The organism is Marinobacter orientalis (assembly GCF_004792665.1).
Lineage (GTDB): Bacteria > Pseudomonadota > Gammaproteobacteria > Pseudomonadales > Oleiphilaceae > Marinobacter > Marinobacter orientalis.
Genome location: NZ_SRZX01000008.1, coordinates 1 through 115,343 on the forward strand (window position 1 = coordinate 1; position 115,343 = coordinate 115,343).

General features: G+C 55.9%; 99 protein-coding genes (1 of these 99 running past the window's edge). 35 read left to right on the top strand and 64 right to left on the bottom strand.

What is annotated here, in order from left to right; genetic code table 11:
- From DIT72_RS16335 to DIT72_RS16370, 9 genes are all read right to left on the bottom strand, one after another.
- Positions 1 to 304, bottom strand: a 304-nt coding sequence (locus DIT72_RS16335; protein ID WP_135956315.1) for an IS110 family transposase, incomplete at its 3' end; no start/stop codon positions are given.
- A gap of 235 nt (positions 305 to 539) precedes the next feature.
- On the bottom strand, positions 540 to 1,952 hold the full coding sequence (locus tag DIT72_RS16340) for an AmpG family muropeptide MFS transporter (RefSeq protein ID WP_407658000.1): 1,413 nt from the start codon (positions 1,950 to 1,952) through the stop codon (positions 540 to 542).
- Between the two features lie 15 nt (positions 1,953 to 1,967).
- Entirely contained in the window at positions 1,968 to 2,450 is a 483-nt protein-coding gene (locus DIT72_RS16345; protein WP_135956317.1) for a YajQ family cyclic di-GMP-binding protein, read from the bottom strand.
- 882 nt (positions 2,451 to 3,332) lie between these two features.
- Complete coding sequence (locus tag DIT72_RS16350) at positions 3,333 to 4,544, bottom strand: argininosuccinate synthase (RefSeq protein WP_135956318.1); 1,212 nt, start codon at positions 4,542 to 4,544, stop codon at positions 3,333 to 3,335.
- 105 nt (positions 4,545 to 4,649) lie between these two features.
- Positions 4,650 to 4,817, bottom strand: coding sequence for a hypothetical protein (locus DIT72_RS18305; RefSeq protein WP_168355078.1), 168 nt, complete (start codon positions 4,815 to 4,817; stop codon positions 4,650 to 4,652).
- Positions 4,818 to 4,867: 50 nt separating this feature from the next.
- Positions 4,868 to 5,269: a flagellar export chaperone FliS gene (gene fliS / locus DIT72_RS16355; protein ID WP_135956319.1), complete on the bottom strand. Its 402-nt coding sequence runs from the start codon at positions 5,267 to 5,269 to the stop codon at positions 4,868 to 4,870.
- Between the two features lie 36 nt (positions 5,270 to 5,305).
- Positions 5,306 to 7,294, bottom strand: coding sequence for a flagellar filament capping protein FliD (gene fliD, locus DIT72_RS16360; protein ID WP_135956320.1), 1,989 nt, complete (start codon positions 7,292 to 7,294; stop codon positions 5,306 to 5,308).
- Between the two features lie 206 nt (positions 7,295 to 7,500).
- Complete coding sequence (locus DIT72_RS16365) at positions 7,501 to 7,941, bottom strand: flagellar protein FlaG (RefSeq protein ID WP_135956321.1); 441 nt, start codon at positions 7,939 to 7,941, stop codon at positions 7,501 to 7,503.
- A 73-nt stretch (positions 7,942 to 8,014) separates the two neighbouring features.
- Positions 8,015 to 9,409 carry a flagellin N-terminal helical domain-containing protein gene (locus DIT72_RS16370; protein ID WP_135956322.1) on the bottom strand — a complete coding sequence of 465 codons (1,395 nt, stop codon included), beginning with the start codon at positions 9,407 to 9,409 and terminating at the stop codon, positions 8,015 to 8,017.
- 382 nt (positions 9,410 to 9,791) lie between these two features.
- On the opposite strand from DIT72_RS16370, the gene DIT72_RS16375 reads away from it, so the two are divergent.
- The 4 genes from DIT72_RS16375 to DIT72_RS16390 all read left to right on the top strand — a co-directional run bounded on the left by DIT72_RS16375 (position 9,792) and on the right by DIT72_RS16390 (position 14,690).
- Complete coding sequence (locus DIT72_RS16375) at positions 9,792 to 11,336, top strand: flagellin (RefSeq protein ID WP_135956323.1); 1,545 nt, start codon at positions 9,792 to 9,794, stop codon at positions 11,334 to 11,336.
- 341 nt (positions 11,337 to 11,677) lie between these two features.
- Entirely contained in the window at positions 11,678 to 11,917 is a 240-nt protein-coding gene (locus tag DIT72_RS16380) for a type II toxin-antitoxin system Phd/YefM family antitoxin (RefSeq protein WP_135956324.1), read from the top strand.
- 1 nt (position 11,918) lies between these two features.
- Positions 11,919 to 12,311: a type II toxin-antitoxin system VapC family toxin gene (locus DIT72_RS16385; protein WP_135956325.1), complete on the top strand. Its 393-nt coding sequence runs from the start codon at positions 11,919 to 11,921 to the stop codon at positions 12,309 to 12,311.
- 381 nt (positions 12,312 to 12,692) lie between these two features.
- A complete protein-coding gene (locus DIT72_RS16390) occupies positions 12,693 to 14,690 on the top strand; it encodes a tetratricopeptide repeat protein (RefSeq protein WP_135956326.1) in 1,998 nt (665 codons plus the stop codon).
- A 191-nt stretch (positions 14,691 to 14,881) separates the two neighbouring features.
- Here DIT72_RS16390 and sbcB read toward each other — a convergent pair whose 3' ends face one another.
- From sbcB to cysQ, 29 genes are all read right to left on the bottom strand, one after another.
- Positions 14,882 to 16,327, bottom strand: a complete 1,446-nt coding sequence (gene sbcB / locus DIT72_RS16395; RefSeq protein WP_135956327.1) for an exodeoxyribonuclease I — start codon at positions 16,325 to 16,327, stop codon at positions 14,882 to 14,884.
- Between the two features lie 238 nt (positions 16,328 to 16,565).
- Positions 16,566 to 16,934: a histone-like nucleoid-structuring protein, MvaT/MvaU family gene (locus tag DIT72_RS16400; RefSeq protein WP_135956328.1), complete on the bottom strand. Its 369-nt coding sequence runs from the start codon at positions 16,932 to 16,934 to the stop codon at positions 16,566 to 16,568.
- Positions 16,935 to 17,092: 158 nt separating this feature from the next.
- Positions 17,093 to 18,355, bottom strand: a complete 1,263-nt coding sequence (gene tviB / locus DIT72_RS16405; RefSeq protein WP_135956329.1) for a Vi polysaccharide biosynthesis UDP-N-acetylglucosamine C-6 dehydrogenase TviB — start codon at positions 18,353 to 18,355, stop codon at positions 17,093 to 17,095.
- Between the two features lie 34 nt (positions 18,356 to 18,389).
- Positions 18,390 to 19,856, bottom strand: a complete 1,467-nt coding sequence (locus tag DIT72_RS16410) for an MBL fold metallo-hydrolase RNA specificity domain-containing protein (protein WP_135956330.1) — start codon at positions 19,854 to 19,856, stop codon at positions 18,390 to 18,392.
- Positions 19,857 to 20,146: 290 nt separating this feature from the next.
- Positions 20,147 to 20,398 (bottom strand): DUF2442 domain-containing protein, encoded by a 252-nt coding sequence (locus DIT72_RS16415; RefSeq protein WP_135956331.1) that lies wholly within the window; start codon positions 20,396 to 20,398, stop codon positions 20,147 to 20,149.
- Positions 20,382 to 20,546 (bottom strand): DUF4160 domain-containing protein, encoded by a 165-nt coding sequence (locus tag DIT72_RS18580; protein WP_228260854.1) that lies wholly within the window; start codon positions 20,544 to 20,546, stop codon positions 20,382 to 20,384. Before DIT72_RS18580 ends, DIT72_RS16415 begins: the two co-directional genes overlap by 17 nt.
- 390 nt (positions 20,547 to 20,936) lie before the next feature.
- Complete coding sequence (locus tag DIT72_RS16425) at positions 20,937 to 22,706, bottom strand: SLC13 family permease (RefSeq protein ID WP_135956332.1); 1,770 nt, start codon at positions 22,704 to 22,706, stop codon at positions 20,937 to 20,939.
- A 7-nt stretch (positions 22,707 to 22,713) separates the two neighbouring features.
- Positions 22,714 to 23,334 carry an adenylyl-sulfate kinase gene (gene cysC, locus DIT72_RS16430; RefSeq protein WP_135956333.1) on the bottom strand — a complete coding sequence of 207 codons (621 nt, stop codon included), beginning with the start codon at positions 23,332 to 23,334 and terminating at the stop codon, positions 22,714 to 22,716.
- A 260-nt stretch (positions 23,335 to 23,594) separates the two neighbouring features.
- Positions 23,595 to 25,580 carry a nucleoside-diphosphate sugar epimerase/dehydratase gene (locus tag DIT72_RS16435; RefSeq protein WP_135956334.1) on the bottom strand — a complete coding sequence of 662 codons (1,986 nt, stop codon included), beginning with the start codon at positions 25,578 to 25,580 and terminating at the stop codon, positions 23,595 to 23,597.
- A gap of 272 nt (positions 25,581 to 25,852) precedes the next feature.
- Positions 25,853 to 26,410, bottom strand: coding sequence for a sugar transferase (locus DIT72_RS16440; protein ID WP_135956335.1), 558 nt, complete (start codon positions 26,408 to 26,410; stop codon positions 25,853 to 25,855).
- The gene (locus DIT72_RS16445; protein ID WP_135956336.1) at positions 26,407 to 27,372 is read right to left on the bottom strand and encodes a UDP-glucose 4-epimerase family protein; all 966 of its coding nucleotides are present in this window, start codon (positions 27,370 to 27,372) and stop codon (positions 26,407 to 26,409) included. Before DIT72_RS16445 ends, DIT72_RS16440 begins: the two co-directional genes overlap by 4 nt.
- Positions 27,369 to 28,499 carry a glycosyltransferase family 4 protein gene (locus DIT72_RS16450; protein ID WP_135956337.1) on the bottom strand — a complete coding sequence of 377 codons (1,131 nt, stop codon included), beginning with the start codon at positions 28,497 to 28,499 and terminating at the stop codon, positions 27,369 to 27,371. The genes DIT72_RS16445 and DIT72_RS16450 overlap by 4 nt, the downstream gene beginning before the upstream one ends.
- On the bottom strand, positions 28,496 to 30,427 hold the full coding sequence (gene asnB / locus DIT72_RS16455) for an asparagine synthase (glutamine-hydrolyzing) (protein ID WP_135956338.1): 1,932 nt from the start codon (positions 30,425 to 30,427) through the stop codon (positions 28,496 to 28,498). The genes DIT72_RS16450 and asnB overlap by 4 nt, the downstream gene beginning before the upstream one ends.
- Before the next feature lie 11 nt (positions 30,428 to 30,438).
- On the bottom strand, positions 30,439 to 31,593 hold the full coding sequence (locus tag DIT72_RS16460) for a glycosyltransferase (protein ID WP_206081116.1): 1,155 nt from the start codon (positions 31,591 to 31,593) through the stop codon (positions 30,439 to 30,441).
- Entirely contained in the window at positions 31,590 to 32,714 is a 1,125-nt protein-coding gene (locus tag DIT72_RS16465; protein ID WP_168355079.1) for a glycosyltransferase family 4 protein, read from the bottom strand. Before DIT72_RS16465 ends, DIT72_RS16460 begins: the two co-directional genes overlap by 4 nt.
- Positions 32,701 to 33,813, bottom strand: coding sequence for a glycosyltransferase family 4 protein (locus DIT72_RS16470; RefSeq protein ID WP_206081117.1), 1,113 nt, complete (start codon positions 33,811 to 33,813; stop codon positions 32,701 to 32,703). Before DIT72_RS16470 ends, DIT72_RS16465 begins: the two co-directional genes overlap by 14 nt.
- The gene (locus tag DIT72_RS16475; RefSeq protein WP_135956341.1) at positions 33,813 to 34,589 is read right to left on the bottom strand and encodes a class I SAM-dependent methyltransferase; all 777 of its coding nucleotides are present in this window, start codon (positions 34,587 to 34,589) and stop codon (positions 33,813 to 33,815) included. Before DIT72_RS16475 ends, DIT72_RS16470 begins: the two co-directional genes overlap by 1 nt.
- Positions 34,590 to 35,006: 417 nt before the next feature.
- Positions 35,007 to 35,855, bottom strand: coding sequence for a class I SAM-dependent methyltransferase (locus tag DIT72_RS16480; RefSeq protein ID WP_135956342.1), 849 nt, complete (start codon positions 35,853 to 35,855; stop codon positions 35,007 to 35,009).
- 485 nt (positions 35,856 to 36,340) lie between these two features.
- Positions 36,341 to 37,663 carry a murein biosynthesis integral membrane protein MurJ gene (gene murJ, locus DIT72_RS16485; protein ID WP_135956343.1) on the bottom strand — a complete coding sequence of 441 codons (1,323 nt, stop codon included), beginning with the start codon at positions 37,661 to 37,663 and terminating at the stop codon, positions 36,341 to 36,343.
- Positions 37,664 to 37,810: 147 nt separating this feature from the next.
- A complete protein-coding gene (locus DIT72_RS16490) occupies positions 37,811 to 38,902 on the bottom strand; it encodes a glycosyltransferase family 4 protein (RefSeq protein ID WP_206081118.1) in 1,092 nt (363 codons plus the stop codon).
- A 137-nt stretch (positions 38,903 to 39,039) separates the two neighbouring features.
- On the bottom strand, positions 39,040 to 40,257 hold the full coding sequence (locus DIT72_RS16495) for a glycosyltransferase family 4 protein (protein ID WP_168355080.1): 1,218 nt from the start codon (positions 40,255 to 40,257) through the stop codon (positions 39,040 to 39,042).
- Between the two features lie 3 nt (positions 40,258 to 40,260).
- A complete protein-coding gene (locus tag DIT72_RS16500) occupies positions 40,261 to 41,991 on the bottom strand; it encodes a hypothetical protein (protein WP_135956345.1) in 1,731 nt (576 codons plus the stop codon).
- Positions 41,992 to 42,438: 447 nt separating this feature from the next.
- Positions 42,439 to 44,775 (bottom strand): hypothetical protein, encoded by a 2,337-nt coding sequence (locus tag DIT72_RS16505; protein ID WP_135956346.1) that lies wholly within the window; start codon positions 44,773 to 44,775, stop codon positions 42,439 to 42,441.
- Entirely contained in the window at positions 44,772 to 45,500 is a 729-nt protein-coding gene (locus tag DIT72_RS16510; RefSeq protein WP_135956347.1) for a sulfotransferase family protein, read from the bottom strand. Before DIT72_RS16510 ends, DIT72_RS16505 begins: the two co-directional genes overlap by 4 nt.
- Positions 45,487 to 49,038, bottom strand: coding sequence for a hypothetical protein (locus tag DIT72_RS16515; protein WP_135956348.1), 3,552 nt, complete (start codon positions 49,036 to 49,038; stop codon positions 45,487 to 45,489). The genes DIT72_RS16510 and DIT72_RS16515 overlap by 14 nt, the downstream gene beginning before the upstream one ends.
- Before the next feature lie 77 nt (positions 49,039 to 49,115).
- A complete protein-coding gene (gene wecC / locus DIT72_RS16520) occupies positions 49,116 to 50,390 on the bottom strand; it encodes a UDP-N-acetyl-D-mannosamine dehydrogenase (protein WP_135956349.1) in 1,275 nt (424 codons plus the stop codon).
- 28 nt (positions 50,391 to 50,418) lie between these two features.
- Positions 50,419 to 51,546, bottom strand: coding sequence for a non-hydrolyzing UDP-N-acetylglucosamine 2-epimerase (wecB, locus tag DIT72_RS16525; protein ID WP_135956350.1), 1,128 nt, complete (start codon positions 51,544 to 51,546; stop codon positions 50,419 to 50,421).
- A gap of 386 nt (positions 51,547 to 51,932) precedes the next feature.
- Entirely contained in the window at positions 51,933 to 52,430 is a 498-nt protein-coding gene (gene rfaH, locus DIT72_RS16530; protein WP_135956351.1) for a transcription/translation regulatory transformer protein RfaH, read from the bottom strand.
- Positions 52,427 to 53,194, bottom strand: coding sequence for a 3'(2'),5'-bisphosphate nucleotidase CysQ (gene cysQ / locus DIT72_RS16535; RefSeq protein WP_135956352.1), 768 nt, complete (start codon positions 53,192 to 53,194; stop codon positions 52,427 to 52,429). The genes rfaH and cysQ overlap by 4 nt, the downstream gene beginning before the upstream one ends.
- Positions 53,195 to 53,348: 154 nt before the next feature.
- Between cysQ and DIT72_RS16540 the strand changes: the two genes are divergently transcribed.
- A complete protein-coding gene (locus DIT72_RS16540; RefSeq protein ID WP_135956353.1) occupies positions 53,349 to 54,710 on the top strand; it encodes an MBL fold metallo-hydrolase in 1,362 nt (453 codons plus the stop codon).
- 95 nt (positions 54,711 to 54,805) lie between these two features.
- Here DIT72_RS16540 and DIT72_RS16545 read toward each other — a convergent pair whose 3' ends face one another.
- Both DIT72_RS16545 and DIT72_RS16550 read right to left on the bottom strand, forming a co-directional pair.
- Positions 54,806 to 56,608 carry a PglL family O-oligosaccharyltransferase gene (locus tag DIT72_RS16545; RefSeq protein ID WP_135956354.1) on the bottom strand — a complete coding sequence of 601 codons (1,803 nt, stop codon included), beginning with the start codon at positions 56,606 to 56,608 and terminating at the stop codon, positions 54,806 to 54,808.
- Positions 56,609 to 56,695: 87 nt separating this feature from the next.
- Positions 56,696 to 57,145: a pilin gene (locus DIT72_RS16550; RefSeq protein WP_135956355.1), complete on the bottom strand. Its 450-nt coding sequence runs from the start codon at positions 57,143 to 57,145 to the stop codon at positions 56,696 to 56,698.
- A 392-nt stretch (positions 57,146 to 57,537) separates the two neighbouring features.
- Between DIT72_RS16550 and pilB the strand changes: the two genes are divergently transcribed.
- From pilB to DIT72_RS16605, 11 genes are all read left to right on the top strand, one after another.
- The gene (gene pilB, locus DIT72_RS16555; RefSeq protein ID WP_135956356.1) at positions 57,538 to 59,253 is read left to right on the top strand and encodes a type IV-A pilus assembly ATPase PilB; all 1,716 of its coding nucleotides are present in this window, start codon (positions 57,538 to 57,540) and stop codon (positions 59,251 to 59,253) included.
- Positions 59,254 to 59,255: 2 nt separating this feature from the next.
- Positions 59,256 to 60,476: a type II secretion system F family protein gene (locus tag DIT72_RS16560; RefSeq protein ID WP_135956357.1), complete on the top strand. Its 1,221-nt coding sequence runs from the start codon at positions 59,256 to 59,258 to the stop codon at positions 60,474 to 60,476.
- Between the two features lie 227 nt (positions 60,477 to 60,703).
- Positions 60,704 to 61,579, top strand: coding sequence for a prepilin peptidase (locus DIT72_RS16565; protein ID WP_135956358.1), 876 nt, complete (start codon positions 60,704 to 60,706; stop codon positions 61,577 to 61,579).
- A 195-nt stretch (positions 61,580 to 61,774) separates the two neighbouring features.
- Positions 61,775 to 62,377 carry a dephospho-CoA kinase gene (gene coaE / locus DIT72_RS16570; protein ID WP_135956359.1) on the top strand — a complete coding sequence of 201 codons (603 nt, stop codon included), beginning with the start codon at positions 61,775 to 61,777 and terminating at the stop codon, positions 62,375 to 62,377.
- Positions 62,378 to 62,444: 67 nt separating this feature from the next.
- Positions 62,445 to 63,461, top strand: coding sequence for a hypothetical protein (locus DIT72_RS16575; RefSeq protein ID WP_407658001.1), 1,017 nt, complete (start codon positions 62,445 to 62,447; stop codon positions 63,459 to 63,461).
- A gap of 195 nt (positions 63,462 to 63,656) precedes the next feature.
- Positions 63,657 to 64,403 carry a tRNA (N6-threonylcarbamoyladenosine(37)-N6)-methyltransferase TrmO gene (tsaA, locus tag DIT72_RS16580; protein WP_135956360.1) on the top strand — a complete coding sequence of 249 codons (747 nt, stop codon included), beginning with the start codon at positions 63,657 to 63,659 and terminating at the stop codon, positions 64,401 to 64,403.
- A gap of 40 nt (positions 64,404 to 64,443) precedes the next feature.
- Positions 64,444 to 66,807 carry a hybrid sensor histidine kinase/response regulator gene (locus DIT72_RS16585; RefSeq protein WP_135956361.1) on the top strand — a complete coding sequence of 788 codons (2,364 nt, stop codon included), beginning with the start codon at positions 64,444 to 64,446 and terminating at the stop codon, positions 66,805 to 66,807.
- Positions 66,808 to 66,856: 49 nt separating this feature from the next.
- Positions 66,857 to 67,024, top strand: coding sequence for a DNA gyrase inhibitor YacG (yacG, locus tag DIT72_RS16590; protein ID WP_135956362.1), 168 nt, complete (start codon positions 66,857 to 66,859; stop codon positions 67,022 to 67,024).
- A gap of 104 nt (positions 67,025 to 67,128) precedes the next feature.
- A complete protein-coding gene (locus tag DIT72_RS16595) occupies positions 67,129 to 67,683 on the top strand; it encodes a YfaZ family outer membrane protein (protein WP_135956363.1) in 555 nt (184 codons plus the stop codon).
- Positions 67,684 to 67,806: 123 nt separating this feature from the next.
- Positions 67,807 to 68,733, top strand: coding sequence for a glucosaminidase domain-containing protein (locus DIT72_RS16600; protein WP_135956364.1), 927 nt, complete (start codon positions 67,807 to 67,809; stop codon positions 68,731 to 68,733).
- A gap of 49 nt (positions 68,734 to 68,782) precedes the next feature.
- On the top strand, positions 68,783 to 69,679 hold the full coding sequence (locus tag DIT72_RS16605) for an acyltransferase (protein WP_135956365.1): 897 nt from the start codon (positions 68,783 to 68,785) through the stop codon (positions 69,677 to 69,679).
- Positions 69,680 to 69,682: 3 nt separating this feature from the next.
- On the opposite strand, the gene DIT72_RS16610 is transcribed toward DIT72_RS16605, so the two are convergent.
- The 5 genes from DIT72_RS16610 to zapE form a co-directional block, all read right to left on the bottom strand.
- Positions 69,683 to 72,379, bottom strand: a complete 2,697-nt coding sequence (locus tag DIT72_RS16610; RefSeq protein WP_169450036.1) for a LuxR C-terminal-related transcriptional regulator — start codon at positions 72,377 to 72,379, stop codon at positions 69,683 to 69,685.
- Between the two features lie 165 nt (positions 72,380 to 72,544).
- Positions 72,545 to 73,906, bottom strand: a complete 1,362-nt coding sequence (locus tag DIT72_RS16615; RefSeq protein WP_135956367.1) for a DUF1329 domain-containing protein — start codon at positions 73,904 to 73,906, stop codon at positions 72,545 to 72,547.
- A 33-nt stretch (positions 73,907 to 73,939) separates the two neighbouring features.
- Positions 73,940 to 75,841, bottom strand: a complete 1,902-nt coding sequence (locus DIT72_RS16620) for a DUF1302 domain-containing protein (protein ID WP_135956368.1) — start codon at positions 75,839 to 75,841, stop codon at positions 73,940 to 73,942.
- 390 nt (positions 75,842 to 76,231) lie between these two features.
- Entirely contained in the window at positions 76,232 to 77,416 is a 1,185-nt protein-coding gene (locus DIT72_RS16625) for an acetyl-CoA C-acyltransferase (protein ID WP_135956369.1), read from the bottom strand.
- 165 nt (positions 77,417 to 77,581) lie between these two features.
- Entirely contained in the window at positions 77,582 to 78,679 is a 1,098-nt protein-coding gene (gene zapE / locus DIT72_RS16630; protein ID WP_169450037.1) for a cell division protein ZapE, read from the bottom strand.
- Between the two features lie 322 nt (positions 78,680 to 79,001).
- Here zapE and DIT72_RS16635 point away from each other — a divergent pair, with 322 nt between their 5' ends.
- Positions 79,002 to 79,439: a YhcB family protein gene (locus DIT72_RS16635; RefSeq protein WP_135956371.1), complete on the top strand. Its 438-nt coding sequence runs from the start codon at positions 79,002 to 79,004 to the stop codon at positions 79,437 to 79,439.
- A 13-nt stretch (positions 79,440 to 79,452) separates the two neighbouring features.
- Here DIT72_RS16635 and DIT72_RS16640 read toward each other — a convergent pair whose 3' ends face one another.
- The 11 genes from DIT72_RS16640 to DIT72_RS16690 form a co-directional block, all read right to left on the bottom strand.
- On the bottom strand, positions 79,453 to 80,196 hold the full coding sequence (locus DIT72_RS16640; RefSeq protein WP_135956372.1) for a Nif3-like dinuclear metal center hexameric protein: 744 nt from the start codon (positions 80,194 to 80,196) through the stop codon (positions 79,453 to 79,455).
- Between the two features lie 35 nt (positions 80,197 to 80,231).
- Positions 80,232 to 81,287, bottom strand: coding sequence for a histidinol-phosphate transaminase (gene hisC, locus DIT72_RS16645; protein WP_135956373.1), 1,056 nt, complete (start codon positions 81,285 to 81,287; stop codon positions 80,232 to 80,234).
- A 176-nt stretch (positions 81,288 to 81,463) separates the two neighbouring features.
- Complete coding sequence (hisD, locus tag DIT72_RS16650) at positions 81,464 to 82,780, bottom strand: histidinol dehydrogenase (protein WP_135956374.1); 1,317 nt, start codon at positions 82,778 to 82,780, stop codon at positions 81,464 to 81,466.
- Between the two features lie 192 nt (positions 82,781 to 82,972).
- Positions 82,973 to 83,620, bottom strand: a complete 648-nt coding sequence (gene hisG / locus DIT72_RS16655; RefSeq protein ID WP_135956375.1) for an ATP phosphoribosyltransferase — start codon at positions 83,618 to 83,620, stop codon at positions 82,973 to 82,975.
- A gap of 22 nt (positions 83,621 to 83,642) precedes the next feature.
- Entirely contained in the window at positions 83,643 to 84,905 is a 1,263-nt protein-coding gene (gene murA, locus DIT72_RS16660; RefSeq protein WP_135956376.1) for a UDP-N-acetylglucosamine 1-carboxyvinyltransferase, read from the bottom strand.
- A gap of 26 nt (positions 84,906 to 84,931) precedes the next feature.
- Positions 84,932 to 85,174 (bottom strand): BolA family protein, encoded by a 243-nt coding sequence (locus DIT72_RS16665; RefSeq protein ID WP_114614037.1) that lies wholly within the window; start codon positions 85,172 to 85,174, stop codon positions 84,932 to 84,934.
- A gap of 60 nt (positions 85,175 to 85,234) precedes the next feature.
- The gene (locus DIT72_RS16670; protein ID WP_135956377.1) at positions 85,235 to 85,588 is read right to left on the bottom strand and encodes an STAS domain-containing protein; all 354 of its coding nucleotides are present in this window, start codon (positions 85,586 to 85,588) and stop codon (positions 85,235 to 85,237) included.
- Positions 85,585 to 86,241 (bottom strand): MlaC/ttg2D family ABC transporter substrate-binding protein, encoded by a 657-nt coding sequence (locus tag DIT72_RS16675; protein ID WP_135956378.1) that lies wholly within the window; start codon positions 86,239 to 86,241, stop codon positions 85,585 to 85,587. Before DIT72_RS16675 ends, DIT72_RS16670 begins: the two co-directional genes overlap by 4 nt.
- A gap of 31 nt (positions 86,242 to 86,272) precedes the next feature.
- Complete coding sequence (mlaD, locus tag DIT72_RS16680) at positions 86,273 to 86,722, bottom strand: outer membrane lipid asymmetry maintenance protein MlaD (RefSeq protein ID WP_135956379.1); 450 nt, start codon at positions 86,720 to 86,722, stop codon at positions 86,273 to 86,275.
- Positions 86,723 to 86,760: 38 nt separating this feature from the next.
- On the bottom strand, positions 86,761 to 87,540 hold the full coding sequence (mlaE, locus tag DIT72_RS16685; RefSeq protein ID WP_206081119.1) for a lipid asymmetry maintenance ABC transporter permease subunit MlaE: 780 nt from the start codon (positions 87,538 to 87,540) through the stop codon (positions 86,761 to 86,763).
- Positions 87,540 to 88,352, bottom strand: coding sequence for an ABC transporter ATP-binding protein (locus DIT72_RS16690; RefSeq protein ID WP_135956381.1), 813 nt, complete (start codon positions 88,350 to 88,352; stop codon positions 87,540 to 87,542). The genes mlaE and DIT72_RS16690 overlap by 1 nt, the downstream gene beginning before the upstream one ends.
- Before the next feature lie 237 nt (positions 88,353 to 88,589).
- Between DIT72_RS16690 and DIT72_RS16695 the strand changes: the two genes are divergently transcribed.
- From DIT72_RS16695 to yjgA, 12 genes are all read left to right on the top strand, one after another.
- Complete coding sequence (locus tag DIT72_RS16695) at positions 88,590 to 89,570, top strand: KpsF/GutQ family sugar-phosphate isomerase (protein WP_135956382.1); 981 nt, start codon at positions 88,590 to 88,592, stop codon at positions 89,568 to 89,570.
- Between the two features lie 11 nt (positions 89,571 to 89,581).
- Complete coding sequence (locus DIT72_RS16700; protein ID WP_135956411.1) at positions 89,582 to 90,139, top strand: KdsC family phosphatase; 558 nt, start codon at positions 89,582 to 89,584, stop codon at positions 90,137 to 90,139.
- Positions 90,139 to 90,729, top strand: a complete 591-nt coding sequence (lptC, locus tag DIT72_RS16705) for an LPS export ABC transporter periplasmic protein LptC (protein ID WP_135956383.1) — start codon at positions 90,139 to 90,141, stop codon at positions 90,727 to 90,729. The genes DIT72_RS16700 and lptC overlap by 1 nt, the downstream gene beginning before the upstream one ends.
- The gene (gene lptA, locus DIT72_RS16710; RefSeq protein WP_135956384.1) at positions 90,713 to 91,312 is read left to right on the top strand and encodes a lipopolysaccharide transport periplasmic protein LptA; all 600 of its coding nucleotides are present in this window, start codon (positions 90,713 to 90,715) and stop codon (positions 91,310 to 91,312) included. Before lptC ends, lptA begins: the two co-directional genes overlap by 17 nt.
- The gene (gene lptB / locus DIT72_RS16715; RefSeq protein WP_135956385.1) at positions 91,290 to 92,015 is read left to right on the top strand and encodes an LPS export ABC transporter ATP-binding protein; all 726 of its coding nucleotides are present in this window, start codon (positions 91,290 to 91,292) and stop codon (positions 92,013 to 92,015) included. Before lptA ends, lptB begins: the two co-directional genes overlap by 23 nt.
- Before the next feature lie 119 nt (positions 92,016 to 92,134).
- A complete protein-coding gene (locus DIT72_RS16720) occupies positions 92,135 to 93,661 on the top strand; it encodes an RNA polymerase factor sigma-54 (protein ID WP_135956412.1) in 1,527 nt (508 codons plus the stop codon).
- A 26-nt stretch (positions 93,662 to 93,687) separates the two neighbouring features.
- Positions 93,688 to 93,996: a ribosome hibernation promoting factor gene (gene hpf / locus DIT72_RS16725; protein ID WP_135956386.1), complete on the top strand. Its 309-nt coding sequence runs from the start codon at positions 93,688 to 93,690 to the stop codon at positions 93,994 to 93,996.
- Between the two features lie 97 nt (positions 93,997 to 94,093).
- Positions 94,094 to 94,564 (top strand): PTS IIA-like nitrogen regulatory protein PtsN, encoded by a 471-nt coding sequence (gene ptsN, locus DIT72_RS16730; protein ID WP_135956387.1) that lies wholly within the window; start codon positions 94,094 to 94,096, stop codon positions 94,562 to 94,564.
- Between the two features lie 28 nt (positions 94,565 to 94,592).
- The gene (gene rapZ, locus DIT72_RS16735; RefSeq protein ID WP_135956388.1) at positions 94,593 to 95,474 is read left to right on the top strand and encodes an RNase adapter RapZ; all 882 of its coding nucleotides are present in this window, start codon (positions 94,593 to 94,595) and stop codon (positions 95,472 to 95,474) included.
- Between the two features lie 7 nt (positions 95,475 to 95,481).
- A complete protein-coding gene (locus DIT72_RS16740; RefSeq protein WP_135956389.1) occupies positions 95,482 to 95,751 on the top strand; it encodes an HPr family phosphocarrier protein in 270 nt (89 codons plus the stop codon).
- A gap of 94 nt (positions 95,752 to 95,845) precedes the next feature.
- Positions 95,846 to 97,207: a magnesium transporter gene (mgtE, locus tag DIT72_RS16745; RefSeq protein WP_135956390.1), complete on the top strand. Its 1,362-nt coding sequence runs from the start codon at positions 95,846 to 95,848 to the stop codon at positions 97,205 to 97,207.
- Positions 97,208 to 97,353: 146 nt separating this feature from the next.
- Entirely contained in the window at positions 97,354 to 97,884 is a 531-nt protein-coding gene (gene yjgA, locus DIT72_RS16750) for a ribosome biogenesis factor YjgA (RefSeq protein ID WP_135956391.1), read from the top strand.
- A 12-nt stretch (positions 97,885 to 97,896) separates the two neighbouring features.
- Here the strand turns inward: yjgA and DIT72_RS16755 are convergent, their stop codons facing one another.
- From DIT72_RS16755 to DIT72_RS16785, 7 genes are all read right to left on the bottom strand, one after another.
- Positions 97,897 to 98,781, bottom strand: coding sequence for a carbon-nitrogen hydrolase family protein (locus tag DIT72_RS16755; protein ID WP_135956392.1), 885 nt, complete (start codon positions 98,779 to 98,781; stop codon positions 97,897 to 97,899).
- Positions 98,782 to 98,804: 23 nt separating this feature from the next.
- A complete protein-coding gene (locus tag DIT72_RS16760; protein ID WP_228260853.1) occupies positions 98,805 to 102,533 on the bottom strand; it encodes a YhdP family phospholipid transporter in 3,729 nt (1,242 codons plus the stop codon).
- 55 nt (positions 102,534 to 102,588) lie between these two features.
- Positions 102,589 to 104,070, bottom strand: coding sequence for a ribonuclease G (gene rng, locus DIT72_RS16765; RefSeq protein ID WP_135956394.1), 1,482 nt, complete (start codon positions 104,068 to 104,070; stop codon positions 102,589 to 102,591).
- Positions 104,063 to 104,668 (bottom strand): Maf family protein, encoded by a 606-nt coding sequence (locus DIT72_RS16770; protein ID WP_135956395.1) that lies wholly within the window; start codon positions 104,666 to 104,668, stop codon positions 104,063 to 104,065. Before DIT72_RS16770 ends, rng begins: the two co-directional genes overlap by 8 nt.
- Before the next feature lie 18 nt (positions 104,669 to 104,686).
- Complete coding sequence (gene mreD, locus DIT72_RS16775) at positions 104,687 to 105,163, bottom strand: rod shape-determining protein MreD (protein ID WP_135956396.1); 477 nt, start codon at positions 105,161 to 105,163, stop codon at positions 104,687 to 104,689.
- A complete protein-coding gene (gene mreC / locus DIT72_RS16780; RefSeq protein ID WP_211578882.1) occupies positions 105,163 to 106,017 on the bottom strand; it encodes a rod shape-determining protein MreC in 855 nt (284 codons plus the stop codon). Before mreC ends, mreD begins: the two co-directional genes overlap by 1 nt.
- 153 nt (positions 106,018 to 106,170) lie before the next feature.
- Entirely contained in the window at positions 106,171 to 107,211 is a 1,041-nt protein-coding gene (locus DIT72_RS16785; protein ID WP_114614015.1) for a rod shape-determining protein, read from the bottom strand.
- A 378-nt stretch (positions 107,212 to 107,589) separates the two neighbouring features.
- Here DIT72_RS16785 and gatC point away from each other — a divergent pair, with 378 nt between their 5' ends.
- Genes gatC through gatB form a run of 3 tightly spaced genes read left to right on the top strand, consistent with a single transcriptional unit; the run spans position 107,590 to position 110,839 of the window.
- Positions 107,590 to 107,877 (top strand): Asp-tRNA(Asn)/Glu-tRNA(Gln) amidotransferase subunit GatC, encoded by a 288-nt coding sequence (gene gatC / locus DIT72_RS16790; RefSeq protein ID WP_135956398.1) that lies wholly within the window; start codon positions 107,590 to 107,592, stop codon positions 107,875 to 107,877.
- Between the two features lie 32 nt (positions 107,878 to 107,909).
- The gene (gene gatA / locus DIT72_RS16795) at positions 107,910 to 109,367 is read left to right on the top strand and encodes an Asp-tRNA(Asn)/Glu-tRNA(Gln) amidotransferase subunit GatA (RefSeq protein WP_135956399.1); all 1,458 of its coding nucleotides are present in this window, start codon (positions 107,910 to 107,912) and stop codon (positions 109,365 to 109,367) included.
- 20 nt (positions 109,368 to 109,387) lie between these two features.
- On the top strand, positions 109,388 to 110,839 hold the full coding sequence (gene gatB / locus DIT72_RS16800) for an Asp-tRNA(Asn)/Glu-tRNA(Gln) amidotransferase subunit GatB (protein ID WP_135956400.1): 1,452 nt from the start codon (positions 109,388 to 109,390) through the stop codon (positions 110,837 to 110,839).
- Positions 110,840 to 111,059: 220 nt separating this feature from the next.
- Here gatB and rimO read toward each other — a convergent pair whose 3' ends face one another.
- Positions 111,060 to 112,400: a 30S ribosomal protein S12 methylthiotransferase RimO gene (gene rimO, locus DIT72_RS16805; RefSeq protein WP_135956401.1), complete on the bottom strand. Its 1,341-nt coding sequence runs from the start codon at positions 112,398 to 112,400 to the stop codon at positions 111,060 to 111,062.
- Between the two features lie 325 nt (positions 112,401 to 112,725).
- On the opposite strand from rimO, the gene DIT72_RS16810 reads away from it, so the two are divergent.
- The 3 genes from DIT72_RS16810 to cysN form a co-directional block, all read left to right on the top strand.
- Positions 112,726 to 113,130: a PilZ domain-containing protein gene (locus tag DIT72_RS16810; RefSeq protein WP_135956402.1), complete on the top strand. Its 405-nt coding sequence runs from the start codon at positions 112,726 to 112,728 to the stop codon at positions 113,128 to 113,130.
- A 163-nt stretch (positions 113,131 to 113,293) separates the two neighbouring features.
- Positions 113,294 to 114,202 carry a sulfate adenylyltransferase subunit CysD gene (gene cysD, locus DIT72_RS16815; RefSeq protein WP_135956403.1) on the top strand — a complete coding sequence of 303 codons (909 nt, stop codon included), beginning with the start codon at positions 113,294 to 113,296 and terminating at the stop codon, positions 114,200 to 114,202.
- 1 nt (position 114,203) lies between these two features.
- On the top strand, positions 114,204 to 115,343 hold the 5' portion of the coding sequence (gene cysN, locus DIT72_RS16820) for a sulfate adenylyltransferase subunit CysN (protein ID WP_135956404.1). It continues 519 nt past the right edge of the window; the window shows 1,140 of its 1,659 coding nt (coding positions 1-1,140); the start codon lies at positions 114,204 to 114,206; its stop codon lies off the right edge, out of view.

Consider the following 115,343-nt stretch of genomic DNA (forward strand, 5'->3'; position numbering starts at 1 on the left):
CGCAGGCCTCAGCAATGGCCTGGGCGTCGTTGTAGTCGTTCTTCTGACCCCGCAGATACCCCTTGACGTGTTGTGGCGGCAAAAGCTCAACCTCATGCCCCAATGCCTGTATCTGGCGGGCCCAGTAATGGGAACTGCCACACGCCTCCATGGCGACCGTGCAGGGCTCTAACCGCACCAGTTGCTCAAGCAATTGACTGCGGCGCACTTTGCGCTTCCAGCCGCACTGGCCTTTCGGCCCCAGCCCGTAAAGGACAAAGGTGTTCTTTGCGAGATCAATACCAATCGTTGTAAGCTTAGTCATGGTCTCCTCCCACTCATGTCTGATAGGAAATCTCCTTCCCTATCCTGGCGCATCGCGACGCCGATTAGGAGGGGAGGAGACCATCTCATCGACCTACGGAAAACCATCGGCCTCGGAAGTTGTAGGTCGGATTAGGCCCAAAAGGCCGTAATCCGACAAATACCAGAAGCGCCCGCAAAGCCGGAATCGGCCCGGCGGCGACCACCCGAACCATCAGGCTATAAAAAATGTCGGATTACGGCTTCGCCTGATCCGACCTACGGGACTCGTCCTCCGCAGCTTCGTTACGGGGCGCCAGGGCATCCAGGCGGTCGCCCTTGCGGATCATGAACCATGCTAACAGTATGGCGGGTATGCCCATCAGCCCTGCCACGAGGAAGAACTCCCCGTAACCGAAGCCGGCCACCACGATGCCGGAGAAACCGCCGATGAACTTGCCCGGCAGGGTCATCAGCGAACTGAACAGCGCATACTGGGTTGCGGTAAAGGCTGCGCTGGTCATGCTGGACAACCAGGCAATCAGTGCCACATTGGCGATGCCGCCGCTGAGGTTATCGGCGCTGACCACCAGCGCCAGGGTGGCGATGTTCGGGGGGTACTGCGCCAGAACCACGAACAGCAGATTGGTGGCCGCTGTCATGATGGCGCCGGTGAGCAGTATCTTGCGAACACCATAGCGCACCACCAGCACGCCGCCCACCAGAGAACCGGCAATGGTCATGAAGAAACCGAAGATCTTGGTGACATCCGCCACCTGGGTTTTGGAGAAACCCATAAAGTCCAGGTAAAAGGGGTTGGCCATGACGCCCATGGCGATGTCCGATATACGGTAGACCGCCACCATCACCAGGATCAGAATCGCCAGTTCCTTGTAGCGCCGGAAAAAATCCAGAAACGGCCCGGCCACCGCGGCGTAGAACCAGCCAATAAAGCGCGCCAGGCGGGGATTGAGATGGGTTCGTTTGCCGGCTTCATGCTGGATCTTTTCGGCAATGTCCTGGGCGGCGGCGAAGTGATTGACTGTCGGTTCCCGCACGATCAAAACGGTTGCCATGCCCACACCCACAAGCAGTGCCATCACTTCGTAGGACACTTGCCAGGACCAGAATTCCGCCAGATACAAAGCCCCTGCCCCGGCCACCAGCAGCGCCAGGCGGTAACCGAATATATAGGTCGCCGCCAATGCCGCCTGCAACCGCTCTTCGGCAATCTCGATGCGGTAGGCATCGATAGCCACATCCTGGGTGGCGGAAGAGAAAGCCACCAGCAGGCCGCAGATCGCCATCATCTCCGGCGCAGCGGTGGCGTCCACATGGGCCATCAGATAAAGACCGGTGGCGATGCCCGCCTGGGCCAGTAATATCCAGCTACGGCGCTTGCCAAGGAGTCGGTCGAGGATGGGCAGCTTCACCCGGTCCACCACCGGAGCCCAGAACACCTTGATCGAATAGGTAATGCCCAGCCAGCTGAAAAACCCGATGGTGGCGGTTTCCACCCCGACATCCGCCAGCCGCGCATTCAGGGTGGAGAACACCAGAAGAAACGGCAGGCCCGCCGAAAAACCCAGAAACAGAAGCGCAATAACCTGCCAGCGGGTATAGGTGTAAACGGATTCCCTGAGCAGCGCCAGGTTGGTGCCGGATAAGATGGTTCAGCCCCCGGGTCAGTCGCGGAAATTGTTGAATTGCAGCGGGACGTCCAGCTCGGCTTCTTTCAGTAGCGCGATCGCCGTTTGCAGGTCGTCACGTTTCTTCCCTTTTACCCGCACCTTGTCGCCTTCGATGCTGGTCTGGACCTTCAGCTTGCCATCCTTGATCATCTTCACGATCTTCTTCGCCATGTCGGTCTCGATACCCTGCTTAAGCTGCAGGTGCTGCTTGACCAGCTTGCCGGACTTGCTCTCGCCATTCTCAGAAAGCGCGCGGGTATCAATGTTGCGCTTGGCAAACGCCATTCGCAGCATGTCCATCAGCTGCTCCAGCTGGAACTCCTGCTCGGCACTGATGGTAATGCCCTTATCGTCCAGCTCGATGTCCGCTTCCACGTTCTTGAAGTCCCAGCGGTTGCCCAGCTCGCGTTTGGCCTGATCCACGGCATTGGTGACTTCATGCATGTCGATTTCAGAAACTATGTCAAAAGAAGGCATGGTGTGTTCTCACTTTCCATAATTGTCCACGTCGGGCCACGCACAAAACGCTACGCCAGTGCCCTTCTGGTTGCACTCTGATCTTACAGGGTGCCAAAGCATACCAAGACCGGAGCGGCACCGCATCTGACAATGGACTGGTCGATGAGTATGGGACAGGCTGGTTTACGGAGATTCCGTCTGAGATTGCGGAGAAAGGGTGAATTGGATTGTCGGATTACGCTTCGCTAATCCGACCTACGGGTGGTAAGGGGCTCGGCATGGGGTGTGATTTGTCGGATTACGGCTTCGCCTAATCCGACCTACGGGTTGGTGCGAGGCTGGGCGTAGGCGGGGGTAGGTCGGATTAGCAAAGCGTAATCCGACAACCAGTTACCGCCAAACCCACCCCCCTATGCATATACACTCCGTAACACCAAGACACACATCACAAACAGACTCCCCCACCCGAAACACCTATTCTGCAATTGTGGATTTAAGCAGTATCCCCCATGGCGGAGGAGCCGGGTTGTACCTCCGCCGCCAAATGGGGAAAAAATCCGCAGAATTAACGAATTTTTTCAGGCACTTTCGTTCTTTCCTTGTTTTCAGGCCAGCTTCTTAGCTGGCTTTTTTAATGCCTGAAATTTGACCTTTCAGCGCCCTCGCGACCCCAGGCCAGAACGAGCAAGGCCGGTGCAGGCTTTCAGAAACGTGGAGCGCCAGGGATGGCGAATCTGGTAGGCAATAGTGTTCTTCAAAGAGCCGGGCAGGCACCGCTTTTCAGGACTGTCGTTGGCCATGGATGGCCAACGTCAAGCGCACATGGATGTGCTCGTAGCGTGTCCTGAAAAGCGGTGCCTGCCTGGCGATAACTCCGAGCCCATCAGGCCCGGCAATAGATCAAAGCTTGCGACCTTTCCCGGCAGCAATCCGCAGCCGAAGAGCGTTCAGCTTGATAAAGCCTTCCGCATCCTTCTGGTCATACGCCCCCTCATCTTCCTCGAAGGTCGCAATCTTCTCATCAAACAGCGAATCGTCAGACTTCCGCCCAACCACATCCACATTGCCCTTATAGAGCTTCAGACGCACCGTTCCATTCACATAAGTCTGGGTCTGATCGATCAGCGCCTGCAGCGCCTCACGCTCCGGGGACCACCAGTAACCGTTGTAAATCACCTCCGCGTAACGCGGCATGATACTGTCCTTAAGGTGCGCCACTTCGCGGTCCAGAGTAATAGACTCGATGGCACGGTGAGCGCGCAGCATCACGGTACCGCCCGGCGTCTCGTAGCAGCCGCGGGACTTCATGCCCACGTAACGGTTCTCGACAATATCCAGGCGCCCAATACCGTTATCACCCGCCACCTTATTCAGAGTTTCCAGCACCACGTGAGGCTTCATCTCCTGGCCATCGATGGCCACAATGTCGCCCTGTTTGTACGTCAGCTCAATGTAGGTCGGTGTTTCCGGAGCGGCTTCCGGAGACACACTCCAGCGCCACATGTCTTCCTCGGCTTCCGCCCAGGGATCTTCCAGGTTCATGCCTTCATAGGAAATGTGCAGCAGGTTCGCGTCCATGGAGTAAGGCGACTTGCCCTTCTTCATCTCCACCGGAATATTGCGCTCCTCGCAGTAGGCCAGCAGCTTCTCGCGGGAATTCAGGTCCCACTCGCGCCAGGGGGCAATCACCTTCACACCGGGCTTCAGCGCGTAGGCACCCAGCTCGAAACGCACCTGGTCGTTACCCTTGCCGGTAGCACCGTGGGAAATCGCATCCGCGCCGGTTTCATTGGCAATCTCGATCAGCCGACGGGAGATCAGCGGGCGGGCGATGGAGGTACCCAGCAGGTACTCGCCTTCATAAATGGTATTGGCGCGGAACATCGGGAACACGTAATCGCGCACGAATTCCTCGCGCAGGTCCTCAATGTAGATTTCCTTGACGCCCAGCGCCTCTGCCTTGGTGCGTGCCGGCGCCACTTCCTCGCCCTGACCGATGTCGGCGGTAAAGGTTACCACCTCGCACTCATAGGTATCCTGCAACCAACGAACGATTACCGAGGTATCCAGGCCACCGGAATAGGCCAGAACCACCTTTTTAATATCAGACATGCCCTTGCTCCAGACTGAACAGAATGGATGTATCAAAAATAAGGTGCGTATTGTACGGGACAGCGGGGGGAATGGCTATTGGGCGGAAAGGAGGCTAGCCGGTTTCTATGCACTGGCAGCCTTGCCATAGAAAATCTGACGGAGTTCGCCCTCCGGCCGGCCACCATCACCGTCGTAGGCCCAGAGCCAGACATCGGGGATAGCAAACGTCATGGCCTTCTGAACATTGTGCTCGCCTGCCAGGGCAGCAGGCGCATGAAACTTTGTGAGCACTGCCAAAACCGTCCGGCAATCAATACCGGAAACCGGATAACGGGGCGCAATCACACCGCCTGCTGTTGCAGCGAAGTCGCCTCTGCGCGGATGCCGTCCCAGCCTTCCTTGATGGAACGCAGCAGGTCTGCCACTTCGTCAAGCCTGGCAACGTCGTTCTTTGCATTGGCCTCAAATAGGGTGCGTTCCATGTAGTCGTAGAGCGACTCCAGGCGCACGGCCAGCTCACCGCCTTTTTCGAAATCCAGGAAGCCGCGCAGGCCACCGATGATTTCAACTGCCTTGGAGATCAGCTTGCCCTTGCCTTCGAAGTCCTTCGCCTGCATCCGCGCCTTGGCCATGTTGATGCGCTCGAGGGCTCCGTTATAGAGCAGATGGATCAGCTTGTGGGGATCTGCATCGGTGATGCTGGTCTGGGTATTGACGCGCTGGTAAGCCTGTAAACCGTTCATATGTGACCTCGTTATTCGCTCTTCAAGCAATAATTATCAGTTATTATTGCGATTATTCTGCGGCGCCAATGCAGCAAGCTGCTGGGTGACGTAGTCCCGGGTACTGTTCAGTTGGGATATTAACGAGTCCGCAGCTGAAAACTGGCTGACCAGGCGTTCGCGATAGGACTCGATCCGCTCTTCCAGCCGGACCCGGTTTTCCTGGATCTGCTCCAGGTCCCGGTTCAGGCTCTCAGTCCTGGACTCAAGCGCTCCATCGGCGCCCACGAAACCGGACACCAGGTTAACGGTGCGCTCGGCAACACCCTCGATGAAGGTAATGGATCCCCGATTGCCTGTCGCATCCCCGAGAATCCGGGCCTGCAGCCCCGAAGCGTCGCCGTTCCCGCTGCCGAGGAACAGAACCTGCCCGTCACCTTCAGCCGTCTGGCCACCAATTGTGCCAGCAACATCAACACCTGCGGTATTGGTAACCGCGTCCAGACCAAAGGTGGCTGCATTCTCGGCAGACGTCAGAGAAACTGCGGAGTCACTCCCGTACTTTGACGAGGTGAAACTCAGATTGCCGTTCACATCAAGCTCGGCCTTGACCGATGTGCCCGCAGCACTGAGAGCATTATTGCTGTTCAGCTGGGACTGGATCTCATCCACCAGATCCTGGGCGGATGTATAGGTTTGCTGGGTCAGCTGAAGGCTTACAGAGGTCTCACCGTTAACCCGGAATGCCAGTTCGTCATTACTGCCATCAATCACGATTCCATCGGCCAGGGCGCTATTGGCAAGAAGGTTTCCCTGGGAAGCCGCCTGTGTCACGTTGATCTCATAGGTACCCGGCTGAGTCGCGGAGCTACTACGAACAAACTCTACCTGACTGTCCGTCGCACGGCCCTGCTCCGCAAACAGCGCGGTAACATCATCAGGATTACTCTTGAGCTTCTCCTCAAACGCCGCCCGGTCAAACTCCAGCCCACCGGTTTCAAAATTGGTGGTGATCCCGACATCCGCGAGGCTGCGAACACCGGAATTCTCAAGCCCGGGAACAACTCGGGTCAGTATCTGGCGCAACTGGTTCTGGATGCCACGGATCGTGCTGTCACCGGTAAGCAAACTACCCCTACCGGCTTCGGCATTAAAACCGGCGAGACTATCGATCGTTGACTGCAGAGAGTTGAACTTGTCAACAAATCCCTGAACCCGATCGGCAACAGCCCCTAAATCCTGTTCCACCTTGATGGTAGAGGTGCCGGTAGCCGTGATATCGAACGTCAGGCCATCGATGACGTTCTCAAAACTGTTGGTAGAGCGTGTTATCTCTACCCCGTTAATATTCATCACCGCGTCGGTGGCGGCAATTGTCTCCTGCAGGCCTGCACCGGCATCCATCCCGGTATTAAAGGCAAAGCGGGAGAGGCCCTGACCATCGGTATCAGTGCCACCGGTATCACCGGATACCGAAATACTGACAGCATTGGCCGTTCCCGTTTCATCAGCGGAGAGAACCAGCTGAAACCCGTTGCCGGTATCAATAACACCGGCAGAGACACCCGCATCAGAGTCATTGATGGCATTCGCCAGGCCCTGAAGGGTATCGTTGCTGCTATCGATGGTGACATTGGTTATCTTGTCCCCGACATTCAGCGTCAGAGTGCCTTGCCCCACACTGGTCGAATCACGATCGTCAAACACATCGTTGGAAGCGAGCGCCTGCGCGCTGGCCAGGCTGGTCACCTCCACACTGTAGGTACCACGGCTAGCCTTGGTGCTGTCGACGGACACGCCGATTCCCTCGTTGGACGAGGACGCAGAGAATGCCTTCAGGTTATCCGGCGAGCTGAGCTGGCGCATGGGCAGGCGCAGCTCGGTTACCGCACTTCTGAGCTTGCCATAGGCTGAGAGGAGCGCCTCTGTCCGCTCAGTCTTCTGGGTCAGGCGGTTTTCTGTTGGCTTGCGCTCGGCAGCAACCAACTGATCCACGAGATCAGAAGTAAGAACCCCGGAACCGACGCCCAATGATGAAATTGACATAACCCTGCCTCCTCAAGGGAGCGAAATTCGCTACTAACCCGTTTAACGGCAAAAGGCGGCAAAACTTTGCCTTTTCTCCCACCTTTTTTGTAACACCGGGTAACTGAAAATCTTACTTACCCAAAACGCAGAACACCGCCGGCCCCTCTCAGGTGCGGCGGTGCTGAAATCCCGTCATTCGCATCAGCTATAAAAGCGGCAAGCCTTCACACCTTGATGTTAAACAACGTCAGCGGTTCATCCTGCTGCAAGTTCTCTGCCAACCTCAATGCAACCTCATCCGGAATCTGCCGGATAACTTCCCGGGTAGACTGATCAACCACCTTCACGATCGTCTGCCCCAGATCATTATCCACTTCAAACTGCAGATCCCGCTGGACGGTCTGAACAAAATCGTTCAGTTGCGACACCGCGTCATCCAGTTGCTCCCGCTGGACTTCGTTGCGCTTCTCAAGCCGCTCGGCTTTCGAAGGCTCCTGGGCCTGGGTAGGAGACTGAACACGGTCCGCACGGCCAACTGATGACGGTGCAACCTGGGCTGAGGCATTCCTGCCCTCGGCCTGAGATGACGACATTGCCCTAACCGGAGCCTGCTCACTGGAACGAATCAGCTTCAGACCCGGGCTGTTCAGGTTAACGTCATTCATAGCTTTACCTCGCTATCCTCAAACGGCGCTAAACCGGAGCCCGAAAGCCCCGGCTTGTACCGCTATGCCCCGATTACTGCAGGAGGGACAGAACCTGCTGAGGCCGCGCGTTGGCCTGTGCCAGTACGGAGATACCGGCCTGTTGCAGTACCTGGGACTTGGCCAGGTTCGCGGTTTCTGCCGCGAAGTCTGCGTCCAGGATTCGGCTGTTGGCGGCGCTGAGGTTTTCAGTGGTGGACGCCAGGTTAGAGATAGTGGACTCGAACCGTGACTGCACCGCACCGAGTTCTGCCCGGATACCGTTGATGTCGTCCAGTGCCTTGTCGACGGTGTTGATGGCCGCCGAAGCACTTTCGCGGGTCAGAACATTAACGTCGTTCAGGACATCAGCTTCAGTGGTAAGGGTGCCGGTAGCACCAAACACGTCTGTGATTTCGCTAGCACCGTCAGTACCACCCAAGGTGATGGACCCACCCACATCAGTACTCAGATCAATACCGGCGTCGAAGGTTTCTGAACTATTGACAGCAAGGTTACCGAAAGCGGCAGAGGTGCCCGCCACTGCAGTCTCAATGCTTTCCCCGGCATCGTCTACCAGCGAGAGGTTGGTGCCATCAGAGACAGCGGTGACACCAGTCTGATCACTAACTTGGTTGAGCTTATCAGCAATCGTATCAACGGTATCTGAGGCGGCCAGAACGATTTCAGTTCCATTGACCGTCAATGTATCACCGTCTGTTGGTGCAGTTAGCGCCCCCAAGTCGGCGGTTGTTGTATCGTTAAGCGTCGCCGTAACACCGGAAGCAGAGCTGAGCTCATTGATCGCATCCGCCAGATCTGCGCTGCTGGTCACTCCGGTAAAGTCGACAGCCTGACCATTAACAGTCAGATCGTTAGCTGTGGCCAGAGTACCAATGGCACTCTGGGCAACCCCTTCCAGACCTTCAAACACTTCACTACCCAACTGGGATCCACGAGCGTCGACGCCGGCAACATTGATAGTCTGTCCGGCGTTTGCACCCACCTGGAAAACCAGCTCATCCAGCGTGCCGTCGATAACGTTCTGGCCGTTAAACTGGGTAGCCGAGCCAATCCGGTTAACTTCGTCAATCAGTGCCTGAGTTTCCTGGTTCAGGGCCTCACGGTCAGAAGCGGAGTTGGTGTCGTTGGCAGACTGAACCGCCAGGTCACGAATCCGTGACAGGGCGTTGGTGATTTCACCCAGTGCGCCCTCTGCGGTTTGCGCGAAGGAGATACCGTCGTTGGCGTTTCGCTGAGCAACGTTAGAGCCGCTGATCTGTGCGGAAAACCGAGTTGAAATCGCCAGACCGGCGGCGTCGTCTTTGGCAGAGTTGATACGCAGACCCGAAGAAAGCCGCTCCAGAGCCTGATCGTTCATACCCTGAGACTTACTCAGTTGATTCTGAGCAGCCAGTGAGGCGACGTTCGTATTGATACCAAGAGCCATAATACTTCTCCTTCGACAGATGTCGTACTTTTATGGAAAAGGTCTGGCGCCTGCTTCAGTTGGTGACGCCTCCCTGTTGCAATGCTTAACGGCGCCCGTGTCGCTTCCTTTAGAAAAAATATAGCCGGAATTTGTAAGAGAATGTAAAAGCGGCAACTGCCTTCCTTTTTTCGCTGCCAACAAACTGTCATCGAAAAGCCCCACCAGCTCGCCTCAGCCTTATTAAAACTTTTAAAAACAAATGGTTGGTTAAATATAAATAAAACTGGCACGTACTTCGCTTCGCCCTCTGCAAAACGGCAATTAAACAAACTTCGGCCGGCAAGGCGTCCTTTTTGATCGGGCACCGGGTTACCGGCATCTCTGAGCAGGGAGAAAAGATATGCCTCAGGTCATTAACACCAACATTGCGTCGCTTAACGCCCAGCGGAACTTGAATGCGTCCCAGGGAGAAGCCAATCAGGCCCTGGAACGTCTTTCTTCGGGTCTGCGGATTAACTCGGCGAAAGACGACGCCGCCGGTCTGGCTATCTCGACGCGATTCGAATCACAGATCTCCGGCCTTAACATGGCGCAGCGTAATGCCAACGATGGCATTTCACTGGCCCAGACCGCAGAAGGCGCTTTGGATGAGGTCACCTCCAACCTGCAGCGGATTCGTGAACTCTCAGTGCAGTCTGCCAACGCCACCAACAGCACTTCTGATCGCCAGGCACTGAACCAGGAGGTCCAGCAGCGGATCCAGGAAATCAATCGAATCGCAAGCCAGACCTCTTTTAACGGTCTCAAGGTACTCGACGGTACTTTCGGGGAGCAGACGTTTCAGGTGGGAGCTAACGCTGGCGAAACCATCGGGGTTAGCGGGCTGGATTCGCGGGGTAGCCAGATTGGTTCAGTGATGCGCGAAACAGACAACCTTGGTAATGCCCTGGCTGGTTATGAGCCGGTGACACAAACACTAGACCCTCTTGATGAGAGTGGCCTGTCTTATCCGTTATTTATCGACGGCACCAGCACGAATCTTGTAACGATTGACGTAGCTGGTGGTGGCGCTGTCGATGTTACTCCGGACACCGGCGTTCAATTTGACGACATTGAAGATGTTGCGGCGAACATACAAGGCAAGATCGACGCCGCAATCGAAGGCGGGGCTACACAATTACGGGGCGTTACAGTTTCAGGGGATGTGCAACGAAATGCTCTGGTTTTTTCCAACGCCAGGAATGAGCAAATCGAAGTCGACGCCGCTTTCGGCGATGGCACAAACCAATTCACCGATAATGACAACATTATACCGGCTGCCTCAGAAGAGCTTTCGCTGGTGGACTATTTCAGTGCCGGAAATACAGGCACCTTTGACATAGAGATCAACGGCGTTGATTTCACTGTTGAGGACGCAACCTCTCTGAATGATATTGTGGCACAGGTAAACGCCAGAACGGTTGAGACCGGCGTACGCGCAAATCTCAACTCCGATAATGATGAAGTTATATTTTCGGCCCAATTTGGCGAAGACTATGACATCACTATCGCCAGTACCGATATCTTTGATGAAACCAATGCCCAGAGAATTGACGTTGAATACAACGTAACGGCCGCAAACGATACTGTAGCAGTCAACAATCTGGACATCTCAACGCGCGAAGGCGCCGAAGATGCCATGGTCGCGGTTGACTACGCCTTCGACAAGATCAACGGCTTCCGCGCCGAACTCGGCGCCGTACAGAACCGCTTCGAGTCCACCATTGCAAATCTGGCAACCACCTCGGAGAACCTGTCGGCATCCAATAGCCGGATCCGCGATGCGGATTTTGCAGCGGAGACTGCTGAACTCGCCCGCACCCAGGTCCTCCAACAGGCCGGCCTCTCGGTACTGGCCCAAGCGAATGCAAGGCCGCAGCAGGTGTTGCAGTTGTTGCAGGGTTAAATATCGATCTGAAGTAAACGAACGAAACAGCCGGGCCTGGAGCCCGGCTGTTTCGTTTTGGGATTTTCTGTTGCGTTGCTTTGTCGGATTACGCCTTTGGCTAATCCGACCTACTGGCAGACCTCAGAGGTCTGATCGGTCCGGGGGTGGGGGCGCCTTTTCTGCCAGAAAAAGGTGTCTGAGCGAAGCGAGTTCTTTTTCCAAAGAAAAGGTAGCCCTGCCGCCGGGCCAGCCACCACAGTAATTGCGGTGTACCGGGATCTAACCCCAGGAACCATAGTAGCTCAACCAACTTGCCAGCTGGTAAACTAAGCTAAACAGACTAAGTTAAAGAGGCCACTATGGAATCCGTCAACATGCACGAAGCGAAAACCCGCCTATCGCAACTCGTTGCCCGGGCTGCCAGGGGCGAAGCCTTCATCATCGCCAAAGCGGGAAAGCCGGTTGCCCGGGTAACGGCTTTCGATTCTCCCGAGGAAAGCCAGCAGAAAAGGATTGGCTTCATGGCTGGGGAATTCACAGTGCCGGACGATTTCGACCGGATAGGCCAGGACGATATCGTTGAAATGTTCGGAGGCTGACATGAACCTGCTTCTGGACACTCATATTCTGCTATGTGCAGCGGCCGAGCCGGATAAGCTTCCGCTGGAGGCGGCAACCCTGATCAGCAGTGAGAATAACCGGCTTTATTTCAGCGCAGCCAGTCTCTGGGAAGTGATTATCAAGAATGGCCTGGGCCGAACCGATTTTCACGTTGATCCACATCTGCTGAGGCGCGGCCTTATGGACAACGGTTATCTGGAGTTGCCTATATCGTCGCAGCACACACTTGCCGTTAGCCACCTTCCAGATATCCATAAAGATTCCTTCGATCGCATTCTGGTCGCCCAGGCAGAGACCGAAGGCTTCTTGCTGCTTACTTCTGACGAGGTGGTCGGGCGCTATCCGGGGCCTGTTCGGCTGATTCAGGCCTGATCAATTGGGGTCTGACCCCGCTTTTATAAGAATTTTGTTGGATTACGCCTTTGGCTAATCCAACCTACGTTTCATGGCTCCAGCACCGAGAGAATACCGCTCCCGTAAGAATCGGCTCGGGGGTGGGGATACCTTTTCTGCCGGAAAAAGGTGTTTGAGCGCAGCGAGTTCTTTTTCCAAAGAAAAGGTAGCCCTGCCGCCGGGCCAGCCGCCGTATCCGTCAGGCCTGATTGTCGGATTACGGCTTTGCCTAATCCGACCTACGGGTAAGCTCGAAACTGGCATGGGTTTCGCTACATCTCTCCCAAAGCACTGCAAAACGTCAAAACAACTGCAGACCATTGCCGCCTGATTGCCGCGGCGGGTTACATGAGGTGTCCCATGCAAGCACAGCACAACATCCACGCCACAGAGGCACAAAAAGCTCATATCGCGCGGCTTCTGCTGCAGGCGAACCTGGCCTATGGTGAGTCCAACAGCCCGGTGTCGCTGGTTCAGCGCATCAAGGCGCGGCATGAATGCCGGGGTTATCTGGGCGAGATTCTGGCGCAGGAGCCGGGCAACGCAGTGGCGCTGGGCCTGCTGGGGCGTGTTGAGATGGACGATGGTGCTCTCGAAAAGGCACACACCCTGTTTACAGACAGCCTCAATCAGGATCCGGCACAACCGCAGCAGTTTACCAATCTGGGCTACTGGGCGATCAAGTCAGAGCGCCCCGCCCTGGCGGAGCAGTACTTCATCCAGGCCCTGGAGATGGACCGGCAATCCGCCGCCGCTTTCTGCGGGGTTGCCCATGCCAAACGCCTGCAGGGCCAGTTCGATGTGGCGTTCCTGCATTATCGCAAACTGCTGGAAACCGGCCTGGAGTGGCCCTCCATCTACAGCGGCATGCTGACCTGCGCCGAACACCTGGACGTGCAGAAAACAGATTCAAAACTGGCCCGGGACGCCATCCTCCTGCTTCGCCACAGCGGGCTCCCCCACCAGGAAATCGGTCGCTTTGTGGCTGCCATCATCCGCCAGCAATACGACCTGGAAAACCCGAATGCCCAGGTGGCCCTGGACGCCGCCAGCGAAGACGAGCTGCTGATCCTGGCCCTGGAAAAAACCCTGATGCCGGACCCGGCCGTGGAAGAACTGGCCACCCTGCTGCGCCGCGCCATCATCGCCGAAGTGGCACAAACCGTGGCGCTGCGGGATGAACTTCAGCCACTGGCGCTGGCGCTGGCCATATATGCAGACCGTACCGGCTACGCGTTGACCGCAGAAGACGACGAAGAACGCCTGGTCGCTGCAATCAATAACAGCATTTGTGCGCAACTGGTCATGGGCGAGGAACAGGACGGCATGATCGGCTCGCTGATCGTCAGCGCCATGTACGGTGCCATGTTCCACCAGACGTTCGCCGTGCAGCTTGGCCGCTGGAACCTGGTGGACTGGCCCGTCGCGCTGCAGCCAGTTCTGGCAGCCAGCTACTACAACCGTGCCGCCGAAGAAGCCATCAAACAGAATTTTGACGAAAAGGCGGAAGAACTGTGCCTGGAAAAAACCGACGTACCCCAGGCGTGGCCCAACTGGACAAAACTCGCCTACCGCTCCGAAACCAGCCTTAAAACCATGATGGCCACGGAACTGGGCATGAACACCGCACAACTGCCCGACACCCTGCGCATCATGGTGTGTGGCGCCCAGTCCGGCCAGCGCGCCATGGAACTGGCCCACTACCTGAAGGACGTGGAAGTCATCGCCGTGGACGAATCCCTGGCCAACATTGCCAAGGCCACGCGACTGGCCGGCGAAATGGACATCGACAACATCGTCTTCTGGCCCTGGTCCATCGCCCAGCGGTTTGTGGCCGATGATCACAAGGTTCACTGGATCGAAATCGGCCGCCTGCCCTCGGCAAAAATGACCGATGTCTCCCTGGCAGCCCTGGTCAGCTCCGCCACCGGCAACGGCGCCGTGGTCCACATGCACACCGCCGTCAACGAACAGACCGACGGCGACCAACAGATCCGTCACCTGATCGCCCAGCACAACCTCAAACCCACCCGCACCGCTCTGCGCCAGCTGCGCAAAATGGTACTGACCAACCGCCAGGACCCGATGTGGCAGTCGCTGATCGCAGAAACCGACTTCTATGGCCTGGGGGGCTGCCGGGACCGCTGGTTCAGCGAGCAGGACGCCAGCCAGTTGAAGGAGCTGATGGCGATGGTGAGTAATGAGGTGGAGTGGAAACTGGTCAAGGCGCGGGATACCGACGGCCACAGTTTAGCCACAAAGCCGGTGCAGCAACAGATTCAGGCCGAGGCGCTGGGGAGTGAGGTGCAAAGTCTGATGGGGCAAGGGTTGAGTGTCTATTTTCAGCGGCGGCGGTGATTGCCAATATGGAGCCTGGTTGTCGGATTACGCTTCGCTAATCCGACCTACGGGTTGCCAGCATGGGGTTTGGTTGTCGGGTTTGTCGGATTACGCTTCGCTAATCCGACCTACGGGGGCAAGGTTCAAAACCTGGAACCGTAGGTCGGATTAGGCCCAAAGGGCCGTAATCCGACAAGCCCAGTTCCAAGCTAAACGTAAGGAATCAAAGACTCCCCATACAAATGCAACTCCTCCAGCACATGCCGCTTCTCCGGCGTCAATTCGGGATCCGCTGCAAGCCGCTGTAATTCTGTGGCAAAAGCCTCCAGCGACCGCCAACCTTTTTTCGGGTTCATCAGGCGCTGGCTGCGGAACTCTTCCCAGCGCTCCATCTCTTCACCCATCAGCGTATCGGGGTAATTCCTCGCCCGGTACCGGAACAGCAACTCTGCCAGGCGATCATCTTCAAACTGCACATCCAGTTCGCCAAGGGTTTCCATTGGCTGCTGCAATAGCCAGTTGAGCTTTTCCCGGTCGGTTTTGCTGATAAAACCGCCAGCGTAGAGCTGTTCATCCGGGTCGGTCAGGTCGCCTTCGTGAGGCTGGTCGAAGGCCAGGGCGATTCTTGCCGCCAGGTCCGGAGCTTTGCGAAGAATGGCGAGGTGTTGCCGCAGTTTTTCGCCATCCAGTTCCAGTTCCGCCAGTCGTTCTGGTGAGAGAGATTTGAGCATGGTGGCAGGGGCCAGCACCGGGCATTTGTTCAGTTGCACGCCTTTCAGCGGAAAGCGGCTGGTGCCCTCCCCCAGATCGGCCTGGGAAGTGAACACCCGCTCACGAATCTGCTCAGGCGTGGCAAGGACCAGTTCACTGGGGTCTTCCCTCAGGTCATAGACAATCACCAGGTTCTTGTTGGTGGGGTGGTCTGCCAGTGGCGCGACCATGGCACAACAGCCCCGCGTGGCCGGGTACCTGGCGGAGATGTGGAACACCGGCTTCATACTGGGAGTGTCCAGCATGGCGCGGGCGGAGTGCTTGTCTTTGTTCTGCAGCACGAAGTCGAACAGCCTGGGCTGCTTTTCCTTGATCAGCCTGGCAACGGCGATGGTGGCTTCCACGTCCGACATGGCATCGTGCGCCGCTTCGTGGGCGATGCCGTTGGCGGCAGTAAGCTCTTCCAGCCGGAAGCTGGGGCTGCCGTCTTCTTTTTTCGGCCAGATGATGCCTTCCGGCCGCAGGGCATAGGTCAGCCGCACCATATCGATGATGTCCCAGCGGGAATTACCGTTCTGCCACTCCCGGGCATAGGGGTCGCGAAGGTTCCGGTACAGGGTATGGCGGGTGACTTCGTCGTCGAAGCGCAGGCTGTTGTAACCCACGGCGCAGGTGCCGGGCTGGCTGAAGGCCTCGTTGATCCGGGCGATGAACTCCGCCTCAGGAAACCCCATTTCCAGCGCGCTTTGCGGCGTAATGCCGGTAATCAGGCAGGCCTCCGGCGAAGGTACGTAGTCGTCCGCGGGTGCGCAGTAGAGGATCAACGGGTCTTCAATGATGTTCAGATCGGCATCGGTACGCACACCGGCAAACTGGGAGGGGCGATCGTGTATGGGGTCGACACCGAAGGTTTCGTAATCGTGCCAGTAGAAAGAGCGGATCACCGAAAGGACTCCTGCATTGCGTTAATGGGCGAATGCCGGGTAGTGTAATGTAAATGGTGGGAAAAATCGGGGCTGATGTTGGCTTGGGTGCGGGATTGGTTGGTGTCGGATTACGGCTTCGCCTAATCCGACCTACACTTATGCCCGACCTACCGTGGCCAACCTCCGTGGCCCCGTAGGTCGGATTAGCGCCGCCCCACGGCGCGTAATCCGACACCAAACCAAGACTAAAACCCAATCAATCCTGCTGCCAACTCTGCACAGTTTCCTTTCCATACTTCTTCCGCCACTCATTCAGAACCTTGTGGTTACCCCCACGGGTCTGAACCACTTCACCGGTGTGCGGGTTCTTGTAGGTCTTCATTGGGCGTTTGGGACGACTACCACTGGCGGTATCACTCTTGCCGCCAGCAACGGACGGATCAATAGCACCCAGAATCTGGAGAACGTCTTTCGGCGACTTGTCGTATTGCTTCATCAATTCGCGAACCTTGTTTTCAAACTCAAGTTCGCCCTTCAGAGCCTGGTCCTGTTCCAGTTGCGCCAGTTCTTCAGACAGCTTTTCCACAAGCTGTTTTTTCTGGTAGTAATCGTTAATCTTTGCCATGAAATAAAAACCTTATTAAGTTCACTATAATTTAAATGACCCAAGTCCAGACAAAGAATAATAGATAAACTGAAGCATGGCAAAATTATTCATTTACAAAACAGCAGGCCATAAAAAAACCAGCCCGAAGACTGGTCTTATTTTGATCAGAACAAAGGCTACAACCGCAAGTCGGCCTCACCCAAAGGCAATACACCCTTAAGATCAAACAACACGCCATTACCTTTCAGATATTCCCGCAATTCACCGGAAGAACGTTCCGCGTATTCCCGGTGGGGAACTGCCAGAAGAACCGCGTCATATTGTCCTTTCTGCGGATCCGGATGCAATGAAATCCCGTACTCATGCTCAGCTTCTTCATTGTTCGCCCAGCAATCGGTAACATCCACTTTACAACCGAATTCAGACAACTCTTTAACCACATCAATAACACGGGTATTGCGAAGATCTGGGCAATTCTCTTTAAAGGTAAAGCCCATGATCAACACACGGGCATGGGCGATGGTATGCCCAGCCTTGATCATCGCCTTTACCAGCTCAGACGCCGCATAAGGGCCCATATTGTCGTTTACACGACGGCCTGCCAGAATAATATCCGGATGATAACCAACCGCCTGGGCCTTGTGGGTGAGGTAATAAGGGTCTACGCCGATACAATGCCCGCCAACCAGGCCCGGTTTGAACGGCAGAAAGTTCCATTTGGTCGCAGCCGCAGCAATCACCTCATGGGTATCGATTTTAAGTTTCGAAAAGATCATCGATAACTCATTCATCAACGCAATATTCAAATCACGCTGGGTATTCTCAATCACTTTCGCCGCTTCGGCCACTTTAATGGAACTGGCTTTATGAGTGCCGGCGGTAATAATGCCGGCATAAAGCTCATCCACTTCAGTGGCAATTTCCGGCGTTGAGCCCGAAGTCACCTTTTTAATGGTGGTTACCCGGTGTTCTTTATCACCGGGATTAATCCGCTCCGGGCTGTAACCGGCATGGAAGTCCTGGTTGAAAACCAGGCCCGACACTTTCTCAAGGATAGGAACACATACCTCTTCGGTGGCGCCCGGATAAACCGTGGACTCATAAATAACAATATCACCACGCTTGAGCACTTTGCCCACACTCTCACTGGCTTTAACCAGCGGTGTTAAATCCGGGGTTTTGAACTCATCAATCGGCGTGGGAACCGTCACAATATAGATCTGACAATCGCGAATACCCTCCAGGGAATCGGCAAAAGACAGACTCTTTGACGCCGCCAGCTCTTCCCCGGAAACCTCACGGGTAAAATCCACACCGTCTTTTAATTCAGCGATGCGCTTTGCATTGATATCAAAGCCAACAATGTCACGCTTTTCACCGAACGCTGCGGCCAATGGCAAGCCGACGTATCCAAGGCCGACTACGGCGATTTTTTTCATAAATCCAAAAATCCTTTAATTACTGATAACGGGTTCAGGCCAGACCGGGAATCATTATCCCTTTAAGGCCCGCGGAATGAAATTGGCTTTTCAGCGATTCTTTGGCGCTCGCATCCCCATGCACAATCCGGATTTCCGATGGCCGCGGTTCAATACCGCTGACAAACCGAACCAGATCCGATTGCCCGGCATGTGCAGAATAACCACCCACCTGATGCACCCGGGCGCGAATGTCATAACGTTCGCCATCCAGCTCCACCCAGCCACCACGTGGCCCGTAGGTCAGAATATCCCGCCCCGGAGTGCCTTTGGCCTGGTAGCCCACAAACAGCACATCATTGCGCCTGTCCGCCAGCATGGCCTTGAGATAGTTCACCACCCGGCCACCAGCGCACATCCCGGAGCCGGCCAGCACCACACAGGGGCGGTGCGATTTTGCCAGGTAGTCGACCGCGTTCAGATGGTCTTCGTGGGAGTTGATGACAGTGAGCTGCTCGAAGGACAGCGGGTGTCGGCCGTGGTTGACCAATTCGGTGGCTTCGGCGTCCCAGAAGGGTTTGAGGTTACGGTAGATTCGGGTGAAGGTGGCAGCCAGCGGTGAGTCGACAACGATTTCCAGAGTGTTCCAGGTCAGCGGGGTTGTCGGATTACTGCTTTGCCTCATCCGACCTTCGTAGGTCGGATTAGCATCGCCCTGCGATGCGTAATCCGACACTGCAAAATCCCCAAACTCCGCAATCAAACTCTCAATCTCATACAACAAATCCTGCGTCCGCCCGATACTGAACGCCGGAATCAACACCGTGCCACCATCCGCAAGCGCGTGCTCCAATACCGATTTGAGCCGATACCGCCGATCCTCCCGGCTCTCATGGTCCCTGTCGCCATAGGTGCTTTCAATCACCAACCGGTCCGCCCGTTCCGGTGGCCGGGGCTCCGGCAACAATGGCGCATGGGGCGCGCCAAGATCCCCGCTGAACACAATCCGCTCAAACTCGCCATCGCTCTCGGCTTCACATTCCACATAGGCCGAACCCAGAATGTGCCCGGCCCGCTGCAACCGCACCGAAAGCGACCCGCCATCACCATCAAACACGGAATGCCACTGCCCATAAGGCACCGGCACAAGCCGGGACCGAATCAGCCCCAGCACCCGCTCAATCAAGGCCCGGTCCCGGGTGAAACCGATCTTCAGCGCATCCTCAAGAATCTCCGGCAGCATGATGGCCGAAGGCTCGGAACAGATAATCGGCCCCTCAAACCCGGCGGCAAGAAGATAGGGAATGCGTCCCACGTGGTCGATGTGGACATGGGTAACCACCAGCGCGCGGATATGGCTGATGGGAAACTCGATGGAAAGATCCGAAGCAGTGGCGCGGTTACCCTCTTCCTCGCCCTGGAAAAGACCGCAATCAACCAGAATGCCGGAATTGCCAACAACCAGCTCATGGCATGACCCGGTTACGCCCGTCACCGCTCCGTGGTGTTTAATGTCAATCATAATCCCTTACTGCTTATTGTGAATATTCGGTATCAAATTCGGGCCTACCATCCGCTATAAATCGGATGCGCATTCTCCGCATTGCGTGGTGGTAATTCTGACTTCTCGGCCAAAGCGCTCTGAATACATATACACTCTCTCCTTCCATGGATGAATGTTTGTCGGATTACGGCTTCGCCTAATCCAACCTACCACTGTTCACGGCGATAACCCGTAGGTCGGATTAGGCCCGCAGGGCCGTAATCCGACAAAACCCCAAAAGCCACCCGCCGGGCCAGCCACCGCATTTGTCAGGCTGCGTGGTCTCGCTTGGAATGTGTATGATCGCCCTGCCCTGCCAACAAGCCCCGAACGCTGATATCCTCATCGAGCGAGTCCCAGTGAATGCCATGAACGCTCAGCTCAAAGTCATCCCGGGCGTTCTTGTCAGCGTGAAGCAGACGAGGAAACCAAGCCAGCGGAGCACCTATTGTGCGACCGTCCGAAAGCATGACCCAGAGATTGTCTTCATCGAACCAGACTTTTTCAGGCGAAATAGTCATGCCAAGCATCCTCTAACAGCTTCTGATTTTGTTCCGTCACCTCCAACAATACCCGAATCGTTCGGGCATCAAAACCATCATTGCATGCCAAAGATACTGAAGGCGACAGCCAGAACTTTGCTTCTTTGCCCGCTGCTCGAACATGAATATGAGCTGGCTCTAGCGGGTTACCTTCATTCGAGTAAAAAAGAACCTGAACCCTTGATACCTGAAAATTACTGGCATGCTGTCCTCTTAAATCTGCCTAAGCGTGGCTGTCGGATTACGGCTGCGCCTAATCCGACCTACCACTCCCCACGCGGATAACCCCGTAGGTCGGATTAGGCCCGGAGGGCCGTAATCCGACAATTACCGAAATCCCCTCCAAAGCCAGAATCGGCCCGGCGGTGGGGTTACCTTTTCTGCCAGAAAAAGGTGTCTGAGCGCAGCGAGTTCTTTTTCCAAAGAAAAGGTAGCCCTGCCGCCGGGCCAGCCTCATGAACCATCGGGCAAGAAAATGTCGGATTACGGCCCTGCGGGCCTAATCCGACCTACGGGGTCAAAACGCCCAGACGAAGGGAATCAGGCCGATTGCGGTCGAGCCCACCAGCAGGCTCAGCGGGAAGCCCAGGCGTACGTAATCCATGAACTGGTAGCGGCCAGGCCCATAGACCATCAGGTTGGTCTGGTAGCCCAGTGGGGTGATGAATGAGGCCGATGCGGCGAACATCACCGCTACTGCAAAGGGCAGGAAGTTGACGCCTAACTGCTCAGACACCGCCAGCGCGATGGGAAACATCAGCACTGCCGCCGCGTTGTTGGTAATGGCCTCGGTAAAGGCTGCCGTAAGAATATAAACCAGTGCCAGCGCCAGCCAGGGCGTCAGCGGGCCGAACAGGCCCAGGAGTCCATCGGCCACCCACACTGCTCCGCCGGTTTCCGTCATGGCCGTACCAAGGGCAAAGGACGACGCAATCACCACCAGCACCGGCAAATCCACACTGCGGCGGGCGCGGCTGGCGGTGATGCAGCCGCTGACAATCATGGCGCCGGCAGCCAGAAATGCAGCTTCAATGATCTGTAAGAGGCCAGTGGCACTCACCAATACCATCAGCAACAGAATACCCAATGCCCGGGGCGCCTTGCGGAAATCCGGTGGCGTGGAATCGTTCAGCCCGCTGACCAGCAGAAAGTCCCGCCGAAAGCGGTACTGCTCCACAAACTCATGGCTGGCCTCCAGCAACAGGGTGTCCCCCATCTTGAAGGTAATATCCCCCAGCTTGCCGGGCACACGATTGCCCTCTCGGGAGACTGAAAGAATCGCGGCATTGAAGCGGGTACGGAAGCGGCTTTCCCGCACCGTCTTGCCCAGGGCCGGGAATTCCTGGCCCAGTACTACTTCCACCAGACAACGCTGATGGTTGGCCAGGTCCAGCTTCTGGATACTGGCCTGGGCGGGCTTCAGGCCCTGGATCCGGCGCAACTCACTGGCGCATTCCGGCGCCCCCACAAAATACAGCTTGTCGCCCGCCTGCAGCATCCGGTCCGGCTCCACCGCTGTGATCAGCCGGCCGCCCCGGTCGATTTCCGTCAGGTAGCCGTAATTCAGCGCCCGCAAACCGGCCTGGGCGACCGTCTTGCCTTGAATTGGCCCCGAGGCTTCCACTTCCACCTCAACCCCGTATTGCCGAACCTGCTCCAACTCCTCCTTCATGCCGCCACGGTCCGGCAGAACACGGGAAGCCACCAACACCAGATACACCCCGCCAACCAGCAACAGCGGCACCCCGACCCAGGCCAGCTCAAACAACCCCAGGTTAATCCCCAGACGCGTCTGCAGCATACCGTCCACCACCAGGTTGGTACTGGTGCCAATCAGCGTGCAGGTACCGCCCAGAATGGCGGCGTAACTAAGGGGTAACAGAAGGCGGGAGGAAGGAATGCCCAGGCGCTGGGCCCAGTCCTGAATCGCGGGAATGAACATGGCGACAACAGCGGTATTGTTCATGAAACCGCTGAGAATACCGGTGGGCGCCAGCATCCGCAGTTGCGCGCCTTTCTCGGTTTTGGGGTGGCCCAGCAATAACCGGGCAATCCACTGCACCGCCCCGGTCTCTTTCAATCCTGCAGCCACCACATAGAGCGTAGCAATGGTAATCACCCCGGGGTTACCAAACCCCGCCAGTGCTTCAACCGGCCCCAGAATGCCGGTAATCAGCAGGAATGCCAGGGCAGCCATCAGCACCAGATCGGCCGACACCCGGGTAATCACCAGCGCCGCAAGAACCGTAAACAGGGTAAGCAGGGTAACAATGGCTTCCCATTCCATAGCTACTTTATGCTCCGATGGTCTGGGGCGGGGTAAAAATCAGTTGTCGTTCAAGCAGATAGTCAATCAACCGGTTTACACACTCATCAACCGACATCTGCGACGTATCCAGGCGCACTTCCGGCCGCTCCGGCGCCTCGTAGGGGGAATCGATACCCGTAAAGTGCTTGATCGTGCCGGCCCTGGCCTTCTCATAAAGCCCCTTCGGATCCCGCTGCTCACAGGTCTCAAGCGGCGTATCCATGAACACCTCAATGTATTCACCGGCCGGAAACAGATTGCGCACCAGACGCCTGTCGCTGGTGAACGGGGAAATAAAGGCACTGAGAACAATCATACCCGCATCGGTGAACAGCTTGCTCACTTCACCAATACGTCGAATATTCTCCACCCGGCCCTCGTCGGAAAACCCGAGATCCTTGTTAAGGCCATGGCGCACATTATCGCCATCCAGCAGGAAGGTGTGATAGCCACGCTCGAACAGCGCCACATCCAGCGCATTGGCAATGGTGGACTTACCGGAGCCGCTCAGGCCGGTAAACCACAACAGGCACGGGCTCTGGTTCTTGATGGAAGCCCGGTCTGCCCGGGTGACTTTCTGGTGATGCCAGACAACGTTTTCAGACATGAAACAGCAACCTTGCTTGTGGAACTTTGTTTTTTCTATTCGGACGACAGGTGCATTCTCTCGTCCTAATGCATACTTGGCCGACGATACCCCCAATGCTCAATCGGCCCGGGGGTAGGGGTACCTTTTCTGCCAGAAAAAGGTGTCCGAGCGAAGCGAGTTCTTTTTCCAAAGAAAAGGTGCCCCTGCCGCCGGGCCAGGCTCCATGCCCATCAGGCTAGTTTCTTGTCGGATTACGGCTTCGCCTAATCCGACCTACCCTACACGGACAGGCGGTGCACCTTCTTATCGTCCTGGTGTTCGACCGTGGCAACGTTCGATTGGCCGCTGCACCAGACCAGGTCTTCCAGGTTGCCATTGGGCGCATACCCCGTTTTTGCGTTTTTCAGTACCTCAATCACCGCACCGCAATCGAACGTCTGGCTGGCGCGCTGTAGCTGGCTCAGGAACTCTTCAACCCGCTCCCAGGGCAAAGATACTTCCCGTGCCATCATGATGCGTGGGTGCGAAGTGCCCTGGGGATCGTCACCAATAAGCAGCTCTTCGTAAAGCTTCTCCCCCGGGCGCAGGCCCGTGAAGACCACTTCAATATCACCAGCGGGATCGTCTTCGGTTTTCTCTTCCAGCCCCATCAGGTGAATCATCTTCCGGGCCAGGTCCGCAATCTTCACCGGCTCGCCCATATCCAGCACAAACACCTCACCCCCCACGCCAATACTGCCGGCCTGCAGCACAAGCTGGCTGGCCTCGGGGATGGTCATGAAGTAACGGATAATATCCGGATGGGTAACGGTAACCGGGCCGCCATCGCGAATCTGGTCCCGGAACAGGGGCACCACCGAACCGGAAGAACCCAGCACGTTACCAAAGCGCACCATGGAAAAAACCGTCTTCTGCTGCCGCTGCGCCAGCGCCTGCAACACCAGCTCTGCGAGCCGTTTGCTGGCACCCATCACATTGGTCGGGCGAACCGCCTTGTCGGTGGAAACCAGCACAAACCGCTCAACACCGGCGGCAATGGCCGCCTCCGCCGTGTGCCAGGTGCCGAATACATTATTCTGCACACCTTCAATGACATTGTGCTCCACCAGCGGTACATGCTTGTAGGCGGCGGCGTGGTACACCGTCTCAACACCAAAGGCCCGCATCGCAGTCTCGCAGCGGCGACGATGGTTCACATTGCCGAGCAGCGGGTGCAACTCTACCTCCAGACCCTCGATCTGGTTAATGGAGCTCAGTTCCCGCTCAATGGCGTACAGGGAAAACTCGGACTGCTCAAACAGCACCAGCGTTCGCGGGCGGTGGCGAATGATCTGGCGACAGAGTTCAGAGCCAATCGAGCCGCCCGCGCCGGTCACCATTACAGATTTCTGGTACAGGCTTTTGGCGACAACGGCAGAATCCGGCCGCACCGGGTCCCGCCCCAGTAGGTCCTCGATTTCCAGATCCCGAATGTCGTTAATCCGCGCCTGACCGGCCACCAGCTCCGACATGGAAGGCACGGTCTGAACCGGAATCGACAATGGCTCCAGTTGTTTCAGCAGCTTCTTGCGATCAATCTGCGAGTCTTCATCCAGCGCCAGCAGGATGCGCTGGACGCGGTGTCTGGGTATGTGTTTGGCGATGTGACTGATGCTGACTACTGGCAGGCCATTGATCGTAGACTTGTGGCTGGACCGGTCAAAGGTCACGAAAACTACCGGGCGGTATTCTGTGCCCTGCTCAAGGGCCGAGGCCAGCTGCATGCCGGTTTCGCCTGCGCCAATGATAGCCACGGCCTCTTTCGCACGCTGTTTTGGGTGGTTCACGATCATCCGTACACTGAGGCGTGTGCCGCTTACAAACAGGAAGGCCAAGGCACCGTATATGATTGGAACGGAACGCGGCACAAACACCTGAAGCAGATAACCCAGCACGATTAGTGTGGTAGCGGACGCAACAACACCATAAATAATCGTCAGAAAGGCCTTGTCTCCAAGATAGCGAATCACCGCCCGATACAATCCGAGGCGGATAAATATCCCAATGGTGAACACGACCGTTATTGCCGCAACCGTCAGCTGACCTTGAGTTGGCAACCAGAGATGCTGCTCCAACCGCAACGCGAAGGCTGCCCAGATAGCAAAGAACAGGACAAAGGCATCTGAAAGTACAGAGATAATCCGCTTCTGAAACCTGGGTAGATTCAGAAAGGCCTTAACAACAAAATTTCTGCCCGCGTGTTTGTTCTGTTTATCTCTGCTCACATGATTCCTCCGCTCTCACAATCATCCCTTTTCTTTTTTACTTCGCCGAGTATAAAACTGTCCTACCAAGAACATAACATTAAACGCATGAAACCCTTCAGCCTCAGAATTGATGCAATTCGTTAATACGTCTCAAAAACTATTATCTACCCACAATTTGCCCTATGATCTCTTTGATCGCCCGGCCACTCCCATCCAGCGTCTCGGTATCCTCAAGCCAGAGTGGCCAAGGGAGAGACGAGTGCGATAGCAAGCTTGGAGACAAGAAGCATTCAGTCTTTACCGGGCACCCGGTCGCCAGCGCCCTTACCGGCCACGGTCATGAAAATGTACTTGAAGTAAGCCCCAACTGTCAGATTCTCCAGCATCTTCTGGTCCGTCTCTGCCAATAACCGGGGTGTAGACATATCAATATCATTTACCTGCGCCAGGCCAGTAATACCTGGGCGAGCTGTTAGCACACCCCGTTGCTCACGCTCTGAAATCAACTCTTCCTGGTTAAACAAACAAGGCCTTGGCCCAACCAGACTCATCTCACCTTTCAGCACATTCCACAACTGGGGTAACTCATCCAGTTTGGTCCGCCGCAGAAATCGGCCGAAAGGGGTGATGGCATCTGCGCTTGCCAGGTGGCTCGCCACAGAGGCTGTGTCTTTCTTCATGGTGCGGAATTTTACAAGTATGAACGGCTTGCTGTTACGGCCTACCCTCTTCTGACAAAAAATCGGATAGCCGGTATCAAACAGCCCAATAATCATGAGAAGCAACAATATCGGGAACCCTAAAAGCAATCCCAACAGCGAGAAGAAAAAATCAAGCAACCTAATCAAAGTCTATTCCCCGGAACGAAACAACGCCGAAGCCCTTCCCCCACCGACAAAATAGGCTCCCAACCCAACACGTTGCGCGCTTTGGAAATATCCACTTGTAAGGAACCAAGCAAACGCTGAGCAACCGCTTTTTTGCCAAGTAAACTAGCACCGAACATGAGCATTCCTGCGGGCACCGGAATCAGCCGGGCCGGTTTACCCATTGCTTCACCAACCCGGCGGAGCAATTCAGCGGTAGACAAATCCTTGCCATCACCTGCCAGAAAAGTCTGATTGGCAGCGGCGGGATGATCGATGCAAGTGATAATCAAATCGACCAGGTTATCCAGCGCAATGAGTGAGCGTTTATTATGGATAGCACCAAAAGGCAGCGGCACCCCTTTTCTCACCAACGCAACCATAGTGGCGAAATTTCCTTTTACACCCGGCCCGTATACCAGCGGTGGACGAATAATGACCATTTCAAGCCCGGTTTCAGCGGCCAGCTCATGCAAGGCCCGCTCCGCTTCCATTTTCGAAATACCGTACGGATCCTGAGGTGAAGGACTGTCGTTTGCAGTAAAGGCCCGCCCTGGCTCCGTTGACTCCCCATTTACCTTGATTGAGCTCAGGAATACAAATCGTCTGACTCCCGCCTCAGCTGCTTGTCGGGCAAGAGCCAGGGTACCCTCAACATTGACCCTGCGGAACTCGGTCAACGGATCATCAGAGCTATCATTCATCACGTGAACCCTGGCAGCAGCATGAATTACTGTATCTACCTCGGCCAATGGTAAGGGCCGTGAAAAGTCACCAGTGGAGCCAAGACAAATCTGCTCTATCGACGCAGGCAGGGTATCGCTCCTACTGCGAACCAGCGCCAGGGCCTCGCCCAGGTGCGGCTCACGAACAATTCGAGAAATCAGGGCAGAACCTACAAATCCCGTGGCACCGGAAACAACCAGCTTCTTTGCAGCTTTCACGAAGACGGCTCCAGCTTCCGATAAATGGCCAGATGCTGATCAACAATAGCTTCAATGCCAAACGCCCGCTCAGCCAGATCCCGGCCAGCACGACCCATTCGCGCCCGAAGTTCCGGGTCCATCACCAGCTTTTGAATCGCATCCGCAAGGGAAACGGCATCCCGTAACGGGACCAGAAGCCCCGAAACCCCTGGCTCAATGGCATCCCTGCAGCCCGGAACATTGGTAGTTACAACCGCCCGGCCGCAGGCAGCCGCTTCAACAAGCACTTTTGGCAATCCTTCTCGATAAGACGGCAGCACCACAACGTGTGCGTGCGAAAACAGATGCGCAATATCCCTCCTGTGCCCCAGGATCTCAATCACCCCTTCCTTTTGCCACGCCTGAACCTCATCCGGGCTCACCGTAGCCGGATTATCAGTATCTACATCACCGATCAGCTGAAAGTGGACATCTACTCCACGTGCTTTGAGTATCCGGGCCGCCTCAACAAACTCCCCCACGCCCTTATCCCATAATAGCCGGGAAGCCTGACAGACAACGGGCCCGGTCTCCGATTCCGGCTCCCGGGAATAACAGCAGAGATCAACGCCGGACCCGCGGATTATTTCCACTTTGGACGGCGCAACAGCCTTTAATCTGAGAAAAAGATCCCGGTCCGAGCGGTTCTGGAAGATCACCCGAAGGTTCTTTTTACCCAGAGCCAGGCGGTATAAAAGTCCCACCAGCTTGCGCGCAACAGATGCCGTGAACCCAGTGGAGACAAAAATGAAACCCAACCCCGATATGGCAGCCACCACCCCACCAACCGGCGCCAGACGTGCCGCTATTCCGCCATAAAGTACCGGCTTGATGGTAACCAGGTGCAGGACATCAGGTTTCAATTTCCAGAACAGCCGCCAAAGCACAAGCATCAGCCGGATTTCGGACAAAATGCCCCTGCCACTGCGGACAAGGGGAATTTCGGTATGTCTGAAACCAAGGCTACGAATGTGCTCCACACCCGGCCCCGGTTGGGTTGCTATGTGAACCTCGTAGCCTGCATCCCTGGCGCCCTCTGCGACTGCCAGCCGGTGGGAGATAAAAAAAGCCGGCTGATTTACCACAATCAGCAGTTTCTTCGTCATGCCTGCTCTCTCAGCCAAGCCTGGAACATCAATACATCCCACAGATGGTAATGCCATCGCCTTACACCGCTGATATGCTCTTGCCACATTTTGCGGATGGGTACCGGATCAAAAAAACCCTCCTCGGCAAGGCGGGATTCATTCAACAGATCCTCAGCCCATTCTCTCAGCGGGCCCCGCAGCCAGTGTTCCACAGGAACGCCAAAACCCATTTTGGGGCGCTCCATCATTTCCCGCGGCACATAGCGATACAGTACCTGTTTGAGCAACCACTTGCCCTGACCATCACGGAATTTATACTCGGTGGGCAAACGCCAGGCGAATTCCAATACCCGGTGGTCAAGCAGAGGCACCCGGGCTTCAAGGCTCACGGCCATACTTGCCCGATCCACCTTTGTAAGGATGTCACCCGGCAGGTAGGTCATCATATCCAGATACATCATCCGCTCGCGCAAGCCTGGAAGCTGCGGCAAAAGCTCGGGCTGGCTCAGCAGTGTGTCCGGCTCCTTCGCCCCCAATACAAGCTGTCCCGGATGTTTTGCGTGGGACACCAGCTCCCGGTAAAACGCCTCGCCACTGGAATGCGTAAGAAGTTCAGCCAGTTTAGGCAGCCGGTCTGCAAAACTGCTGATTCGCATTCGCTCCGGCAGCAGACTCATCATCCATTCAATAGAATGGCCTGGGGCGTGGGATGCAGCAGCACTCATCATCCGGCGCAGTGGCATTGGCACCCGGCTGAGAACACCCCAGATGCGGTCTGCCCTGAAATACCTGTCATAACCATAGAACAGCTCATCACCACCATCCCCCGACAGGCTCACAGTGACATGCTTTCGGGCAAGCTGACTGACCAGAAAGGTCGGAATCTGGGAGGAGTCCGAAAAAGGCTCATCGTACATGGAAGGCAGCCTGGGGATAACCGCCATGGCGTCTTCGGGCTTCACATACAGCTCGGCATGATCCGTTCCCAGATGATCCGCCACGGCCCGCGCATGGGTGGCTTCGTTGTAGCCCTCTTCATGGAAACCGATGGTGAAGGTTTTGACTGGCCGGCTGCTCTGGGCCTGCATCATCGCCGCGACCATCGTGGAATCATACCCGCCGGACAGAAAAGCTCCCAGAGGCACATCGGCGGCCATACGGCACCCCACAGCATCGCGCAGTAGCAGATCAAGTTCCTCTTCCAGGGCTTCAGGGCCGCCACTGGCGGAGGCTATGCCTTTCTCAGCAACTTCGGCAAGATCCCAGTAACAGCGGGGCTCCCCAATGTCACGACCCTTGCCGCGAATCACCACAAAATGCGCCGGGGGTAGCTTGGAGATACCCTGGTAGATACTCCACGGCGCTGGCACGTAGTTATGCCGCATATAGAGTGCAAGGGCATCACGGTCTATTTCGCCCTTCCACCCTGGATGCATTTTCAGTGCCTTCAGCTCCGAGCCGAACAGGAACGCCTCGCCGGAGCGACCATAGTATAGGGGCTTCTCCCCCATGCGGTCCCGAGCCAGAAACAGCTCCTGTTCGCAGCTATCCCAGAGGGCGAAGGCAAACATGCCATTCAGCTGTTTCAGCGTCTTCTCAATACCCCAGTGCCTGAGGGCAGCCAGAAGAGTCTCTGTGTCGGAGTGGCCACGCCAGTCAAACCCGCCGCCCTCGCTGTCCAGGTTCCGGCGCAGATCCTCGTGATTGTAGATCTCACCATTATAAACAAGCGCATAGCGACCGCAGGGTGAGTGCATGGGCTGGTGGCCTGCCGGAGAGAGATCCAGTATCGCCAGCCGCCGGTGAGACAGCCCCAGGCCCGCCGACTCCTCGACCCAGGCACCGGCATCATCGGGGCCACGGGACTCCATCACAGTCCCCATGCGGGTAGCAACCTCAAGACTGTGGCCCAGATGACTCTGCCAAAATCCGGCAATTCCGCACATTAAACTGGTTCCTAAGCCCCGGAAGCTGAATGAGGCTTCCGCCCCGCCAGCTCTTTATAAAGTTTGACATACCCGGCTACCACCGCCTCCCTCCCGTAACAGGCAGCCACCCTTGATCTTGCCGCTTCACCCAGCATCTGGCGCTCCAATACAGACTTTCCCAGAAGCTGCCGAAGCCCACAAAACAGGGCCTCATCGTCAGACGGAGGAACAACAACCCCGGTGTCCCCGACGACAGGGCCACTATCTCCTACATCTGTTGCCACACAGGGCACGCCTGCAGCCATGGCCTCCCCCAGAACATTGGGAAACGCCTCGGACCATGAGCTCTGGCAGAATACATTCATAGCGCACATCAGGTCCGGAACATCCCGGCGTTCGCCCAGCAGGTGAAACCTCGCGATCAATCCGGCGGGTATCGTCGACGCAAGGCTGGCGGTGTCATAACCGACGCCGAGCCCGCTCATGACAACATGAATGTCCTGTGACTCCTCCTGAATCAGCCTCACCGCCGCCCGCAGAAACCGGGGGTGATCCTTCAGCGGGTGCAAGCGTCCTACATGGCCAATAACGATTGCATCCAGGGGAATCTCCAGTTCCTTCCGAATGGCAATGCCGCGTTCTGGCGATGGTGACAGCCTGTTCAGATCAAAACCGTTGGGAATTACCAGCCCCCGCTTTGCCGAAAAGCCGAACGCTTCATGCTGCCTGCGGGACGTCTCACTGTTGTAGAGGATGACATCAGGGCGACCGGAAAGCAGGGCACCGGCCCGAATTACATAACGGGTCATGGTCTTTTCACCGTCCATGCCATAAAGACTGTGGCGAACATTCCAGGCAAGGGACGGAAAACCAGGAGCCATGAATCGGCCCAGTGAGGCAGCGAGATTACCATGATACATCCATCCCTGGAGGATATCCGGCCTCACCTCGCGAATGACCCTTCTCAGTCCGGATATCACCGCTGCGGTCGGCAGCCCCCGTTTCATATGAAGTGCATGCACTGGTACACCAAGCGCCTCAATACGGTCGCCATAGGTCCCCTTATCCGTCAGGGACAGGACATGGCAGGGTATGCTCCGGGAAAGACCCCCTTCCAGGGTCGAAAAAAGTGCCCGTTCTGCACCGCCTGTTCCCAGGCCGGTTATGACATGCAGAATGCTCATTCCACTTCCAGCCCTATTACCCCACTCCATTGCCGGGCCACCCTTTCAATCGCAAAACGTTCCCGAACATCGATGGCCTCAGTAGCCAGAGACTTCCGCAAGACCGGATCGCCCATCAGTGTTGACAGTGCTTTTTCAAGGCCGGGGGTACCAGTTTCGGGCGCCACAAGCAGGCCATCCTTTCCTGGAGTGATGATATCCACCGGCCCGGTCGCGCAATCCATGCTGACCGGGGGGACCCCATAGGCCATGGCTTCAACCAGGGTGTTGGGAAAGCCCTCAAAATGGGAACTCAGCGCATAAAGATCGGCGCGATCATACCAGTCGCCCAGATTGCCCACTCTTCCCGGCAGGTGAGCCCGGCCAGACAGCCCAAGATCGATGACCTGTTGCTCGAGGGCAGCCCGCTCAGGTCCTTCTCCGAGAATAACCAGATTCCAGCCCGGGTTTTCCGCCGCTGCCCCTTGAAACGCGTCCAGCAGACTGTCGAAACCCTTTTCGGGCCCAAGGCGACCGACAGCCAGCAGTACCGAGTGGTCACCTCCAACTGCCGTTGCCGGAGAGATGCGCGGCTCACCTGCTGGCAAGGGAAAAACCACCGGATTCGGAATCACATCGATACGGGCGCCCGGACAATTCGCCTCAACCCACTCTCGAACCAGGCTGGTCTGAACCACTACGCTCCTGGCCCGGCGATATAACAGACGCCTTCCGAGAGCCCAGAATCGGCTGAGCTGGAACAGTGCAGGGTTGGTGCGCTCGGATACCACAACCGGAAAAGGCAGACCAGTTGCAGCAATCAGGGCGGCAACGTTCACGTGGGTAAGGAAGGACACCACTGCATCGGGCCGGAACTCCTGCATTACGTGACGCAAGGCCAGAAGCCTTCGGAAGCCATTCCAGCGGGCTTTTGACGTGCTCCCCACGCGGTCCGCCAGATACTCCAGGCGCACTTTTTCATCCAGCGGATAGAGGCACTCTCCACGGCCGGAAAAAGTCGGCATAAGCACAATATCGTGGCCCGCTTCCGCCCAGTAATTGCAAAGCAGGGCCGCAACGCGCTCGGCGCCTCCGCCCTGCATGGAACTGACAAGGAAAAGGATTTTTTTACTTTGAGCCATTGGCTGCCACTTGCCTGAAAAGATTCTCCCACATGTCAGCAACCCGTTCCGGCGCAAAACGTTGGGCGGCTTCCGTTGCCCGCTGGCCATACTGTTTGCGAAGGCCTTCATCCGCCATCAGGCAAGCCAGAGCATCAACCAGTGCCCTGTGATCATCCCGGGGCACCAGAATCCCATCCACCTCGTGGCGGATGATATCCCTGGGCCCCGTATCGCAATCGACGCTCACCGCAGGGAGTCCATAGGAAAGCGCTTCTGCGAGAGTATTGGGAAAGCCTTCAAAACGGGAGGTCATCACAAAGAGGTCAGCCGACCGGTACCAGTCCGCTACATTGCCAACAGCACCAGGAAGTCTGATACGATCTGTGAGGCCAAAAGACAAAACACGCTCTTCGAGCTCATTACGGCACACGCCATCTCCCACTATGTGCAGCTGCCATTCAGGAAAGTCAGGAGCAAGTTCTGAAAAAGCGGCAAGCAGACGCTCATAACCTTTCTGGGGAGCAAGACGACCCACCGCAAGCAGGGAACGCTCTGCCCTGGGCGGGGTCACCCGAGGTTCCTGGGATTCCAGCGGGTAAATGACCGGGTTCGGAATTACCTGAACATTCCGGGCACCGGCATGGTCACGGATCCATTGGGCACTCTGCTCAGTCTGGGCAACAACCGCCTGGAGCCGGGGATAGGCAAACCTCCGCATGCGCTCCCATACTCTCCCAAGTGGCAGCGCCGGGGGGTGAACGCGCTCCGAACCTATGACCGGCACACCTGTTTTTCGGGCTGCCAGAGCAACCAGAATACTGGCCGTGCTCATCATCCCCAGAACAACATCCGGCTGCTCCCGCCTGATCAATGCCCGCAAATCCCGCACACGACGAAAATTATGGAGCAGGGCATGCCAGACGCTGGCGCTGGGATGATCAAGCCCCATAGCGACACGCTGGACACCCGCATCAAGGGAATAGAAGTCCTGCTCTTGCCCCGCAATAGTCACTATCGTTATGGACCACCCCTGTCTGGCCCAATAGTTAGCCAGGGCGGAAGTCACTCGCTCTGCACCGCCCGAGGACAGGGAGTGAACAAGAATAACGAGGCGCATCAGGGTTTCTTTGCAATAGCGTAAATATAGGGCGAAAACAACCGGGAAGTTGGTAGCCGGAAAACGCGTGACTCAAATGCCCACAGGATTTTGGAGAGCCGCGCCAGTTGCTTGTAGAACTGCCATTTTATTCCGGACTGATGTTCAAAACAGCTGGAAAGCACCCCAAAGTTGGTGGAATCCAGATAACCACATTCCAGTATTTCAAGCCCAGCGTCCTTATGACCCTTTACAAATGACTCCCGGTCATGGGGAACGTGGATCTCATAGACTGCCCGATTGAATTTTCGGGTCAGCGCGCCAAGGATTCCCGACATATTGGGTATAAACGTTACTAGGCGACCGTCATGGGCCAGAAAGTTTTTCATCGGCGCCAGAGTCGCAGCCAAGTCCGTAAAGTGCTCCACTACGCCGTGGCTATAAACCAGGTCAAATTGGCCCACGGCAGCCTCCGGATCAAACATGTCCGCACAAACGGTGTGAAGGTTCAGCAGCCCCCGCTCATTGGCATAATCCCGCACCAGGGCGCACCCCTCATCAGAATAATCGAGCGCCGTAAATTCCGAGTCCGGGTAGTGTGAAGCAAAAAAGGCGAGCCAGGCTGAGCCACCCCCTCCAACCTCAAGAACCCGTTTGTTCTCAATACCAACAGACTCCATTACCTCAAGGTTTTTTTCAGCGCTGAGATTTCTGTAGCCGGTGACCTCAATAGGCTGCAAAGACGGACGGGCCGTATAAGTTGCGTCCCAGTAGGATGTTTCGGTAAGCCTGCTCATTACCCGTATTTCTCCTTCATCCCGATGTTCAGGGGCTGATGTTCCCCGCAAGCACAATGCCTCAGTACCTGAGTACCCAGATCATCACTATGCCGGTCACAAAATACACTCCGGCCGTTGCAAGCAGCAAGCCAGCAAGGCCGAGAAGCTGCACCAGAACCGAGACAAAAGCAGGCAGGGCAATGTGTGGCTCATTAGAGATAAATGAATCAGGTGCCAACTACCTTGACAGACAACGCTGGCAGTGTCTTCCGGCTTAAAATGGTTCTGGCGGAGTGACAGACGCTTTGAATGTGCATTTACCGCAATGCTCCGGGCCGCGACTGGGATTCTCGGAACTGACGGAAAACTCTGTCAAGCACTTTTCGAGACAAAGTGAGCTGAATAGTTACCTTTAAGTTTTTCCTTGGTACGACGTTATCGAATACCGCGTTTGGAAAACACATACTCGTTGCAGCCCAAGCTCCCGGCATTTGTTTTAAGCCTTTCTAGTTCAAACCCCTTTCCATGATAAAACGAGAATATAGCCTCCGGCTTCGCCACCTCGAACGGATAGCCGCCAATCCAATCAACAAGGTCATGCCACATGCTCATGCCGCGAAAGCTCGTTTGAGAGTAATTAATAATATTATTAATATACGTATGCGGTCGCCCCTTCAACATATGTAGCATGAAAAATTTCATTTCCCTCGGTGCCATGATCAGTCCAGCGTATACAGGTTTAAATGGCCCAGGAAGTCGGTTATAAATAATTTTCAGAATCCGCCAGCGCCTGCTCCATGATCCTTGGTCATTATAAATAGCAATAAATAGTTTTCCATTAATTTTTACTAATGGCTCGATATTTTCTAAAGCCCTCCACATTGCTCCAGTATGGTGCAGAACTCCCCAGCTATAGACGACGTCAAATTCACCTAAATTTAATAAATAGTTTACATCAAGAACTGAAGCTTCTTCGATTCTCCATTTGTCGTCACCCGGAAAATATCGGCATTTCAATTCGTTTGTGCATGCGACAGAGTGGGGATCATAATCAAACGAATGTACCTTTGCGCCTAAACGGCGAGCCGCAAGGCTAAACAAACCACTTCCAGAGCCAGCATCCAAAAAGCTCTTGCCGGATAGAGTTTCCAAATTAAGCATTACCTTAAGTGACTTTTCAGCCTCACTAATATTTTTTTCATTGATTTCCTTGATAAAATTCTGCCAATTCTTTCCAAAGGAAAAGCGCTTTCCAGAATTAATTTCTTCGCTATGGCGACTCATATAGCAATTCCTTAAACAAAGTTTTGCATATTTGCTATTTAAACCGAATTTTCATCGCAATGATATTTTTACTAGCGTGCCCTTTGGTTAATTCGCTAATTTATTATCAATCTGCTCAGCTTTACTCATGCCATCGAGGTCATAATGGATTCGGCGCTTTTATGCCATCGAAATGGCTTCGCCAGTTTCTCGTTGTAAACCTTGATGTACTTTTTAATAGCAGACTTCAATTCACCAACGCTGGCGAAAATACCCGACAAAACGCTCGTCGCTCCAGCTGGCCAAACCAGCCCTTGACCCGATTCAGCCAGGACGAACTCGCGGGCGTGAAACGCTGCTTGAGCGCTTACCCTCAAGGGCCTGCGCAGCGCTGAGATTTTTGTAGCCGGTAACCTCCACCGGCCGCAATGCGGAACGGGGCAGTGTAGGTGGCGCCCCAGTAGGATGTTTCGGTAAGCCTGCTCATTACTTGTATTTTCCTTTCCTCATTGGCGCCTAAGTACCCAAACCATCAACATGCCCGAGACAAAATACACGCCCGCAGTGGCAAGCAGTAAACCTGCAAGACCCAGAAAAGGCACCAGCACCGAAGCAAGTACAAGCTTCACTACGACGCTGACGGTTGCCAGCATCATTATCTCCCTGTAGCGCTGCTGGCTTAACAACGCATAGGACAGAATGATGGACGCAAAATAGAAAGGCACCTGAAGCACAGCGTATCTGAGCAGACCCATTACCCGCTCGGTATCGTCACCGGTAAAGCGGCCACGTTCAAAAAGAAGCTCGACAATAACCGGGGAAAGCCAGAAACCGATTGTCATTATCAGGATACCGATGCCGAACAACAACCCGGCCCACTGAATAGCCGTGCGTTCAATGCCTGCACGGCCTTCAGCATGGGTACGGGAAAGAACAGGCAGAGCCGCGCGGCCAATAGCGATGGTGCCAAGGCCAAGAATCAGACTCAGCACGCGGGTAGAATAGCCAAGGGTGGAGAGCGCCCCCGTACCCAGGCGGGCCGCAAAAAACTGATCAATAATGTCCACCAGGCTCATCAGCCCCTGACCAACCAGCATCAGCCCAAAGCCCGCAAAAAACGGGCGCCAGTGGCGCGATCGAAAAACAAAGACAGGCGCCTCTGCCTCTCCCCGCAATGCCAGCGGCAGGAACAGCAGTAAAACCTGTATCGCAAAACCAGCCAGAGTGCCCCAGATCAAAGGTTCGGTGCCGCCCATCAGCAGAACAGCCACCAGAATCGCCAGCGCAGGGGCGCCCTCCAGCAAGGTATTAAGATGACGATTCGCTGCCATGGTCCAGGCCGCCAAAAGCCTTGCAATAATAGCCAACGGCAAAACCCATGCAAGCCAGGTTGCCATCTGTCCTGCCAGATCGGCCTGGCCAGGATTAAGACCCACCCAGGGCTGCTGCACTAGCCAGGGCAGGAACAACCACGCGCCAATGCCAAGACACAGGCCAACCAACAACGTACCGCCCAGTAACTCACTGCGAAAGCCTGGTGTATCCTGTGGTGCCTCCTGGCGTAAACGGGCCGCAAGGGGCACCAGCACAGCGCCGATTACCCCGGCAACAATGGCAATAGGCCACTGCACAAGATTGAACACAAAAAGGTAGGCATCGACCGTTTCGCTGACGCCATAGCGCCAGGCCACAGCCATCTCTTTCGCGGCGCCGGCAAACTTCCCGACGAGAACGAAAAATCCTACCAGCAGTAAGCCTCGGGCAAGCTGTTTGTGGTCGCTACCCAGCCGATCAAGCCGGGCTTGCAGCCATTTGGGCAGCTGGATCATAGCAGGTGGGGTTTCAGCTTTTCGTGAGCGGAGCGCTCCACACAAGTAATTTTATGATCGGGCCAGACAATGTTTTCAGCCAACGTTCTTCTTCCTTCTCTCTGAACTGCTTCGACATGGTTTGACTGCAGCTCCTCCGGCTAAATATCACCCAATTTCCAACACGTCGCGCGCCATATCATCCATAATCCGCCGGCGAGCATAACGCTCCAAAAAAACTTTGCGGGGGTAATAGACGAGTTCAAGCCGATCAAAGGCCTCAATGGCAGCAGTGACATCGCAAGGCCGGAAAATGCCAACACCCTCAACCTGCTCAGCCAGAAAACCTCTGCTATAGCCATCAACGCCCGCCAATATCGGCTTGCCTGTAGCGGCATATTCAAACAGTTTGGATGGAAGCACCTTCAGAAAGGCAGGTAAATCGTTGAGATGGAGAAAAAGCACATCAGCCTGCTTGTAGTAACCAAGCAACTGATCTCTGGGGACAGGATTGACAAAAGTTACGTCCGCCCCCACTTCGCGACACCTGTTAACCAGCACAGCCCGAGTGGCCCCATCACCGATGACAGTGAACGACGCCCGCCCTTCCAACTGAAGAGCCAGCGGCGGGAGAATATGGTCCAATCCCTGACCGTGCCCTATGTTCCCGGCATACACAATATGAACCTTACCCGTGGCAGGAGATTTGCCAACAAAGGCTTCCAATTCAAAATCTTCGTCAATGCCATTAGTGAACAGACGATAGGACTTTTTAGCATCTATCTTCTGAAAATACGGCAGAAAACCAGGCGACACCAGATTAACTCGGTTCGCACGGCGAACGGCGTAGCGCTCAATACGCGATAATAAACCTTTCAGCGGCATCACCACCGCCGGGTTAAACACATGTCTTATAGTATCGAGGAATATATCCCGTATATCCAGGTAATACACAGCGCCCTTGCGTTTGGCCAACCGGGCACCCACCGCCGCTGTCATTAGGCGGGAAGAGGTTGCGACTACAATATCGTAGTGGTCCTCGGGCGCCTGCGTGAAAGCCGCACGGGCAAACGAACCGAAGGACCGCACCTGCCCGAGAAGTCCCCAACGCTGGCGCGGAAGCCCTACGCGAACAACGCGGTAACCTATTTCCGGTTTTTCCACCGCAACCGGTTTATGGCTGCGATAGCGATTCGGTTCGGTGGTCAGGACATCCAACTGAACGTTACCACCACCTTGCCGGACCAAAGCCTCCGCCAAGGCCCGAGCCCTGAAGGCACCGGCACTGAGATCAGGTGGAAAGTAATAGCTTAGTAAGAGTATTTTCAAAGGTACCGCAAACAAAGTGAGAAAGTTTAGGGGTTAATGCGCGGTTTGGCCGGTAAACAGTCAGTTTATCAGTCAGGCGACAGGATACGCCTGTAAAGATCGACGAGGGCACTTTCCTGTGCCTCCCAGTTGAGTTTAGCAGCCGCGCGCCTGGCGCTCGCTGAATACCGGGCCCGTAGTTCCGGATCGTCAACCAGACGCTGCAGCGCCTCGGCCAGGGCTTCCACATCGCCGGCTGGTGTCAGGATTCCCAGGTCATGGCCTTTCACCACCCTGGCAATCTCCGGTAACGCCGAAGCCACTACCGGCAACCCCACCGCCACATACTCGAACAGTTTGTTGGAATCCGTCGTGAAATGATTCAGGCAGGTGTTCTCGATGGGTTGGACACCAATGTCGGCTGACGCCGTATAGTGTGGAAGCTCATCGAGCGACACCGTGGGAATAAAAAACACCCGTTGCTCCAGGCCGTATTCCCGGACCCTACCCCTGAGCTGCCCCTCGATGTTGCCACCACCGACAAATACAACATAGGCACCCCGCAAACGGGCAGCCGCCTCCACCAGCCGGTCAAGCCCCCGCCCCCGCTGCAATCCCCCCTGGTAAACCACCAACGGCCAGGGTTCCTTCAGCTGAAGGTGCTCACGTAACCGGTTACTTTCCAGCAAAGGCACCCGACGCGGTCGGTTCTGCAGCACCAGAGGGCGAGGGACATGATAGGCCCGGGCAAAGAACTTTGCCCGCAAATCCGTTGTGGTAATCGAGGCGGCAACCTTGGGCATGATCGTTTTCTCGATCCAGCCCACCCACTTGCGAAACGCCTTGTAGCCTTCACGGTCGGTACTGATCTCATGGGCGTCGTAGACCAGGGGTATACCGAGCCACTTTGATGCCAACCAGGCTGTCGGCAGAGTATTCACATCATGGGCATGAATAACACCCGCCCGGGAGCGGACCAGGCGCCACCACAATCTCAGATGGGTGATGGAACGGGTCGACAGGCGAAATAACTGGTGGCCAGTACTCGGCGGCGAAGCTACCGGCTGCGCGGGCGCCCCGGATGCACTCGCCTGTACGCCGCCCTTGCGAAAGCTCCAGAAGGGGCTACGCACCACTCTTTCAACCCGGACACCGGGTTCCAGCTCTTCAGACTCCAGCGTTTTACCAGGAGTGTGCAAGGCATGGACAACCACCTGGTGGCCCGCTTCTGCCAGGGTCTGCGCCTCTTTCAACACGCGGGCGTCGTTCACAAACTCATTCCATACCAGCATGGCTATACGTGCCAAGAGTCACTCCTCAATGGCGTTGTCCTGCAACGCGTTCAGCATGTCGAGAATTTCCGGCAGTACATCCAGCGCGTCATTAAACAGCTGCCGGTTATTGAAATCTTCCAGGCCATAAGCCAATGCAGACAACCGCACTTTGCGGGAATCTGCCGTGTTGAGACGGCGGTCTGGCTCTCCAGCTAGATGCTCAACCAGCCGTGCGAACGGCTTTCCAGGCAAGGGCCACCCTGCGCCCAGAGGGTCCAGCGACCATTTATCCCAGTTCAGTGCTAACAGGGACTGATCTGCGTCCGCCTGCCAGACGGACCTCACCATATTGGGGTTCATCAGAACCAACGGAAGAGCCTTCAGGTGTAAATGAAGTTCGGCCAGCCGATTAATCAGTTCCGCGACATGCAAGGTGTCCTGCCTGCTGGAGCAGGCGACATAGAGCCGTTCCAGCACTTCAGCAGAAAGCCGGTCGACCAGCAGCGGGCGGGATCGCAGGTAACGATTCACAAGCCGGGGGGGCAGGTGAATCGTTACAAAACGCTTCTCCAGAGCTGGGAGCTTGCGCTTTGCCTGCGGAACCTTCAGTAATTGGCCCGGTGGCAGGCGATAAACGTGGCAGGCAAACCGGTCAACTTCCGTCACCAAAATCAGCGAAGGTATGGGTACGCCTTCCAGCCCCTCTGTCGCCAGCATGGCCTCATGCTGAGCTGGCGATTTGCGATTGACGTCGAAAACTTTTATCAGCAACCGCTGGTCGGGCATGTCAGCGCCATACACCAACAAATGGGGCATGTTCGGTTTGCTGCTATCCAGCCATTGCACCTGAAGCTGCCCAGTGCCCACCGGCTGCACACCGGCTTCTTCCAACACCCGCATAAGCCAGCCTGCGCGGGTTTCCGGCTGCAGCAGCGCCCACAGATTCTTCTTTCCCGGATTCAGCTGCTGGCTCACCAGCACCTTGCCGTGGAAAAACAGCCCATCCAGTCTCGGCCGTTGCTGGGCAAGCCCATGCAGCCCTGAAACCAGGGCCGTTGCGCGGCCAAATATCTGGCGGCTCGCCAGTATCGAGATAATAGCGATGATAAAACCCGGTGGAGAAAAGAAAATAAACTCCATCACCAGGTACGCGAAAACCAAAAAGAATCCCAGTTTGGCGGCCAGCCCAAGGGCAGAAGTCAGTTTCTGATCCAGGTACTCTCTGAACCTCTCGCTGAGGCGATACGAGGCCATGAAAACCACGAAAACAAAAACCGAGTAACCGGCAATCAGCCCAGCCATGGATGGATAGAACCAACCTAACGCAAACAGCGCCAGGGGGATGAAAACACCAGCTGCCAGCGCACTGGAATAACGTTGATAGGCCTTAGCCGCCACGTCTTCCTGATTTTCAAACAACACCATCTTCTGGCTTTTGCCCAGCAACTCGCCTGCGGCCACCTCTGTGGCCTTGGCAATGAGCTTTTCCGCCAGAAGGCTCAGCAGGAAGAAACCAAAGGTGGTGCCACTCAGCCAGGCAATTAGCAGGTCGCGGTCAAGTTGCGAAAAAGCCGCCGGAAAATATCGCGGCATTCCATCTGAGCCCAGAAGAATAATGATCTTCAGGGGAAGGAAAAAGGACAGTAACGATGCAATCTGCGCAACGATCGTCAAAACAACGATGGCTGACGTCATTAAGGGGACAACACGATAGAACTTAGCGCCGAGCGACAGGTACCAGCGTAAAACGTTAAGAATATAAGCCATGAAGAAAGGTTCTATTCGAAGACAATAGTAAAAAAAATTAAATCTTGAGAATCCGTGGGGTTGACTTTTGCGAGTTAAAACATTGAGCCAGAGCATGTAAACACAAATTGTGTAACTGCCCACGACTGAGTATTTTTATTTAAAAAGATACAGTCGCGGATACACAAGTGGACCAAGAAAAAGTAGCGTTCGTTCCAGGACATAGTTGACCGATTTCACGTCACGGGAGAGGCCTGAATAAATCTGGCGAGACCTTGTATTGTTTGGTGCCTTCTTCGGCTAACACGATCACCCTCTTGAGGTTGATCTTGGTGACGATCCCCAACACGGGGGATATCTCCATGTTATAAGCAATTATCTATCGTTAAATCGCTGCATAGTTGTATGCACTCACCATTGGTTCAAAAATGGCGGCTGCACACCTAGTCTACGCTATACCTATCAGCGTCAAAACTCACCAACTATTTTACCCTCACTGCATACAACGAACAAACAGGTTTGATCAGCAAAAAAATGACTAAATTTCGAATTCTCTTTAAATCCAATCTCCTTGGAGTAAAAAAAATATTCATCATTTTTAAAAACTGAATTTTGAGCTATAGAAAACGACTTTTCGAGTCCCGGTTCGGATCTGACATCAATCTCAGTCCACCCGCCCTTTAGCACCAAAGAAACATTATTGTTTACACGAACGTGTTCATTATATTGAGGTTGATCGCTTTCGTGGACAACTTCACCAGTGGGAAAATGTAAAACTGAGAACAGCTCATCATCCTCATTTCCAAACTTAATACGATCAAAAATGAAAACCTTATCTAACTCAAATGAAGGTTTATCTACAGCAATAACAAATTTCCTCACCCCACCTGCATGCCTTAACCCGTGGCCTTCCTTGCTAGGTGGAACCAACACTGAGTAAACAAGAATCTCACTAAGGTCTCCTGATCGTACTATTTTTCCATTTACAATTCGCTTATCAGCGGGAACTCCGTTAGATTTAAATTTTTCCTGAAAGATATCATTCCTTAGATCCAAAGACGAACTCACCCATGTGTTATGGTCTATAGCGCCGCGACCGCGCCCTTCAGCAACAACGGTCTTCCCATCCTTTTCAACAAAAAAAGAACCACAATCCTGATCTTTATTATGCGTCATATGCGCCTTGGACCCCAGAATCCAGATAGAGATAGCCTGACTTTCTGACTTCAATGCCGCCATCCAAGATTTATCACAAAACATTTCTTTTAAGTTAGAGGGCTTTATTTCACCAAAAGAGTTTATCAAACCTCTGTTATCATTAAATGACAACAAACAAACAGGATAATGCTGAAAGGAAGCGAAAGACCTTCTTGTTGATGCCTCAAGTGGTAGATCTAAACAAGCAAAGCTGGAAAAAGAATTTAAAAACAACAAAATGGGTTTAAAGTAAAGGGGCTTAGAATCTCCAAACGTCGCTAAGGGCCTGCCATTTGATGCCGAAGACCAATAAATATTCTGTTTCGCAGATTCAAAAGAGGCCACCAAAACATCTGGATCTAATGAGGTTTCAAATGAATTAATCAAAAAATAAAGGGGTATTAAATTTGATACATTGAACTGTAGGTAGCTGAGGCCCTCTAAATAAACCCTACCAACCAAGGAAGTCTCTAGAATTTCAGACAAGGCAGAAAACGCAGCGGCAGACGATGCCGGCCAGTTTTGGTGCGAGTCACCTAAGACAAGCGCTCCTACTAAGTAGGAGGCATATATGGATATACCATGATTCGTAGATCTATTTAACCAGTGTTTAACCCCTGGAAAGAAGGTTGCTAAGGGCTTATCTTCTGTAGAAAAACTTTCACTTAACCACTGCCCGCCCTTTTCACTAACCATCTTTTTCTTTTCCCGATCAACAATATTTAACAAATACGAGGAAACTGCCAAGGCACCTGGCAAGTAACCATTTGACCAGTTATTTCTATCCCAATCAGAAGACCCGGGAGTCAGACCGCTCGATGGCCGCCAATAGGGCCAATTACATAAAAGCATATCAACTAAAGTGCATAATTGTTCTCCTTCTTCGCTCAAATCTTCACCGAACAAAATCTTAGAATAAAGAAGGCCAATGAGAATATCGTAGTAGAATTTTGACTGTTTTTCCCACACAAGTACCCAATGGGGGGAAGATGACTCGACTTTGCTAATTTTCCTATTGTCAGGGGACGGAGTAAATGTTCTAAGTTGAAAATCAGAATCATCAACATTTAAAGCCTGAACTTGTGCAACATGGCATATACCAGACTCGGCTCTAACAGATACACATTCAGCTTGAAGGTCTAATATTTCCCTTAACTCCATAGCAGTAGAGTCGTTCACTTTACAATAATAACTGCCACCGAATTTTCTTATGCCTAAAACCAGCCTTTCACTACTGTTTAAAGCCATCTTTTGTCCGGAACTGGAATGAAGAAACGTCCTTCCGTGCTCACTGATCAGACTTATATTAAGAGTTTCAGATAGGGATACCGTAATATGGTAATCAGCAGTCAACCCGACATAAAGACATATTAATGCGTTCTCCAGTAACGAAGGGTAAAAAAAAGGATTATATATCTCTCCATACTCCGAATTTAACTCTAAACCATAAACGTAAGGATAAGAATGGATAGGCATAAATACATAGTAGAAGGAGTTGCCATTACTTGAAAAAACCGACAAGCAACTCTCTCGGATATAGGCATCAAAACCCATTTCCGTTAGTCGACCTTTAAGCTCTTTTTTAGCATAAGAATTCAAAGGTATCATAAAACTATCTTTTCATATCCGAAATACTCAAAATCCTTTCTATAAGCATAATAAATCATATCCAAGAGTTCTTGCGTATAATACTCCTCTATTTTTTCATTGGCTGATGTTTTCTTGGGTGAAAAATTCCCGTCAAGCACCTTTTTATCGAGCATCGTGCCAAAGATCGCTGAATTGATGTGCATCAAATCTTCTGATAGATTTTCAAATTTCCCAATAAAGTCAAAATCAACCAGATCAAATAGAATATCATCAGCTTGAACTCTCCAATGGCTATTTTGTTCATTTGAACTCTGATGACAAATCACACTTACAAAATCCTTAAAATCAAAAGCATCTTTTTTCAGAGACTTTCTAAAATCTCGGGAGGGCCTACTAGTATGAGTTAAAATTCGGTCCAAATAACAAGATAAAATTCGCGAATAGGGATTTCTAACAAAGGCAAATTTGTAAAAATCACTTTCGATAAGTAGCTCGCTTGGCGTATAAGGAAGTTGATATGGAGACAAGAGAGGCGAACATCTTGGATCATACAAGCTCAGAACGGCTTTATTGACAGGCGCATATTCCTTATCAAAGAGATACTGCTTTATTGTACTATTCGCAACTTTGTCAATAGCGAAGTAAATATAGTTATTAACCAGTGAAACATTAGTATTATTTTGATAGTCACCCCACCGTTTCATCTTTTTTATGTTATTTTCACTTATGTCACTTCTCTTCATGTTTTAACCCCAGGAAATTATTATCTAGCAACCTGAATATATCATTTTCGTAAAACTTATCAGACACAAGTTTTTTTGAAGAAAGCCTAAAATCCTCAATAGCATGTTGACTGGCATTCAGGAAGAACTCAACTCTGTTTACTGCCTCTTCATTGTCCTTAACAACCCACTCACTAGTATAGGTCTCTACGGCTCCCTTCCAAGGCCACATCAACGGTATGCATCCAGCCATCGCTCCATCAGCCAAAGCATAATGGAATGATTCGTTGTCACTGGGAGATAGGATAAAGTCTACCTTTTTATACCATTGCTCCACGTCATTTCCCCAGCCATCAAAAATTACGTGACCTTTAAGGTGCGGGTTATTCGCAATTTTTTTATAAAGTTCTTCATAGTAGGTTAGCTCTTGCCGCCTACCTGGGGCCTGCATAAAGGGAAGCTCTTCAGGCCGCTGGCCTTTACAATACAATTTCGCCCCCCAGCCACGCTCATTGAGTACTTCTAAAAGGTCCAAAGCACGATCTAGGCGCTTAGTCGTTGGAACAATGCCCACAATACCAAGAAATGGTCCTATTTTACCTCCGGCTTTAAAGAAGCGGTTCTTTTTTACGCCATTAGGTATAATGATGGTTTTTGATTTAGGCCAGTCAAATAACTCAAATGCTTGCTCACGGATTAAAGACGAAACAAAAACAAAACTATCTACCTGATAAGCATCTATCGCATGCCCAAATTTTTCTGCTTTCTTTCTGACCTCCTGAGCATGAATCCTGACAAAGAGCTTCTTGCCTTCTTTTTTGTTTTTGCTATGCCAGACTGCGTTAGCCAGCCCCCACTCGCAGAAAATGTAGTCTGCCCAAGAAGCGTAATGTTGAGTAACATCCGGACTGACATTTGATCCCCAATCCCACGGATCTATTCCAACATCTGCGCCCTGTCGCCGAAGGTGTGTAATGTAAGGGTAGATGAACTTGAGATCATGGCCAGAAATCGCAATTCTCTTTCCAAAGAACACCTCACTAGTATCCTCGTCAAGCTTTTCGCTGACAGTGCTCCTTAACGCTGAGAAAGAGTAATTCTCTATCACGTAGTTTGACAAGACCTCCAACTCTTTCTTAACCGTTTCTTTTGGTTGGCGGAGGCTGGCAATAATACCGGAGACCTCACCCAAGCTTCTGATTAAGAACGGGTAATCCGGTCCCAAAAAATTCTTGTTGATTTCTGAGGCATAGGCTACACACGGTTTACCAAGTGATGCGGTTTCCACCAACTTGGTAGACAGCTCAAGAGTGGAATCCTCCAAATTCGGATCTCTATAACACCAAACCAGATCCATCTTAGACACGAGAGCTAGAGCCTCGTTCCTAGGTAGATCTTGATACAGTTGGACAAACTCTTGGTCCAAGAGTCCTTTTACTCTTTCAACAAACCCGGAGCTACCTTTCTTGCTTTCGTGGATTTTGCCAGTTGCTATATGAAGCTTAATGTCATAGCCTAAAGAAACAAGCTTGCCGACTTCATCTATGAGTTCTTCGACACCCCAGTTTGGCTGAATCTTTCCGGCATACCCGACATGGATTCTCTTGTCATCCGTAGTTGGCAGGAAATACTGTCCAATCTCGTCTGGTATCGTCGGTGGCAATTTACAACCGTCAACTTTGTATCCTACTGTTTCTTCGATTTTCCTGTGAATCTCATCAGTCTGAAACAAAATGGCCTTTGCGTTTAATGCAACCTCCTTCAGCTTCGTGACTTTCGATTCCACCAACGAAAAACCGCCTTCAGTTATCTCATAGAAATCCGTTATGTAAGGATAGAAGGCGCCTGAAAATTCTTTTCGCTTTTGGACCTCATACCCGACATCAACTCCTCTGGTGATTACTGCTGTCACCCTAGGGCAGTGTGAGTACATCAGTGACAAGGCAAGTGTTGCCTGCTCAGGCGTTAGCGGCGCGTTAAAACCTAAGTCTTTTGGCTCAACGACAATTAAATTATCATTTTCAGCTAAGTTTGACACAACTTTTTGGTTAGCTATATTATCTTTAAGAAGCAGGGTGGTCGGACGATCCGAGGAAATGATATTTGCAATAGATGTAAGCCAAATGGATGAACCATCCAAAACGTTAGGACTCACATCACCGTAAATTATCGCCCGCGATTTCAGGATTCGACTCTCTGGGTGCCTCGCTACAAAATCGAAAAATTGATCATGAATGTTGGTTGATTCCTGAGGCGTTTGAGCCGACAGCTTGGTCTTAGCTTTTTTTGTGTCTACATTTGCACCAGTTGATCTTGTTTTTCTCTCTGCCATCCTACGCTTTACAATCTTTAGCAAGGCGATAGGCAGTGCTAAAGCACCATGCCAGGATTTTCTTGCCCTGACAATATGATAGCCAACTTGGTAGCGAACAGAGTGCCGTATCTGAGTTAATTCTCTTTTAAGTGTCCGTAAGTCAGACTCGAGACTCCCGATTTTCGTTTCATGATTACGAGTGAGAGCGTGAATTTCAGAAGCATGGCTTTTGACTAAGTCTTTGATTTTCCTGTCGTGGGTACGGACAAAACTATCGATTTCTGAGGATTTTTCTTGAAGTTCTTGGTTTAATCGCTGTTTGCTTTCATGCTCTCGTTGCAGTTGATCCTCTAAAGTAAAAAAGCGTTTTAGCAGAATTTCATATTTATTGAAGCAGCTGTCGATCTGCTTTTTTTCTATTTCGTCAATCTTCGCAAAAATTTGACTTGCGCTTTTTTCGGACACCGCACGATTGTCTTTGCAAGTATCTAAAATCAGTTGGTTTTGCTCATCTGAGACGCTAGCCTTATTCAGCAACTTTTGTATCGAGACGTATAACTCATCACTTTCTTTCCAGCTAACTTGCTCCTGCTCACTCAACTCTAAAGCGTAGACATAGAAATCGGCTATTGATGTTTCTTCGCGAAGTGACGGGTTAAACGGATAAAAATTTGGCTCTACCTCAATCAGCTTCCAGTCAGGAAAAAGTTGCTCGACATCTTTATTAAAATTCCTAAAGCGAATATATTGAGCATCCTCATTTACCCCACCGCGATACAAAGATTGCGAATTACTATATACAACTACAAACCGGCTTGCGGAGTGGAAAAGATGCTTTAAGTAAGTAAAATAAATTTCATCATTAGACAAATGATAAATCACGTCTAATGAAATTGCCAATTCACGCCTGAAACAATCAACATCGTAACTTTCAGGATTGTATAAGAAAAATTCTTTAGACTTGTCTTTTTCAAATTTTTCATTACATGCATCTACGATAGTTTTACTAATATCTAGACCGACATAGCTCGGATAGTCTATTATTGATAGCTGGTTGCCGTCACCACAACCCAGCTCTACTACATTTTTTATTGAGAACCTATCAATTAGTCCATTAATGTAGTCAGCTTTGAATTTCGCCAAACGGCCATAGGAGCCCGAGCCACTATTGCGGCCAGATTTATATCGCTGTTCCCAGTAGCCAGCAACGTCAAAGCCCGACTTATCTTTATCAAGGACACCCATAATAAAGCCCATTTTATGCAATTTAACGAATTAATCTATTTAAACCAGAATATATTGTCTTAATCAGAGACAGTGAATCACCAAATGCCGCGGGTATCGACCAGCCTCTTACCTGCAGTACGACCCACAGGCATTGCCTTGAACTGTTTATGATCCACTAACATAAGCAGTACATCCGCCTGTTCAAACGCAGCAGACATGTCCAGCAAGTCGCCTTTGCCATGAAGGCTCGGTGGCAGGGTTTCAATATTGGGCTCAACGACGACCAACCGCCCGGGGTGATAACTGGCCAGTTGTTCAACGATCTTCAGCGCGGGGCTCTCCCGCAAGTCATCAATATCCGGCTTGAACGCCAGGCCGAAGCACGCAATGGTCACGTCTCTCGCAGTTTTATCCGGATTGGCGGTCAGAAACTGACCCACCGCTTGCTGAACTTTCTCCAACACCCACTCCGGCTTACCATCATTTACTTCCCGCGCGGTGCGGATCAGCCTTGCCTCGTCTGGTGTTTCGCTGACGATAAACCAGGGGTCCACAGCAATACAGTGGCCGCCGACGCCGGGGCCCGGCTGCAGGATGTTTACGCGGGGATGGCGGTTGGCAAGGCGTATCAGTTCCCACACGCTGATATCGATCTTGTCGCAGATAATGGACAGCTCATTGGCAAAGGCGATGTTTACATCGCGGAAGCTGTTTTCCGTCAGCTTGGCCATTTCGGCGGTACGGGCGGTGGTGGTGATGCATTCCCCATCCACAAAAATACGATAAAGCGATGCCGCTACCTCTGAACACCTGGGGGTCATGCCACCGATTACCCGGTCATTTTCCACCAGTTCCCGCACCACGTGCCCTGGCAACACCCGCTCCGGGCAGTGGGCGATGCGGATATCGGAGTCTTCACCGTGAGTCTGGGGGAAAGTCAGGTCCGGCCGGGCTTCGGCCAGCCATTTGGCCATCTGCTCGGTAGCGCCGACCGGCGAGGTAGACTCGAGGATCACCAGGTTGCCCTTTTCCAGCACCGGGGCGACGGCTTTGCTCGCGGATTCTATGTAGGTCAGGTCCGGTACGTGATCATTGCCATTCTCAGCCTTGAACGGCGTTGGCACGGCAATCAGGAAGGCATCCGCTGGCTCGGGAGTTGTCGTTGCCCGCAGGTACCCTTCCTTGACCGCAGAGTGCACGATGATGTCCAGCTCCGGCTCAACAATATGGATATCACCCCGGTTGATGGTGTCCACGGCGTGTTGGTTGATGTCGACACCGACGACCGTTTTGCGGCGGGAGGCGATAACGGCGGCAGTTGGCAGGCCAATGTAACCCAGGCCGATCATAGAAATGGTGTTGAATTCCATAAGGGCTTTCAGTCCAGCGATTTGTCGTTCAGTTTGTATTGAAAGTTTCCAGTGCATCGAGAATGCGGCTGCAGGCCTTGCCATCTCCGTAGGGATTGTGGGCGAAGCTCATGGTTTTGTAGGCCGCATCATCCGTCAGTAAGGTGGTGAGCTGATTAACAATGGTATCCACTTGCGTGCCCACCAGTTTTACGGTGCCTGCATCGACCGCTTCCGGGCGTTCGGTGGTTTCCCGCATGACCAGTACCGGCTTACCAAGGGATGGAGCCTCTTCCTGGATGCCGCCAGAATCGGTCAGAATCACCGAGGCGCGATTCATCAGGTAGACAAAGGGCAGATAATCCGTAGGCTCAATCAGGTGAACATTTTCAAGGTCGTCCAGCAAACGACGGACCGGCTCTTGTACATTCGGGTTGAGATGGACGGGGTAAAGCAGATCAACATCGGGATTTGCTGTGGCGACACGTGAAATGGCCTCGCAAATGCGCTCAAAACCACCACCAAAGCTCTCACGGCGGTGTCCGGTAATCAGGACCAGTTTCGCGCCTTCCCGCAGGAACGGGAAACGGGAGGCCAGGGACTCCTGAAGGCTCTGGTCGCGATCCATTTTTCCAACCACGTCCAGCAAGGCGTCTATCACCGTATTGCCCGTTACAATGATTTGGTTCCCGGCAACGTTCTCTGCCAACAGATTCGCCTTCGACGTTTCTGTTGGCGCAAAATGCATAGCGGCTAGCCCACCCGTCAGCTTACGATTGGCCTCCTCTGGCCAGGGCGAATAAAGATTACCAGTTCGCAAACCTGCCTCTACATGGCCAACCGGGATCTGCTGGTAGTAGGCAGCCAATGAGGTTGCCAGTGTTGTTGCTGTGTCGCCGTGTACAAGAATGATGTCCGGTTTTTCCTCTATAAGCACGTCACGGAGGCCCTGCAAAATACCGCAGGTTACATCGGTCAGATCCTGGCCGGGCTTCATGATGTTCAGATCATAATCGGGCGTGATTTCGAAAAGCTCAAGGACCTGATCCAGCATTTCCCGGTGCTGGCCCGTTACGCACACGCGCGACGTAAACCGCTGATCATTGCCAAGCGCTTTCACCACTGGCGCCATTTTGATGGCCTCTGGCCTGGTGCCAAAAACACAGAGTGTTTTCATTTAACCGTCCTAAGCTTGAATGTGCCTGAAAAGGCATTCAGTTCAACACGCTACCGCCCCACCGACCAGCGCCCAGTGTTTCTAAGGTCAAAGGCTTACCTGATTTTTATGGGATCAAGATTAGAACGAACACTCTGGCACTTTCGTTCACTGCATTAATCCACGTCAGACTTTGTTTGAGCGTGCGTCAGAAGGGTGACGATTCTACGGCATCCCTCAAGACACGCAAGAGAGCTGGTGACTGACATGCCGGTTTCAGGTCAATTAACGGTGTAAAAATTTGTAAACCTGTATTTTATGTATAGAGGTTGGAGCGAATCTTGGGTGCCAGCTTAAGTACTAATACTAAGTGGGTGATTTTGGTTTGTCGGATTACGGCCGGTGGCCTAATCCGACCTACGGGTGCGGGGGGCGAGAGTCGAGAGAGGGACTTTTACCGTTTGCTGTTTTTGCATGAAGCTGATGAGGACGATGGCGCGCTCTTCGCCGTCGTAGGCCTGGAAGATGGCGCTGAGGCCTTTGAAGGGGCCGTCGTCCAGCTCTACTGTCTGGCCAGGCTTGATACCGCCCTGCTCTGCGACTGTGTCCAGGCTGTCTTTGATGTGCTGGATGACATCATCTGATATGACGGCGGGCTTGTTGGCGAAGCTGACTATCCGTATTACACCCCGCGTAGACCGCAGCTTGGCCCACATGGGATCGGTTTGTTCGAGGTTGACGAACAGGTAGCCGGGAAACAGTGGTTCCAGCTTTTTGGTGCGTTTCCCAGCCCTGATTTTTTCCACCGGGATTTTCGGGTAGAAGCAGGCAATACCCTGATTTTGCAGGTGCGCCAGGGCGCGATTGCCCTGGGCGGGTTTGTGTTGGAGGGCGTACCAGGTCATTTGTACCAGTTGCCCGCTGCAACAAAATGCGGGTTCAGCACATCTTCCTTGCCATACTTGAGGGGCCCGCCATCCATGGTCTCCACCTTGCCGCCTGCGGCTGACAATACAGCATGAGCCGCGCCGGTATCCCACTCGCAGGTTGGCCCCAGCCGGGGGTAGATGTCCGCACGGCCTTCGGCGATTTTGCAGAATTTGAGGGAGCTGCCGGCCTGAACCAGCTTATGCTCACCCAGCTTGTCGATAAACGCTCTGGTTTCGTCGTTCAGGTGGTTCTTGCTGGCTACGACGCGTTTGGCTTCACCGGGAGCCGCCACACTTATGCGATGGACCCGGCCAGTGCGATCGCGCTTATAGGCGCCCTCACCTTTCAGGCCCCAGTAGGCTTCCTTGAGCGCCGGTGCAGTGACCACGCCCAGGACCGGCTCGCCGTTCTCGATCAGCGCGATGTTGACGGTAAATTCGCCGGTGCGCTGGGTGAAATCCTTGGTACCGTCAATGGGGTCAATCAGCCAGAACCGATGCCAGTGTTTGCGCTCGCTCCAGGGGATATCTGCATCCTCTTCCGACAGCACCGGAATATCATGGCTGAGGTTGCGCAGGCCTTGCACTATCACGTCATGGCTCGCGATGTCTGCTGCGGTAATGGGCGACTCATCGGCCTTGTAGTCCACCTTGAAGTCCGTCATGTAAATGCTGAGGACTTTTTCCCCGGCAGCGTCGGCAATTTTTAGAACATCCGGGAGAATTGAACTGTAGTCCATGAGGCTTGGCTTCCTGCGTCAGATCAATGAATGTATAAGATGATTCTCTCATAATTCTGGTACAGGGGTCAGACCCCAGCTCATTTTGGCGGCTGAAATGTCTTGGGGTCTGACCCCATTGCCAGCACATCAAAACTATTGCAGGGACGATTCCATGAAACTGAAATTCCTTGGTGCGGCAGGCACGGTGACCGGTTCACGCTATCTGCTGTCGGATGACAAACACCGCCTGCTGGTGGACTGCGGCATGTACCAGGGCGTGAAGAACCTACGCAAACGCAACTGGGCGCGGTTTCCGGTGGAGCCTTCGTCTATTAATGCGGTGGTTTTGACCCATGCCCATATCGACCATACCGGCTACCTGCCTGCGCTGGTGAAGAACGGCTTCAGGGGAAAGATTTACTGCACCAAAGCCACCCATGAGCTGTGCAAGGTTTTGCTGCCCGATGCCGGCTACCTGCAGGAGGAAGATGCCAAATACGCTTTCCGCAAGGGTTTTTCAAAACACGACAAGCCCGAGCCGCTGTTTACCGTCAAGGACGCACACGAAGCCCTGAAGCATTTCGAGTCCCAGCATTATCACGAGCGCTTTGAGCCGGTTAAAGGGATGGAAGTGTCCTTCACTCCAGTGGGGCATATCCTGGGATCGTCCTGTGTGCACGTGCATCACCGGGCAAGCGACCGCACTGTGGTGTTCAGCGGCGATGTGGGGCGCCAGGACGATGTGATCATGCGCGCGCCGGAGCCTATCAGTAAGGCGGATGTGCTGGTGTGCGAGTCCACCTATGGTAACCGCCTCCACCCGGAAAGCGACCCGGAATCGGAACTGGCTGACATCATCACCAGAACCGCAAAACGCGGCGGCATCGTGCTCGTTCCCTCTTTTGCGGTGGGCCGGGCGCAGATGTTGCTGTACCTGATTCACAAGGTCATGGACGAAGGCCGGATACCGAAAATGCCGGTATTCCTGAACAGCCCCATGGCGATAAGGGCGACGGAGATCTTTTCCCGGCATCACAAGGAGCACAAGCTCAGCGCTGACCAGTGCGGCATCATCGACGAGCACACCCAGTTTGTGCGCACGGTAGACGAATCCATCGAACTCAACACCGTACGCTATCCCTGCATCATCATCTCCGCCAGCGGCATGGCCAGCGGTGGGCGTGTATTACACCACCTGAAAACCTTGCTACCGAATCCGCGGAACAGCATTGTGTTTGCGGGATTCCAGGCGCCTGGTACCCGTGGGGATGCGCTGGTCAATGGCGCGCAATCGGTGAAGATACATGGCGAGCACTGGCCGGTGAAGGCCGCGGTGCATAACCTGGATTCGCTGTCGGCTCATGGGGATTATGAGGAGATTTTGCAGTGGCTTGAGGCCGGGACGTTGAAGCCGGAGAAGGTTTATATTACGCACGGTGAGATGGTGGCCAGTGATGTTATGCGCAAAAGGGTGCGGGATCGATTTGGGTGGGATGTTGAGGTGGCGGAGTTGTTTGGGGAAGTGGAGGTTTGAAAGCCACACCCATAAGACAGGACAGAAAGCTGGCCTGAATCAAACAGGCTGGCGCATTTAGTTGTTCCAGCCTGTGGATACACAAGAAGGCCCTTCTATTGCGCAGCGGCTGACTTCTCAACCCAATGTTCAACACCGTGACCAACGCATTGAAAGTACTGCGATGCATCTACGAGGCCCTTTGCATCGAGATAGGCCAGCTCTTCCTGGAGCGTGGTGACAGTATCCGGATAGAGCATGATCGTTTGTTCTATCGCTTCACAGGATTCCACGGTGCGGCCTGCAGCAGCAAGGAGGACGGCATGCCTTAACCTGTATAGGGGCTCGGGGCGCCAATTCACCATTTGTTCGATCGCCTCCAGTTCGTATTTGATGCCCGACGCAGGAGGAGAAAATCTCAGAATACGTACAGAATAGGCCCCATGCCCAACCAGAGAACTGCGGGATGCGTCGCGTAGGGCAAGTTGATCATCGAATATTGGTTGGTCCTTGTACATTACCTTTATGACTGTATATATATCTTTGCCAACATAAAAACCAAGAGGCAAAAACACAAGAATCAGAATACCGGACACAATTTTTCGACTGGAACCACTCATGGCATCGATGCCTTTACGGGCATCAAGCAAGGTTAAGGCAGCAATAAAGATCGCAAGGAAAGGCAAATACCAAAGACTGAATTCGACCAGGCTATGAAACACGAAAATCGAAATGACAGAGATGAGAAAAATATTCGGCGCTGTCTTCTCAGTCCTCAGAGCTCGAAAAGCGACGTAGCCAAAGAAGGATACGATTAAAACAAAGCCGACAACGCCCCATTCAACAAAAAAATTAATGAATATATTGTGGGAATGATTCCAGACCTTGGTATTTCCCCTCAGACTTTCCTCAACGGAAATCTGGTTGCTGAATGTGCCGTATTGTCCCGGGCCGTAGCCCACCAAAATGTTATCCATCTTGTCGAGATTGAGAACCACTTTCGACCACTCAGCAAGTCTACCAGTACTACCTGCAATCGATTTGCGCTGGTAAATTTCTTCGGCGGTCACTCGCTCCAGGAATCCAGACTCAATCATGGAACTGGCAATTACTGCATCAAGCTTTGGCGCGCCGTAGGAGACAATGAGGAAAAGCACTAAAATCGCGATTGCAGAAACTTTCCTACTATCTTCACCATAAGTCGCCGGTTTCGTCGACTTCGGAAGAAGTCCCCGGATTGTGTCCAGAATCAGTGGAACAAGAGCAATGAATGCCGCGATGTACCAGGATCTGCTCGCCGTAAGTGCCCCCACATAAAAAATCAGTACGGCACCGGCATATGCAGTTTTAACGCCGAGACGATCTGCACGAAACAGATAAACCATTGCTGACAGCGAAAGGGCGCTCAGGATTGCCATCAGATTGGGCTGCCCCATGGGCCCCATCAATCGACTTCCATCCTCGGTTATTAATGGAATAAAAGTACCGAGCACTCCATAAAACCTTAACAAACCAAAAAATGCTGACAGGAGAAAAACAGCAATCAGGAACAGCGCAAGATTATGGGCAATAAATTGTGGCCCGTAGGTGCGGGCAAGCGACGCAATGGCTATGGCGATCATTGTGCAAAACAGGAAAACCAGAGAATACCAGTTAAATGACAGGTCTACGCCTGGTGCAGAAGCCAGGTCGGTTAAAATCAAAGCGCCCGCAAAAAGGGGTAAAAAAACCAGGAAGAAGGGAAATGCCATTTTTATGCTTCTGTTGTAGAGCACAAAAAAAACCAGGGCGACGGCGGCGATGAACGCAAAAAAATCTCGAGACTCATCCTGGAAAGGATAAAGCCCCACAGGAAAGACAAAAGCCAGAACGAGAAACGACAAACACACAAATATAAACGAGGCTATCGTTCTGTTCATTATTCTGTCCTTATTTACCTTTAAAAATAAAAGAGGGGCTTGAAGCCCCTCTTTTATAACGATTACTGCTGTCAGATTATCGACTTATCACTGACAACCGGCCGGAATAAAGCCTGCATCCCAAGCCGTTGCACCATTCGCGGCTACTGTACAGGTCCATAAGCCCTCTGCATCTCGCGCGATAGTGATAGTTGCGCCAGCAATCCCGGTGGCAGCATTCTCACCCATGGTCGCGACCAGGTTACCAATGCCACCCGGGAAGTCCGCTTGATCACCAGGAGCTTCCGTTGTCAGGTTTGAGCCAGTGAAGCCGAAGTCCCCATAAGTGTTGGTAGTAACACCGCGCGACAGGCGCTCTTCAACAGCAGTCTTCAGGGCGGAAATTTCGCCGTAGGCGCGGGTAACCTGGGTGCGTGCGATGTAATCCTGGTATTGCGGAATGGCGATGGCTGCCAGAATACCGATGATCGCAACAACGATCATCAGTTCGATCAGAGTAAAACCTTTCTGGGCGTGATTGACTCGTATGCTTTTCATTTTTCGACCTCTGTGTTTGTCGTTTTTTTCACCATGGCTTCGGGACCGCTGGAGCTTTGCCCCGCAATCGGTTTGAGCCTGCACCGACGGAAGCAGACATCATGCCAACTGCTACGGGCTGTTACAAACCTGTTTTTTATCAGGGTACTGGATGCGCTGTGTGACACATGTCACAACCAATTTTTATTGCAAAACAACGTCAATTGTCGTCAGTGAGTGACACTATTGGTCACCTTTGACCCAACCAGACCGGATGCTCATCGGCTGCCCGGATTTGAGCAAGGTCAAGCTTTCCCCTGCATGACTTTCCAAACCCTCGCCATCCATCTAAACTCTGGCTGTTTCACACCTGACAAAATTTCAGCAACTTATACGGCATTCTTGAACCCTTTATGGCTACTAACAATTCCAACGTGACGCTGACGGGGCTTGCCCGGCGATTTGTGGAAGACGGTCTGCTGGACGAAGCAACGGCTAAAGACGCCTTTATTCAGGCTTCCCAGAACAAGATTCCGCTGATCACCTACCTTGTCCAGAACGACCTGGCAAACAGTGGTGGACTGGCCTTCTCCGCCGCCATGGAGTTCGGGGTGTCGGTGCTGGACCTCAGCTCTTTTCTCCCGGAAATGATGCCGGAGAAGGTGGTTGACGAGAAACTGATCCGCAAACACCACGCGCTTCCTCTCTATAAGCGGGGAAACCGGCTGTTTATTGCGGTGTCTGACCCCACCAATATCCAGGCGCTGGACGAGATCAAGTTCAATACCGGCCTGAGCACCGATGCCGTTCTGGTCGACGAGGCCAAGCTCAGCACTGCCATTGATAAATATCTTGAGTCCCAGGACAGTACCATGGGCGACCTGGATGATGCTGATCTGGAAGGTGTGGAGACAGAAGGTGGTGACCGGGACGAGGATGCAGTTGTTGCTGCCACGGATGTCGACGATGCACCAATCGTCAAATATGTAAACAAGATGCTTCTTGATGCCATCCGCGGTGGTGCTTCCGACGTTCACTTCGAGCCTTACGAAAAGACCTACCGGGTGCGTTACCGGACTGATGGCATCCTCAAGGAAATGTCCCGCCCTTCCATCAAGCTGGCACCAAAGATTTCGGCCCGTATAAAAATCATGTCGCAGTTGGACATCTCGGAACGCCGGGTGCCTCAGGATGGCCGTATCAAGATGAAGCTGTCCAAAACCAAGGCCATCGACTTCCGGGTAAACACCCTGCCCACACTCTGGGGTGAGAAGATCGTTCTGCGGATTCTGGACCCGAGCCAGGCCAAAATGGGCATTGACGCACTGGGCTACGAGGAAGAACAGAAGAAGCTGTTCATGGATGCCTTGGAGCAGCCTCAGGGAATGATTCTGGTTACCGGGCCCACGGGTTCCGGCAAAACCGTCTCGCTGTACACAGGCCTTAACATTCTGAACACACCAGAGCGCAACATTTCCACAGCGGAAGACCCGGCCGAGATCAACCTGGAGGGTGTCAATCAGGTCAACGTCAACAACCGGGTGGGCCTGGGTTTTGCAGAAGCGCTGCGAGCGTTCCTGCGGCAGGACCCGGATATAATCATGGTGGGTGAGATCCGGGATCTGGAAACCGCCAATATCGCCATCAAGGCGGCGCAAACCGGCCACATGGTGCTTTCCACCCTGCACACCAACAGTGCTGCGGAAACGCTGACCCGGATGATGAATATGGGTGTGCCGGCATTCAACATCGCTACATCCGTGAGCCTGATCATTGCCCAGCGTCTGGGCCGGCGGCTGTGCAACTCCTGTAAAAAATCAATTGATGTCCCCAAGGATGTGCTTTTAGCGGAAGGGTTCACACAGGAACAAATTGATACAGGGTTCACGTTGTACCGCCCCAAGGGCTGTGATAAATGCAATGGAGGATATAAAGGCCGCGTCGGTATTTACGAGGTGGTCAAGATTACCGAGGAGCTGGCGAGCATGATTATGGAGGAGGCCAGCTCCATCAAAATTGCAAAGCAGGCACAGGCCGAAGGCTTCCCGAATCTCCGCCAGTCTGCTCTCAAAAAGGTGATTGAGGGTGTGACCAGCCTTGAGGAAGCCAACCGCGTGACGAAGGATTAAACATGGCAGAAAATGCAGAAAAACTTCAGGCGTTCGTCTGGGAAGGTAAAGACCGCAAGGGCAACAAGTCCAAGGGCGAGCTTAACGGCACGAACCTCGCTCTGGTAAAAGCCCAGTTGCGCAAACAGGGCATCATCCCGGACAAGGTCAAGAAAAAGCCCAAGCCGTTGTTTGGTGGCAGCAAGAAAATCACGCCGTTTGAAATTGCCATGCTGACCCGCCAGCTGGCAACGATGATGAAAGCCGGCGTGCCACTTGTGCAAAGCTTTGACATTGTCGCCGATGGCCTGGAGAACAGAGGCTTACAGGAGCTTGTGGTCAATATCCGGAATGACATTTCCTCGGGTACCAGCTTCGCTGCCGCATTGCGGAAACACCCGAAGCATTTCGACGATCTTTATTGCAATCTGGTGGACTCCGGTGAAAAAGCAGGTGCACTCGAGCAGATGCTCGACCGTATCGCGCTTTACCTTGAAAAAACCGAGATTCTCAAAAAGAAAGTAAAAAAGGCAATGACGTACCCCATTGCGGTAATAATCGTTGCCATCGTCGTCACCGCTATTTTGCTGGTAAAAGTTGTTCCCCAGTTCGAAAGCCTTTTCCAGGGTTTCGGTGCCGAACTTCCTGTTTTTACTCAAATGGTTGTGAGGCTATCTGAATGGATGCAAACCTGGTGGTTTATTGTGCTTCTTGGAATCGTTGGCACGATATTTCTGTTCAAGGAAGCGGTTCGCCGGTCACAAAAGTTTTCAGACCTTGTGGATAAATGGGTGCTCAAAGTTCCAGTTGCCGGTGAAATTCTGGACAAATCTGCAGTGGCCAAATTCGGCCGGGTGCTTTCCACGACCTTCGCAGCAGGTGTGCCTCTTGTAGATGCACTCGATTCGGTTGCCGGCGCTACCGGCAATGCCGTTTACCGGGATGCGATTCTCCGAATTAAAAGCGATGTTTCAAGCGGTACGCAACTGCAGGCATCGATGCGTCAGCAGGATATCTTTCCTGTAATGGCGGTGCAGCTGACGGCTATCGGCGAGGAGTCCGGTAATCTGGATGAAATGCTGGAGAAAGTAGCCGTACATTATGAGGCAGTGGTTGATGACATGGTGGACAACCTGACCGCACTGATGGAGCCGATGATTATGGCTGTATTGGGCGTGCTTGTGGGTGGCTTGATTGTTGCAATGTACCTGCCGATATTCCAGATGGGGCAGGTTGTGGGTTGATTTTTGGTTTGGGGGTGGTTTTAGGTTGGTTGTCGGATTGTGGGGTGGTCGGATTACGGCCCTGTTGTCGGATTACGGCCCGTTGGGCCTAATCCGACCTACGATTGCGACTCCCTGGCCCGCGTAGGTTGGATTAGGCGAAGCCGTAATCCAACAACCCCACCCCACCAACAACCCAACCCAACCCGACAACAAACCCTCTAAACACTCCCCGAACCGGACAAGCAATGCCAAATCTAGCCCCACTCCTCGACACCCCCTGGCTTCTCTACACTGCGGTTACCCTCTTTTCCCTCTGCATCGGCAGCTTCCTCAATGTGGTCATCCTTCGCCTTCCGAAGATGATGCAGCAGGACTGGCGCTGCCAGTGTGAGGACTTTCTGGAGCTTCCTGAGGAGCAGCGGAAGGAGGATGAGCAGATCACGCTTTCAAAACCTGCTTCCACCTGCCCTTCCTGTGGCCACAGGATTCGTGCCTGGGAGAATATTCCGGTGGTCAGTTACCTGGTGCTTGGTGGCAAGTGTGCTTCCTGCAAGGCCCGGATTTCGCCGCGTTATCCGATTATCGAGGCGGTGACCGCGCTGTTTTCGGTGGTGACGGTTTTTGTCATGGGGCCGACGGAGGCGGCGCTGTGGGCGCTGGTGCTGGTGTGGGGGCTGATTGCGCTGACGGTGATCGATTTTGATACCCAGCTGTTGCCGGACAGCATCACCTTGCCATTGATGTGGCTGGGGCTGATTCTTAATTATTTCGGGGTGATGACGGATTTTAACAGTGCCTTCTGGGGGGCTGTTGCGGGTTATCTGTCGCTCTGGTCTGTTTACTGGTTGTTCAAACTGGTGACCGGCAAGGAAGGCATGGGGCATGGTGATTTCAAGCTGCTGGCGGCGCTTGGGGCCTGGCTGGGATGGCAGTTGTTGCCGGCGGTGATTTTGTTGTCGTCGGTGGTTGGCGCGGTTGTGGGAATCAGTCTGATGGTGTTCCGCAAGCATGGGCGTGAGGTACCGATTCCGTTTGGGCCGTATCTGGCGGCGGCGGGGTTGCTTTGTTTGTGGTTTGGGGGGGAGATTTTGGCAGTTTGGTATGGGTATTTGGGGGTTTGAGCTCTGGTTTGGTTGTCGGATTACGCTTCGCTAATCCGACCTACCGCTATGGGTCAGGTGACAACGTAGGTCGGATTAGGCCCGAAGGGCCGTAATCCGACAATCCCATTCAAATCCCGGCCCCATGCCTAACCCGTAGGTCGGATTAGGCGAAGCCGTAATCCGACAAAATATGGTTCCTTTTTGGGAGGTTGAATGGCTGTCGTTGGACTCACCGGCGGAATCGGCTCCGGCAAATCCACCGTGGCGCGGATGTTCGGCGCCCTTGGCGTACACTGGGTGGATGCCGACGACGTTGCCCGGGAGGTTGTTGAGCCTGGTACGCCGGCGCTGGAGCGGATTGCGGAGCATTTTGGGCGTGATATCCTGCTGCCGGATGGCGGGCTGGACCGGGGGGCGTTGCGCAGGGTTGTGTTTGACGCGCCGGAGGAGCGGGCGTGGCTGGAGTGGCTGTTGCATCCGGTGATTCGTGAGGAACTGGTGCGGCAGCTGCACCCGGCGGACTATGCCCTGCCCTATGTGCTGCTGGTGTCGCCGTTGTTGCTGGAGACAGACCAGCATCAGCTGGTGGATAAGGTAGTTGTGGTGGATGTACCGGAGGATGTTCAGATTGAGAGGACGATGGCCAGGGATGACAATGCGCAGGATCAGATTCAGCGGATTATTGATGCGCAGATTCCCCGGGATCAGCGGCTACAGCGGGCCGATGAGGTGGTGGACAATAACCGGCCCGTTAATGAGGTCGAGCGCCGCGTTGAGCAGCTGCACAGGCAGTTTATGGTGGCCTTTGGTCGCTAGCGTTCGCAGTTTCCGCCAGTTTTTCCGTATAGGCGCTGCCCTGCTGGCAGCGGCACCGGGCATGTCCATGGCACAGGACCGGCCGTTTACCATTGCCGACCCTGCGGCGGAGGATGTGCTGTCACCAGACAACCTGCCTGCTTCGTTTTTTACCTTTTCCCCCGACGAATTCTGGGCCGAGCCCAGGGATTCCTATTGGCTGGAGTTCAGTAACTGGGTTCTGACCCAGGAGCGGGGCCACAGCGATCGCGTTCAGGCGCTGGGTGAATGGGCCGACCGTACGCTTTCCGGCAGCAACCAGGCATTGCCGGATAACGAAAGCTATCTGCGGGTGGGATTTGCCACCGAATCGGAATACGGTGACCCGGCCCAGTTCGAGCCGGAGGCACGGTTCCGGCTGGATATTCCGACAACCGAGGAAAAACTGCGCCTGGTCATCGAGAGTGAGAGCGATGAGCTGATTCCCCTCTCGGAGCGGCGGCGAAACCGGCAGCTGACGGAGGATGAGCGCAGTGAAACCGAGGCCACGGGTGCGTTCCGTTACCTGACCATTGTCGGCGATGCGATCAATCTGAGTAATGATGTGGGTGTGCGCCTGCGGCTGCCGCCGGATGCGTTCTGGCGGGTGAAGGCGGAGAAGGAGTGGCAGCCGGGTGAGGACTGGAAGCTGGCGGTGGAGCAGCGGCTGTATTATTTCCACCAGGATGGCTGGGGTACGCGCTCGTGGTTTGGTGCGGGGCGGGATCTGGGCAATGGCTGGGATACGTTGCTGTCTTCGGAGGCCGAATGGGTTCACGATGAGCGCAAGTTTGAGCTGTCGCAGACGGCGAATTTCTACAAGCGGCTGAATAACCGGTCTACCATTAATCCGCGGGTGGGTGTTCTGGGTGAGAGTCAGCCGGGCTGGCGGACGACGTCGGTGTTTACGGATCTGACGTACCGGTATCGGTTGCACAGTGACTGGCTGTTTGCGGAGGTGATTCCGGCGCTGGAGTTTCCGCGGGATGAGAGCTTCAAGGATCGGGCTTCGCTGGTTTTGCGGATAGAGCTGTATTTTTCTGGCAGTATTGAGCGGCCCTATTAGCCGGGCTCCGAGTCTGATTCCGTTGTTTCCTGGCCGAGCTTCAGTATTTTTCTGGTCGAGCTTTGCGGGTAGGGGCTGTGCCGGGACACGCTACGAGCACATCCATGTGCGCTTGACTTCGGCCATCCATGGCCGAAGACATTCCCGACACAGCCCCTACCCGCAAAGCTCTAACTTGAGTTGTCTATTGCCTTTATGAGCCGTCATCTTTCTCGCCCTGCCGCCGAGGCATTAACGCTTACACCCATTGCCATTACCCGTTCCTGTTTCCGTGACAAGTTCGGAGTGCCCCGGCAGCCGGGGCTGACCCGGTTTGCCCATGCCGATCTGGTGATTCAGCCGCCGTTTGACCGGGAGGATGCGTTTCGGGGGCTGGAGACGGCCAGTCATTTGTGGCTGATGTTTCAGTTTCACGAGGCGGTGCGGGCGGAGTGGCGGCCGGTGGTTCGGCCTCCGCGGCTGGGGGGTAATAAAAAAATCGGGGTGTTTGCCAGCCGATCGCCGTTCCGGCCTAACAGTCTGGGGCTGTCGGTGGTGCGCAATGAGGGGCTTGGAAGGGATGATGACGGGCAGCTGGTGTTGCGGATCCGGGAGCATGATCTGATTGACGGTACGCCGATTCTGGATATCAAGCCGTATCTGCCGTTTGTGGATTCGGTGCCGGAGGCGTCTCTGGGCTGGGCGGATTCGGCGCCGACGGAGCGGTTGCCGGTGGTGTTTCTGGAGGAGGCGGAGCAGCAGCTTGCCGGGCTGCCGGCATCGCGTTATCCGGACCTGCGGGGGCTTATCGAGGATGTGGTGGCTTACGATCCGCGGCCGTCGTTTCGGCGGGGGCGGGATGAGGAGCGGATTTACGGGGCGCATCTGTACGATCTGAATGTGCGCTTTCGCTTTGTCAATGACAATTCACAGGAACGTGTCGAAGTGCTAACTGTCTGCTAAACTGCTGACCGGTTGTTTTTTCGACACAGGGATGCGTGCCTTGCCTTCCAATCGGTTATTCAGACGAATAGGTGTACGGCCTCTGGCGGCCAGGCTGCTGGTTTATGTTCTGCTGTTCAGCGTTATCCTGTCACTGGCGGCAACCGGTGTGCAGATGATTGGCGAGTTCGAGCGCCGCACGGCGGAGCTTCGTAACACCCAGCAGCGTGCTGCCGATCTGGTTTCCGGCGCCATGAGCAATAATCTCTGGCTGATGAACTACAGTGAGGTGGCCAACAGCCTCGACGATATGCGTGCCCTCCCGGAGATCCAGCACGCCCGGGTGATCACTGCCACCGGCGAGGAGTTCAATACCGGCATCTATCCGGATGACCGTGTGATCACCCAGTCCTTCCCTCTGGTTTTCGATCGCGCGTCGTTTGACAGCTCTGACGACACCCGCGAAGCCATGGGCACGCTGACGGTCACTTCGTCGGTGGAAACGGTTTATAACGAGCTGATGGACCGCGCCCTGCTGACGCTGGCGTACCAGTCAATGATTGTGATGCTGGGCACGCTGGGGCTGCTGCTTATTGTCCGCCTCACCCTGTCCCGGCATCTGGAGGCGATTTCCGATTATGCCGCCCGGCTGAATCTGGATGCGTTGATTGAGCCGCTAAGGCTTCGCCGTAAACCGCCCAGGCGCGGCGATGAGCTCAGCGAGCTGGAGCAGGCCCTGAACACCATGCGCCTGCAGTTGCTGGAAGATACCCGCTCTCTGCGCCAGACCTCGATCCAGTCCCGGGATGAGCGGGACGAAGCCGTGCGCGCCAATCACGCCAAGAGTCAGTTCCTGGCCAATGTCAGCCATGAACTGCGCATTCCTCTGCAGTCGGTTCTGGGTTACGCCAACCTGCTGACAGACACGCCCCTGGACCAGGACCAGCGGGAGTATGTTCATACACTGATGAATGCCTCCGAGAGCCTGTCGTCGATCATCAATGATCTGCTGGATATTTCCAGCATGGAAGCCGGCAAGCTGATGCTGGAGGACATTCCCTTTGACCTGAGGGAGACCCTGAACGATCTGGTGCACATGCTGGGCGCCCGCGCCCGCGAAAAGGGCCTGGCCCTGGAGCTGCGCATTGACGAAAATCTGCCCTGGGCGCTGCGGGGCGATCCGGTGCGGCTGCGGCAGATCCTGCTGAACATGACCTCCAACGCCATCAAGTTTACCGATTCCGGCCATGTGCTGATCAGTATCGAGGTCCTGGGCCGCAGGGACGACAAGGTGCGGCTGCGGATAGCGGTTGAAGATACCGGCGTCGGCATCAACCCTGAGGACATTCCGCTGGTGTATGAGCCTTACGTTCAGCTGGGCCAGCGCTTCCAGCGCCAGCTTCCGGGGGCCGGCCTGGGCCTGACCATCTGTCGCCAGCTGGTTCAGCTGATGAACGGCTCGCTGGAGCTGGAGAGCAAACCCGGGGATGGTTCCACTTTCTGGATGGAACTGACGTTGCCGGTGGCTGCCGAAAGTGCCACCCGCAGCCGGCCGGACACCAGCATGATCCGGGGTAAGCGCATTCTGGTGGTAGACTCCTATGAGCTGTCCCGCAAGATTACCCTGGAGATGCTGGCGCGACATGAGCTGGATATTGAAGCGGTAAACTCTGCCGCCGAAGCGCTGACCTCACTGCGGCTGGCCTCCGATAGCCACGAGCCCTTTAATGCGATTGTGCTGGATGGATTTGTGCCGGACATGGACAGCGATCTGCTGTGCCGCCAGATCCGCGGTAATCCGGAATGGAGCCATACCCGGCTGCTGATCCTGTCGTCCAACCCCCAGCGGGGGGATGCGGAGCATTTCCGCCAGGCCGGAGCCGATGCGTTTCTGAGCAAATCTCTGCGGGAATCCTGCCTGACACCGATTCTGCATCAGCTGTTTGCGGATGCGGCGCGGGACGAACGCCGGTTCCTGACCCGGTTTTCCCTGCAGGCGGTCAGCGATAACACGCGCCGCCGGGAACCACCCTGTAGCCGTATGAAAGTGCTGTTGGTGGAGGACAATCCGGTTAATCGCACCCTCACGCGCCGGCTGCTGGAAAAACTCGGCTGTGACGTGATGACGGCCAATGACGGCGAGGCCGCCTCGAGCCTTTGGCAGTGGCATCCGTTCGACCTTATTTTCATGGACTGCATCATGCCCCGGATGGATGGATTCGAGGCCACGCGGCGCCTGCGCCAGTGGGAGAAGGACCACAACCGCACGCCGGTCCCCGTGGTGGCTTTAACGGCCAGCGCCATGGAGAAAGACGAAGAGCAATGCCGCGAGGCCGGTATGGATTCTTTTGTTGCCAAGCCTGTCAATATTGAAATGCTACGGGCGGTTCTGGAACAATACTGCAAAGCGTCCGCATCCACCTGATTACTTTTGATACCATCAGTACAAGTCAGACCGTCAATACAAGGCCACCATGATCGTAGAATGCCCCACCTGTAAAAAAGCCGTGGAATGGAATGAGAGCAATCCTTTTCGCCCTTTCTGCTCCGAACGCTGTAAGCTGATCGACCTCGGCGCCTGGGCCAACGAAGAATACCGCGTGCCGGCAGAGAACGTGTCACCGGATGACCTCGACCAATAATCTCCCCTTACCCCGTTTTAAGTTGAGCCTGCTTTGGCTGCCCGTTACCATTCGGCCAAATAAAGCCCGATCCGATTACACCCAATCAATGAGAAGGTAGAAGAATGAAAGCGATCCGTATTCCCCTTATCGTACTGTCCCTTGCGTCAGCCCCTGTATTCGCTGCCGACGCAGATCTGAGCCTGACCAACGACTCGGTCAAGGGCCAGGTGAATTTTTTCGATACCAACTCTGAGATTCAGGTGGGTACCGGCTATACCTATCATGAAGGCAGCCGCCATATCGGCAACCTGGATTTTCACGCCCAGGGCCGTACAGCGCTTGGCAACCTACCGACCACAGCCGGCCTCGGCCTGCGTGCAATCGGGTGGGATGACGACGATGTGGACGGTGGTGCGGTGGCCCTGGGCGGGTTCGCCACGGTAAATATTCCCGACGTACCGGGCTTATCGTTCACCGGCGGGCTCCACTACGCACCCAGCATTCTGTCGTTCGGTGACTCCGACGAGATGACCAGTCTGGAACTGCGGGCCAGCTACCGGGTGATCCGGAATGCCGAGCTGTTTGCCGGTTACCGTTACCTGAATACTGATTTTGATGGCCGCGGTGATCTCAACCTGGATGAGGGTGTGATGGCCGGCATGAAGATCTTCTTCTGATCCGACCCTGAAAACCTTGCAGGTCCGGCCGGCGTGCCGGACTGACCACCACCAGACTGCCCGGGCGACGTGGCCGTATAACCTGTTATAATTGCTGCCATATCAATTGTAATGAGAGGTCTTATGTCTTCTGGTATCCGGGCGTTCTTGCTGATTTTTCCGATGGTGGTTTTCGGCTTGTGGGGAGCACTGCACACACCGGATCCCGACCTGGATCGAAACGGTCATGGCAATGGCGAGGTCGCGCTGAGCAAATTACCACCGCTGCCCCATTGGGCCACGGCCGATCTGCCGGACTTCTCCACTTATCGCGATACTACTGAGAAGAAGGCGGCGTTCTTCTCGTTTCTCTACCCGCGCATCGTACTGGCGAACTCCCGCATTCTGATCGAACGTGAGTATCTGCAAAGTCTTGCCAGCAAGGACGAGCTCAACAAGACCGAGCTGAACTGGCTGAAAAACCAGGCAGAGCGCCTGCGGGTTGATGAAGAGCCGGGCAGCGCCGACATGTTCCGGCGGCTCGAGAGCCGTCTGGATGTAATTCCTCCCTCACTTATTATGGCGCAGGCCGCCAATGAATCCGCTTGGGGCACCTCACGCTTTGCTCTGCGGGGAAACAATCTGTTTGGCCAGTGGTGTTTCTCCAAGGGCTGCGGCCTGGTACCGCAGAGCCGTGTCGAAGGTGCCAGCCATGAAGTGGCAAGCTTCGACTCCCCGTACCTCTCGGTACGCTCCTACATTCAGAACCTCAACCGTCATCCTGCCTACCAGAAACTTCGGGACGTCCGCCTCAGGGCCCGCACCAACGGCAATGACGCCAGCGGTACAAGCCTCGCTGCCGGCCTGATTGACTATTCCGAGCGCGGCGAGGAATACGTGGCTGAAATCCGCAGCATGATTCGTTACAACAATCTGGGCTACTACGACGAAAAATTTCGCAGTGTTCGGGACAGCAGCCAGCAGGCATTGCTGGAACTGGCGTCAGCCGGCAAGGCAGAAACCCTGCTGCCGGACAGTGGTGCGAACGACGCCAGCGCCGATGAAGGTTAATCCCGCCCGCCGATAACGGCCCAGATAGGTATTTCCGGAGATGCTGTCCATGCTCAGTTTCCTGCCTGCACCGCTGAAAGGCGTGCTTGCAATCCTGCTCATTGTGCTGAACACCCTGTGGCTTTTCCCGATTCTGATGGTCTTCGCCGTCATCAAACTGGTGATTCCGGCAGCCGCCGTCCGCAGGGGATGCACCATTATTCTCAACCGCATTGCCTGGCTGTGGATCGGCTTCAACAATGTACTGGCGGATGTGCTCCACGATATCGAGTGGGACGTTCGCGGCGCCGAAGGCCTGAGCCGTGATCACTGGTATTTCGTCACCTGCAACCATCAGAGCTGGACCGATATCCCGGCCATTCAGCATGCGCTGAACAGCCGTATTCCGCTGCTCAAGTTTTTCCTGAAACAGCAGCTGATCTGGGTGCCTTTTCTGGGTATTGCCTGGTGGGCCCTGGATTTTCCGTTCATGCAGCGGCACACCAAGGAACAGATCGCCCGCCGCCCGGAACTGAAAGGCCGGGATGTGGAAACCACCCGCGCCGCCTGCGAAAAGTTCCGCTATACCCCGGTGACCATCTTCAATTTCATGGAAGGCACCCGGCTGACGCCAGCAAAGCACAAGAGCCAGAACTCACCCTACAGGAACCTGCTGAAGCCCCGTGCCGGTGGCACCGCCTTTGTACTGGAGGCGATGGGCGAATCGCTGCATACCATGCTGGACGTGACGATCCTCTACCCGGAGGGCAGGTGCGGAATCTGGGACTACCTGTGCGGGCGCGTGCAGAAAATTGTCATTGATATACGAACCCGGGAAATACCGCGGCGATTCCTGGGCATGGACTACCAGAACGACCGCGAGGTCCGCGTTGATTTCCAGCGCTGGGTGAGCGAGCTGTGGGCCGAGAAGGACGCCCGCATTGAAGAACTGAAACAGACCGCCTGATCGTTACAACAGCCCCAGCTCGCGGGCGCGGACGATGGCCTGGGTACGGGACCTCACCTCGAGCTTGGCATTGATCCGGCGAGCATGGGTTTTGACGGTGTGCAGGGAAATATGCAGGCGGTCGGCAATATCCTGGTTGGAGAGCCCCTGGGCGATGAGCTCCAGCACGCCCTGCTCCCTGTCACTGATAGGCTCCGCCAGGGCCGCCTGTTCTTTCATATCGGACAGGCCGTACAGCCGTCCCACGGACTCGGTGAAAGCCGTATCCGGCAACTGCTGCCAGGTTTTTTCCAGCAACTCCTGCAACTCGCCCCTGAGCTCGGCGAACGGGCTGATGTAGTGCTCGTCTCCGGCCATACTGATCGCTGTGGCCAGAATCTTCTGTGCAGCTGCGGGGCCTTTCTGGCGCCAGCTGACAACGCTTTCCAACAATCTTGAGTGAATGTCCAGCCCGAACGGGAGTGATCCGCCGTTGTTGTTGCGGATACCCTTCACCGTTTCCGCGGCTTTGACATCGTCGCCCCGCGCCAGTTCGATCCTGGCCTGCAGGCAGGTCAGCATGCCCGGCATCATCGGAAACATTTCCGGAACACAATTCACTTCCCGCCATGGCTTCAGCCGCTCCATGGCCTGGGCCGCCGTATCCGCCTGCCCCAGCGCCAGCCAGCCACTGATTTTCAGAGCCTCCAGAACCGGGACATACACCGATTCGTCTACCTGCCAGGACTGCATGATGCGTTCGGCCCGACCAATCCAGGCGAAGGCATCGTTCATGCGGTTCTGGGTACGGCAGATCAGCACTCTCAGCGCCATGGCCAGTAACAGGCCCAGATCCCGCGTCTGCTCCCCGTGACGCATACAGGTAACCAGAAGTCGGTCTGCTTCCGCTTCCCTGCCCTGGTGCCACAGCACCATTACCAGGTTGAGCTGAAGCCGGGTTTCGCCAACCCGGGCCGGCCGGGAGGCCTCGTTCATGGCGGTGTCCAGGCCAGTCCTCAGAAGCTGCTCGGCGTGCTTCAGCGAGCCCTTGCCCAGCTCAATGCGGGCGTGGGCGTAAACCGCCAGAATTTCCGAACCTCCGTCCCCTGCTTCCCTGGCCAGTCGCGCTGCAATGCGGTTGGCTTCCCTCGCTTCGCCAAATTCACCGGCTGCGCACAGCGCGCTGGAGCGGACCAGTTGCGTAACCAGCTGACCCTGGGTGGACAGCTCCTCGGCCTGCAACGCCCTGTCCGCTACTTCCAGGGCTTCATCAACACTGCCCTCACCCCGCAGGATAAACGCTCTCAGGGCATCAATGCGGCCCTCCAGTCCGGGATGAGCTCCGTGGTCAAGATCGTGGATCAGCACCCGCGCCTGGCTGAACTGACCACCGATGGCATGGACCCACCCGTAAACGATCTTCAGCCGTGCGCTCTTTTCCAGCAGGCCCGGCGGCAGAGAACGGCGAAGCCGCAGCAGCGATGCCGTGTCCTGACCAATCAGCAACGCCTCTGAGCCTTCCGAGGCAATCTGTACCGACTCGTCCAGGTCTCCGCTCAGCAGCGCGTACCGCAATGCCTCGGGAAACTGGTTACGCTCACTGAACCAGCGGCTGGCCTTCAGCGCCCGATCCCGGGAGCCATCCAGAGCGGGGGTCTGCAGCCAGTCATGGAGCAATGGATTGAGACGGAACCAGCGCCCCCTGCCCGGCAGCGGGCGCAGAGGTATGCCGGTTTCGGCAGCCGCAGAGGGCCTGAAGGCGTGGTCGCAACCGGCATCCGCCAGAGCCAGGAAAAGCTCGTCGGAGACAATCTCCATTTCCGCCATAATGCGCAGGGAACGCTGCTGCCCCGGGGTCAGATGAATAAGCACCGCATCTCGGAGAAAGCGCTCAACGCTGAAGGTTTCCTGAATCGGCAACCGCGTCTCGGCGGAGGAATCCAGCTCTCGCTGATAAAGCGCGAGGGGGGTCACCCAGCCTTCGGTCAGTGCATAGAGATGTTCCACCGCAATGGTGGTTAGCTGGTTGCGGCTGACCGCTGTCTGGAAAAACTCGAAGGTTTCCGAGCGCGTCAGTTCCAGGGATTCGGCACCGACACGGTTCAACCGGCCTTCGAGTTCGTATGTATGGGTTTCAAACGGCAGCGGTTTTCTCGACACCAGGACCAGCGCCAGACCGTCGGGCGTATTGGCCGCGAGTTGCTGCAACAGGGCGATGGCAGCGGGATTGACGACGGTCCCAATGTTATCGATTACCAGTACGCTGTCGGCTTCCGGCTCGTTCCAGCGGGGATCCGACAACAGCAGCGCCAGTGCGTCACTGTAGCTCGAGGCTTTCTGCTGGCCGGGAGGCCGGGAAGCGCCAGCGGGTGGCGTCAGTGCAATGTCGAGAAGAGCCATCAACCGGCCGGGGTCGTTCTCCTGACCGGTCAGGCCCAGCCATCTCACGGTTTCCAGGTTCCGGCCGTTTTCACGAAAGGCAACACTCAGGGCATGTGTTTTACCATACCCTGGCGGCGCCTCAACAGACAGCACCTTACCCGGCGCGGTAGCAGATGTGAGCTTTTCAGTAAGTGCTTTTCTTCGCAGGTAATTGGGAACGGGCTCCGGCATCCGCACCCGCTGACGCAGTAAATCCCTGATCAACTCGCCACGATGTACTCCGCCCAGTGCCGACTGGAACTCATCATTGGCCGCACAGCCATCATCAAATGATTTCACTCTCTGCCCCGTTGAAAACCCGGAATTCGTGGGCACATTGGCCCATTTTCCGGCAAATGAGTAGGGAGAGATTAAACTAAAGTAGGGGTAGGCTGCAAAAACAAAAAACGGCGGGCCGCAGCCCGCCGTTTTCATAGCCCGGAATTGCTTCCGTACATCTGTGCCTTAACGTGTACCTGCCCTGCGCAAAGCAGACGGCGTATACTCGCGGGAAGAACGCTCAACACCGAAGGTATAGGGGTTGGTTTCCTCATTGGTCAGTCCCAGCACCAGATAGCGGCCGGACAGCAGATCATACAGGGTCTCGATGGCGTACCAGGGCACGTTCTGATCGTAGAACTGCATGCTGTGGGCCTCGGCTACACGCCAGAGCTCACCACGACCGTCGTAATGATCGATGACGGTCGCCTGCCAGGAATCTTCGTCGATGTACATGTCACGCTGGCCGTAGATATGACGCTCGCCATCTTTCAGGGTGGCGCGCACATGCCAGACACGGTGCAACTCGTAACGGGTCAGATCCTGGTTGATATGGCCAGCCTTGACGATTTCATCGTAGCTCAGGTCACGGTCCACCAGCTGGTAGGAATTGTACGGAATGTACATTTCCTTTTTGCCCATCAACTCCCAGTTGTAACGGTCAGGTGCACCGTTGAACATGTCGAAGTTGTCGGAGGTGCGCATGCCGTCGGCAGCAGTACCCGGTCCGTCATAGGCTACCTGCGGTGCACGACGCACGCGGCGCTGGCCGGCGTTGTATACCCAGGCACGGCGTGGCTCGGCGACCTGGTCGATGGTTTCATGAACCAACAACACGTTACCCGCCAGGCGGGCCGGCCCGGTGATGGCCTGCTTGAAGTAGAACAGCACGTTCTCGTCTTCGCCCGGCTCGTAATCGGTCAGATAGGTGCGCCAGGTCAGCTCGTCCTGAAACTTCACCACACTGAAGGCACCGCCTTCCGTGGGAGTCACCTGACCGACGTTACGCATAACGGAGCCGCCGCGGTAACGGGTGATGTGATTCCAGATAGCTTCCAGACCATTTTGCGGGATCGGGAACGGTGTTGCGGTCTGGTAGTTACCCAGGCCGTTACCATCCTTGATCAGTTCAACAGTGGTGGCGTTTTCTACGGTCTCCTCCATCACATGATCCGGATAGGCGGCCGTACGATGGGTCGGATACACCGGCATTTTATAATCGTCGTAACGTTCGATCATGGCAACCTGTCCCGGTGACAGCTTGTCGGCATATTCGTCAACGTTACTCTGATCAATGGTGAACAGAGGCTGTTCATCCGGGAACGGGTTTACGTAGATTCCATCGCCTTCGTATCCTTCCGGAGGCGTTGTCAGACCGCCGTCCCACGCCGGGATTTCTTCGCCATTACCCGCTTTTTCTGCGCCCATTGGCGTGAGGGAGTCACCCAGTTTGGCCGCTTCCTCTGCGGAAACTGCCCCAAAGGCGTTGCCCGCGAACAGCGATGCGGACAGTATGCCAGTGGCCAGTAGCTTCTTGTTCAGTTTCATTTAAATTACCTCGTTAAACGAATTCAGGCCGAATCAGAATGAGTATGAAACACTTGCACTCAGGAAGTCACGGTCAGTTAACTCGTTATACGGCTTGCCATCGAAAAAGTTTGTATAACCGATATTACCGGTTATGCGGTTCTGGTATACACCCTGAAGGGACACGCCGATAGCCTTGCTACCTTCGTTGAAGTTACCACCCGGCTGCGGCGCATAACCTTGCACATCGTGACTCCAGGCGAGCTGTGGGGACAGGTTGATGCCCGCAATGGCACTCGGATAGTTCCAAACCAGACGGGTACGGTAGCCCCAGGAGAAGTCCGTGGTAAAGCCTTCATTATTACAGTAGTTGGTGTTGATGTTGGCACCGGCAACACAGAAATCACCGGTGAAGTTCTCACCATCAACTGGAAGCGTGCCAATACCGAAGGTACCGGAACGACCATAACGGGCTTCGTCATTATCCGGCAGGTCATGCACGTAGGTGGCACCAAATTCCGCGATCAGCGACAGACGGCTTGCGCCCATGACCTGGTCGAAGAACTTGATCAGTGTGAACTGGGCCTGGGAGACATTGAAACGGTCGTAACCGTCCACCGGCTTGCCCGCCAGATTGGCACCCGGGTTTTCTTCGCGACGCTGTGCTTCCAGCTTGCTGAGTATTTCCCCGTTCGGCCCCCGCTGCTGCAGGCCACCAAAGATCAGCTCGAAAGCGTTCCACTGCAATGGCAAGTTATCCCGGAAGCTGTATTCTGCGCCCAGTGACCAACCACCGGGCGTAGTGGTATTGATGCTGATGCCGTAGAGGTTGATGTTCTCCGGATACTCGATGAAGTAGCTTGGGAACGCCGAGGATGGCTCGGAGCCGTCCCTGTCCTGGCTGGCGCTTGGCGAGGACGGGTTATTAACCAGACCACTCACATACGGCAGACGGCTGTTATACTTGATGTAGTAAAAACCGATCTCTGAATTGTTCAGTTCAGGCACAAACCAGCGCACGGCCACACCGAACTGATCCTTGGCGTCGGCCTCCTCGTCCGCCAGGCGCGGTGCCACAAAGCCCTGGGCCAGTGCCTGTGAATCCGGCAGCGTGCCTGCCAGCAAGACCGGGCCACAGCCGTCGGCTGCAAAATCGTTGGTGGAGAAGAAGGTACCGCAGTCATCCGGGCGCACCGGCTCCCAGTCTGCCTGGACAAAGGCTTCAACCGTTACGTTCTGGGTGAGGCCTACAGAGGTATAAAACATCTCAACGGGCAGCAACGCGTCTTTCAGTTCAGAGCCCGGAGCCCGGAAGGCCTGCACATCGATGGGGTTGATGGTGTTTATGCCACCCTGGATGAAGGTGCTTTCGCCCCAGCTAACAACCTGTTTGCCATACCGGAGGCTGACGGGAATCTCACCAAGCCACCAGTCAGAGAAAACGTAGGCATCAAGAATCTCGCCGCCGGATGCGCCATCTTTCGCCTGTTCGTTCAGCGAACGGCGCTGGCCCACGAAATCCACGGCGCGGCGCTCATCTTTCAGTTCGAAGTCATACCAGTAACGACCCCTGACAAAGCCACCAACGCGGTCCAGGTAATCCCCACGAACGTCGTAGTTCAGAAACAGGTCACTGTTACCCTTGACGATCTTGGAAACGGTATCGCCTTGCTCGAAATTGAGGTTACCGTTGTCGTAGTTATTGGTGGAGGCACCGATATTTTCCTTGGATCCACCCGGCGTATACTCCGGGCCGAGATTACCCTGGGCAATCAATCTTTTGTCCTGTTCCGCCGTCCGCCAGGTGGCACCAGCCGACAGCGTGGTGTCAAAAGAGGCTTCCACATCCCCCACATAAAACGAATAGGCAGCTGCCTGGCCGGACATTCCGGCGGCAACCGCGACGGCCAGCGGCAATTTGGTCCACTGCTGCCATTGATGTGTTTTTCTTGTCATTGGAAGGCTACTCCATTGTTGTTCTGAGTCGCTGCTCTGATTATTGGTATTCACGATGTTAGGAGGCTTCGTGCACAGTGCTCGTGATGTTCGCACTATAGCTAACGCCATCGGACGCTTTGATCAGTCAAAAGTATGATTTTACGATTACACCCCTCTCTGCGGCAGGCTTCCCTCGCACAGAATCACTATAGTCAACATTTCTGAATGCAACCAGTTGGCTTGGTAAGGGGTTTTTGCCTCACCAGTGCAGCCTTTTTTGTCGGATTGCGCTTCGCTTAATCCGACCTACGGATGCTCACCAGCGTAAACAGGTAGGTCGGATTAGGCGAAGCCGTAATCCGACAAAACCATCGGCGCAATCCGACCCACCGGCGTTTCAGTTAGTGATTACAGCATCTCAATGGCCATGGCCGTTGCCTCGCCACCACCGATGCACAGGGCCGCAATGCCCTTTTTCTTGCCGTAGTGCCTGAGGGAGTGCATCAGCGTGACCAGCAGGCGGGAGCCGGTGGAGCCGACGGGGTGGCCCTGGGCGCAGGCGCCGCCGTGGATGTTGACTTTTTCCGGGTCGAGGCCCAGCTCACGGATGGGCATCATCGCAACCATGGCAAAGGCTTCGTTGATCTCGAACAGGTCTACATCGTCTCTGGTCCAGCCGGTTTTTCCGAACAGGGTCTCAATGGCCCCAACTGGTGCACAGGTAAACTCCGAAGGATGCCGGGAATGGGTGCTATGGGCGACAATCCGCGCCAGTGGCCTGAGGCCGCGCTTTTCGGCTTCGGATTCCCGCATCAGCACCAGGGCCGAGGCACCGTCGGAAATGGAGGAGGCATTGGCGGCGGTGACGGTGCCATCCTTGCTGAAGGCCGGGCGCAGGGTCGGTATCTTGTCGATGTTGGCATTGAATGGCTGCTCGTCGTCCTCTACAACCGTCTCACCCTTACGGGTCTTTACGGTCACAGGAATGATTTCCTCCTTGAGCAGACCTTCGGTGATCGCTTTCTGGGCGCGCTTGAGGGAATTGATGGCGTAGGTGTCCATTTCCTCACGGGTATAGCCTTTCTGGTCGGCCATGTCCTGTGCAAAGGCACCCATCAGGCGGCCGGTTTCTGCATCTTCCAGACCGTCCAGGAACATATGGTCCTGAGCCGCGTCTCCCGGGCCCATGCGATAGCCTTTGCGGGCATTCAGCAGCAGGTATGGCGCGTTGGACATGCTTTCCATGCCACCGGCGACCATGATGTCGCTGCTGCCGGCCTTGATCACATCGTGGGCGAACATGGCCGCTTTCATGCCGGAGCCACACAGCTTGTTGATGGTGGTGGCACCGGTGTTGTCCGGCAGTCCCGCCTTGCGCATGGCCTGGCGGGCCGGGCCCTGTTTGAGGCCGGCGGGCAGTACGTTGCCCATGATGACTTCCTGCACATCTGAAGGCTGCAACCCCGCGCGGCGGACGGCTTCGGCAATGCTTATGGCGCCCAGCTGCGGCGCTGAAACAGCGGCCAGGCTGCCCTGGAAGCCGCCCATGGGGGTGCGTGCGCCGCTTACGATTACGACGTTGTCTGTGGTCATGGTTGAACCTCTTTTGCAAAATGGTTGCTTTGGTGTCGGATTACGCCTTTGGCTAATCCGACCTACAGGTTGACGGGTTTGGGTTATCAGCTGAGGTAGGTCGGATTAGCCAAAGGCGTAATCCGACAACTGCGCTTGATCCGACAAGGCCGCCAACCTCCACACTCACGCCCTGTGCGGCGCCTCCAGGTATTCCCGGGACTGCATTTCCAGTAACCGCGACTCGGTGCGTTCGAACTCGAACTGCAGCCGCCCTCCCGTGTAAAGGTCGGTGATGGCGGCCTCTGCGGAAATAATAACCTTTACGTTGCGGTCGTAAAACTCGTCGATCATATTGATAAACCGCCGCGCCTGATCTTCCCGCTCCTTGCCAAGGACCGGTACATTACTGACGATCACGGCGTGAAACTCCCGCGCCAGTTCGATGTAGTCATTCTGGCTTCTGGGCCCGTCGCACAGGGTTTTGAAGTCGAACCAGACCACGTCGTCTGCATGGTTGACAGCCTTGAGCTTGCGACCGTTGATTTCAAGTTCCAGGCTGTGGCTGCCCGCTTCAACGGCAAGGCTGTGGTAGCTTTTCTGCAGGCTCTTGTCGGCGTCCTCGTCCAGCGGATAATGGTAAAGTTCGGCCTGCTCCAGGCTTCTCAGGCGGTAGTCCACGCCACCATCCACGTTCACTACATCGGTGTGCTTCTTGACCAGCTCGATGGCGGGCAGGAAACGGGCCCGCTGCAGGCCATCCTTGTACAGGCCGTCCGGTGCAATATTGGAGGTGCAGACCAGCGTGACACCGCGGCTGAATAGCCCATCCATCAGGGTGGCCAGGATCATGGCATCGCCGATATCCGAGACAAAAAACTCGTCAAAGCAGATAACCCGGGCTTCGTCGGCAAACTGCCTGGCAACCAGTTCCAGCGGATTTTTCTTGCCCTTCTGTTTTTTCAGCTCTTTGTGAACCCGCTGCATGAAGCGGTGGAAGTGCACTCTCATCTTGCGGTCAAACGGCAGGGATTCGTAGAAGGTATCCATCAGGTAGGTCTTGCCGCGGCCGACACCGCCCCAGAAATACAGCCCCCTGACGGGATCTTCTTTGCCCTTTTTCAGTTTGAGCCGGAGCTTGACCATCGGTTTGTCACGCTCCCTTTCCGCCGCCACCAGTTTGTCGTACAGTGACTGCAAACGGCGCACCGCGTCTTCCTGGGCCGGGTCTTTTTCAAATTCCGGCCGCTCAAGGTCCTGTTGATATCGTTCCCATGGGGTCATATGGATGCGCTTTTGGGGTGTCATTAAGGCGTTTCCCGAAGTATGGTCATTCATAGGGGCCGGCTATTGTGGCCGATTCCGGCTTTTTTCGCCACGTTATGGAGGCCCCCGGACTCCGTGAACAGTGGCGGCAGGCCAGAGATACGATGCAATACGACGATTGGCGCAGGCGTCTCTCGTGTGCGCAGAGGCTTTCGGGCGTTATACTCGGGGAAGGGATTGCGACCACATTAATAACAGCCAGCGGATCTGGCGTATTCAGCACCTGCCGGGGTACCGACACAACCGGCACGGACGATTCATCAAAAGGACGACACAGCTTATGACAAACCTGATTCTGGCAGCCATCGCCGCATTGATTGTTGGCGTTGTCATCGGGGTACTGGTTGGCCGCTCCGGTCAGGGCTCCACCTTGCGACAGCGCCGGGCTGAACAGCAGATTGAAGAACTGAGAAACGAATACACCCGTTATCAGGCGCAGGTGAACGAACACTTTATGGAGTCCGCTCATCTGCTACGCCGTTTCAACGACGCCTACCGTGACGTAAACCAGCATATGGCCCGCGGTGCCAACCGGCTGTGCAACGACGAAGACTGGCTGCTTGAGCTGGAAAAGGAAAATGCCCGGGCGCGCCTGGAAGGCACCGGTGACAGGAACGATGCGGAACCGCCCCGTGATTACGCCCCCAAGAGCGACCCGAAAGAAAAAGGCACCTTGGCCGAAGACTTCGGGCTCGCCGAGAAAGAACAGAAAGCCTGACAGCTGCCGGCGATCAGACGGGGTTGTCGCAGTCGATAAACCGGTGGCTTACCCCGAACGTTTCCTCCAGGGCCCGTCCCAGGGCCTGAACACCGTAACGCTCTGTGGCGTGGTGCCCCGCCGCGTAATAATGAATGCCGCACTCCCGCGCGGTGTGGGTTGTCGGCTCTGAAATCTCACCGCTGATATAGGCATCCAGGCCCGCTTCCAGCGCCCTGTCGATGAAGCCCTGTGCTGCACCGGTGCACCAACCGACCCGTGAAATCTCGGCAGGGCCATCGCCTACCCACAACGGAGTGCGGCCCAGCCGCTTGCCAATCAGGTCCGCGAAGGCCCCCGGCGACACCGGCGTCTCCAGCTCACCCTGCCATACCAGGCCGCCCAGTGGCCGGGGGTCGCGAATGCCCAGCACGTCCGCCAGTTGGCGATTGTTACCATAATCCGGATGGTCATCCAGCGGCAGATGATAGGCCACCAGATTGATGTCGTGGCCCAGCAGGTGCTTGAGCCGTTCACGCTTCATGCCACGAATGGCCTGATCCTCGCCTTTCCAGAAGTAGCCGTGGTGCACCAGGATCATGTCGGCACCGGCATTGATCGCGGCATCAATCAGTGCCTGTGAGGCGGTTACGCCGCTGATGACGGTGTTCACCGCTTCCCTGCCCTCGACCTGCAGACCATTGGGGCAGTAGTCCTGGAAATTCTCCGGGGCAAGCCATTCGTTCAGGGTGCGGAGGATTTCGTTGCGTGATGCCATGGGTTCTCCGTGTTCAGTGGCTGACATTTATCGTATTACACCAGCACTTCGAGGCATTCGATCAACCGTCTGTTCTGGTCTGCGGTGCCGGTGGTGATACGCAGAAACCCGGAAATTCGCGGCTTGTTGAAGTGGCGCACAATCACCCCCTGCTCCCGCAATCCTTTTGCCAACGCTTCTCCGGCATGATCCGGATGGCGGGCAAAGATAAAGTTGGCTTTCGACGGCAGAACGTCAAAGCCCAGCGCTTCCAGCTTTGAGGTGACCCAGTCCCGCTCGCCAATGACGCCTTCACAGGTGGCACGGAACCAGTCCTCGTCTTCAAAAGCGGCAATGGCGCCTGCCAGGGCGAGGCGGTCCAGCGGGTAGGAGTTGAAGCTGTTCTTCACCCGGTTGAGGGCTTCAATAAGTTCGGCGCTGCCCACCGCAAAACCGACTCTCAGGCCGGCCAGGGAACGAGCCTTGGAAAGCGTCTGGCTGACCAGCAGGTTGGGATATTTACTGACCAGCCGGATGGCGCTTTCGCCGCCGAAATCCACGTAGGCTTCATCCACAACCACTACCCTATCCGGGTTGGCGGCAACAATGGCTTCGACCTTGTCCAGCGCCAGGTAACGCCCGGTGGGAGCATTTGGATTGGGGAAAATGATCCCCCCGTTCGGCTGTTTGTAGTCTTGCGGATTGATTTCGAAGCTGTCGCTCAGCGGTATGCTTTTGCTGTCGATGTTGTAGAGGCCGCAGTACACCGGATAGAAGCTGTAGGTGATGTCCGGGTAGAGAATTGGCTGGCCGTGCTGAAACAGGCCGTAGAAAATGTGAGCCAGCACTTCGTCAGAACCGTTGCCGAGAAAGACCTGTTCGCTCTGGACGCCATAGTATACGGCGATTGTCTTTTTCAGCGCGTCGCCTTCGGGGTCCGGATAGAGCCGGAGGTTGTCATTAAGCTCGGCGGTGATGGCCTCAACAACCTTTGGCGAGGGGCCAAAGGGGTTCTCGTTGGTATTCAGCTTCACCAGATTGGCCATTTTCGGCTGCTCCCCGGGTACATAGGGGGTCAGCTTCTCAACCAAGGGGCTCCAGTACTTGCTCATCTTTTCTTTGACTCCTGAGGGGATCGGGTGGTGCGCAGTCTTTGGCAGCGGCCTTCTGAAAACGTAGGTCGGATTAGGCCCAAAGGGCCGTAATCCGACAACCCGGCCAGCGTGCAAGTCACATCAAGCACGGCGCTAGCCGACAGAACCTGCCTGTCGGATTACGGCCCGCGGGCCTAATCCGACCTACCCTTGATCCTGTACTCGGCGGACCGGGCATGGGCGGTCAACCCTTCGCCCCGGGCCAGAACCGATGCCACTCGCCCCATCCGGTCTGCACCCGCAGCAGAAAAGCCGATAATGGAAGACCGCTTCTGGAAGTCATAAACCCCCAGCGGCGACGAAAACCGCGCCGTTCCGGACGTCGGCAACACGTGGTTCGGGCCGGCACAGTAGTCACCCAGCGCCTCGGCCGTATACCGGCCCATGAAAATCGCGCCGGCATGACGGATTTCCTCCACCAGGCTTTCCGGATCTTCCACGGAGAGCTCCAGGTGCTCGGGCGCAATGCGGTTGGAAACCTGCGCGGCTTCAGACAGATCCGCTACGTGGATCAATGCAGCACGGTCAGCCATGGAAGTGGCAATAATCCCGGCCCGCTCCATGGTAGGCAGCAGTTTGTTGATACTGGCCTGCACCGCGTCGAGGAACGCGGCATCCGGGCTGATCAGAATGGATTGCGCCTGCTCGTCATGCTCGGCCTGGGAGAACAGATCCATGGCAATCCAGTCCGGGTCGGTTTTGCCGTCGCAGATAACCAGAATCTCTGACGGACCGGCAATCATATCGATGCCAACAGTACCGAAAACCTCGCGCTTTGCGGTGGCAACAAAGATATTGCCCGGCCCCACGATCTTGTCCACGGCCGGAATGGTTTCCGTTCCGTAAGCCAGCGCACCCACCGCCTGGGCACCACCCACACAAAACACCCTGTCAACTCCCGCTATCGCAGCAGCGGCCAGAACCATATCGTTCACCACCCCATCCGGCGTGGGAACAACCATAATGACCTCGCCCACCCCGGCAACCTTCGCCGGTATCGCATTCATCAGCACAGAGGACGGATAGGCCGCCTTGCCTCCGGGCACATAGAGACCAGCCCGGTCCAGCGGCGTCACCTTCTGCCCCAGCACCGTTCCGTCCTCGTCTTCATACTGCCAGGACGTCTGATTCTGACGTTCGTGATAATCCCGAACCCGCTCGGCCGCCTTCTCAAGCGTTACTCGCTGATCCCGGGGGATAGTCTCCAGTGCTTTTTGCAGACGATCCTGCCCCATCTCCAGTTCGGCAACAGAGCCAACCTTCAAGCGGTCAAATTTCTCGGTAAATTCCAGAACCGCTGCGTCACCGCGGGTTTTAACCTGATGCAGGATATGACGAACCGACTCATTCACCTGATGATCAACACTGTCGTCCCACGCCAAAAGTTTTTCCAGCGCACTGTCAAAGTCACTCTGGGAGGCGTTCAACCGTTTGATGTTGATATCAGTCATTTCGTCTTTCCTTGTTTGCGGAAGCTCTCCCCCGCGGTTTGAAAAGTCTAACTGGCTCGAAGATACGGCAAAGGCCGGGGAACGGCTCAGGAAGGGTTGTCCAAAACTGTACGGAGCCATGGATGGCGGAGTCCAAGCGTCACATGGATGTGCCGAAGGAGCGTGTTTTGGACAACCCTTCCTGTGCCGTTCTTACTCCGAGGCCCGCCGCTTATCCACGGCAGCCGACATCTTCTCAATTATGGGGTTAATGCCCGCATGTTTCATCTTCATTGAGGCCCGATTGACCACAAGGCGCGAGCTTATGTTCTCGATCAGCTCCCGGGCTTCGAGACCGTTCGCTTTCAGGGTATTGCCGGTATCAACAATATCGACGATTTCATCAGCCAGACCCAGAATCGGCGCAAGCTCCATGGCGCCGTAGAGCTTGATGATATCGGCCTGTCGCCCCTGGGCGGAATAGTAACGACGCGCCAGATTAACGAACTTGGTCGCTACACGCAGACGACCTTCCGGGGCATCGGTACCTTTCTTACCCGCCGTCATCAGCCGACAGCGGGAAATATTCAGATCCAGCGGCTCATAAAGCCCCTCACCACCGTGCTCCATCAGCACATCCTTGCCGGTCACACCCAGATCGGCGCCACCATACTGAACATAGGTCGGCACATCCGTTGCCCGGAGAATCAATATGCGCACGTTCGGATCCGTGGTGGGAAACACCAGCTTGCGGGACTTTTTGACATCGTCGACCAGTTCAATGCCGGCTTCTTTCAATAGCGGCAGAGTCTCGTCGAGAATTCGTCCCTTCGACAGCGCGATGGTGATGGAGTCGGTCATGCGTCCTTCCGGTTCAATGGGTTCAGCCTGGCAGGCGGCGGATACTGGCGCCCAGCAACTGCAGTTTCTCTTCGATACACTCGTAACCGCGGTCGATGTGGTAAATGCGGTCCACGATGGTATCCCCGTCGGCCACTAATCCGGCAATAACGAGGCTGGCAGAGGCCCGCAGATCCGTTGCCATGACCGGGGCACCGGTGAGGTGATCCACGCCCTTGATGATGGCAGCATTGCCCTCCAGGGTGATGTCCGCGCCCATGCGGATCAGTTCCTGCAGGTGCATGAAGCGGTTCTCGAAGACCGTTTCCACGATGGTGCCGGTGCCTTCAGCCACTGCGTTCATGGCGGCGAACTGGGCCTGCATGTCCGTGGGAAATGCCGGATATGGCGCGGTGCGCAGATTGACGGCCCTGGGCTGATTCCCTTTCATGTCCAGGGAGATCCAGTCCTTGCCGGTGTCGACATGGGCGCCGGCTTCTTCCAGCTTCAGCAGGACCGCTTCCAGCAGGTCCTCGCGGGTATCCTTGAGCTTTACCCGGCCCCGGGATGCAGCCGCAGCAACCAGATAGGTGCCGGTTTCGACACGGTCCGGCAGGACGTCGTAATGGCACCCATGCAGCCGCTCAACGCCGTTGATTTCAATGGTCGCGGAGCCATGCCCCCTGATGTCGGCACCCATGGCGATCAGGCATTCAGCCAGGTCCACCACTTCCGGTTCCCGTGCTGCGTTTTCGAGGATGGTTTTTCCATCCGCCAGCGCTGCGGCCATCATCAGGTTCTCGGTACCGGTTACGGTCACGGTATCCAGGAAAATGTGGGCGCCTTTCAGGCGCCCATTGGTTTTTGCCTTGATATAGCCATTCTCGACCTTGATCTCGGCACCCATCATTTCCAGGCCGTGAATATGCAGGTTCACCGGACGGCTGCCGATGGCACAGCCACCGGGCAGGGATACTTCCGCCTCACCGAAGTGCGCCACCAGAGGCCCAAGCACCAGAATCGAGGCGCGCATGGTTTTTACCAGCTCGTAAGGCGCGTGAAACTGCTTGATGGTGTTGGCGTGGACTTCGACGCTCATCTTCTCGTCAATCATCAACTCCACGCCCATGCGACCGAGCAACTCGATCATGGTGGTAACGTCATTCAGGTGCGGCAGATTGCCTACGGTCACCGGTTCGTCCGCCAGCAGAGTGGCTGCCAGAATCGGCAGCGCAGCGTTCTTGGCGCCGGAAATCCGGATCTCGCCGTCCAGAGGTTTGCGACCCCTGATCAGAAGTTTATCCACAGTTATATCCTGTTGTTTTGCGGGTATCAGCCCTTGCGCGCTTCCCACTCAGCCGGGGTAAAGGCTTTCGGATGCAGGGCGTGAATGGTGCCGTCGAGAATGTGCTGGAAAAGCGCCTTGTTGATCAGCTGTTGCCGTTTAATCGTCGGCAAGCCTTCGAAAACGTCACCAACCACAACGACCATGTAATGGTTGCCGTCAACCTGCACCTGAACCTCGCAATCGGGCAGTGCCTCTTTAACCAGTTCGGCAACTTCGGTGGCTTCCATAAAAAAATCCTCGGCGTTTTTGAATCAGGGGCGGGATTGTAACCAATTATGGCGTCCGGGTCAGCTCTGGTCCCGGTTTTCACGGGGCGCCTGAGAGGGTGCCTGCGACGGGAAGCCCGGCAACTGGTCATCGAGACCGCTCAAAGCTGCGAGCGAAGCCAGCCGTTCGCCGACACCTGAAAAGTGAAGGTTCTGGCTGTGGCGGCGCGCCAGGCGCTGCCAGCAAAGCAGAAGCGAAAGCACCACGCTGTGCGCGGTACTCATTGCGGTGAGATCCACTGTCAGGTCCGTCTTGCTGCCCAGGATCAGCCGCTCGCCCTCTTTCCTGAGCGCAACCACGGTCAGCGGGTCGATACTGCCGCTGAGCGTCAGCCTGTCATCTTCCAGGGTGACCGTGGCCTGCGCTGAGGTCATGATTTGTCGACTTCATCTTCCAGATTCAGGGAATCAACGGCATCCCCCCAACCGTCGATCACGGCCTGGACTTTACCGCCATTTTTTTCCATCTCCTGGCTGAAGCGATCACGGAACGCCAGGCCGATGTTCACACCCTCAACGATGACGTTCTCCATCATCCAGCGGCCTTCGTCTGTCTTGTACATGGAATAGGCCACCGGATACCGGTTCCCCGACGCGCTGATCACTTCCATGCGTACCGACGCACGCTCGTCATTGTCCGGATTGATCACTGCGTCCTTCACCTTGATGGTGAAATCCTCGGTGCTCACCAGAGCCTGGGCGTAGCTGTCAAAGAGACTGCGCTTGAACTTTTCCACGAACTCGTCGCGCTGCTCCGGAGACGTCTGGCGCGCGTAACGCCCCATCACCCGGGCGGCAATTCTGCGAAAGTCCACGAAGCCTTCCAGCTCCTGCTCCATGCTGCGGTAAAAAGCCTGCGGATCTTTTTCATACAGCCCCTTTTCTTCATGGAGCTTGTCCACGAGTTGCTGGGTATTTTCATCCACGTACTCAACCAGGTCTTTCTCGGGGCTGGCGTGGACCGGAACCGCTACAGCGGTCATTAATAATGCAACTACTAGCAGCAGGCTGTGCCTGATCAGAACCATGGTTGTCTCCTGTAAACCACTTGCTTTCGTTTTACTGCCCGGAGGCAAAGTTGGATATCATTCGTTCAAGGTTCATGGCGGACTGCGTGGAGTAAAAAGTATCCCCGTCGTCGAGAGATTCCGTGTCGCCGCCCACTGAAATATCAATGTACTGCTCACCAAGCAGACCGGATGTACGTATTACTGCTGCGCTATCGGCGGGAATGTTGTCGACACTCCCGTTCACATCAATAACCACCCGGGCCTGGAAAGTTTCTTTATTCAGTGAAATCTCCCGGATACTGCCGACGGTCACACCGGCCATGGACACCCTGGCGCGGGGTGTCAGGCCGCCGGCGTCGTTGAAGTTGGCGTAGAGCGTGTAGGAACTCTCCGGCGCCTTGGGCGTTAGCCCGCTGACCTGCAGTGCCAGAAACATCATGGCCGCGATTCCGGCAATCATGAACAGCCCCACGATGACTTCTGTTGTTCTCTGTGCCATGACGGCCCCCTGTGTCCAGATGTTTCAGTATACCGCGATCAGAAGTCGCCAAACATGACGGCAGTGAGCACAAAATCCAGCCCCAGCACCGCCAGCGAGGAATACACCACGGTCTTGGTGGTAGCGGAGCTGATACCCTCCGAGGTGGGCACACAGTCATAGCCCTGGTAGACCGCAATCCAGCTGCAGACAAAGCCGAACACCACACTCTTGATGACGCCATTCAGCACATCAGAGGTAAAGCTCACCGAGGCCTGCATATTGCCCCAGAACGACCCCTCGAAAACGCCGAGCCATTCAACGCCCACCAGCATGCCGCCCCAGATTCCGACCACCGAAAACACCGCCGCCAGCACCGGAACCGCAATGAAGCCTGCCCAGAGCCGCGGGGCAATCACCCGGCGAAGCGGATCAACACCCATCATTTCCATGCTGGAAAGCTGTTCGGTGGTTTTCATCAGACCGATTTCCGCCGTCAGTGCCGAGCCGGCGCGACCCGCAAACAGCAGCGCCGTCACCACCGGCCCAAGCTCCCGTACCAGCGTCAGGGCGATCATCTGACCAACGGCCGCTTCCGATCCATAATCACTGAGGATGGTGTAGCCCTGGAGCCCCAGCACCATACCGATGAACAGGCCGGACACCACAATGATCGCCAGGGACAGCACGCCGATCGAATACAATTGTTTCACCAACAGCGGGAATGCCACGGAAGGTTTTGACACGCCACCCAGCACGCCGGCCAGAAAACGCCCGGAGCGGCCCAGCGAGGCTATGATCTCAAGCCCCAGCCGCCCCAATGCCGCCAGTTTTTCCATCAGCGGCTACTCCCGGTAATGCCCCAGTCCTGCCCTGCCTCGGCTGCCGGGTAATGAAATGGTACCGGACCATCCGGATGGCCGTGCAGAAACTGCTGGACCCGCTCCGACGGATGCGCCCGCAGCTCCTCGGGAGTGCCGTCGCCGATAACCTGGCCATCCGCCACAATGCAGGCGTAATGACAGATACTCAGGGATTCCTGCACATCATGGGAAACCATCACACTGGTCAGGCCCATGGAGCTGTTCAGATCCCGGATCAGCTTGATCAGTACCCCCATGGCAATGGGATCCTGACCGGTGAAAGGCTCGTCGTACATGATCAGTTCCGGATCCAGCGCGATGCTGCGGGCCAGCGCCACCCGCCGGGTCATTCCCCCGGACAGCTCCGCTGGCATCAGTTCGCGGGCGCCGCGCAGGCCAACCGCCTCCAGCTTCATCAGCACGATATCGCGGATCATGTCTTCCGGCAGAGCGGTATGAACCCGAAGGGGAAAGGCCACGTTCTCGAACACACTCAGATCCGTAAACAGGGCACCGCTCTGGAACAGCATGCCCATTTTCTCCCGCAGGCGGTACAGGGCCTTGCGCTTGAGTCGCGGAACATTTTCACCGGCGACAGTAATGGTGCCGGAATCGGGCCGCAACTGGCCGCCGATCAGTCTCAGCAGCGTGGTCTTGCCGGTGCCGCTGGGGCCCATGATGGCGGTAATCTTTCCGCGGGGGATACGCAGGCTGACACCATCGAAGATGCGACGACCACTGCGGGTGAAAACCACGTCTTCAAGCTCGATGTAGGGAGAAGTGTCCATACCTGTTTCCAGTAACCGCCCGGGTATTACAGGGCCGGCCTCAGGGGGTCGGCTGCAGCCCTCAATGTGTGCGTACATTATGCCAACCTGCCGACAACCTCAATCCATCCCTGGCAAAATGAATTGATAGCAATGATCAGATTTGCTGAACGTCCTGTCATGAAGGCAGCCAAAGCCCTTGAAGTGATATACTCTCGCCACGAAGAAAAGCATTAACATTCCGAACCCGGGTGCCAGATGAACACCGAAATCAGTCACAAGTTCAGAGAATCCGCCCTGCGGGCCATTGAGATTGAGCGCGACGCCATTCACGCGCTGACCGAAAGGATCGATGACCAGTTCGTTCGCGCCTGCGAGGTCATCATGGCCTGCAGGGGACGCGTGGTGGTGACCGGCATGGGCAAATCAGGCCACATCGGCAACAAGATTGCCGCCACGCTGGCCAGCACCGGCACACCTGCGTTCTTTGTGCACCCGGGCGAAGCCAGCCATGGCGACCTGGGGATGATTACCAGCCAGGATGTGGTGCTGGGCATCTCCAACAGTGGCAACACCAGTGAAGTGCTGACCATACTGCCGCTGATAAAACGCATGGGCGCCCCGCTGATCAGCATGACCGGCAACCATAACTCCACCCTGGCGCGGGAAGCCGTCGCCAATCTGGACGTCAGCGTCGCCCTGGAAGCCTGCCCTCTCGGCCTGGCGCCCACCTCCAGCACCACCGCCACCCTGGTGATGGGCGATGCCCTGGCAGTTGCCCTGCTTGAGGCCCGTGGCTTCAGTAGCGAAGACTTTGCACTGTCGCACCCCGGTGGCACACTGGGTCGCAGACTGCTGCTCCGGGTGTCCGAAATCATGCACACCGGTGACCGCATCCCCCGGGTAGAGGACACCACCACTCTCAGCGGTGCGCTGCTGGAGATTTCACGCAAAGGGCTGGGCATGACCACTGTTGTCAACACCGCAGGCGATCTTGTGGGGGTATTCACCGATGGTGACCTGCGCCGGACCCTGGACCGTTCCGTGGATATCCATAACACGCCCATCGCCGAAGTGATGACTCGCAACGGCCGGGTAATCCACGCCGACCAGCTGGCCGCCGAAGCCCTCAACATGATGGAAGAGCTGAAAATCAATGCCCTGCCGGTGATTGACCGCGACGGCAAGCTGACCGGCGCCATCAACATGCACGACCTGCTGCGGGCCGGGGTGATCTGATGAGCGATCTGATGACAGACCAGCAGCGCCCGCAGTGGCCGGCAGACCTGATGGAAAAAGCAGCCGCCATACGCCTGCTTGCGCTGGACGTCGATGGCGTGATGACCGATGGCAAGCTGTTTTTCAGCGCCTTCGGAGATGAACTGAAAGGCTTCAACATTCTCGACGGCCTGGGTATCAAGCAGGTGATGGCGGCGGGAATTGAAGTTGCGGTCATTACCGGTCGCCGTTCGCCCGTGACCGCAAAACGCATGAAGGATCTCGGCGTCCCTCACCTGATACAGGGTCGGGAAGACAAGAAAGCTGCTCTGGCAGAGCTGGTGGGCAAGCTTGGCATCTCCCGGCAACAGATCGCCTACATGGGCGATGACCTGCCGGACCTGCCGGCCATCCGCTATGCCGGGCTCGGAATAACAGTACCCAATGGCTACTGGTTTGTACGCCAGCATGCCGATTTCTGTACCGTCGCCCACGGCGGCAGCGGTGCGGTCAGGGAAGCCTGCGAATTGCTGCTGAGTGCCTGCGGGCAACTCGAGGCCAGCCTGCAACCCTATCTGGATCAGGACTGATGTCTGCCCGGCGCCTGTTCCACCGCCCCTGGGTACGAACCCTCAGCCTGGCCGCTACGGTAGTGGCACTGTTCTTTCTGCTCTGGCAAAGTGATGACCCGTCGGAACCAACAGAGGCTGCAGACCTGCGGGGTGAATCCGAGCCCGACGGTTTTGTGGTTAACGGCCATTTCCTGTCGTACGACGAAACGGGGCGGCTGACAACGCGGTTCCGAAGCCCGCGCATTGAGCAGTTCGAGTCCCGCAACGAAACCGTTATGGACTCCCCCCGGGCGACACTTTACGGCGAAGAAGGCGACCCGCCCTGGCAGGTTCAGGCCACCAGGGGGCGTTTTCTTGAAGCTGATGAGCTGGTTCATCTGACCGGTAATGTAAAGGTAATACGGCAGGCCGAAGGCGGCAGCCCGCTGACCCTGACCACAACGGCACTGACCATGAACAACCGGGATCGCACCGTTTACACGGATGAGCCGGTGCAATTGACAGACGCCCTCGGTCTGACCACGGCTACCGGAATGAAGGCCTGGATTGATGAGCGCATTCTTGAACTTGAATCGCAGGTGGAAGGACGTTATGAGCCCGGCAAATAAATTCTTGCAGCGCGTCAGGCCTTTTGGGCCCGCCGCGAAACCGGTGGTAGTGGCCGCCGTCTGTCTGGCGCTGTTTGCGCCGGCATCCCAGGCATTTGACCCGCAGTCGGATGCTCCCATCAGGGTCAGTGCGGACAGCGCACGGCTGGATGATGTCCGGGGCATCGCCACCTACACGGGTGCCGTGGAAATGACCCAGGGCCAGACCAGCCTGAGCGCCGACAAAGTCGTGCTGTATCGGGACGAGACCGGCATCAGCCGCATAGAGGCAAACGGCCAGCCCGCACACTACCGGCAGCCGGCCACAGAAGGTCAGGGAAAAACCGATGCCCGTGCCCTGGACATCACCTGGTCTGCCTCCGAAAACCGGGTAACCTTCGAGCGTGAGGCAGTTATCGAGCAGGATGGCAACCTGTTCCGCGGTGATATTATCCACTATGACAGCGCCGATCGCATCGTCACCGCCAAGGGCGCTGCTGACGAGGGCGAAGGCAGCGGCCGCGTCGAGATGGTGATCCAGCCACGCGGCACAACCAGCAACCCCGACAGACAGGATACCGATGGCAGTTCTCAGAGCCAGTAACCTGGCAAAAAGCTATAAGCAGAAGAAAGTCGTCATCGACGTTTCCCTGGAAATCCGCAGCGGCGAAATCGTCGGACTGTTAGGCCCCAACGGCGCTGGCAAGACCACCTGCTTCTATATGATCGTGGGGCTGGTTCCGGCCGACAACGGCCGGGTTACCATCGACAGCCAGGACATCACGCCACTGCCCATGCATGGCAGAGCACGCAAAGGTATCGGTTATTTGCCCCAGGAAGCCTCGGTATTCCGCAAACTGACGGTGCGCGACAACATCATGGCTATCCTGGAAACCCGCCGCGGGCTCAGCCGCAGTGACCGGGATGCCAAGCTCGAAGAGCTGCTCGACGAGTTTCATATCACCCATATCCGCGACAGTCAGGGCATGGCATTGTCTGGCGGTGAGCGCAGACGGGTGGAAATCGCCCGCGCCCTGGCGATGGAGCCTGCCTTCATCCTGCTGGACGAACCCTTTGCCGGCGTCGACCCGATCTCGGTGAGCGATATCAAGCATATAATCCGCCATCTGCGGGACAAGGGTATCGGTGTGCTGATCACCGACCACAATGTCAGGGAAACCCTGGACATCTGTGAAAACGCCTATATAGTCAGCGGGGGCCACATCATCGCCTCTGGCAGCTCGGACGACATCCTCGCCAACCAGCAGGTCAAGGAAGTGTATCTAGGCAATGAATTTCGCCTGTAGTACACTCGGCAAAGAACTTGCTTGGCACGGCAAGTATCGAGCATACAAAGAGTTTTTGTGCAACCCAAACTCCCTGGTGAGCCCGCGAGCGACCGAGTGACGGATCCTGAACTATGGTTATGAAAGCCTCATTACAGTTAAAGCTGGGTCAAAGCCTGACCATGACGCCCCAGCTGCAACAGGCAATCAGGCTTCTGCAGCTCTCTACCCTCGATCTCCAGCAGGAAATCCAGCAGGCGCTGGAATCCAATCCCATGCTGGAGACCTCGGAAGACGACGATAACCAGAATCCGGAACCTGCGGACAACGAAAACAGCGCAGCGGAAACATCGTCGTCGGAAGAATCAGCCACTGCCGCGGAATCGACGCCCGATTGGGATGAATCGGAAAACGGGCCTGACTGGTCGTCGGAAACCGACAGCCCTGACACCATTCCCGATGACCTCCCGGTCGACACTGCGTGGGACGACATCTACCAGTCTGCACCGGCTTCTTCCGCCCGCAATGAAGACGAAAACGACAACGACTTTGAAACCCGCAACTCGCCTACAGAAACCCTGCACGATCACCTGCAGTGGCAACTGAACCTGACGCCCCTGAGCGAAAGAGACCAGGCCATCGCCCACGCGTTGATGGATGCGGTTGATAATCACGGCTACCTGACCTCCCCGCTCGAGGAAATCCATTCAGGAATGGTCGACGAATCTGATGAGGATCCGCTGGATCTTGATGAAGTGGAAGCGGTTCTGCATCGCCTGCAGCATTTCGACCCGCCGGGGGTCTTCGCCCGGGACCTGCAGGAGTGCCTGCTGATCCAGCTTAACCAGCTGCCACCGGATACGCCCTGGCTGGCCCAGGCGCGGCTGGTGATTACCCATTATATCAATCTGCTGGGCAATCGTGATTACGCCCAGCTGCTGCGCCGCAGCCGCCTGAAAGAAGACCAGTTGCGGGATGTTCTGGCCCTCATCACCGGGTTGAACCCGCGCCCGGGCGACACTCTCGACCAGGCCGAGCCGGACTACGTGATACCGGACGTGATCGTGCGCAAGCACAACGAGCGCTGGCGGGTAGAGCTGAACCCGGAAATTGCGCCGCGCATTCGCGTCAACTCGAGCTATGCTTCACTTATAAAGCGCGCGGACAGCAGTGCCGACAACACCTATCTGCGGGATCAGCTTCAGGAAGCAAAGTGGTTTATCAAGAGCCTGCAGAGCCGTAACGAGACCCTGCTCAAAGTGGCTACGCGGATTGTCGAGCACCAGCAGGGATTCCTGGATCATGGCGAAGAACATATGAAGCCGCTGATCCTGTCGGATATTGCACAGGCGGTGGAAATGCATGAATCGACCATTTCCAGGGTGACTACCCAGAAGTACATGCACACGCCGCGGGGCATATTTGAACTCAAGTATTTTTTCTCAAGCCATGTCAGCACTGACGAGGGCGGAGAATGTTCCTCTACGGCCATTCGGGCGATGATCAAAAAGCTGATTGCAACGGAAACCCCGAAAAAGCCGTTGAGCGATAGTAAAATTGCAGCCATGCTAGGAGAACAGGGTATAAAGGTAGCGAGAAGAACCGTGGCCAAGTACCGTGAGGCAATGCACATCCCGCCGTCCAACGAGAGAAAGCGACTGGTGTAGTAAACATCCGAAAACAGGAGAAGCCAATGCAACTCAATATTTCAGGCCATCACGTAGAACTGACCCCCGCACTGAAAGATTACGTATCAGGCAAATTTGAAAAGCTTGAGCGGCACTTTGACCACATCAGCAATTGCCAGGTCACCCTGGAGGTGGAAAAAGTGCGCCAGATGGCGGAAGCTACGCTTCACGTGATCGGTGGTGAAATTCACGCAAAGGCCGAAAACACCGATATGTATGCCGCTATTGATGCACTGGTGGATAAGCTGGACAGGCAGATACTGAAGCACAAGGAAAAGAATGTTGACCGGATGCATGGAAACGGCGCCCGCTAGGGCGTCCCGCTCCCTGCATATTAGTTAATCGAGCTGTGGCGCTGGCTGATAGTTCAGCTGGTGCCGCAGCCTTTTTTTACGGAACTGCAGTCGATTCATGACCGACACATCCCTGACTATCGAGAACATTCTCGCGCCGGATCTGGCCCTTTGCAGGGTACCCGCATCCAGCAAAAAGCGGGTTATGGAAACCATTGCCGAGCAGATCCAGCAACATGATCCGTCACTCAGCGATACCGAGATCTTCAACAACCTCGTTGCCCGTGAGCGACTGGGCAGCACGGGTATTGGCCAGGGTATCGCCATTCCCCACTGCCGCCTGGAAGGGCTTGATCACGTTGTAGGCGCATTGCTGACACTGGAAGATGGTGTCGCCTTCGATGCCATCGACAACCAGCCGGTGGACCTGGTCTTTGCCCTGATTGTTCCCAAGGAAGCGACCAGCGAGCACCTTGAACTGTTGAGCCAACTGGCCGAAAAGTTCAATGAAAGGGCATTCTGCGATCAGCTCCGCCAGTGCACCGATTCCGACTCGCTCTATCGCCGGATGACGGTCGAGCGCAGCTGAACCACTCCGGATTCGAGGTGAATGGGCTATGAAACTGATCATCGTCAGTGGCCGGTCAGGCTCTGGTAAAAGTACCGCCCTGCATGTGCTGGAAGACCTGGGTTTCTATTGCATCGACAACCTGCCCATCGGGCTGCTGTTTCCCCTGACACGGGAGGCGGCGACCCAGAGTTCACCGGGCCGGCTCGGTAAAATGGCGGTGAGCATCGATGCCCGCAACCTGTCCGGCGAGCTCAGCAACTTCGAGGACATCTATCGCAGCCTGCAGGACACCGGTGTCACCATAGAGGTTATCTACCTGGACGCTGACGAACAGTCGCTGCTGCAGCGTTTCCATGCCACCCGCCGGAAACATCCCCTCAGCGACGACAAGACCTCGCTGAGAGAAGCCATCGGTAACGAAAAGAAGCTGCTGGAACCGCTGTCGAAACTGGCGGATCTTTATATCGATACCACCGGGCTGTCCATGTACGAGCTGCGGGACATGGTCAAGCAGCGGGTAGCCGGGCGGCGTCACCAGGAACTGGCGCTGCTGTTCCAGTCTTTCGGCTTCAAACACGGGGTACCGCTGGACTCGGATTATGTGTTTGATGTTCGCTGCCTGCCCAATCCCTACTGGGACACCAGCCTGCGCAAATTCGTGGGTACCGACCAGCCGGTCATCGACTTTCTGGAAAAGGAACCACTGAGCCGGAAAATGGTGGACGACCTGACCGGCTTTCTGGAAAGCTGGCTGCCCTCCTTCGCCGACAGCAACCGTAGCTATATGACCATTTCCATCGGCTGTACCGGAGGCCAGCATCGCTCGGTTTATATCTGCGAACAACTGGGCAGGCATTTTTCGGACAAGTACAGCAATGTACAGGTTCGCCACTCCGAATTACCCCATCTGCAAAGCCGGGAAAACTGAACCGTTTATGATCCGCCAACCTGTCACCATCATCAACAAACTCGGACTTCATGCCCGGGCCGCTGCCAAGCTGGTCGCCAAAGCATCCGAATTCGACAGCAGCATCCAGATCAGCCGTAACGGGCGCCAGGTGGACGCCAAGAGCATCATGCCTGTGATGATGCTGGCTGCCAGCCAGGGAACAGAGGTAGAGCTGATTGTGGACGGACCGGATGAAGCCGAGGCCGTTGATGAGCTGGTAGCGCTGATCGATGATTATTTCGGCGAAGGCGAATAGCGGCCGCTCAGGACCGGCATTTACCTGCAACTCTTTCTCACCTGTGCAACCTAACTTCGCTATAATACGGAGGTTTTCTGACTGTGGGTGATCCATGACCGATATTCTGGAGAAAAGCCAGGCTCGCCAGCGCCTTCGCTCCCTGAGCGAAGCGCTGGACAGTGGCGCCCTGAAACAGGTTGCCCGCATCCTCAATGGTGGCCTGAGCCCCAGCGATATTGCCCACCTGCTGGAATCCTCACCGCCCCGTCAGCGGGCACTGCTGTGGAACCTGGTCGACAAACAGCTGGAAGGTGAGGTTCTCCAGTACCTCAATGATGATATCCGTGGCTACTTCCTGAGCCAGTTAAACGCGCAGGAACTTGCGGACATCATCGAGGATTTCGAGTCGGACGACCTTGCCGACCTGCTGCAGCAGCTGCCGGATACGGTGATCCAGGAAGTCCTGGACACCATGGACGAACAGGATCGCCAGCGCGTAGAGGAAGTGCTCTCCTATCCGGAGGACACCGCCGGCGGCCTGATGAACACGGACACCATCACGGTGCGCCCGGACATCAGTATCGACGTGGTCTTGCGTTATCTGCGCCGTCACCGCAACCTGCCGCCGATGACCGACAGCCTGATCGTGGTCAGCCGGCGGGACGAATTCATCGGTATGCTGCCGATCACCAAAATGCTGGTTTCCAACCCGACAGCGACGGTACGGGAGGTAATGGACACGGATATCGAGCCGATACCGGTCACGCTTTCCGACACCAAGGTGGCCACGCTGTTCGAACGCTACGACCTGATTTCGGCGCCCGTGGTGAGCGAGGAAGGCAAGCTGCTGGGCCGCATCACCATCGATGACGTGGTTGACGTTATCCGGGAGGATGCCGACCACTCGCTGATGAGCATGGCCGGCCTGGATGAGGATGAAGACACCTTCGCGCCGATTTTCAAGACCACCCGACGCCGCGCTGTCTGGCTGGGCATCAACCTGCTCACGGCCTTTACCGCATCCGCCGTGATTGGCCTTTTTGAAGCCACCATCGAGAAGGTCGTGGCACTGGCCGTATTGATGCCTATCGTGGCGTCCATGGGCGGTATCGCCGGCAGCCAGACCCTGACCCTGGTGATCCGCGGCATGGCCGTGGGCCAGATCAGCGGTGCCAATGTAGGCTGGCTGCTGAACCGTGAGTTTGTCGCCGGCGTCCTGAACGGACTGCTCTGGGCCGTGGTGGTGGCCTCGGCTGCCACCCTCTGGTTCAGGGACATGATGATCGGCGCCATCATCGCCGCCGCACTGATCATCAACCTGATTGCCGCGGCGCTGGTGGGTACCGTACTGCCCCTGTTTCTCAAATCCCGCAACATTGATCCGGCGCTGGCAGGTAGCGTTATACTGACAACGGTAACCGACGTGGTCGGGTTTATGGCGTTTCTTGGCCTGGCTACGATATTTTATGGGTGAGCGGCTTGTCGGATTACAGGCCTGGTGTCGGATTACGCCTTCGGCTAATCCGACCTACAGTGATTCAGGCGACCCCGTAGGTCGGATTAGCGCAGCGTAATCCGACACCAGACAAACCCATACCAAATCAACAACACGGGCACTTCATGAACGATACCCAGGACGACCTCCCCGAATACTCCGGCCCCAGCAAATCCCAGCTCAAACGGGACATGCACCGGCTGCAGGCGCTGGGCAAGCGTATGCTGGAGCTGAGTAATGACCAGCTTGACACCCTGCCCATCAGCGGCACGCTGAGGGCGGCCATTGAGGAATCCCGCCGCATTCGCCAGAATGAGGCCCGCCGGCGCCACTTGCAGTATATTGGCAAGATCATCCGCCAGGAAGACGACCCTGAAGGTCTGACCCGCGCCATTGATGCGTTCGATTCCGGCAGTGAGGAACACACCCGCCGTCACCATCTGGCAGAGCGCTGGCGTGACCGCATGATCGAAGAGGGTGACCCGGCGGTGGGGGAATTCCTGAACTACTGCACAACCGCCGATATCCAGCACCTGCGCAACCTGGCCCGCAACGCCCGCCGGGACATGCAGCAGGAGAAAAATACCGGCCAGCCAAGAAAACTGTTCCGCTATCTGAGGGAATGCATTGACGATGTGGAGGCGGCCGGCCGCTAGTGTCCGGTCTGGCTAGAGCCTCCGGTGCTCCCAGACCGGCATCCGTGTGCGTATCTCGCGGAGCCGTTCCTGATCCAGCTCGGCAGTGACCACTCCCGGTCCTTCGCCGAGCTCCGACAGCACTCGCCCCCAGGGGTCGACGATCATGCTGTGGCCATAGGTGCGCCGGCGCTCGCTGTTCTGGCCACCCTGCCCCGGTGCCACCATCCAGACCTGGTTTTCAATGGCTCTGGCCCGCAACAAGGCATGCCAGTGGGCATCGCCGGTGTTCCAGGTAAAGGCGCTGGGCAATGACACCCACTCGGCGCCCTGCTCCCGCAATTTACGGAAAAGCTCCGGAAAACGAAGGTCGTAGCAGATAGCCAGCCCCAGCCGTCCGGCGGGGGTATCGATCACAACCACCTCTTCACCGGGCTCGAAGGTGTCGGACTCCCGATACTGGCCCTGGGCGTCCTCTACCATGGCATCAAACAGGTGGATCTTGTCGTAGCGGGCCACTTCCTCGCCCTGGCCGTTATAAACCAGGCAACAGGCCCTGACGCGATCCTTCACCGTGGAGCCGTCCGGGCGTGACGCAATCGGCAGTGAGCCGCCGACAATCCAGATCCCCAGCTCAGCGGATTGTTCTGCCAGGAAATGCCGTATCAGGTTATCCGGATCGGCCTCACGACGGCCACAACCAATCATCTGGCGGGTTGCCAGTACCGCGAAATTTTCCGGCAGCACCGCCATCCCGGCTCCGGACGCGGCCGCCTCCGCCAGCAGACGCCCTGCCTCCCTGAGATTGGCGGCGATGTCGTGGGTGCTGACCATCTGAATGGCCGCCACCCTGTTTTTCACTCTGTTTTTCGCCCCGTGATCCTGTCTGTTCACTGCCTGCTGTGCGTTCGCTGACATTTACTGTCCTCCGGGTAAAGTCATTACTGGCCGGTGTCGAATACTCGCCTGAGCCGAACATCCGGTTCGTCCCAGTTCCCTGTCACACTATAAGTTGCACTGGTGAGTTTACTCAATGGATCGCCCAGGACTTTGTCCAGCACAAACAGCGCTCCGCCGATGGGAGCTCCGGCGCCCATCAGCAGTGCAGCCAGAGGCAGGTTCTGGGTCAACGGCAGAACCACCACCATTTGCATGTCAAGGGTTTCCTCAATCATGTTGCTTGTGCCGGTGAGCTTGAAAGCGCCTGAAGGACCAACCACCTGCAATTCCGGATCCAGTGTCAGCAACCCGTTGATGATGCTTGCCTTGCCGGAAATGGCATCAAATGCCACACCGGCCTCGTACAGATCCGAGAAATCCAGCTGGAGCCGGCGCCAAAGGGTATCCGAGTTCAACAGGTTGAACACCCGGAACAGCTGCGCGGTACTGTTGCCCTCGAGAATGACGCCGTCGTCGAAACGCACTCGCACTGATCCGCTGAGCCCCGACAGATCGAAATCATTGGGCCGCCCCGGCCAGTCAATGTCCATATTGATGGCAGTACTCTCGCTGCGAAACGGAATCTGGGTACCAAACAGATTGCCCATGTCCGCCAGGGAATCGCCGGTAATGTCGCCGACGAAACGGGTGCTTTCCCGGTCCCCGGCGATGCTCCAGGTCAGTTCCCCGTCGAGCTCCAGGGATTTCAGGGTCCCGCTTATATCCTCAACCCGCAGCCTCGTCGCTTCCGGACGAAGCCACAGAGACCAGCTTCCGGCGTCGTCACCACCAAGCTGGAGACTGGCGATACGAAGGTCGACATCCGGCCAGTTTCCCATTGCCAGTTCCCGGAAAGCGCGGACTTGCTCTTCCGGTTCAGGCAGCGGCGGTATCTCGTCCTCGACTCTCCCCTCGCCCCGCGCAAGCTTCAGCCGCTCGATATCCACAACGACCGGGCTGTCATCAGCGGGCCAGTAAACAACACCGGAAAGCCACTCGGACTCGGCATCAACAGACCACTCCCCGTTCTCCTGGCGTGCTGACACCTCGATATCGGTCAGCTGCTGGTCGCCCAGAAACACCCTGTCAATATCAAGCTCCAGATTGCCGGCCTGCCACAACAACTCCAGATTCAGACGATCCGGCCAGTCAACGGACACATTCACGGCTTCACCCCGGGGGGTTATGGTGGCACTCAGGGGTGCCTTTTGCTCTGTACTTTTCGCCAGGGGCTCCGGCCAGCTGACCGCAAGCCCGGACAAATCCGAATACAGCTTCACGGCGGATGCCTCGTCCGGCGATATATTCAGGGTTGCCTGGTAGCCAAACTCGCCACTGAGCCCGAGACTGGTTCCCTCGCCCAGGGCGGTCTGTGCCAGCAGGTTACGGATATCCAGACGACCGGACTGGCGAATCGTCAGTGCGTCATCCACCCCGGATCGGCGCAAACGAACCGTCACCGGCGCACCCAGGAAACGGCCTCGAAGTGGCTCGTCGGAGAAGCCGTCCTCGGTACTGTAGGTCAGCTCCCCGTTGATCTGCGTCCACTGCAGATCCGCCGGGAGATAGGTCAGCGTACCCTCATCTGCCCGCACCGTGGCGCTGATATCCGCCAGCGAGTCCGAGCCCAGAGGCAGGCCAAGGTCCAGCTCAAGATGATAACTGCCATCCAGACGGATGCTTCGGCCAGCGACGCCGGCCATCTCACCCAGGGGGCTGTTGTCCATCCAGTAAGCCACAGCGTCACCGGGCACCGGCGCGGCCGCATCCACGTAGACACGGACGCCGTCGTCTCCAGGGTCGACGATAACCTGTCCGGGTTGAAGATCGAGCCCGCCGGTGCGGCCCGATTCCACATCAACCCGGGCGCGGCGATTGTGAACGTGAACGGTGCCGGAGACATCGGTAACCTCCGGCCAGCGTTCATCATAGCGTATCGCTGCATCCCTGAAACTGAACACCATGGAGGAAACAAAAGAACCCGGCGGAGCACCGCGGCCAATCACTCCATGGCCGTAATATTCCCCGCTGACGATATCCGCCTTGCTGATCGCGGTGTTGAGCCACTCGGAGAGGCGGGGACCAAGGGCTTTGACCGGCACGAATTCGCCAAGCATATCGGCTCTGCCGTCCTTGATACCGACCTTCAGGCCAAGATTGTTCTCGCCCTGCCTGTCCAGCCGCAGGTCGAAAGCACCGGTCACGTCTGTGCCAGCGCCGTACGTCAGGTGGATATCGTCGGAAAACACGCGGATGATATCGCCATCAAGCCGCCAGGCAACGGTCGCCCCGACATCCTGTAAATCCCAGGGTTCCGGAAACAGGTTGGGCAAGCCCAGCGTCAGTTCCTCGTTCTGCACATCGACATAGCCGCCCTCGTTGTCGACAACCAACTTGCCGTCAACGCCCGAGATCCCCGGCACGCCGCCAAACGCACGGAACTCAAGATCCTGCAACAGCGCGGTCAGCTGGAAGTCTCTGCTGCCCTCCGGCGGCAGTTTGAGCATCAGCTGGTTCAGCCTTCCGGACGGCCGGTGATTTTCCAGCGCCCTTGTGGCGCTTTCGGGAAGTACACCAACGCCGGCTACCAGTCGTCGAAGCGGCTGCAGAGGCAGCCCGTCTGCGATGATCCTGGGGCCTTTCTCATCATGCTGAAAACGAACGCTGAATGGAGGCACCGCCTCACCATTCCACTGCCACTCCAGCCCCTTGAGGTGGAATTCGCCGGCAGTGAACCAGGGCTGGTCCGCTGCTGCTGAATGCGATTCGCCTGACGCTTCCCGTCTGCGCCAGCCAAAACTTGCCCTGATGTCCTCCAGCGGCGCCAGGGATTGGCTACCAGAGCCGATTTGCAGGTAAGGCGTTGTCACGTTACCGCTGACCTGTTCCATCAGGCCGTCACGAAACGTCATCCATACCTGGCCGCCCAGGTTGAATCCTTCCACCCGGACATCCCGCCAGGCGTATTCTTCAACAAGCCCGTCGAACAGCCGTCCGGAGTTGATATCGGCGTATACCTGGCCGGTAAAATCGCCCCGGAAAAAGTGCCGGCCAACCAGTCCGAAGCTGGCCAGCTGTTCGGTGGTTCCGGGACGCATGGCACGGCCTGATGCGTGAAAAAGGCCGCGCTGATAGACCAGATCGAGCTGGGGAATCTCCACGTGCCTTACCTGGTCGTTATTGTCGCGAATCCCGAGGTCAAGGCGGGTTATTTTTACCGACGGATCCGAAAGCCAGGTCCCGGCAAGTTCAAGCCAGCGCTCAATGTCGTTAGCCACCGGCTCGGGAATATCAACCCCCTCAACCATCACTTCGCCACGCCGGGTCTGGTTTACCGTCAGTTTGAGGCCGTCTGCTTCAAAGTTGGCAAACACAATACGCAAGCGGCCCAGTGATGCCAGGAAATCGAGACCGATGCGAACGCTCTGCAGGGAGCCCGCTGCCTTCTTGCCCTCACCGTCAGACAGCACCACAATTTCGCGGGCGATAATGGTCGGGTTGAGCCAGTTCCAGCTGGACGAAAGAGCGCCAATACGGACTTCCTGGCCAAGCTCCGACGACAGCAACTGTTCGATATTGGCGCGGTAATCATTGATATTCTGGGTGAGCTGCCGCCCCAGCCCGGCATACAATGCCAGCAGAACAATAACCACAAGCAGCAGCCACCAGATCAGGCTGGCAAGGCGTGACAGTAATCGGACAACTACATGTCTGTTTTTTTGATCAGCCACACTGGAGGCCATCAGGGGTCACCGCCAAGCCTGATCAATGCCTGGTGTTCCGGCGTTAAAGCAGCACCACATCATACTGCTCCTGACTGTAGAATGGCTCAACCTGGAAGCGAATGGTTTTACTGATGAACGTCTCGAGGTCCGCAACGTTATCGGATTCCTCGTCCAGCAGGCGATCGATCACGCTCTGGGAGGCCATGACAAGATAGCTTTCTGCGTCGTAGGCACGATTTATTCGCAGGATTTCCCGAAACACCTCGTAACAGACGGTTTCACTGGTCTTCAGGAAACCACGGCCATCGCAGATCGGACAGGGTTCACAGAGTATCTGGCCAAGGCTCTCGGTGGTGCGCTTGCGGGTCATTTCCACCAGGCCCAGCTCCGACACCCCGGTTATCTTGGTTTTGGCATGATCCCGCTCCAGCATCTTCTCCAGCATACGGTGCACCTGGCGCTGATGCTCGGAATCATCCATATCAATGAAATCGATAATGATAATGCCGCCAAGGTTGCGCAGCCGGAGCTGGCGACTGATGGCCCGGGCCGCCTCGAGGTTGGTCTTGAAGATGGTTTCCTCAAGGTTACGGTGGCCTACAAAGGCGCCCGTGTTGATATCGATGGTGGTCATTGCCTCGGTCTGGTCAATGATTACATACCCGCCGGACTTCAACTGGACCTTGCGGCTGAGTGCCTTCTGGATTTCATCCTCAACAGAATACAGATCGAAAAGCGGCCGCTCACCGGGATAGTATTCCACCTTTTCAGAGAACTCGGTAACAAATTCGTTCACAAACTCCATGACCCGCTGGTGACTCTCACGGCTGTCGATCCGGACTTTTTCAGTCTGGGGCCGGATCAGATCGCGAATGGTGCGGATAAACAGCGGCAGATCCTGATAGACCACAGACGGCGCCACAGAGCGGGTAATGCGCTCTTCGATCGCCTGGTTGAGGCGATGCAGATAGGCCATGTCACCAAGGAGATCTTCTGCCGGGGCGGCCTCCGCTGCCGTGCGAATGATGTAGCCCCCACTGACGTCCGGGTCGGCTGCGGCTCCTTCCTCCACCAGTGTTTTCAGCCGCAGACGCTCATTCTCGTCCTCGATTCGCTGGGAAATACCGACATGGCTGACACCGGGCATAAACACCAGATAACGGGATGGTATGGATAGCTGGGTGGTCAGCCGCGCGCCCTTGGTGCCGATAGGATCCTTGGTGACCTGTATCACCAGCGACTGGCCTTCCCGCAGCAGGGTACGGATGTCCGGTACCGATTTCGGGGTATCGGTGGGGACATTTGGCGGCTGCTGGACGGGAACCACATCGGACGCGTGAATAAAAGCGGCCCGTTCCAGACCGATATCCACAAACGCCGCCTCCATCCCGGGCAGCACGCGAACCACTTTGCCCTTGTAGATATTGCCGACAATTCCCTTCCGGCTTGTGCGTTCAATGTAGGCTTCCTGGAGCATGCCGTTCTCCACGAGAGCCACCCGGGTTTCTACCGGGGTTACATTGATCAGTATCTCTTCACTCATTGTTGCTCTCCTGACTGCGGTTCCAGGTTTGCCAGACCGGGCATCCGGCGGCGGCAAGTAATTCTGCAGTTTCCTGCAAGGGTAGCCCCACCACAGCGCTGTAGCTGCCCCGCAGTTCTTCTACAAAAATACCACCGCGACCCTGAATACCATAGCCTCCGGCCTTGTCCATGGGTTCTCCGGTAGCCACATAGGCCGCTATTTCCTCGCCGGACAACGGCCGGAAGCGGACATCGGTAACTGCAACCCGGGCCTCACAGTCATTTACGCTGGCAATGGCGACAGCGGTCATTACCTGGTGGGTAGCGCCGGACAGCTCCCTGAGCATCCCCATCGCGTGCTGGCGATTACGGGGCTTGCCAAGAATGCGGCCGGCCAGAACAACGGAGGTGTCCGAGCCGATCACAATGGCGCCCGGCTCTGCCAGCTTAGCAGCCAGTGCTTTTTCCCGGGCAAGCCGCTCCACATAGTGAAGCGCCGATTCACCGCTACCCGGGGTTTCATCAATATCGGCCGGGCAGACCCGGAAGGACAGGCCGATCTGCCGCAGCAGTTCGGCCCGGCGCGGTGAGGCAGAGGCGAGAACAATCGTTGTCATGGAATGCCCGAGCCTCCTCTATCCCAGTTTGCGGTTGAGATTATCAAGCAGGACGCAAACGATGGGCCAGACTATGGCACTTGTCAGCGCCGGCCACAGATAACTGAAGCCCGAGTCATCCGCGCCCAGGATCTGCTTGATGAAATGCACCAGCATCTGGTTTATACCCAACAGCAGGAACACCATCAGGCATTGTTGCGGCATGGGGTACATGCGCAGCCGCTGGTGAATTGTCAGTACCAGAAACGCAATAACCCCCATTCCCAGGGCATTGACACCCAGTGGTGTGGCCTCCAGAACGTCGAGCAACAGCCCCAGACACCAGGCCAGCAGAATGCCGAACTGGGCGGGCGCCCGGAATGTCCAGTAAAACACCATCAACCCCAGCCATTCCGGCCGGAATTCGAACCAACCCACCGGGAACAGCGAACTGCTGAGCACCAGGGCCACCACAATGCTGAATGCGAAGACGGGATAGCTGATCACCGACAGCATCAGCGCACCCCGTCCTGTTCTGCCGCGCCGGCTTCAGTCCTCGGGACTGTATCCTGTGCCTCGTCAGTCGCTTCCTGTTCCGGCGAGAATACCACCAGCAGCAACCGGCTCTTGTTCAGGTTCGCAAGTGGTGTGGCCTCGATTTTCACGAAGGGTTCCCCCTGCTCTTTGGTGATCCTGCTGACTTTGGCAACCGGATATCCTTTGGGAAAACGCCCGCCCAGACCCGAACTGACCAGCAGATCGCCCTCGCGGATGTCGGCGGTATCCGGGACGTGTACCAGCTCCAGCGCTTCCGTGTCTCCGTTGCCCAGAAGAACCGCCCGCAAACCATTGCGGACCACTTCTACCGGCACCGCATGGCTACTGTCCGAAACCAGCAATACCCTGGACGTAAAACTGCTGGTCTGCTCGACCTGTCCCATCAAACCATTGGCGTCCAGTATCGCCTGACCAACCTCGACACCATCCCGGCTGCCCCTGTTTATAACCACTTCATGCGAAAAGGGATCAGGAGAAACAGCGACGACTTCCCCCACGATGACCCGGTCATCAAGTACTTCCGAGGAGTTCATCAGTTTGCGCAGTTCGTTGTTTTCCGATGCCAGGGCGGCGTACTTGAGAGCGCGGCGTTCCAGTATCAGAAGGCGGGCACGGAGCTCCTCATTCTCGGCCTGAAGTTCTTCCTTGGAGGTAAACAGGCCGGCAACCCAGTTGCTGAGCTCCGAAGGAGCATTGCCCAACCAGTGAATGGGTGCCAGGCCCGTGCCAATGGCACTGCGAACCGGGGTAAGCTGATCAAAACGCTCGTCGGCCACAATCAGCGCCGCCGACAACACGATGATCAGCAACAACCTGAAGCCCGGAACGGGGCCCTGCACGAAGATGGTTTTAATGGCGCACCCTCCTGCAGACTCTGCAGGTGTCCATACGACAACCGCCGCCGTGAGATTTCACAAGCGGCGGCCGGGATGGGGCAATGTCGGGGCGTAAAGCCGGGGTCAAGATCAGCCCTCCTGGAAGAACATTCCAATCCCGCCACGGTCAATCACTTCCAGCGCCTTACCGCCTCCACGTGCGACACAGGTGAGCGGATCTTCGGCAATGATCACCGGCAGGCCGGTTTCCTCGCTGATCAGTTTGTCCAGGCCACGCAGCAAGGCACCACCACCGGTCAGCACAATGCCCCGCTCGGCAATGTCGGATGCCAGTTCCGGTGGCGACTGCTCCAGGGCGCTCTTCACGGTCTGGACGATCTGGGCCAGGGATTCCTGCAGTGCGTCGAGGATTTCCTCGCTGTTCAGGGTAAAGGCCCGGGGTACGCCCTCCGCCAGATTGCGGCCGCGAACGTCGATTTCGCGAATGTCCAGGCCTTCATAGGCACAGCCAATTTCGTGCTTGATGCGCTCGGCGGTGGAGTCACCGATCAGGCTGCCGTAGTTGCGGCGCACATAGGTAACGATCGCTTCGTCGAATTTGTCACCGCCGGTTCGCACAGATTCGGCGTAAACAATGCCGTTCAGGGAGATGATGGCAATCTCGGTGGTACCACCACCGATATCCACAATCATCGAACCACTGGCTTCCTCGACCGGCAGACCGGCACCAATAGCAGCGGCCATGGGTTCTTCAATCAGGAAGACTTCCCGCGCGCCGGCACCCAGGGCGGATTCGCGGATGGCCTTGCGTTCCACCTGGGTGGATTTGCTGGGCACGCAGACCAGCACCCGGGGGCTGGGAGTAATGAAGCTGTTTTCATGCACTTTGTGAATGAAGTGCTGGAGCATTTTTTCGGTGACGACAAAATCCGCAATCACGCCGTCTTTCATGGGACGGATAGCGGTGATATTGCCCGGAGTACGGCCCAGCATGCGTTTGGCTTCGGCACCGACGGCGGCAACCATTTTCTGGGACCCATGGGTACGGATGGCTACTACGGAAGGTTCGTTGAGTACTATGCCGCGTTCGCGTACGTAAATAAGGGTGTTGGCGGTGCCCAGGTCGATGGACAGGTCGCTGGAAAATAAGCCTCTGAGTCTTTTCAACATTCGTGTAGTTTCAACCTGAGAGTTGCAGTCGCAAAAAATGATGCGGCAACTTTAGCAGCGAGCACCCCCGCAGGCAAGGCACCATCGGGGCTCCCGCGGGGTCTTTCACACTTTGCCCTTTGTTTTGGCCCCTCCCGCGATTGTTCGAATCTGTTACCATGCGCTTTTATTTTTGACTTGGGTGCATGGGCACTTGAGAGGCTGCTTTCCAAAACACGCTCAAGCACATCCCTGTGGCGCTTGGGCTCCGCCATCCATGGCTCCGCACAGTTTTGGAAAGCAGCCTCCCAAGCGCCCTCGTACCTGTTGTGATATTCAGGCATCCGCCGGTCAGTGATGCCTGTAAATTACTGAAACTTCATATTACTGGGAGGCAATGTGACCATTTCCCGTGAGGATATTGAAAAAGTCGCTGTTCTGGCCCGTATCCGGGTAGACGAGGAGCAGGTTTCGGCGCTGGAGAAGGATCTGGGCAACATCCTGGACTTGGTGGATCAGCTGAGTGCGGCGGATACCGATTCGGTGGAGCCCATGGCTCATCCGTTGAATGCTGTACAGCGCCTGCGCCCGGATGTGGTAACGGAGACCAACCAGCGGGAGGCTTTCCAGGCGATTGCGCCGGCTACGGAGAATGGTCTTTATCTCGTGCCCCGCGTGATTGAGTAATCGGATCAACAGCGACGTAATCAGGAAGTGACATGCATAACAAATCCGTAGCAGAGCTTTCCCGCGAGCTGGAGAGCGGCAAGATTTCCAGTGTGGAGCTGACCCGGCAGTTCCTGGGCCACCTTAAGAAAGAGGATGAGCAGCTCAACAGCTTTATTACCATTACCGAAGATGAGGCCCTGGCGGATGCCCATGCCGCGGACGAGCAACGGGCTGCGGGCAGGGCCACGCGATGGACCGGTGTGCCGTTTGCTCACAAGGACATTTTCTGCACCAATGGGGTGGCAACTACCTGTGGGTCGAAGATGCTGGCCAACTTTGTACCCCCTTACGATGCCAGGGTTACGGAGAACTTCCGCAAGGCGGGCGCGGTGTGTCTGGGCAAGACCAACATGGACGAATTCGCCATGGGGTCTTCTACCGAATCCAGTCATTTCGGCGCAACGACCAACCCCTGGGGCCTGAGCAAGGGTGAAAAACGTGTGCCCGGTGGCTCTTCCGGGGGCTCGGCGGCGGCCGTTGCGGCGCGACTGGTGCCGGCGGCGACGGCAACGGATACCGGTGGTTCCATCCGCCAGCCAGCGGCGCTGTGCGGCGTAACCGGGCTGAAACCGACCTATGGCCGGGTCTCCCGCTACGGCATGATTGCCTTTGCCTCCAGCCTGGACCAGGGCGGCACCATGGCGCGCACCGCCGAAGACAACGCGCTGATGCTGAATGTGATGGCCGGTTTTGATCCCAGGGATTCCACCTCCCTCGACCGGGAGGTGCCGGACTACACTGCAACGCTCGACGAGCCATTGAAGGGCCTGCGCATTGGCCTGCCGAAGGAATACTTTGCCGGCAATCTCAATGCGGCCCTGGAGGAGCAGGTTCGTTCTGCCATCGGGGAATATGAAAAGCTGGGCGCAACGGTAAAGGAAGTATCGCTACCCCACGCTCATCTTGCCATTGCTGCCTATTACGTGATTGCTCCGGCAGAAGCCTCCGCCAACCTGTCGCGCTTTGACGGCGCCCGTTATGGCTACCGCTGCGAAGACCCGAAAGATCTGCTGGACATGTACACCCGCACCCGGGCAGAAGGTTTTGGTGCCGAGGTGAAGCGGCGGATTCTGGTGGGTACCTACGCGCTGTCCGCCGGTTATTTCGATGCCTATTACCTCAAGGCCCAGAAGGTGCGCAGACTGATCCAGCAGGACTTTATCGACGCTTTCAGGGAAGTGGATGTGCTGATGAGCCCGACCACGCCTTCTCCGGCCTTTATCCAGGGCGAGAAATCCGACGACCCGGTCACCATGTACCTGGAAGACGTGTTTACCGTTGCCGTCAACCTGGCAGGCATTCCGGCCATGTCGGTGCCGGCTGGCTTCGTGGACGGATTACCGGTCGGCCTGCAGATTATCGGGGACTATTTCTCCGAGGCACGCCTGCTCAATGCCGCCCATCAATACCAGCAGGTGACCGACTGGCACCAGCGTGAACCGCAATAAGCCCGGACAGGAGAATGACTATGCAGTGGGACATTGTGATCGGGCTGGAAATTCACGTTCAGCTCGCCACCCGAACCAAGATTTTTTCCGGCTCCAGCACCGCCTATGGCGCTGAGCCCAACACCCAGGCCAATGCTGTTGATCTGGCGATGCCTGGCACCCTGCCGGTTCCCAACGAGCAGGCGTTCCGCTACGCGGTGATGTTTGGCCTGGCGGTGAACGCAGAGATCGAGCGACGCTCGGTGTTCGAACGCAAGAACTATTTCTACCCCGACCTGCCCAAGGGCTACCAGACTACCCAGCTGGAACGGCCGATCGTGGGTCCTGGCTACGTGGATATTGATCTGGCCAACGGTGAAACCAGGCGGGTGCGGATCCATCACGCCCACCTGGAAGAAGACGCCGGCAAGTCGCTGCATGAAGACTTCCATGGCATGACCGGTATTGACCTGAACCGCGCCGGTACGCCGCTGATTGAGGTGGTGACTGAACCGGACATGAGCAATGCCGCTGAGGCAGTGGCGTGCGCCAGGAAGCTGCACGGCATCGTCACATCGCTGGGCATCTGTGACGGCGATATGTCCCAGGGCTCCATGCGGTTTGACGTCAACATCTCGCTCAAGCCGAAAGGCTCTGAAATCCTCGGCACGCGCACCGAAACCAAGAACCTGAACTCCTTCCGCTTCATGGAGCAGGCCATTGCCCACGAAGTGGAGCGGCAGATGGACATCCTGGAAGACGGCGGCACCATCGTGCAGGAAACCCGCCTGTATAATGGTGACCGGGATCAGTCCCGCTCCATGCGTACCAAGGAAGAAGCCAACGACTACCGTTACTTTCCCTGCCCTGACCTGCTGCCGGTGGAAATCGACGATGCTTTTATCGACGAAGCACGCAACAGCCTCCCGGAACTACCTGACGCCCGCAAGGCGCGCTTCATGGAGCAGTATGGCCTGAACGACTACGACGCGGGCCTGCTGGCCAGTGACGCGAAACTGGCCACTTTCTTCGAAACCACCGCCGAGCGCGGCAAAGATGCCAAGCTGGCCTCCAACTGGGTCCAGGGCGAATTCTCCGCTCGCCTGAATGCGGAGGAGAAATCCGTCGCCGACTCGCCGATCTCCGGCGCCCAACTTGGCGATCTGGTGGTGCGCATTGCCGACAACACCATCTCGTCTGCCGGCGCCAAGAAGGTCTTCGAGGCCCTGTGGAGCGGCGAAAACGACAATGTCGATGCCATCATCGATGCCAGGGGCCTGAAGCAGGTTTCTGATAGCGGGGAACTGGAGAAGATGGTGGAGGAGGTACTGGCCTCAATGCCGGATCAGGTTGCCCAGTATCAGCAGGAATCCGACCCCAAGAAGCGGAAGAAAATGCTGGGTGGCTTTATGGGGCCGCTGATGAAGGCCTCAAAGGGTCAGGGGAATCCCAAGCTGTTTAATGAGATTCTTGTTAAGAAACTGGGAGGCTGACTCTCTGGTTCTACTGTGGGTCGTGATGTCTGGCTGCGGCCCTAGCCTGCCTGGATTCGGAGTTAACGGCACGAGGCAGGAAGGGGGCTCCAAAACTGTGCGGAGCCATGGATGGCGGAGCCCAAGCGCCCATGGATGGGCTTGTAGCGTTTTTTGGGAGGGGGCATCCGCCAACGCCCTCCCCCGCAACACCCAGGCCGGGAGCTAAACCTGAGTCCAGTCAGACAAGCCGCCCCCAAAGATCATGCTCATCGGCATGCTCAACCACGACCTGAACAATCTGCCCGGGAACAAGGTCTGTTTCCTCATTAAGATAAACCATCCCGTCAATCTCCGGCGCATCCGCCTTTGAACGCCCGATAGCACCCTCTTCATCAACTTCGTCGATCAGCACATCGATAGTCTGCCCGATTTTTGCCTGCAGGCGGGCTGCGGAGATCCGGGCCTGTTTTTCCATGAAACGGGCCAGGCGATCTTCCTTTACCTCTTCCGGCACCGCGCCCTCCAGCTCATTGGCCCTGGCACCTTCCACCGGGCTGTACTTGAACGCGCCTACGCGGTCCAGCTGTGCTTCATCGAGCCAGTCCAGCAGGTACTGGAAATCTTCCTCGGTCTCACCCGGGAACCCCACGATAAAGGTGGAGCGGATGGTCAGCTCCGGGCAGATCTCGCGCCACTTGCGGATTCGCTCAAGTGTCTTGCTGTCGTGGGCCGGGCGTTTCATGGCCCTGAGCACTTTCGGACTGGCGTGCTGGAATGGAATGTCCAGGTACGGCAGGATCCTGCCTTCGGCCATCAGCGGAATGATGTCGTCCACATGGGGATAGGGATAAACGTAGTGCAAGCGCACCCATACTCCCATTTCGCCCAGCGCCTCGCACAATGACTGCATTTTCGTTTTCAGCGGGCGGCCCTGCCAGAAGCCGGTGCGGTATCTGAGATCCACGCCATAGGCGGAGGTGTCCTGGGAAATCACCAGGAGCTCTTTGACCCCGGCATCCACCAGGCGCTGGGCCTCATCCATCACATCGCCAATCGGGCGGCTGACCAGATCACCGCGCATGGACGGAATGATGCAGAAGGTGCAGCGATGGTTGCAGCCCTCGGAAATCTTCAGATAGGCATAATGCCGCGGCGTCAGCTTGATGCCCTGGGGTGGAACCAGGTCGGTGAAAGGGTCGTGCTGCCTGTTCGGCGGCACAAACTGGTGGACTGCTCCGACCACTTCCTCGTAAGCCTGGGGGCCGGAAACCGCGAGAACGCCGGGATGGGCGTCGCGGATCCTGTCGGCCTCCACCCCCATACAACCGGTGACGATCACCTTGCCGTTTTCGCTGATGGCCTCGCCAATGGCGTCCAGGGACTCCTGCTTGGCCGCGTCTATAAAGCCACAGGTATTGACCACAACAATGTCGGCGTCGTTGTAGGTGGGCACCACATCGTAGCCATCCAGCCGCAACTGGGTAAGGATGCGCTCCGAGTCAACGAGCGCTTTGGGGCAGCCAAGGCTGATGAAACCTACTCTGCCACCCTGGGGAACGGAAGGATCTTTGTCTGTCATAACCTGCACGGAATCAAGGCGCCTGAATCGGCTCCGGGTGAATGGTGAATAATGTCGGCCGGTAGTTTACCCCAGCAAGCCTGCTGCCGTCAGCGAACTCGAAAAGGGAATTCCGGATACCGGTTATTGATATGCATCATTATCAGTGACGCCATGTTCATATCCAGTTCACAAATCTGACAACGTTGGCGACAGGCAACTTGCTGTTCACGAAACAAACAAATAGACTTTCAGGAAGTTAAGGTCGAAAGAACAGCAAATAAAAAAGGACTGAACGATGGGTAAGGCAGCCTCCTTTGAAACCAGAGATGCCAGAAGAGTCAATATGAAACCAGTTGCCGCCAAACCGAACCTTCGCAATCAGCAGCGTGTTGATGTTTCAACCGAAGTCAGAATTGAAAAAACGGATGGCAGTTGTTTTACCTGCAAAATTTCAAACATTTCACGAACCGGAATCATGATTCTGTGTGACCAGGAGGCCATCAGGGCACTGGTCCCCGGCCAGAAGACACCCGCGCCCGGCAACTGGATATCCGTGACTACCACTTTCTCGGTTCCTGTCGTTGCCCAGCAACCGGTCTCGGTGATTGCCGCCGGTAACATCGTCCACATGCGTCGCATCGCCCGCGACCAGTTCCAGATTGGCATTCAGTTCGCTGAATTTGACGGCAACGGTTTCGAGTACATCAACAATTACGTCAGCAAACTGCTCTCCAGCGCTCCCCACTGAGGCCACCGGATATCGCCGCCGGGCTATTCCGGCGCTATATTGTTATAGCAGCAAACTCTAGTTGCCGACCTTCTTATGCCATGGTCTGATCTGGTATCATTGCCGCATTCACACGCCCAGCCTCCACCTGATCCGGAGGCACGCAAAGCGGTAACAGGATACGATGACCACTTACAACCTGACGCACCTCAAGCAACTGGAAGCTGAAAGCATCCACATCATCCGCGAAGTCGCAGCCGAATTCGACAACCCGGTCATGCTTTATTCCATCGGTAAGGACTCTGCGGTGATGCTTCACCTGGCCCGCAAGGCTTTTTACCCCGGCAAGCTTCCGTTCCCGCTGATGCATATCGACACCACCTGGAAATTCAGGGAAATGATCGAATTCCGGGACCGCAAGGCGAAGGAGTACGGGCTGGACCTGATCGTTCACAAGAACGAGGACGGTATCAGACAGGGTATCGGGCCATTTACCCATGGCAGCGCCAAACACACCGACGTGATGAAAACCCAGGCACTGAAGCAGGCGCTGGACAAGTACAAGTTTGATGCTGCTTTCGGTGGTGCTCGCCGGGATGAGGAAAAATCCCGGGCCAAGGAGCGTGTGTATTCCTTCCGCGATGAATACCACCGCTGGGACCCGAAGAATCAGCGCCCTGAGCTGTGGAATATCTATAACGGCAAGATCAACAAGGGCGAAAGCATTCGCGTTTTCCCGCTGTCCAACTGGACCGAGCTGGATATCTGGCAGTACATCTACCTGGAAAACATCGAGATCGTTCCCCTGTATTACTCGGCCAAGCGCCCGGTGGTTGAGCGCGACGGAACGCTGATCATGGTGGATGACGACCGTATGCCCCTGAAAGAAGGTGAAGAGCCGGAGATGAAGTCCATCCGCTTCCGCACGCTGGGCTGTTACCCGCTGACCGGCGCCATTGAATCCGAGGCAGATACGCTGCCGGAGATCATCCAGGAAATGCTGCTGGCCACCAGCTCCGAACGTCAGGGCCGCGTGATCGACCACGATTCGGCTGGCTCCATGGAACAGAAAAAGCGGGAAGGGTACTTCTAAGATGTCACACCAGTCTGATCTGATTGCCGAAGATATTCAGGCCTACCTGAAGCAACATGAGAACAAGGAGCTGCTGCGCCTGCTGACCTGCGGCAGTGTGGACGATGGCAAGAGCACCCTGATTGGCCGCCTGCTTCACGACACCAAGATGATCTACGAAGATCACATGGCCAGCCTCAAGACCGACAGCGCCAAGATGGGCACCACCGGCGAAAAGCTGGACCTGGCCCTGCTGGTAGACGGCCTGCAGGCAGAGCGGGAGCAGGGCATCACCATTGATGTCGCCTATCGCTATTTCTCCACCGACAAACGCAAGTTTATCATTGCCGATACCCCGGGCCATGAGCAATACACCCGCAACATGGCCACTGGCGCGTCTACCGCCCAGGTGGCGATCCTGATGATCGATGCCCGTTACGGAGTGCTGACCCAGACCCGTCGCCATTCCTACATCGCGTCCCTGCTGGGTATCCGCCACATTGTAGTGGCTATCAACAAGATGGACCTGGTGGATTACAGCGAAGAGCGCTTCAATGAAATCAAGGATGATTACCTGGCCTTTGCCAACAAGCTGGGCCTGAAGGACATCCGCTTTGTGCCGATTTCCGCCCTGGAGGGCGACAATGTCGTCAACAGGAGCGAGCATACCCCCTGGTTCACCGGCCAGCCGCTGATGGAGATTCTGGAAACTGTCGAGGTTTCCCATGACAAGAATCTGGAGCATTTCCGCTTCCCGGTGCAGTATGTCAACCGGCCCAACCTGAATTTCCGCGGATTCTGCGGCACCATCGCCTCCGGTGTTATCCGCCCCGGCGACAGGGTGATGGCCCTGCCGTCACGGCGCACCAGTACCATCAAGGATGTAGTGACGTTCGATGGCAACCTGGAAGAAGCCTACATCGATCAGGCGGTGACACTGACCCTTACCGATGAAATCGATCTCAGCCGTGGCGATATGCTGGTGAAGGCCGAGGACGAGCCGGAAGTGGGCAACCGCTTTACCGCCAATATTGTATGGATGACGGACGGTCCGCTGGAAACCGGCCGGCTTTACGATATCAAGCTCGGCCCTACCTTTACCTCCGGGACAATCAAAAAGATTCATCACCAGACTGACGTGAACACGCTGGAGAAGAATGAC

What these genes read in the sequence shown, in the direction of transcription:
- DIT72_RS16345 (WP_135956317.1), bottom strand. Translation starts at nt 2,450, where the DNA reads ATGCCTTCTTTTGACATAGTTTCTGAAATCGACATGCATGAAGTCACC.
- DIT72_RS16350 (WP_135956318.1), bottom strand. Translation starts at nt 4,544, where the DNA reads ATGTCTGATATTAAAAAGGTGGTTCTGGCCTATTCCGGTGGCCTGGAT.
- fliS (WP_135956319.1), bottom strand. Translation starts at nt 5,269, where the DNA reads ATGAACGGTTTACAGGCTTACCAGCGCGTCAATACCCAGACCAGCATC.
- fliD (WP_135956320.1), bottom strand. Translation starts at nt 7,294, where the DNA reads ATGTCAATTTCATCATTGGGCGTCGGTTCCGGGGTTCTTACTTCTGAT.
- DIT72_RS16365 (WP_135956321.1), bottom strand. Translation starts at nt 7,941, where the DNA reads ATGAATGACGTTAACCTGAACAGCCCGGGTCTGAAGCTGATTCGTTCC.
- DIT72_RS16370 (WP_135956322.1), bottom strand. Translation starts at nt 9,409, where the DNA reads ATGGCTCTTGGTATCAATACGAACGTCGCCTCACTGGCTGCTCAGAAT.
- DIT72_RS16375 (WP_135956323.1), top strand. Translation starts at nt 9,792, where the DNA reads ATGCCTCAGGTCATTAACACCAACATTGCGTCGCTTAACGCCCAGCGG.
- DIT72_RS16380 (WP_135956324.1), top strand. Translation starts at nt 11,678, where the DNA reads ATGGAATCCGTCAACATGCACGAAGCGAAAACCCGCCTATCGCAACTC.
- DIT72_RS16385 (WP_135956325.1), top strand. Translation starts at nt 11,919, where the DNA reads ATGAACCTGCTTCTGGACACTCATATTCTGCTATGTGCAGCGGCCGAG.
- DIT72_RS16390 (WP_135956326.1), top strand. Translation starts at nt 12,693, where the DNA reads ATGCAAGCACAGCACAACATCCACGCCACAGAGGCACAAAAAGCTCAT.
- DIT72_RS16400 (WP_135956328.1), bottom strand. Translation starts at nt 16,934, where the DNA reads ATGGCAAAGATTAACGATTACTACCAGAAAAAACAGCTTGTGGAAAAG.
- tviB (WP_135956329.1), bottom strand. Translation starts at nt 18,355, where the DNA reads ATGAAAAAAATCGCCGTAGTCGGCCTTGGATACGTCGGCTTGCCATTG.
- DIT72_RS16410 (WP_135956330.1), bottom strand. Translation starts at nt 19,856, where the DNA reads ATGATTGACATTAAACACCACGGAGCGGTGACGGGCGTAACCGGGTCA.
- DIT72_RS16415 (WP_135956331.1), bottom strand. Translation starts at nt 20,398, where the DNA reads ATGACTATTTCGCCTGAAAAAGTCTGGTTCGATGAAGACAATCTCTGG.
- DIT72_RS16425 (WP_135956332.1), bottom strand. Translation starts at nt 22,706, where the DNA reads ATGGAATGGGAAGCCATTGTTACCCTGCTTACCCTGTTTACGGTTCTT.
- cysC (WP_135956333.1), bottom strand. Translation starts at nt 23,334, where the DNA reads ATGTCTGAAAACGTTGTCTGGCATCACCAGAAAGTCACCCGGGCAGAC.
- DIT72_RS16450 (WP_135956337.1), bottom strand. Translation starts at nt 28,499, where the DNA reads ATGACGAAGAAACTGCTGATTGTGGTAAATCAGCCGGCTTTTTTTATC.
- asnB (WP_135956338.1), bottom strand. Translation starts at nt 30,427, where the DNA reads ATGTGCGGAATTGCCGGATTTTGGCAGAGTCATCTGGGCCACAGTCTT.
- DIT72_RS16460 (WP_206081116.1), bottom strand. Translation starts at nt 31,593, where the DNA reads ATGAGCATTCTGCATGTCATAACCGGCCTGGGAACAGGCGGTGCAGAA.
- DIT72_RS16465 (WP_168355079.1), bottom strand. Translation starts at nt 32,714, where the DNA reads ATGGCTCAAAGTAAAAAAATCCTTTTCCTTGTCAGTTCCATGCAGGGC.
- DIT72_RS16470 (WP_206081117.1), bottom strand. Translation starts at nt 33,813, where the DNA reads ATGCGCCTCGTTATTCTTGTTCACTCCCTGTCCTCGGGCGGTGCAGAG.
- DIT72_RS16475 (WP_135956341.1), bottom strand. Translation starts at nt 34,589, where the DNA reads ATGAGCAGGCTTACCGAAACATCCTACTGGGACGCAACTTATACGGCC.
- DIT72_RS16480 (WP_135956342.1), bottom strand. Translation starts at nt 35,855, where the DNA reads ATGAGTCGCCATAGCGAAGAAATTAATTCTGGAAAGCGCTTTTCCTTT.
- murJ (WP_135956343.1), bottom strand. Translation starts at nt 37,663, where the DNA reads ATGATCCAGCTGCCCAAATGGCTGCAAGCCCGGCTTGATCGGCTGGGT.
- DIT72_RS16500 (WP_135956345.1), bottom strand. Translation starts at nt 41,991, where the DNA reads ATGGCTTATATTCTTAACGTTTTACGCTGGTACCTGTCGCTCGGCGCT.
- DIT72_RS16505 (WP_135956346.1), bottom strand. Translation starts at nt 44,775, where the DNA reads ATGATACCTTTGAATTCTTATGCTAAAAAAGAGCTTAAAGGTCGACTA.
- DIT72_RS16510 (WP_135956347.1), bottom strand. Translation starts at nt 45,500, where the DNA reads ATGAAGAGAAGTGACATAAGTGAAAATAACATAAAAAAGATGAAACGG.
- DIT72_RS16515 (WP_135956348.1), bottom strand. Translation starts at nt 49,038, where the DNA reads ATGGGTGTCCTTGATAAAGATAAGTCGGGCTTTGACGTTGCTGGCTAC.
- wecC (WP_135956349.1), bottom strand. Translation starts at nt 50,390, where the DNA reads ATGGAATTCAACACCATTTCTATGATCGGCCTGGGTTACATTGGCCTG.
- wecB (WP_135956350.1), bottom strand. Translation starts at nt 51,546, where the DNA reads ATGAAAACACTCTGTGTTTTTGGCACCAGGCCAGAGGCCATCAAAATG.
- rfaH (WP_135956351.1), bottom strand. Translation starts at nt 52,430, where the DNA reads ATGACCTGGTACGCCCTCCAACACAAACCCGCCCAGGGCAATCGCGCC.
- cysQ (WP_135956352.1), bottom strand. Translation starts at nt 53,194, where the DNA reads ATGGACTACAGTTCAATTCTCCCGGATGTTCTAAAAATTGCCGACGCT.
- DIT72_RS16540 (WP_135956353.1), top strand. Translation starts at nt 53,349, where the DNA reads ATGAAACTGAAATTCCTTGGTGCGGCAGGCACGGTGACCGGTTCACGC.
- DIT72_RS16545 (WP_135956354.1), bottom strand. Translation starts at nt 56,608, where the DNA reads ATGAACAGAACGATAGCCTCGTTTATATTTGTGTGTTTGTCGTTTCTC.
- DIT72_RS16550 (WP_135956355.1), bottom strand. Translation starts at nt 57,145, where the DNA reads ATGAAAAGCATACGAGTCAATCACGCCCAGAAAGGTTTTACTCTGATC.
- pilB (WP_135956356.1), top strand. Translation starts at nt 57,538, where the DNA reads ATGGCTACTAACAATTCCAACGTGACGCTGACGGGGCTTGCCCGGCGA.
- DIT72_RS16560 (WP_135956357.1), top strand. Translation starts at nt 59,256, where the DNA reads ATGGCAGAAAATGCAGAAAAACTTCAGGCGTTCGTCTGGGAAGGTAAA.
- DIT72_RS16565 (WP_135956358.1), top strand. Translation starts at nt 60,704, where the DNA reads ATGCCAAATCTAGCCCCACTCCTCGACACCCCCTGGCTTCTCTACACT.
- coaE (WP_135956359.1), top strand. Translation starts at nt 61,775, where the DNA reads ATGGCTGTCGTTGGACTCACCGGCGGAATCGGCTCCGGCAAATCCACC.
- DIT72_RS16575 (WP_407658001.1), top strand. Translation starts at nt 62,445, where the DNA reads ATGGCACAGGACCGGCCGTTTACCATTGCCGACCCTGCGGCGGAGGAT.
- tsaA (WP_135956360.1), top strand. Translation starts at nt 63,657, where the DNA reads ATGAGCCGTCATCTTTCTCGCCCTGCCGCCGAGGCATTAACGCTTACA.
- yacG (WP_135956362.1), top strand. Translation starts at nt 66,857, where the DNA reads ATGATCGTAGAATGCCCCACCTGTAAAAAAGCCGTGGAATGGAATGAG.
- DIT72_RS16595 (WP_135956363.1), top strand. Translation starts at nt 67,129, where the DNA reads ATGAAAGCGATCCGTATTCCCCTTATCGTACTGTCCCTTGCGTCAGCC.
- DIT72_RS16600 (WP_135956364.1), top strand. Translation starts at nt 67,807, where the DNA reads ATGTCTTCTGGTATCCGGGCGTTCTTGCTGATTTTTCCGATGGTGGTT.
- DIT72_RS16605 (WP_135956365.1), top strand. Translation starts at nt 68,783, where the DNA reads ATGCTCAGTTTCCTGCCTGCACCGCTGAAAGGCGTGCTTGCAATCCTG.
- DIT72_RS16615 (WP_135956367.1), bottom strand. Translation starts at nt 73,906, where the DNA reads ATGAAACTGAACAAGAAGCTACTGGCCACTGGCATACTGTCCGCATCG.
- DIT72_RS16620 (WP_135956368.1), bottom strand. Translation starts at nt 75,841, where the DNA reads ATGACAAGAAAAACACATCAATGGCAGCAGTGGACCAAATTGCCGCTG.
- DIT72_RS16625 (WP_135956369.1), bottom strand. Translation starts at nt 77,416, where the DNA reads ATGACCACAGACAACGTCGTAATCGTAAGCGGCGCACGCACCCCCATG.
- zapE (WP_169450037.1), bottom strand. Translation starts at nt 78,679, where the DNA reads ATGACCCCATGGGAACGATATCAACAGGACCTTGAGCGGCCGGAATTT.
- DIT72_RS16635 (WP_135956371.1), top strand. Translation starts at nt 79,002, where the DNA reads ATGACAAACCTGATTCTGGCAGCCATCGCCGCATTGATTGTTGGCGTT.
- DIT72_RS16640 (WP_135956372.1), bottom strand. Translation starts at nt 80,196, where the DNA reads ATGGCATCACGCAACGAAATCCTCCGCACCCTGAACGAATGGCTTGCC.
- hisC (WP_135956373.1), bottom strand. Translation starts at nt 81,287, where the DNA reads ATGAGCAAGTACTGGAGCCCCTTGGTTGAGAAGCTGACCCCCTATGTA.
- hisD (WP_135956374.1), bottom strand. Translation starts at nt 82,780, where the DNA reads ATGACTGATATCAACATCAAACGGTTGAACGCCTCCCAGAGTGACTTT.
- hisG (WP_135956375.1), bottom strand. Translation starts at nt 83,620, where the DNA reads ATGACCGACTCCATCACCATCGCGCTGTCGAAGGGACGAATTCTCGAC.
- DIT72_RS16665 (WP_114614037.1), bottom strand. Translation starts at nt 85,174, where the DNA reads ATGGAAGCCACCGAAGTTGCCGAACTGGTTAAAGAGGCACTGCCCGAT.
- DIT72_RS16670 (WP_135956377.1), bottom strand. Translation starts at nt 85,588, where the DNA reads ATGACCTCAGCGCAGGCCACGGTCACCCTGGAAGATGACAGGCTGACG.
- DIT72_RS16675 (WP_135956378.1), bottom strand. Translation starts at nt 86,241, where the DNA reads ATGGTTCTGATCAGGCACAGCCTGCTGCTAGTAGTTGCATTATTAATG.
- mlaD (WP_135956379.1), bottom strand. Translation starts at nt 86,722, where the DNA reads ATGGCACAGAGAACAACAGAAGTCATCGTGGGGCTGTTCATGATTGCC.
- mlaE (WP_206081119.1), bottom strand. Translation starts at nt 87,540, where the DNA reads ATGGAAAAACTGGCGGCATTGGGGCGGCTGGGGCTTGAGATCATAGCC.
- DIT72_RS16690 (WP_135956381.1), bottom strand. Translation starts at nt 88,352, where the DNA reads ATGGACACTTCTCCCTACATCGAGCTTGAAGACGTGGTTTTCACCCGC.
- DIT72_RS16695 (WP_135956382.1), top strand. Translation starts at nt 88,590, where the DNA reads ATGAACACCGAAATCAGTCACAAGTTCAGAGAATCCGCCCTGCGGGCC.
- DIT72_RS16700 (WP_135956411.1), top strand. Translation starts at nt 89,582, where the DNA reads ATGACAGACCAGCAGCGCCCGCAGTGGCCGGCAGACCTGATGGAAAAA.
- lptC (WP_135956383.1), top strand. Translation starts at nt 90,139, where the DNA reads ATGTCTGCCCGGCGCCTGTTCCACCGCCCCTGGGTACGAACCCTCAGC.
- lptA (WP_135956384.1), top strand. Translation starts at nt 90,713, where the DNA reads ATGAGCCCGGCAAATAAATTCTTGCAGCGCGTCAGGCCTTTTGGGCCC.
- lptB (WP_135956385.1), top strand. Translation starts at nt 91,290, where the DNA reads ATGGCAGTTCTCAGAGCCAGTAACCTGGCAAAAAGCTATAAGCAGAAG.
- DIT72_RS16720 (WP_135956412.1), top strand. Translation starts at nt 92,135, where the DNA reads ATGAAAGCCTCATTACAGTTAAAGCTGGGTCAAAGCCTGACCATGACG.
- hpf (WP_135956386.1), top strand. Translation starts at nt 93,688, where the DNA reads ATGCAACTCAATATTTCAGGCCATCACGTAGAACTGACCCCCGCACTG.
- ptsN (WP_135956387.1), top strand. Translation starts at nt 94,094, where the DNA reads ATGACCGACACATCCCTGACTATCGAGAACATTCTCGCGCCGGATCTG.
- rapZ (WP_135956388.1), top strand. Translation starts at nt 94,593, where the DNA reads ATGAAACTGATCATCGTCAGTGGCCGGTCAGGCTCTGGTAAAAGTACC.
- DIT72_RS16740 (WP_135956389.1), top strand. Translation starts at nt 95,482, where the DNA reads ATGATCCGCCAACCTGTCACCATCATCAACAAACTCGGACTTCATGCC.
- mgtE (WP_135956390.1), top strand. Translation starts at nt 95,846, where the DNA reads ATGACCGATATTCTGGAGAAAAGCCAGGCTCGCCAGCGCCTTCGCTCC.
- yjgA (WP_135956391.1), top strand. Translation starts at nt 97,354, where the DNA reads ATGAACGATACCCAGGACGACCTCCCCGAATACTCCGGCCCCAGCAAA.
- DIT72_RS16755 (WP_135956392.1), bottom strand. Translation starts at nt 98,781, where the DNA reads ATGTCAGCGAACGCACAGCAGGCAGTGAACAGACAGGATCACGGGGCG.
- rng (WP_135956394.1), bottom strand. Translation starts at nt 104,070, where the DNA reads ATGAGTGAAGAGATACTGATCAATGTAACCCCGGTAGAAACCCGGGTG.
- DIT72_RS16770 (WP_135956395.1), bottom strand. Translation starts at nt 104,668, where the DNA reads ATGACAACGATTGTTCTCGCCTCTGCCTCACCGCGCCGGGCCGAACTG.
- mreD (WP_135956396.1), bottom strand. Translation starts at nt 105,163, where the DNA reads ATGCTGTCGGTGATCAGCTATCCCGTCTTCGCATTCAGCATTGTGGTG.
- DIT72_RS16785 (WP_114614015.1), bottom strand. Translation starts at nt 107,211, where the DNA reads ATGTTGAAAAGACTCAGAGGCTTATTTTCCAGCGACCTGTCCATCGAC.
- gatA (WP_135956399.1), top strand. Translation starts at nt 107,910, where the DNA reads ATGCATAACAAATCCGTAGCAGAGCTTTCCCGCGAGCTGGAGAGCGGC.
- gatB (WP_135956400.1), top strand. Translation starts at nt 109,388, where the DNA reads ATGCAGTGGGACATTGTGATCGGGCTGGAAATTCACGTTCAGCTCGCC.
- rimO (WP_135956401.1), bottom strand. Translation starts at nt 112,400, where the DNA reads ATGACAGACAAAGATCCTTCCGTTCCCCAGGGTGGCAGAGTAGGTTTC.
- DIT72_RS16810 (WP_135956402.1), top strand. Translation starts at nt 112,726, where the DNA reads ATGAAACCAGTTGCCGCCAAACCGAACCTTCGCAATCAGCAGCGTGTT.
- cysD (WP_135956403.1), top strand. Translation starts at nt 113,294, where the DNA reads ATGACCACTTACAACCTGACGCACCTCAAGCAACTGGAAGCTGAAAGC.